This window comes from Variovorax sp. YR566, assembly GCF_051992195.1.
In the GTDB taxonomy this organism is placed as follows: domain Bacteria; phylum Pseudomonadota; class Gammaproteobacteria; order Burkholderiales; family Burkholderiaceae_C; genus Variovorax.
In genome coordinates this window covers 3,792,638-3,903,656 of record NZ_CP197092.1, presented here as the reverse complement: position 1 = coordinate 3,903,656, position 111,019 = coordinate 3,792,638, and the positions used below count along the sequence as shown (strand labels likewise).

General features: G+C 66.5%; 109 protein-coding genes and 1 pseudogene (2 of these 110 cut by a window edge). 42 read left to right on the top strand and 68 right to left on the bottom strand.

The window, feature by feature from the left end:
- The 6 genes from ACTG4X_RS18280 to ACTG4X_RS18255 form a co-directional block, all read left to right on the top strand.
- Positions 1-716, top strand: partial view of a DNA polymerase III subunit delta' gene (locus tag ACTG4X_RS18280; protein ID WP_093056793.1) — the 3' portion only. The gene continues 298 nt to the left of window position 1, outside the view; only the last 716 of its 1,014 coding nucleotides appear in the window; its start codon lies off the left edge, out of view; it ends in the stop codon at positions 714-716.
- On the top strand, positions 713-1,090 hold the full coding sequence (locus tag ACTG4X_RS18275) for a PilZ domain-containing protein (RefSeq protein WP_093056792.1): 378 nt from the start codon (positions 713-715) through the stop codon (positions 1,088-1,090). The genes ACTG4X_RS18280 and ACTG4X_RS18275 overlap by 4 nt, the downstream gene beginning before the upstream one ends.
- A gap of 73 nt (positions 1,091-1,163) precedes the next feature.
- Complete coding sequence (locus ACTG4X_RS18270) at positions 1,164-1,970, top strand: TatD family hydrolase (RefSeq protein WP_093174146.1); 807 nt, start codon at positions 1,164-1,166, stop codon at positions 1,968-1,970.
- Positions 1,967-2,647 carry an ankyrin repeat domain-containing protein gene (locus tag ACTG4X_RS18265; RefSeq protein ID WP_440531563.1) on the top strand — a complete coding sequence of 227 codons (681 nt, stop codon included), beginning with the start codon at positions 1,967-1,969 and terminating at the stop codon, positions 2,645-2,647. The genes ACTG4X_RS18270 and ACTG4X_RS18265 overlap by 4 nt, the downstream gene beginning before the upstream one ends.
- Complete coding sequence (locus ACTG4X_RS18260; RefSeq protein WP_256329306.1) at positions 2,641-2,856, top strand: DUF4124 domain-containing protein; 216 nt, start codon at positions 2,641-2,643, stop codon at positions 2,854-2,856. The genes ACTG4X_RS18265 and ACTG4X_RS18260 overlap by 7 nt, the downstream gene beginning before the upstream one ends.
- A gap of 74 nt (positions 2,857-2,930) precedes the next feature.
- Positions 2,931-3,302: a tannase/feruloyl esterase family alpha/beta hydrolase gene (locus tag ACTG4X_RS18255; protein WP_440531562.1), complete on the top strand. Its 372-nt coding sequence runs from the start codon at positions 2,931-2,933 to the stop codon at positions 3,300-3,302.
- Between the two features lie 138 nt (positions 3,303-3,440).
- On the opposite strand, the gene ACTG4X_RS18250 is transcribed toward ACTG4X_RS18255, so the two are convergent.
- The 4 genes from ACTG4X_RS18250 to ACTG4X_RS18235 all read right to left on the bottom strand — a co-directional run bounded on the left by ACTG4X_RS18250 (position 3,441) and on the right by ACTG4X_RS18235 (position 5,851).
- Positions 3,441-3,746, bottom strand: coding sequence for a high-potential iron-sulfur protein (locus ACTG4X_RS18250; RefSeq protein ID WP_093074240.1), 306 nt, complete (start codon positions 3,744-3,746; stop codon positions 3,441-3,443).
- Complete coding sequence (locus ACTG4X_RS18245) at positions 3,743-3,901, bottom strand: hypothetical protein (RefSeq protein WP_179830444.1); 159 nt, start codon at positions 3,899-3,901, stop codon at positions 3,743-3,745. The genes ACTG4X_RS18250 and ACTG4X_RS18245 overlap by 4 nt, the downstream gene beginning before the upstream one ends.
- A gap of 84 nt (positions 3,902-3,985) precedes the next feature.
- The gene (locus tag ACTG4X_RS18240; RefSeq protein ID WP_440531561.1) at positions 3,986-5,428 is read right to left on the bottom strand and encodes a trypsin-like peptidase domain-containing protein; all 1,443 of its coding nucleotides are present in this window, start codon (positions 5,426-5,428) and stop codon (positions 3,986-3,988) included.
- Positions 5,429-5,851 carry a universal stress protein gene (locus ACTG4X_RS18235; RefSeq protein WP_440531560.1) on the bottom strand — a complete coding sequence of 141 codons (423 nt, stop codon included), beginning with the start codon at positions 5,849-5,851 and terminating at the stop codon, positions 5,429-5,431. It lies immediately after the preceding gene.
- A 194-nt stretch (positions 5,852-6,045) separates the two neighbouring features.
- Here ACTG4X_RS18235 and ACTG4X_RS18230 point away from each other — a divergent pair, with 194 nt between their 5' ends.
- A complete protein-coding gene (locus ACTG4X_RS18230; RefSeq protein WP_093060137.1) occupies positions 6,046-6,573 on the top strand; it encodes a flavodoxin family protein in 528 nt (175 codons plus the stop codon).
- Positions 6,574-6,631: 58 nt separating this feature from the next.
- Here ACTG4X_RS18230 and ACTG4X_RS18225 read toward each other — a convergent pair whose 3' ends face one another.
- Positions 6,632-7,216, bottom strand: coding sequence for a hemerythrin domain-containing protein (locus ACTG4X_RS18225; RefSeq protein WP_440531559.1), 585 nt, complete (start codon positions 7,214-7,216; stop codon positions 6,632-6,634).
- A 165-nt stretch (positions 7,217-7,381) separates the two neighbouring features.
- Here ACTG4X_RS18225 and ACTG4X_RS18220 point away from each other — a divergent pair, with 165 nt between their 5' ends.
- On the top strand, positions 7,382-7,888 hold the full coding sequence (locus ACTG4X_RS18220; protein WP_093060133.1) for a universal stress protein: 507 nt from the start codon (positions 7,382-7,384) through the stop codon (positions 7,886-7,888).
- 24 nt (positions 7,889-7,912) lie between these two features.
- Here ACTG4X_RS18220 and ACTG4X_RS18215 read toward each other — a convergent pair.
- The 6 genes and pseudogenes from ACTG4X_RS18215 to ACTG4X_RS18190 all read right to left on the bottom strand — a co-directional run.
- A pseudogene (locus ACTG4X_RS18215) lies at positions 7,913-9,409 on the bottom strand (AAA family ATPase); the annotation flags it as partial.
- A 64-nt stretch (positions 9,410-9,473) separates the two neighbouring features.
- Positions 9,474-10,316, bottom strand: coding sequence for a universal stress protein (locus tag ACTG4X_RS18210; protein WP_440531558.1), 843 nt, complete (start codon positions 10,314-10,316; stop codon positions 9,474-9,476).
- A 63-nt stretch (positions 10,317-10,379) separates the two neighbouring features.
- Positions 10,380-11,417 carry a zinc-dependent alcohol dehydrogenase family protein gene (locus ACTG4X_RS18205; RefSeq protein WP_440531557.1) on the bottom strand — a complete coding sequence of 346 codons (1,038 nt, stop codon included), beginning with the start codon at positions 11,415-11,417 and terminating at the stop codon, positions 10,380-10,382.
- 81 nt (positions 11,418-11,498) lie between these two features.
- Positions 11,499-11,987 (bottom strand): hypothetical protein, encoded by a 489-nt coding sequence (locus ACTG4X_RS18200; protein ID WP_440531556.1) that lies wholly within the window; start codon positions 11,985-11,987, stop codon positions 11,499-11,501.
- A complete protein-coding gene (locus tag ACTG4X_RS18195; RefSeq protein WP_440531555.1) occupies positions 11,981-12,445 on the bottom strand; it encodes a hypothetical protein in 465 nt (154 codons plus the stop codon). The genes ACTG4X_RS18200 and ACTG4X_RS18195 overlap by 7 nt, the downstream gene beginning before the upstream one ends.
- A gap of 39 nt (positions 12,446-12,484) precedes the next feature.
- Positions 12,485-13,669 carry a DesA family fatty acid desaturase gene (locus ACTG4X_RS18190; protein ID WP_440531554.1) on the bottom strand — a complete coding sequence of 395 codons (1,185 nt, stop codon included), beginning with the start codon at positions 13,667-13,669 and terminating at the stop codon, positions 12,485-12,487.
- Positions 13,670-13,914: 245 nt separating this feature from the next.
- On the opposite strand from ACTG4X_RS18190, the gene ACTG4X_RS18185 reads away from it, so the two are divergent.
- Entirely contained in the window at positions 13,915-14,841 is a 927-nt protein-coding gene (locus ACTG4X_RS18185; RefSeq protein WP_093074260.1) for a histone deacetylase family protein, read from the top strand.
- A gap of 36 nt (positions 14,842-14,877) precedes the next feature.
- On the opposite strand, the gene ACTG4X_RS18180 is transcribed toward ACTG4X_RS18185, so the two are convergent.
- A complete protein-coding gene (locus ACTG4X_RS18180; RefSeq protein WP_371127432.1) occupies positions 14,878-16,605 on the bottom strand; it encodes a cation acetate symporter in 1,728 nt (575 codons plus the stop codon).
- Positions 16,602-16,922, bottom strand: a complete 321-nt coding sequence (locus tag ACTG4X_RS18175; protein WP_426388629.1) for a DUF485 domain-containing protein — start codon at positions 16,920-16,922, stop codon at positions 16,602-16,604. The genes ACTG4X_RS18180 and ACTG4X_RS18175 overlap by 4 nt, the downstream gene beginning before the upstream one ends.
- A gap of 125 nt (positions 16,923-17,047) precedes the next feature.
- On the opposite strand from ACTG4X_RS18175, the gene acs reads away from it, so the two are divergent.
- Entirely contained in the window at positions 17,048-19,024 is a 1,977-nt protein-coding gene (gene acs / locus ACTG4X_RS18170) for an acetate--CoA ligase (protein ID WP_440531553.1), read from the top strand.
- A gap of 15 nt (positions 19,025-19,039) precedes the next feature.
- On the opposite strand, the gene ACTG4X_RS18165 is transcribed toward acs, so the two are convergent.
- Complete coding sequence (locus tag ACTG4X_RS18165; protein ID WP_440531552.1) at positions 19,040-19,933, bottom strand: MBL fold metallo-hydrolase; 894 nt, start codon at positions 19,931-19,933, stop codon at positions 19,040-19,042.
- Between the two features lie 88 nt (positions 19,934-20,021).
- On the opposite strand from ACTG4X_RS18165, the gene ACTG4X_RS18160 reads away from it, so the two are divergent.
- The 5 genes from ACTG4X_RS18160 (at position 20,022) to ACTG4X_RS18140 (ending at position 22,637) form a co-directional block, all read left to right on the top strand.
- Positions 20,022-20,345: an ArsR/SmtB family transcription factor gene (locus tag ACTG4X_RS18160; protein WP_093060072.1), complete on the top strand. Its 324-nt coding sequence runs from the start codon at positions 20,022-20,024 to the stop codon at positions 20,343-20,345.
- A complete protein-coding gene (locus tag ACTG4X_RS18155) occupies positions 20,345-20,779 on the top strand; it encodes a YeeE/YedE family protein (protein ID WP_440534403.1) in 435 nt (144 codons plus the stop codon). Before ACTG4X_RS18160 ends, ACTG4X_RS18155 begins: the two co-directional genes overlap by 1 nt.
- A 9-nt stretch (positions 20,780-20,788) precedes the next feature.
- A complete protein-coding gene (locus tag ACTG4X_RS18150; RefSeq protein ID WP_097199254.1) occupies positions 20,789-21,205 on the top strand; it encodes a DUF6691 family protein in 417 nt (138 codons plus the stop codon).
- A 136-nt stretch (positions 21,206-21,341) separates the two neighbouring features.
- Positions 21,342-21,791, top strand: coding sequence for a host attachment protein (locus ACTG4X_RS18145; RefSeq protein ID WP_093074270.1), 450 nt, complete (start codon positions 21,342-21,344; stop codon positions 21,789-21,791).
- A 54-nt stretch (positions 21,792-21,845) separates the two neighbouring features.
- Positions 21,846-22,637 (top strand): response regulator, encoded by a 792-nt coding sequence (locus ACTG4X_RS18140; RefSeq protein ID WP_440531551.1) that lies wholly within the window; start codon positions 21,846-21,848, stop codon positions 22,635-22,637.
- Between the two features lie 9 nt (positions 22,638-22,646).
- Here the strand turns inward: ACTG4X_RS18140 and ACTG4X_RS18135 are convergent, their stop codons facing one another.
- Positions 22,647-22,805, bottom strand: coding sequence for a hypothetical protein (locus tag ACTG4X_RS18135; protein ID WP_440531550.1), 159 nt, complete (start codon positions 22,803-22,805; stop codon positions 22,647-22,649).
- The gene (locus ACTG4X_RS18130) at positions 22,802-23,176 is read right to left on the bottom strand and encodes a hypothetical protein (RefSeq protein WP_440531549.1); all 375 of its coding nucleotides are present in this window, start codon (positions 23,174-23,176) and stop codon (positions 22,802-22,804) included. Before ACTG4X_RS18130 ends, ACTG4X_RS18135 begins: the two co-directional genes overlap by 4 nt.
- A 224-nt stretch (positions 23,177-23,400) precedes the next feature.
- Between ACTG4X_RS18130 and ACTG4X_RS18125 the strand changes: the two genes are divergently transcribed.
- Both ACTG4X_RS18125 and ACTG4X_RS18120 read left to right on the top strand, forming a co-directional pair.
- A complete protein-coding gene (locus ACTG4X_RS18125) occupies positions 23,401-24,129 on the top strand; it encodes a winged helix-turn-helix domain-containing protein (protein ID WP_093074276.1) in 729 nt (242 codons plus the stop codon).
- A complete protein-coding gene (locus tag ACTG4X_RS18120) occupies positions 24,122-26,236 on the top strand; it encodes a PAS domain S-box protein (RefSeq protein WP_440531548.1) in 2,115 nt (704 codons plus the stop codon). Before ACTG4X_RS18125 ends, ACTG4X_RS18120 begins: the two co-directional genes overlap by 8 nt.
- A 17-nt stretch (positions 26,237-26,253) precedes the next feature.
- On the opposite strand, the gene ACTG4X_RS18115 is transcribed toward ACTG4X_RS18120, so the two are convergent.
- Entirely contained in the window at positions 26,254-27,006 is a 753-nt protein-coding gene (locus ACTG4X_RS18115; protein ID WP_093074280.1) for a Crp/Fnr family transcriptional regulator, read from the bottom strand.
- 236 nt (positions 27,007-27,242) lie between these two features.
- On the opposite strand from ACTG4X_RS18115, the gene ACTG4X_RS18110 reads away from it, so the two are divergent.
- Positions 27,243-27,746, top strand: coding sequence for an ornithine carbamoyltransferase (locus ACTG4X_RS18110; protein ID WP_093060163.1), 504 nt, complete (start codon positions 27,243-27,245; stop codon positions 27,744-27,746).
- Positions 27,747-27,811: 65 nt separating this feature from the next.
- On the top strand, positions 27,812-28,465 hold the full coding sequence (locus ACTG4X_RS18105; RefSeq protein ID WP_093074282.1) for a BON domain-containing protein: 654 nt from the start codon (positions 27,812-27,814) through the stop codon (positions 28,463-28,465).
- 193 nt (positions 28,466-28,658) lie between these two features.
- Here the strand turns inward: ACTG4X_RS18105 and ACTG4X_RS18100 are convergent, their stop codons facing one another.
- Positions 28,659-29,483, bottom strand: coding sequence for a universal stress protein (locus ACTG4X_RS18100; protein ID WP_440531547.1), 825 nt, complete (start codon positions 29,481-29,483; stop codon positions 28,659-28,661).
- Between the two features lie 187 nt (positions 29,484-29,670).
- On the opposite strand from ACTG4X_RS18100, the gene ACTG4X_RS18095 reads away from it, so the two are divergent.
- The gene (locus ACTG4X_RS18095) at positions 29,671-31,251 is read left to right on the top strand and encodes an oleate hydratase (RefSeq protein WP_440531546.1); all 1,581 of its coding nucleotides are present in this window, start codon (positions 29,671-29,673) and stop codon (positions 31,249-31,251) included.
- A gap of 174 nt (positions 31,252-31,425) precedes the next feature.
- Here ACTG4X_RS18095 and ACTG4X_RS18090 read toward each other — a convergent pair whose 3' ends face one another.
- From ACTG4X_RS18090 to ACTG4X_RS18040, 11 genes are all read right to left on the bottom strand, one after another.
- Complete coding sequence (locus tag ACTG4X_RS18090) at positions 31,426-32,127, bottom strand: sulfite exporter TauE/SafE family protein (protein WP_440531545.1); 702 nt, start codon at positions 32,125-32,127, stop codon at positions 31,426-31,428.
- 2 nt (positions 32,128-32,129) lie between these two features.
- Positions 32,130-33,536 (bottom strand): oxygen-independent coproporphyrinogen III oxidase, encoded by a 1,407-nt coding sequence (hemN, locus tag ACTG4X_RS18085; protein ID WP_440531544.1) that lies wholly within the window; start codon positions 33,534-33,536, stop codon positions 32,130-32,132.
- Positions 33,533-33,799, bottom strand: coding sequence for a hypothetical protein (locus tag ACTG4X_RS18080; protein WP_093058420.1), 267 nt, complete (start codon positions 33,797-33,799; stop codon positions 33,533-33,535). Before ACTG4X_RS18080 ends, hemN begins: the two co-directional genes overlap by 4 nt.
- Complete coding sequence (locus ACTG4X_RS18075) at positions 33,796-34,092, bottom strand: FixH family protein (protein WP_256216641.1); 297 nt, start codon at positions 34,090-34,092, stop codon at positions 33,796-33,798. Before ACTG4X_RS18075 ends, ACTG4X_RS18080 begins: the two co-directional genes overlap by 4 nt.
- A 9-nt stretch (positions 34,093-34,101) precedes the next feature.
- Entirely contained in the window at positions 34,102-35,514 is a 1,413-nt protein-coding gene (ccoG, locus tag ACTG4X_RS18070; protein WP_440531543.1) for a cytochrome c oxidase accessory protein CcoG, read from the bottom strand.
- A 22-nt stretch (positions 35,515-35,536) separates the two neighbouring features.
- On the bottom strand, positions 35,537-36,460 hold the full coding sequence (ccoP, locus tag ACTG4X_RS18065) for a cytochrome-c oxidase, cbb3-type subunit III (protein ID WP_440531542.1): 924 nt from the start codon (positions 36,458-36,460) through the stop codon (positions 35,537-35,539).
- A 13-nt stretch (positions 36,461-36,473) separates the two neighbouring features.
- Positions 36,474-36,614 (bottom strand): cbb3-type cytochrome oxidase subunit 3, encoded by a 141-nt coding sequence (locus ACTG4X_RS18060; RefSeq protein WP_093074305.1) that lies wholly within the window; start codon positions 36,612-36,614, stop codon positions 36,474-36,476.
- A 24-nt stretch (positions 36,615-36,638) separates the two neighbouring features.
- Positions 36,639-37,268: a cytochrome-c oxidase, cbb3-type subunit II gene (gene ccoO / locus ACTG4X_RS18055; RefSeq protein WP_093074307.1), complete on the bottom strand. Its 630-nt coding sequence runs from the start codon at positions 37,266-37,268 to the stop codon at positions 36,639-36,641.
- A gap of 9 nt (positions 37,269-37,277) precedes the next feature.
- A complete protein-coding gene (ccoN, locus tag ACTG4X_RS18050; protein WP_440531541.1) occupies positions 37,278-38,717 on the bottom strand; it encodes a cytochrome-c oxidase, cbb3-type subunit I in 1,440 nt (479 codons plus the stop codon).
- A gap of 65 nt (positions 38,718-38,782) precedes the next feature.
- Complete coding sequence (gene ccoS / locus ACTG4X_RS18045) at positions 38,783-38,920, bottom strand: cbb3-type cytochrome oxidase assembly protein CcoS (RefSeq protein ID WP_093058414.1); 138 nt, start codon at positions 38,918-38,920, stop codon at positions 38,783-38,785.
- Positions 38,920-41,235, bottom strand: a complete 2,316-nt coding sequence (locus ACTG4X_RS18040; protein WP_440531540.1) for a heavy metal translocating P-type ATPase — start codon at positions 41,233-41,235, stop codon at positions 38,920-38,922. Before ACTG4X_RS18040 ends, ccoS begins: the two co-directional genes overlap by 1 nt.
- A 105-nt stretch (positions 41,236-41,340) precedes the next feature.
- Here ACTG4X_RS18040 and ACTG4X_RS18035 point away from each other — a divergent pair, with 105 nt between their 5' ends.
- Positions 41,341-41,784, top strand: coding sequence for a universal stress protein (locus ACTG4X_RS18035; RefSeq protein ID WP_093074311.1), 444 nt, complete (start codon positions 41,341-41,343; stop codon positions 41,782-41,784).
- A gap of 36 nt (positions 41,785-41,820) precedes the next feature.
- Here the strand turns inward: ACTG4X_RS18035 and fusA are convergent, their stop codons facing one another.
- Entirely contained in the window at positions 41,821-43,881 is a 2,061-nt protein-coding gene (gene fusA, locus ACTG4X_RS18030; RefSeq protein WP_440531539.1) for an elongation factor G, read from the bottom strand.
- Between the two features lie 137 nt (positions 43,882-44,018).
- Positions 44,019-44,642, bottom strand: a complete 624-nt coding sequence (locus tag ACTG4X_RS18025; RefSeq protein ID WP_093074315.1) for a TetR/AcrR family transcriptional regulator — start codon at positions 44,640-44,642, stop codon at positions 44,019-44,021.
- Between the two features lie 142 nt (positions 44,643-44,784).
- On the opposite strand from ACTG4X_RS18025, the gene ACTG4X_RS18020 reads away from it, so the two are divergent.
- The 4 genes from ACTG4X_RS18020 (at position 44,785) to ACTG4X_RS18005 (ending at position 51,788) form a co-directional block, all read left to right on the top strand.
- The gene (locus tag ACTG4X_RS18020) at positions 44,785-45,996 is read left to right on the top strand and encodes an efflux RND transporter periplasmic adaptor subunit (protein ID WP_440531538.1); all 1,212 of its coding nucleotides are present in this window, start codon (positions 44,785-44,787) and stop codon (positions 45,994-45,996) included.
- A 15-nt stretch (positions 45,997-46,011) separates the two neighbouring features.
- A complete protein-coding gene (locus ACTG4X_RS18015; protein WP_440531537.1) occupies positions 46,012-49,179 on the top strand; it encodes an efflux RND transporter permease subunit in 3,168 nt (1,055 codons plus the stop codon).
- Between the two features lie 10 nt (positions 49,180-49,189).
- Complete coding sequence (adeC, locus tag ACTG4X_RS18010) at positions 49,190-50,620, top strand: AdeC/AdeK/OprM family multidrug efflux complex outer membrane factor (RefSeq protein ID WP_440531536.1); 1,431 nt, start codon at positions 49,190-49,192, stop codon at positions 50,618-50,620.
- An 88-nt stretch (positions 50,621-50,708) separates the two neighbouring features.
- Complete coding sequence (locus ACTG4X_RS18005) at positions 50,709-51,788, top strand: hypothetical protein (protein WP_440531535.1); 1,080 nt, start codon at positions 50,709-50,711, stop codon at positions 51,786-51,788.
- A 9-nt stretch (positions 51,789-51,797) separates the two neighbouring features.
- On the opposite strand, the gene ACTG4X_RS18000 is transcribed toward ACTG4X_RS18005, so the two are convergent.
- From ACTG4X_RS18000 to ssuD, 10 genes are all read right to left on the bottom strand, one after another.
- A complete protein-coding gene (locus ACTG4X_RS18000) occupies positions 51,798-52,559 on the bottom strand; it encodes an ABC transporter ATP-binding protein (RefSeq protein WP_440531534.1) in 762 nt (253 codons plus the stop codon).
- A 1-nt stretch (position 52,560) separates the two neighbouring features.
- Positions 52,561-53,820, bottom strand: coding sequence for an SfnB family sulfur acquisition oxidoreductase (locus ACTG4X_RS17995; protein WP_440531533.1), 1,260 nt, complete (start codon positions 53,818-53,820; stop codon positions 52,561-52,563).
- A gap of 51 nt (positions 53,821-53,871) precedes the next feature.
- Entirely contained in the window at positions 53,872-55,194 is a 1,323-nt protein-coding gene (locus tag ACTG4X_RS17990) for an ABC transporter substrate-binding protein (RefSeq protein ID WP_440531532.1), read from the bottom strand.
- A 51-nt stretch (positions 55,195-55,245) separates the two neighbouring features.
- The gene (locus tag ACTG4X_RS17985) at positions 55,246-56,250 is read right to left on the bottom strand and encodes a branched-chain amino acid ABC transporter permease (RefSeq protein WP_440531531.1); all 1,005 of its coding nucleotides are present in this window, start codon (positions 56,248-56,250) and stop codon (positions 55,246-55,248) included.
- Positions 56,251-56,253: 3 nt separating this feature from the next.
- Positions 56,254-57,150 carry a branched-chain amino acid ABC transporter permease gene (locus tag ACTG4X_RS17980; protein ID WP_093058403.1) on the bottom strand — a complete coding sequence of 299 codons (897 nt, stop codon included), beginning with the start codon at positions 57,148-57,150 and terminating at the stop codon, positions 56,254-56,256.
- The gene (locus tag ACTG4X_RS17975) at positions 57,150-58,040 is read right to left on the bottom strand and encodes an ABC transporter ATP-binding protein (protein ID WP_440534402.1); all 891 of its coding nucleotides are present in this window, start codon (positions 58,038-58,040) and stop codon (positions 57,150-57,152) included. The genes ACTG4X_RS17980 and ACTG4X_RS17975 overlap by 1 nt, the downstream gene beginning before the upstream one ends.
- Before the next feature lie 8 nt (positions 58,041-58,048).
- Positions 58,049-59,185: a dimethylsulfone monooxygenase SfnG gene (sfnG, locus tag ACTG4X_RS17970; protein WP_093058402.1), complete on the bottom strand. Its 1,137-nt coding sequence runs from the start codon at positions 59,183-59,185 to the stop codon at positions 58,049-58,051.
- Between the two features lie 37 nt (positions 59,186-59,222).
- Positions 59,223-59,825: an FMN reductase gene (gene msuE, locus ACTG4X_RS17965; RefSeq protein WP_093058401.1), complete on the bottom strand. Its 603-nt coding sequence runs from the start codon at positions 59,823-59,825 to the stop codon at positions 59,223-59,225.
- A 341-nt stretch (positions 59,826-60,166) separates the two neighbouring features.
- Positions 60,167-61,357 (bottom strand): acyl-CoA dehydrogenase family protein, encoded by a 1,191-nt coding sequence (locus ACTG4X_RS17960; RefSeq protein ID WP_440531530.1) that lies wholly within the window; start codon positions 61,355-61,357, stop codon positions 60,167-60,169.
- Positions 61,354-62,538 (bottom strand): FMNH2-dependent alkanesulfonate monooxygenase, encoded by a 1,185-nt coding sequence (ssuD, locus tag ACTG4X_RS17955; protein ID WP_145745854.1) that lies wholly within the window; start codon positions 62,536-62,538, stop codon positions 61,354-61,356. Before ssuD ends, ACTG4X_RS17960 begins: the two co-directional genes overlap by 4 nt.
- 316 nt (positions 62,539-62,854) lie before the next feature.
- Here ssuD and ACTG4X_RS17950 point away from each other — a divergent pair, with 316 nt between their 5' ends.
- Positions 62,855-63,982, top strand: coding sequence for an acyl-CoA dehydrogenase family protein (locus ACTG4X_RS17950; protein ID WP_256329605.1), 1,128 nt, complete (start codon positions 62,855-62,857; stop codon positions 63,980-63,982).
- Positions 63,979-65,112 carry a sigma-54 interaction domain-containing protein gene (locus tag ACTG4X_RS17945; RefSeq protein WP_440531529.1) on the top strand — a complete coding sequence of 378 codons (1,134 nt, stop codon included), beginning with the start codon at positions 63,979-63,981 and terminating at the stop codon, positions 65,110-65,112. The genes ACTG4X_RS17950 and ACTG4X_RS17945 overlap by 4 nt, the downstream gene beginning before the upstream one ends.
- Positions 65,113-65,274: 162 nt before the next feature.
- Here the strand turns inward: ACTG4X_RS17945 and ACTG4X_RS17940 are convergent, their stop codons facing one another.
- The 3 genes from ACTG4X_RS17940 to ACTG4X_RS17930 are packed head-to-tail and all read right to left on the bottom strand — an operon-like array spanning position 65,275 to position 68,853.
- On the bottom strand, positions 65,275-66,729 hold the full coding sequence (locus tag ACTG4X_RS17940; protein ID WP_440531528.1) for an N-acyl-D-amino-acid deacylase family protein: 1,455 nt from the start codon (positions 66,727-66,729) through the stop codon (positions 65,275-65,277).
- A gap of 23 nt (positions 66,730-66,752) precedes the next feature.
- Complete coding sequence (locus ACTG4X_RS17935) at positions 66,753-67,868, bottom strand: DSD1 family PLP-dependent enzyme (RefSeq protein WP_440531527.1); 1,116 nt, start codon at positions 67,866-67,868, stop codon at positions 66,753-66,755.
- 13 nt (positions 67,869-67,881) lie between these two features.
- A complete protein-coding gene (locus ACTG4X_RS17930; protein ID WP_440531526.1) occupies positions 67,882-68,853 on the bottom strand; it encodes a Bug family tripartite tricarboxylate transporter substrate binding protein in 972 nt (323 codons plus the stop codon).
- 163 nt (positions 68,854-69,016) lie between these two features.
- Here ACTG4X_RS17930 and ACTG4X_RS17925 point away from each other — a divergent pair, with 163 nt between their 5' ends.
- The 3 genes from ACTG4X_RS17925 (at position 69,017) to ACTG4X_RS17915 (ending at position 72,381) form a co-directional block, all read left to right on the top strand.
- Complete coding sequence (locus ACTG4X_RS17925) at positions 69,017-69,913, top strand: LysR substrate-binding domain-containing protein (RefSeq protein WP_440531525.1); 897 nt, start codon at positions 69,017-69,019, stop codon at positions 69,911-69,913.
- An 81-nt stretch (positions 69,914-69,994) separates the two neighbouring features.
- Entirely contained in the window at positions 69,995-71,668 is a 1,674-nt protein-coding gene (locus ACTG4X_RS17920) for an AAA family ATPase (RefSeq protein ID WP_440531524.1), read from the top strand.
- Entirely contained in the window at positions 71,665-72,381 is a 717-nt protein-coding gene (locus tag ACTG4X_RS17915; RefSeq protein WP_440531523.1) for an alpha/beta hydrolase, read from the top strand. The genes ACTG4X_RS17920 and ACTG4X_RS17915 overlap by 4 nt, the downstream gene beginning before the upstream one ends.
- Before the next feature lie 28 nt (positions 72,382-72,409).
- On the opposite strand, the gene ACTG4X_RS17910 is transcribed toward ACTG4X_RS17915, so the two are convergent.
- Positions 72,410-72,931, bottom strand: coding sequence for a hypothetical protein (locus ACTG4X_RS17910; RefSeq protein WP_440531522.1), 522 nt, complete (start codon positions 72,929-72,931; stop codon positions 72,410-72,412).
- A gap of 218 nt (positions 72,932-73,149) precedes the next feature.
- Between ACTG4X_RS17910 and ACTG4X_RS17905 the strand changes: the two genes are divergently transcribed.
- The 11 genes from ACTG4X_RS17905 (at position 73,150) to ACTG4X_RS17855 (ending at position 85,167) form a co-directional block, all read left to right on the top strand.
- Positions 73,150-73,554: a type IV pilin protein gene (locus ACTG4X_RS17905; protein ID WP_440531521.1), complete on the top strand. Its 405-nt coding sequence runs from the start codon at positions 73,150-73,152 to the stop codon at positions 73,552-73,554.
- Positions 73,548-74,108: a type IV pilus modification PilV family protein gene (locus ACTG4X_RS17900; protein WP_093058388.1), complete on the top strand. Its 561-nt coding sequence runs from the start codon at positions 73,548-73,550 to the stop codon at positions 74,106-74,108. The genes ACTG4X_RS17905 and ACTG4X_RS17900 overlap by 7 nt, the downstream gene beginning before the upstream one ends.
- Positions 74,105-75,232, top strand: a complete 1,128-nt coding sequence (locus ACTG4X_RS17895; RefSeq protein WP_440531520.1) for a PilW family protein — start codon at positions 74,105-74,107, stop codon at positions 75,230-75,232. The genes ACTG4X_RS17900 and ACTG4X_RS17895 overlap by 4 nt, the downstream gene beginning before the upstream one ends.
- Positions 75,229-75,801 (top strand): hypothetical protein, encoded by a 573-nt coding sequence (locus tag ACTG4X_RS17890; protein ID WP_440531519.1) that lies wholly within the window; start codon positions 75,229-75,231, stop codon positions 75,799-75,801. Before ACTG4X_RS17895 ends, ACTG4X_RS17890 begins: the two co-directional genes overlap by 4 nt.
- Positions 75,798-78,872: a pilus assembly protein gene (locus ACTG4X_RS17885; protein ID WP_440531518.1), complete on the top strand. Its 3,075-nt coding sequence runs from the start codon at positions 75,798-75,800 to the stop codon at positions 78,870-78,872. Before ACTG4X_RS17890 ends, ACTG4X_RS17885 begins: the two co-directional genes overlap by 4 nt.
- An 8-nt stretch (positions 78,873-78,880) precedes the next feature.
- Positions 78,881-79,399, top strand: a complete 519-nt coding sequence (locus ACTG4X_RS17880; protein WP_440531517.1) for a GspH/FimT family pseudopilin — start codon at positions 78,881-78,883, stop codon at positions 79,397-79,399.
- A gap of 130 nt (positions 79,400-79,529) precedes the next feature.
- A complete protein-coding gene (locus ACTG4X_RS17875) occupies positions 79,530-80,363 on the top strand; it encodes a DUF6502 family protein (RefSeq protein ID WP_093173662.1) in 834 nt (277 codons plus the stop codon).
- 5 nt (positions 80,364-80,368) lie between these two features.
- Positions 80,369-81,724 carry a DUF5666 domain-containing protein gene (locus tag ACTG4X_RS17870; protein ID WP_440531516.1) on the top strand — a complete coding sequence of 452 codons (1,356 nt, stop codon included), beginning with the start codon at positions 80,369-80,371 and terminating at the stop codon, positions 81,722-81,724.
- A gap of 224 nt (positions 81,725-81,948) precedes the next feature.
- Positions 81,949-82,428, top strand: coding sequence for a hypothetical protein (locus ACTG4X_RS17865; protein ID WP_440531515.1), 480 nt, complete (start codon positions 81,949-81,951; stop codon positions 82,426-82,428).
- A gap of 334 nt (positions 82,429-82,762) precedes the next feature.
- A complete protein-coding gene (locus ACTG4X_RS17860) occupies positions 82,763-84,442 on the top strand; it encodes a sensor histidine kinase (protein WP_440531514.1) in 1,680 nt (559 codons plus the stop codon).
- Positions 84,443-84,477: 35 nt separating this feature from the next.
- The gene (locus ACTG4X_RS17855) at positions 84,478-85,167 is read left to right on the top strand and encodes a response regulator (protein ID WP_440531513.1); all 690 of its coding nucleotides are present in this window, start codon (positions 84,478-84,480) and stop codon (positions 85,165-85,167) included.
- A gap of 43 nt (positions 85,168-85,210) precedes the next feature.
- Here ACTG4X_RS17855 and ACTG4X_RS17850 read toward each other — a convergent pair whose 3' ends face one another.
- The 23 genes from ACTG4X_RS17850 to ACTG4X_RS17740 form a co-directional block, all read right to left on the bottom strand.
- Positions 85,211-86,122: a type II secretion system F family protein gene (locus ACTG4X_RS17850; RefSeq protein ID WP_440531512.1), complete on the bottom strand. Its 912-nt coding sequence runs from the start codon at positions 86,120-86,122 to the stop codon at positions 85,211-85,213.
- Positions 86,123-86,134: 12 nt separating this feature from the next.
- Positions 86,135-87,127 carry a type II secretion system F family protein gene (locus ACTG4X_RS17845; RefSeq protein ID WP_440531511.1) on the bottom strand — a complete coding sequence of 331 codons (993 nt, stop codon included), beginning with the start codon at positions 87,125-87,127 and terminating at the stop codon, positions 86,135-86,137.
- 9 nt (positions 87,128-87,136) lie between these two features.
- Entirely contained in the window at positions 87,137-88,507 is a 1,371-nt protein-coding gene (locus ACTG4X_RS17840; RefSeq protein ID WP_440531510.1) for a CpaF family protein, read from the bottom strand.
- Between the two features lie 42 nt (positions 88,508-88,549).
- Entirely contained in the window at positions 88,550-89,701 is a 1,152-nt protein-coding gene (locus ACTG4X_RS17835) for an AAA family ATPase (protein WP_440531509.1), read from the bottom strand.
- A 19-nt stretch (positions 89,702-89,720) separates the two neighbouring features.
- Positions 89,721-90,149 carry a TadE family protein gene (locus tag ACTG4X_RS17830; protein ID WP_258354941.1) on the bottom strand — a complete coding sequence of 143 codons (429 nt, stop codon included), beginning with the start codon at positions 90,147-90,149 and terminating at the stop codon, positions 89,721-89,723.
- Positions 90,146-90,604, bottom strand: coding sequence for a TadE/TadG family type IV pilus assembly protein (locus ACTG4X_RS17825; protein ID WP_440531508.1), 459 nt, complete (start codon positions 90,602-90,604; stop codon positions 90,146-90,148). Before ACTG4X_RS17825 ends, ACTG4X_RS17830 begins: the two co-directional genes overlap by 4 nt.
- 5 nt (positions 90,605-90,609) lie before the next feature.
- The gene (locus tag ACTG4X_RS17820; protein ID WP_440531507.1) at positions 90,610-91,881 is read right to left on the bottom strand and encodes a pilus assembly protein TadG-related protein; all 1,272 of its coding nucleotides are present in this window, start codon (positions 91,879-91,881) and stop codon (positions 90,610-90,612) included.
- Between the two features lie 42 nt (positions 91,882-91,923).
- The gene (locus ACTG4X_RS17815) at positions 91,924-92,100 is read right to left on the bottom strand and encodes a Flp family type IVb pilin (RefSeq protein WP_258354944.1); all 177 of its coding nucleotides are present in this window, start codon (positions 92,098-92,100) and stop codon (positions 91,924-91,926) included.
- Positions 92,101-92,206: 106 nt separating this feature from the next.
- Positions 92,207-92,416, bottom strand: coding sequence for a Flp family type IVb pilin (locus tag ACTG4X_RS17810; protein ID WP_258354945.1), 210 nt, complete (start codon positions 92,414-92,416; stop codon positions 92,207-92,209).
- A 145-nt stretch (positions 92,417-92,561) separates the two neighbouring features.
- Positions 92,562-92,855 (bottom strand): hypothetical protein, encoded by a 294-nt coding sequence (locus ACTG4X_RS17805; protein WP_440531506.1) that lies wholly within the window; start codon positions 92,853-92,855, stop codon positions 92,562-92,564.
- 11 nt (positions 92,856-92,866) lie between these two features.
- The gene (locus tag ACTG4X_RS17800; RefSeq protein ID WP_440534401.1) at positions 92,867-94,333 is read right to left on the bottom strand and encodes a type II and III secretion system protein family protein; all 1,467 of its coding nucleotides are present in this window, start codon (positions 94,331-94,333) and stop codon (positions 92,867-92,869) included.
- 91 nt (positions 94,334-94,424) lie between these two features.
- Positions 94,425-95,267, bottom strand: a complete 843-nt coding sequence (cpaB, locus tag ACTG4X_RS17795; protein WP_440531505.1) for a Flp pilus assembly protein CpaB — start codon at positions 95,265-95,267, stop codon at positions 94,425-94,427.
- Positions 95,268-95,300: 33 nt separating this feature from the next.
- Positions 95,301-95,885 (bottom strand): A24 family peptidase, encoded by a 585-nt coding sequence (locus tag ACTG4X_RS17790; RefSeq protein WP_440531504.1) that lies wholly within the window; start codon positions 95,883-95,885, stop codon positions 95,301-95,303.
- A gap of 15 nt (positions 95,886-95,900) precedes the next feature.
- Entirely contained in the window at positions 95,901-96,047 is a 147-nt protein-coding gene (locus tag ACTG4X_RS17785) for a hypothetical protein (RefSeq protein WP_176928961.1), read from the bottom strand.
- Positions 96,048-96,257: 210 nt separating this feature from the next.
- Positions 96,258-98,000: a Mur ligase gene (locus ACTG4X_RS17780; protein ID WP_440531503.1), complete on the bottom strand. Its 1,743-nt coding sequence runs from the start codon at positions 97,998-98,000 to the stop codon at positions 96,258-96,260.
- Entirely contained in the window at positions 97,997-99,022 is a 1,026-nt protein-coding gene (locus tag ACTG4X_RS17775; protein ID WP_440531502.1) for a hypothetical protein, read from the bottom strand. Before ACTG4X_RS17775 ends, ACTG4X_RS17780 begins: the two co-directional genes overlap by 4 nt.
- A gap of 6 nt (positions 99,023-99,028) precedes the next feature.
- Positions 99,029-99,694 carry an aspartyl/asparaginyl beta-hydroxylase domain-containing protein gene (locus tag ACTG4X_RS17770; RefSeq protein WP_256329597.1) on the bottom strand — a complete coding sequence of 222 codons (666 nt, stop codon included), beginning with the start codon at positions 99,692-99,694 and terminating at the stop codon, positions 99,029-99,031.
- A 77-nt stretch (positions 99,695-99,771) separates the two neighbouring features.
- Complete coding sequence (locus ACTG4X_RS17765) at positions 99,772-100,050, bottom strand: hypothetical protein (protein ID WP_440531501.1); 279 nt, start codon at positions 100,048-100,050, stop codon at positions 99,772-99,774.
- Positions 100,051-100,183: 133 nt separating this feature from the next.
- The gene (locus ACTG4X_RS17760; protein WP_440531500.1) at positions 100,184-102,811 is read right to left on the bottom strand and encodes an AAA family ATPase; all 2,628 of its coding nucleotides are present in this window, start codon (positions 102,809-102,811) and stop codon (positions 100,184-100,186) included.
- Positions 102,808-103,920: a metallophosphoesterase family protein gene (locus tag ACTG4X_RS17755; RefSeq protein WP_440531499.1), complete on the bottom strand. Its 1,113-nt coding sequence runs from the start codon at positions 103,918-103,920 to the stop codon at positions 102,808-102,810. Before ACTG4X_RS17755 ends, ACTG4X_RS17760 begins: the two co-directional genes overlap by 4 nt.
- Positions 103,921-104,019: 99 nt before the next feature.
- Positions 104,020-104,202 (bottom strand): hypothetical protein, encoded by a 183-nt coding sequence (locus tag ACTG4X_RS17750; protein WP_093074405.1) that lies wholly within the window; start codon positions 104,200-104,202, stop codon positions 104,020-104,022.
- A 105-nt stretch (positions 104,203-104,307) separates the two neighbouring features.
- Positions 104,308-105,042: a peptidoglycan DD-metalloendopeptidase family protein gene (locus tag ACTG4X_RS17745; protein ID WP_256330725.1), complete on the bottom strand. Its 735-nt coding sequence runs from the start codon at positions 105,040-105,042 to the stop codon at positions 104,308-104,310.
- A 95-nt stretch (positions 105,043-105,137) separates the two neighbouring features.
- Complete coding sequence (locus ACTG4X_RS17740; RefSeq protein WP_256330726.1) at positions 105,138-105,935, bottom strand: class I SAM-dependent methyltransferase; 798 nt, start codon at positions 105,933-105,935, stop codon at positions 105,138-105,140.
- 630 nt (positions 105,936-106,565) lie between these two features.
- Here ACTG4X_RS17740 and ACTG4X_RS17735 point away from each other — a divergent pair.
- On the top strand, positions 106,566-111,019 hold the 5' portion of the coding sequence (locus tag ACTG4X_RS17735; protein WP_440531498.1) for an amino acid adenylation domain-containing protein. It continues 2,863 nt past the right edge of the window; only the first 4,454 of its 7,317 coding nucleotides appear in the window; it begins with the start codon at positions 106,566-106,568; its stop codon lies beyond the right edge, outside the window.

Here is a 111,019-nt window from a genome sequence, read left to right as displayed (position 1 = left end):
ACGACAAGAAGCGCAAGGCCAGCCGCGAAATCCGCGTCGAGGCGATGCGCGATGCGGTCGGCTTCGCCCAGCGCACCAGCGCGCGCGGCCGAGGCAAGGTGGTGCTGGTGTATCCGGCCGAGCGCATGAATACGATCACCGCGAATGCGCTGCTGAAGACGCTCGAGGAGCCGGTCGGCGATGTGCGCTTCGTGCTCGCCAGCGAGGCTGCGTGGCAACTGCTGCCGACCATTCGCAGCCGCTGCCTGGGCTTCACGCTGCCATGGCCCGAGACTGCCGAGGCCGAAGCCTGGCTGGCCGCGCAAGACGTGCCCGCCGCCGATGCGGCCGCCCTGCTGCGCGCTGCCGGCGGCCGGCCGAGCGACGCCTTGCGGCTTGCGCGCTCGGGCCAGTCACCCAAGGCATGGGCTTTGCTTCCCAAGGCTATGACGCGCGGCGACGTGGGTGCTCTGGCCGATCACGCGCCGGCGCAGGCCGTCGGTGCGCTGCAGAAGCTTTGCCACGACCTGATGGCTGTCGGCAACGGTGCTGAACCCCGATTCTTCGATGCTGCCGATTTGCCTGCGGCCCCGTCCCGGCTGGCGCTGGCGCGCTGGTCGAAGTCGCTTGCAAGCGCCGCAAGAACCGCGGAACACCCGTTCAATGCGGGCCTCATGCTGGAAGCGCTTGTGAGCGAAGCGCGAACCACCCTAAACTCTGCCGCTCGTCGCCCATGAATCAACCCACAGCCCCCGCCGCCAACGCCACGCCCGCCCGGCCGAGCGTTATTCAGCTCGCCATCAAGGAAAAGGGTGCGCTGTACGCGGCCTACATTCCGCTGTTCGCGGAGGGCGGCATCTTCATTCCAACCACCCGCGAATATCGGCTCGGCGACGACGTCTACGTGCTTTTGACACTGCCGGAAGACCCGCAGCGCTATCCGGTGGCCGGCAAGGTCGCCTGGATCACGCCGTCGCGTGCGGCTGGCAACCGGGCGCCGGGCGTGGGCATCCGTTTTCCGTCCGACGAAAAGTCGCGCCAACTGAAGGCGCGCATCGAGGCGGCATTGGGTGGTTCGATGGCGTCCGACCGCCCCACGCAAACTATCTGATCGGCTTCCCCCATTGCGACCCGGCAAAGCCGGTGTTCGCGGTATTTCTGGCATGGGCCCGACAATCAGCGCCATGTTTACAGACTCTCACTGCCACCTCACGTTTCCCGAATTCGCGGGTCAAATGCCGCAGATCCGCGCCGCCATGGCCGCCGCGCAGGTCGACCGGGCGCTTTGCATCTGCACCAAGCTCGAAGAGTTCGATGAAGTGCAGGCCCTTGCTGCCAGCTACGACAACTTCTGGGCCAGCGTGGGCGTGCACCCCGACAACGAGGACATCGCCGAACCCAGCGTCGAAGACCTAGTACGGCTTTCAGCCCGGCCGCGCGTGGTTGCCATCGGCGAGACCGGCCTCGACTACTACCAGATGGAAGAACGCAAGGGCGGCCGCAGCATTGCCGACATGGAATGGCAGCGCGACCGTTTTCGCGTGCACATCCGCGCCGCGCAGCAGACCCGCAAGCCCTTGGTGATCCACACCCGCGAGGCCTCGGCCGACACGGTGGCGATCCTGAAGGAGGAGGGCGAGGACGGCGGCGGCAACGCGGCCGGCGGCGTGTTCCATTGCTTCACCGAAACCGCTGAGGTGGCGCGCGCGGCGCTCGACCTCGGTTTCTACATCTCGTTCTCCGGCATCCTGACCTTCAAGAAGGCCCAGGACTTGCGCGACGTGGCCGCTTTCGTACCGCTGGATCGCATGCTGATCGAGACGGACAGCCCTTATCTCGCGCCCGTGCCGTACCGCGGCAAGACCAACAATCCGTCGTATGTGCCATTCGTGGCGCAACAGATCGCCGAGCTGCGAAAAGTGCCCGTAGAGGCCATCGCCAAGGCGACGAGCGACAACTTCGAAACATTGTTCAGGGACGTCAAATCATGAAAAACTACATTAAGAAGTCGATTTATCTCATTGTCATTGCTGCATCTTTTGCAGCGAACGCAGGCTCGTTCGAGGATTTCTTCCGGGCCGTGCGCGGCGACAACGCCAGCAGCGTGCGCAGCCTGCTGCAGCGCGGGTTCGACCCGAACACGCGTGACGAACACGGCCAGACCGGCTTGCTGATCGCACTGCGCGAGCCGTCGCCGAAAGTCATCCAGGTGCTGATCGAGTCGCCGCAGACCAACGTGGATCTGGCCAACGCCAAGGATGAAACCCCGTTGATGCTGGCCGCGATCAAGGGCCAGCAGGACCTGGTCACGCAACTGCTGAAGCGCGATGCCGCGGTCAACAAGACGGGCTGGACGCCGCTGCATTACGCAGCCACCAGCGGCCAGTTGACCATCATGAAGGTGCTGCTCGACAACTACGCGTTCATAGACGCGCAATCGCCCAATGGCACCACGCCGCTGATGATGGCGGCGATGTACGGTTCGAGCGAAGCGGTGAAGCTGCTGCTAGCCGAGGGCGCCGATACGACGATGAAGAACCAGCTGGGCATGACAGCTGTCGACTTCGCGAACAAGGTGAACCGATCGGACACTGCGGCGATGATCACCGCGGCTGCGGCGGCACGGGCCAATGCGCCCAAGGCAATACCCAAGGACGGCAAATGGTGAGACAGGCAGGCGCCAAGTTGGCGGTCGGCTTGACGATGATGGGCCTTGCATCCGGCGCGATGGCACAGCACGCGATCTACAAGTGCGTTCAGGGTGGCAAGGTCGTTTACTCGAACGAGCCTTGTCCGGATGCAAAGAAGATCGAGATCAAACAGACGAAGGGTGTGAATTACGAAGGCAGAGGCTCTGGGGGCGCGCCGAAGCGCTGAGTGTTTTCAAACACAATGTGCATTATGTTAAATGCCACGCGCGTCGAGTCCTTCGTGGCTAGGAGGGCGGCAAGATGATCCTTGCCCATGGAACGAACGACTGGGCGATCAGCTACAAGGGCTCGATCAAGTATTTCAACGATGTAGCGACCACGGTCGGCGGCGCATCCACGCGGGATGCCTCGATGGAGTTCTTCCTCCAGCCGGGCGTTCAGCATTGCGCCGGCGGTGTCGGTCCTGACACCGTCGACCTTGTGGACGCAGTCGCGAAGTGGCGAGAAGGCGGCACAAAGCCCTCCACGCAAAACATCGTGGCGACGAAGCTGGATTCGACGACCAAAGCTCCGGTACTTGCGCGCCCCTTGTGCAAGTACCCGACCTTTCCGAAATACAAGGGCAGCGGCGACGTGAATTCGGCGGACAGCTACAGCTGCCAAAGTTCTTGAGCGTCTTCATTTGCTGAGGTAGCCCTACTTTCCCGTGTGTCCGGCCGTCGCCTCGCGCGGCCGGTCCATGACGTGTGCGCGGACGCGCTCGACACGGAAGCGAAGGTACCCTTCGACAGAAACACTCAAGTTGCGCTGCTAGGCCTTCTTGGCCCAAGCGCTGCACCAGCCTTTGGCACTGACCTGTTTTCCAGCAAACAACGCGCAGTTACCTTGTGCGTCCGTCGGCTTGGATTGCCAGAGCGCGCAACCGCTGCATAACTGGGCGTTGTCGTGCTTGGGAAATTTCTTCGCGTCGGCCTTCGACGAATCGGCGACGTAGCCCAGAGCCGCGGCCTGCGGATCCTTTTCTTCAAGCCGGGCCTGCGCGAACGAGCTGGGGGCGGAAATGGCAGCGCCCGTCGCGGCAAGCGTGAGCATGAAGGTGCGGCGGCTGGAGTTCATCGTGAGTCTTTCGTTGTGTGGGAGACGGAAATCAGGTTGCCCGACGCAGAGTTGCGCTCGCTCAGACCCGCAAGCACGAGAACACCCGTGGCCAGGAGCGTGGCGATGCAGAACCCCAGGGTTTGCAGGGTTCCGCTCAATGTGATGTTGTTCATGGGACGACCTCGTTATGGGTGATTGGCATTGCCTGCGGTCATTCTTGGGTGAGCGGCCACGCGCGACCTTGCGCAGGATCAATCTCACGGCGTCCGTGCGGTGGCATCGCCCGCGCCTCGCGCCACAGGGGCACGTTGCGGACCGCGCGGAAGAATCGGCACATAGCTGCGGGTCGAGCCGCGCATGACCAGCAAAGCGACCGTGTCACTCTCTTTGATGGACTGGATCGCTGCATCGAAATCCGCCAGGCCGGCCACTTGCACGTCGTTGACCGCGATCAGCATGTCGCCGTAGCGCAACCCCGCCCGCTGGGCCGAACCCGAGGCCGATTGCACAAAGAGGCCGGGATCCAGAAGGCTGATGCCCAGCACACCCTTTCGCTCCGAGAGTTCGAGCCCGAAGCGCGTCTCTTGCGGCAAGGCACGCGCGGCCAGCCGAGGCGCGAGGTCCGGTGGGATCTCGGCCACGCCTACCTGCATCGTCAACGGCGTCCTGTGGCGCCAGACTTTCAGTGTGAGCAGGCTGCCCTTGCGGGCTCCAGCTACACGATCCTGTATGTCGGCATAGGGCATTGCGGCAGCGCCATCGACGGCCAGCACGACGTCGCCGCTGCGAAGCCCAGCCTGCTCGGCGGGGCTGTCCGGGTCGACGCGCACCACCAGCGCTCCCAATGCGGTATCGAGCCCGAAGGCCGGCGCGAGTTCGACGGTCAGGGGCTGGATGCGGGCACCGATATGCCCCCGCATCACCCGCCCGGTGATACGAAGCTCGTCCGCAATGTGCATCGCCGTGTCGATCGGCAGGCTGAACGACATGCCGGAGTACCCACCGCCGGGCGAGTAGGCCATCGAGTTCATGCCGACCACCCTGCCCCGTTCGTCGAACAACGGCCCGCCCGAGTTGCCCGGGTTGAGCACGACGTCGGTCTGGATCAGCGGCACGCCGCTCCCACCTGGCACGTAACGCGGATTGGCGCTCACCACGCCGGCGGTCACGCTGCGCTCGAAGCCGAAGGGGGCGCCCATCGCGGCGACCCATTCGCCCGGGCAGAGCTCGCTGCTGCGGCCCACGGTGACGACCGGCAAGTCGGACGCCGCGACCCGCAGCAGCGCCACGTCGGTGCGGCGGTCGATGCCAATCACTTCGGCATCGAAGCGGCGCTGGTCCTCGGTGACGATGGAGATCGCCTGGGCGCCGGTCACCGCGTGCGCACTGGTCAGGATGTAGCCGTCGCGGCGGAAGATGAACCCCGACGCGAAACCGCGCTCAACGCCGCGGCCCCATTGCGTCGGCGCGCGCTGATCGCTGTTGGCAACCCAGTCGTTGCCCGTGCCCGCGACTGTCACGCTCACCACCGCAGGCGACTGACGCGCTGCGGCCGCCACGAAATCAGAGCCTTGCAATCCCGACGACGTGCGCTCAAGGCACGCCGATCGCGTCTGCGACCAGGCGCTCGTTCCGCTCGCCAGTGCGAGTGCACCGAAGGCAGCCACGATCACGCCCCGTGCCAGGGTTGCGGCACTCATTCAACGCACCAGCAAGACCGGCACCGTGCACGCAGCCAGTACCTTGGTGGCAACCGACCCCAGTACCAGGTTGGTCAAGGTGCCATGGCCCCGCGAACCCATCATCACGAGGTCGAACTGCCCGTTCTGTGCGAACGAAGCTATCTCTTCGGCGGGATGACCGATGCGGTGCTCGAAGCGGGCTTCAATGCCGTTCCTGGCCAGTAAAGCGCGCACGGGCTCGAGCACCACCCGCGCATCGTCTTCGTAGTACCCGTGCACGATGTCCGGCCCTGCGAAGGCCGCGGCTCGGTGCGGTACCGGCAGCACCGCATGGAAGACAGTGAAGGCGTGGCCCGCATTCGTCCACTCCTTGTGCGTGGTCAGGTAGGACAGCATGCGATTCGTGTAGTCGCTGCCATCGACGGCAAGCAGGATTTTCATGATGGTTCCTTCGGCGGAGACGTTCTCCGGTGCAAGGATGGTCCTCGCGCACCCGGCGCCTCGCCTTGCGCCAAATCAAGAAATCCGATGGCTCGTGGCGCGCCGGCGCGACACCGCCGGTACTTGATGCAGCGCAAGGCCGTGGATTCCGACGCTGCCTACATTGACTGTCCATGAAAGCAGCAGAGGCAAGCATGAACAACGTCCTGGTGATCGTCTATTCCTACACGGGCACTTCCCGCCAGGTCGCGGAGCTCCTGTGCAGCCAGCAGAGCTGGCAACTCGCGAGCGTCACCGAGGTGCGCCCTCGCAGCGGCGCTCTCGGCAGCTTGCGTTGCGTGCTCGATTCGTTCTTCCGGCGACAGCCCGCCATTCACTACGACGGTCCGCCGCCCGGCGACTTCGATGCCGTCGTGCTGGTGTCGCCGATCTGGATGCTGCAGCTCGCCGGCCCCATGCGCAGCTTCGTCGCGCGCCAACGCTATCGGCTGCCCGACGTCGCCGTGCTCTCGGTCATGGGTGGCCAGGGGGCACCGAACGCGGCAGCAGAAATCAGCGACTTCATGGGCCGAGCGCCGATCCTGAGCTCTTCGGTCACGATGCGCGAGGTCGATGACGGCGGCTGTGCAGCGCGTCTTCAGGCCTTCGGCACCGCCGTCAGAAGCGCGGAAGATTCGCGAGACGTGGTGCGCCCGGTCACGCTGTCGCCGCAATCGATCTGAGGGGAGGCATCCAATTGATGACCGCCCTGCTCTTTCCGGTCGGCCTGCGGCTAGCGGCCTAGAGGGCCGGGCCCAGGCCGATGGGCGCGGGAACGATATTCACGATGCGCGTGAAGAGCGCGTTGTATTCGAGGTCGGGCACGTGTCCGGTCATGGGGTCGCGGTTCTGCGCGAAGGCCTCGTCCAGGTCGCGCCAGTCGTTCTCGGTCAGCACCCGCTCGGCCAGCGGCAGGATCTCTCGCTCCTCCAGCGCCATGTGGCTCAGGTAGAAGTCGACATACTCGCCGACCGTTTTCTCGAATTCTTCGCGCCGCGACTCGCCCAGCATCTCGAACGCGAGCAAGGCGTGCTCGACGTTGCGGATCCTGCGTTCGCCCTTGGCATGGTCGCCGTCGAGCTTGTCGAGCAAATCCCGCGAGATCGGCGTCCTGGCGCGCAGCTTGGGAAACAGCAGTTCGGACTCCTTGCGGTGGTGGCGCTTCTCCGGAAACTCGTCCACGTAGAAAAGCATGGCTCGCAGCGTCGCGAAATCGGGCAAAGTGCCCTTCTTTCGGTGTTGCTCGAGCAGCATGACGATGGAACGGAGCACGGCGGCGAGCGCGGCGTGCTCCTGGCGAATGATGCGAACGGTGGCGTGGGTCATGAGGGTTGTCCTGTGCATGCCTCAAGGGTCGCGCTTTCATTCACGCGCGGGTTTGTTCCAGATCAAGTCCCGTCCAGTCGCAGCTTCGCACTTGATCAATGTCAAGCCGCGCGGAGCGCCCGTGCGGATACTGGACCGATCCATTCAACAAACCGGAGTCGTGCCATGTACCAGCGAATTCTTGTTCCCATTGACGGCAGTTCCACATCCAGCCATGGCCTGGCCGAAGCCATCAAGCTGGCAAAGCTCACGGGCGGACGCCTGCGCCTGGCGCACGTCATCGACGAGCTGTCCTTCGCGCTGGCCATGGATGCCTACGCGGGCCATGCCGGCAACTGGCTCGAAGAGCTGCGCGGCAACGCCACGAAGCTGCTCCAAGCCGCGCGGGCCACGGCTGCGGGAGCAGGCGTCGAAGCCGACACAGTGCTGCTCGACAGCTTCAAGGGCACCGTGCACGACCAGGTCATCGCCGAGGCGGAAGCATCGAAGGCCGAACTGATCGTGATCGGCACTCACGGCCGTCGAGGAATCGGCCGCTGGGTCATGGGCAGCAGCGCGGAGCACATCCTGCGCCTGTCGCCCGTGCCGGTGTTGCTGGTGCGTGCTCCCGAAAGCGCGAAGACCGAACACGAGCGTTTCACGCTGCCGAGCGGGACGCTCGCCAGCCAGTGAGCGTTCAGCGGTTCGCGGTCGCAGCGCGATGTCTACGGTGTCTTCCGTGGAAACCTCGATGGCCAGCGCACGCTCGTCGGCCTCCAGCGGGTCTTGCCATTCAAACTGACGCTCCAGCACTGCGAGGCTGGCTTCCGAGGCGTCCGTGCCTGCCGCGTCGCGCTCGGCCACGCGGCGGCGCAACGTGGCCGGGGTTGCGCGGCAATCCAGGATCGTGAAAGGCACGCGGAGCTCTGCTGCCAGGGCTTCGAAGCTGCGTCGCTCGGCGCCGCGCAGGAAGGCCGCGTCCACGATCACCGGATAGCCCGCCAGCAGCGCATCGCGGGCGCAGGCGCGCAGCCTTTCGAAAGTCCGCAGGGTTGCCTGCGCGCCGTAGATGTCGAGCCCAAGGGCGACGGATCGCGCCAGCGGATCGAGGCCATACAGGCGCTTGCGCTCCACGTCCGACCGCACGCGGACAGCGCCCGCGGCGCACAACAGTTGCAAGGCAACGCTGGATTTTCCCGAGCCCGACAAGCCGTGCGTGATCATCAGGCGGGCGCCCTCCTCCGGCTGCGTCGTCAGCCGCGTCGCGCAGGCCAGGTAGTCGGGGCGGACCTCGCCATCCAGGGGCCCTGGACCCAGCCCCGTGGCCATCGCCCGCACCAGCGCCCGATAAACCTCGTAGAAGCGCCACACCTGCAGGCCCGGGTAGTCACCGCTGTGCTGCATCCAGGCATCCAGGAAGCGGAATGCGAGGTCGCCCCGGCCGTGGGCCTTCAGATCCACGGTGAGGAATGCAAGGTCGCTCATCACGTCGATCCAGCGCAGCGCCGGGTCGAACTCGATGCAGTCGAAGGGCATGAGCGCACCGTCGACCAGGACCACGTTGGCCGTGTGCAGGTCGCCGTGGCATTCACGTATCGAACCGCCCTGTTGGCGGGCGATCCATGCGATGCGCAGCACCTGGCCCTGCTCCCGAATCCACGTGTCCAGCGCGGCAAGGGTGGCGAGACGGCTGTCATCGCCCTGTGCTCGCAACGCGGCCAGCACATCCGTAGCCGCTCGAACGATCGAGTCGGGGCTGCCGAAGCCTGACACCGGCGTCGCTTGCTCCGCAGCCGCGTGCAAGGCGGCCAGCCGCTGCGCGAAGCCGTCGAGCAGCGCGGGCTGCAGCCGGTCTTCCACCAGCAGATTGCGCAGCAGCGACGAATCGGGGAAACGCAGCATGCGCACCACGTGGTCGATCACCGTGCCGGCGCCGCCGATGCGCGGCGACTCGCGCGTGCCGCAGACCGGTGCCACGTCGATGTAGAGCGAAGGAGCAAAACGTCGGTTGAGGCGCAGCTCCTCCTCGCAGAAGTGCTTTCGGGCCTCGACGCTGCCGAAGTCCAGGAACGGCAGGCGTACCGGCTTCTTGAGCTTGAAGGCCTGCGTCTGCGTCAGCAGCACCCAGGAGATGTGCGTCTCGACCAAGGCCACGGGTTGCCCGGTCTCCCGCTGGAGTTGCTCTCGCAGTGCGTTGACCAGTGTGGTGTCCATGTGGCGGATTTGCGATTCAACGACGTCAAAGAATAGCGAAAAGACGCCAAGGCGCCCTGCCGCCTCAGTGCGCCATCAGGACCGGCACCGTCATCTGCGCAAGGATCTGCCGCGTCACGCCGCCAAGGATCCGCTCGCGCAGGCGCGAGTGGCTGTAGCCGCCCATCACCAGCAGGTCGGCGCTCAGGTCCGAAACCCGCGATAGCAACGCGTCCGCGATGTCGATTTCGGTTACCTCGGACTCGGCGCGCGCCTGCACGCCGTGCCTCAGCAGGAACTGGATCATGTCCGATGCCAGCAACTGCTGCGTGTTGTCTTCGTCGCGCGGGTGGCGCAGCGACAGGAGCGTGACGCGTGCTCCGCGCCGCAGCGCCGGCAATGCTGCCTGAAGGGCCATGGCGGCTTCACGCGAGCCGTCCCAGGCCGCGACGATGTTCTTCGGGATCCCCCCGAACATACCGGCCGAAGGCACGACCAGCACCGGTCGCCCCACTTCCATCAGCACCTGCTCGGCAAGCCCGCGCACCGTGGTGTCCTTCCTGTTCGAGTCGTCGTCCTGTCCGAGCACCACGAGATCGCTCGCGCGCCCGTACCGCACAACGGCGTCCACCGTGGCGCCATCGACCAGCCGCACTTCGTACGACAAGGGCCCTGATCCGGCGATGCCTTCCCTGAACTCGCGCGCGATGGCTTCGGCTCGCCGATGCAGGTAGTCGGCGGACTCGGCGATGTAGTCGGTCATGCCGGTGGCGATGGCGTCGGCGGGAATCACGCCGTCGTACAGGCCGGTGGGCACCAGCCCGACCAGGTGGCTCTCGTGCACTCGAGACCACTGGGCCGCCATAGCGGCGCGCACGGGGCTGCGGACCGAGTGGTCCAGGTGAACGAATATTGTCTTGAAGTTCATGGATGCTTCCGCAAGGTGGTGCGCCGCGTCCTGGCGCAGGAAATGGACCGGAAAATCCACTGCCTACGCTTCGATGATCACCTTGAGCGCATGCGTCTGTGCGGCGCGCCCGAAGGTGTCGTAGGCATCCAGCACCTGGTCCAGCGTGAAGCGGTGCGTGATCAGCAGGGCCGGGTCCACCTTGTGGGACTGCACCGTCTTCAGCAGCATCGGCGTGGACACGGTGTCGACCAGCCGCGTGGTGATCGCGATGTTCTGCGACCACAGCCGCTCCAGGTGAAGCTCGGCCGGGTGCCCGTGAACGCCGATGTTCGCGATGGTGCCGCCGGGCGCCACGATGTCCTGGCACAGCACGAAGGTGGCCGGTATGCCGACCGCCTCGATCGACACGTCGACGCCGCGCCCGCCTGTCAGCACAAGCACCGCCTCGGCCGCCTTGCCGTCGGTGCTGTTGATCGTGTGCGTCGCGCCAAAGCGGCGCGCAACCTCGAGCCGGCCGTCGTCCAGGTCGATCAGGATGATCTGCGACGGCGAATAGAACTGGGCCGTGAGCAGCGTGGCCAGGCCGATCGGCCCGGCGCCCACGATGGCCACCGTGCTGCCGGGCGCGACCTTGCCGTTGAGCACGCCGCATTCGAAGCCGGTCGGCAGGATGTCGCTGAGCATCACCAGCGCCTCTTCGTCCGCGCCGGGCGGAACGGGATACAGGCTGGTGTCCGCATGCGGAATGCGCACGTACTCGGCCTGCGTGCCGTCGATGGTGTTGCCGAGAATCCAGCCGCCGGTGGCGCAGTGCGAATACATGCCGCGGCGGCAGTTCTCGCACTTGCCGCACGAAGAGATGCACGAGATCAGCACATGGTCACCCGGGCGGAAAGCCGTGACGCCGGCGCCGACGCTCTCGACCACGCCCACACCCTCGTGCCCGAGGATGCGGCCCGGCGTGCAGGTCGGCACATCGCCCTTGAGGATGTGCAGGTCGGTGCCGCAGATGGTCGTCTTGAGTATCTTGACGATGGCGTCGCCCGGCGCCTGGATCTCCGGCTTGGGATGGTCTTCGAGCGATTTGAGGCCAGGGCCCCGGTATACGAGTGCTTTCATGCCGCAACGTTATGCGTCCTTGCCCGCCCTCCCCTTGCGATAGCGCAAGGAATCCTCGCGTCTGCAACGTCGTCTGGCGCGCTAACTCCAGGACGCCTCGGCGAAAGCCTCGACAAAGCGCGACAAGTCACCACGCGGCAGCCGGTCGATGCCCGCCGCGCGCGAGCGGCCGGCGCCGCCGAAGCGGCTGCACAGCGCATGGGCGCCGCGCGGAAGTGCCAGCGGCGCGCGCACGCTGACGACATAGCCGTCGCCCTGCACCTTCAGCACCGCATGCGCACAGCCGGGCTCGCCGTTTGCCAGTTCGTTGGCAAGACAGCCCTGCACGCGCCGGCTCCACTGCGCATCGGGCAGCACGCGCACGCTGCCCTGAGGCCCCTGCCAGAGCACGGCGGCATCCGCACCCAGCCGCAGGTCGCTGTGGCGCATTGCATCGATCTCGTCGACGACGCTCTCGTGCGCCAGCATGTCGCGCGGGTCCGGGTAGCGCGCCATCAGCGGAAACAGCAGGCGGGGTGCGATGCGCACGTCGTGCTCGAACTCGCCATAGGCGTTGTAGTTGATCAGCACGCCCAGCCGGCGCAGTCGCCGGGCTCGAAGCCGCCTTCGAGCGCCAGCCGGTCGGCCACTGCGCCCAGGTTGTCGCCATAGATGCCGACCAGCGCCCAGGCGCGATGCGCTCCGCCCAGGTGGCGGTCGACCAGCAGGCTGGTGCAGACATCGCTCGCCTCGTCGATGTGTGCCTCCAGGTTCGGGTGCACCGGCACCTTGCCGGCGGCGTGATGGTCGAAGTAGCGCACGCGCAGGCCGTCGTCGAGCAGGCGCTGCAGTTCGCCGCGGTTGCGCTGCATCGAGATGTCGAACACGTTGACTTCGTCGCCGGCTTGTCCCTGGACGCGGCCGAGCAGCGCGATGTCGCGCTTGAGCCCCGTCACGAGCTCTGCCGGCCCGGGCTCGTGCAGCCGCCACTGCACGACGGCGCAGAGGCCGTCGGCATCGCCGTTGCAGACATCGAATCGCCAAACCATTACGCAAGCCTCAATCGCATCCTCTCGGCGCAGGGCCGTTCAGGCGTAGGAACGCAGGCGGCGGGAAAAGTCCGCCAGCGGTGCGATGCCGCTCGCCTCGGCTCGCTGGCACCAGTCCTGCAACTGCCGGGCGAGCTGCTCGCCGGTGGCCGTGGAACGGCTCCACAAGGCGGTCAACTCCCCGCGCATGGAATACATAGTAGTCAGTGCCTGCGATGCATTCAACGCCTGTATCACCTGCTGGTACCGCGACGGGCCGAGCAGGCCCTGGTCCTTGCCCAGCAATGGCTTCACGGCCTTGAGGGCGCGCGCGGCTTCAGGCGACATGCGGCGCAGGCGACCGAGCTCCACTGCGCAGGCCTTCTTCAGCGAGCGCGAGTAGTTCGACAGCACGTCGTAGTGGCAGCGGATGACTGCCTGCACCGTGGCGAGATCGACATTCGCCTTGGGCGCTATGAGGCGCGGCGTGGGTGCCACGTGCTTCACCGTCGCCAGCCCCAGGGCCTGCAGCGTGCGGATGTAGAGCCAGCCGATGTCGAACTCGAACCACTTGCTCGAAAGCTTGGCCGAGCTGGGAAAGGCATGGTGGTTGTTGTGCAGCTCTTCCCCGCCGATCAGGATGCCGATCGGCGAGATGTTCGTGCTGGCGTCACGGGCGGGCCAGTTGCGGTAGCCCCAGTAGTGGCCGATGCCGTTGACCACGCCGGCCGCCCAGAACGGGATCCACGCGATCTGCGTGAGCAGGACCAGGCCGCCCGGCACCACGCCGAAGAGTGTCATGTCCACGATGCCCATCAGCACGATGCCGAGGATCTTGTGCTTCGAATAGAGATTGCGCTCCAGCCAGTCGTCAGGCGTGCCGTGGCCGTAGCGCTCGAGGGTTTCCGCATGCCCCGCTTCGCGCACGTAGAGGAACACGCCGCCCCACAGCACCCTGTTGAGCCCGTACACCTGCGGGCTGTGCGGGTCTTCGGGTGTTTCGCACTTGGCGTGGTGCTTGCGGTGCACCGCGGCCCACTCCTTCGTCACCATGCCGGTGGTCAGCCACAGCCAGAAGCGGAAGAAATGGCTTACCGCCGGGTGCAGTTCGAGCGCGCGATGCGCCTGGTGGCGGTGCAGGAAGATGGTGACCGAAGCGATGGTGACATGCGTGAGCGCCAGCGCGGCCAGCACCGCGCCCCACCATGGAAGATCGAGAAGACCGGAATAAAGAAGGGATTGCATTCGTACCTCGTGAACAGTGCGGGCGATTCTGCGGACCGCACCTCCCACGGCCTTTGATGCACGTCAACACCGTGCCGGCATTCCAGCCGTAGCGAATGCGGCGCTTGTCGTCCGCTTGCTTGATACAGCGCAACAGCGACATGCGCCTGTTTGCCTAGAGTGAAACTTCCCCAACCCACTTCGGGGTCGCCGTCTGGCAGCGAGCCTTCCGCGCGTACCGCCCCCGGGACTCCGAAGGAACTCGCATGCTCAGCGCCTACATCACCCATCCCGACTGCGCGCACCACGACATGGGCGCGGGCCACCCGGAATGCCCCGAGCGGTCTTCCTCCATTCATGACCGGCTGCTGATCGCGGGCCTGCTCGACTACATGGCTCCGTACGATGCGCCCCTTGCCACGCGCACCCAGCTGGCGCGCGCACACACGATGTCGTACGTGCGCGAACTCATTGCCGCCGCTCCCACCGAAGGCCACCGGTTCGTCGACCCCGACACCCTCATGAACCCGCACACCGTGCAGGCCGCGCTGCGCGCCGCCGGTGCCGCGGTGCTGGCAACCGACCTGGTGCTGGCGGGCAAGGCGTCCACGGCTTTCTGCAACGTGCGCCCGCCCGGGCACCATGCGGTGCGCGAAGCGGCCATGGGGTTTTGCTTCTTCAACAATGTGGCAGTGGGCATCCGGCATGCGCTGGACGTGCACGGCCTGCAGCGCGTGGCCCTGATCGACTTCGACGTGCACCACGGCAACGGCAGCGCCGACATCTTCCGCTGCGACGATCGCGTGCTCATGTGCTCCATCTTCGAGAAGGGCATCTACCCCTTCTCGGGCGAAGACGACAACGGCTCGCACATGGTGAATATTGGCTTGCCCGCGCGTTCGGGCAGCGATGCGTTCCGCGCGGCTGTCACCGGGTGCTGGCTGCCGGCGCTCGAAGCCTTCGCGCCGCAGCTCGTCTACATCTCGGCGGGCTTCGACGGGCATCGGGAGGACGACATGGGCAACCTCGGCTTGGTGGAGCGCGACTACGCCTGGGTCACACGGCAGATCATGGATGTGGCGCAGCGCCATTGCCACGGGCGCGTCATCTCTTGCCTGGAAGGCGGCTATGCGCTCAGCGCCCTCGCCCGCAGCGCCGCAGCGCATGTCAAGGTGCTGATAGGCGCTGACTGACCACGGCGCCGGACCGTGGCCAGCGTGCAGGCTCGTTCAGTGCCCGCTCGCGCCATGCGCGCCGATGCCGGTCTCGGAACGCACCTGCTGGGCGAGGAAGCCGCCGCGGTCCACCTGGGAGCGCGCGCTGCGGTCCAGCACCGAGAACAGCCAGATGCCCGCGAACGCGATGCTCATCGAGAACAGGCACGGCGAGGTGTACGGGAACGGCGCCGACCCCGCCGGGTAGCCGAAGGTGGCCTCCCAGACCGAAGGCGACACCACCGTCAGCGCCACCGAAGAGACCAGCCCGAGGAAGCCGCCGATCACCGCGCCGCGCGTGGTGCAGCCCTTCCAGAGCACCGACATGAAGAGCACCGGGAAGTTGGCCGAGGCCGCGATGGCGAAGGCCAGCGACACCATGAAGGCAATGTTCTGCTTCTCGAACACGATGCCCAGCAGCACCGCCAGCGCACCGAGCGCCAGCGTGGTGATCTTGGACACGCGCAGCTCGGCCGCGCTGCCGGCGTCGCCCTTCTTGATGACGGTGGCATACAGGTCGTGCGACACCGCCGACGCGCCCGACAGCGTGAGGCCCGCCACCACCGCGAGGATGGTCGCGAAGGCCACCGCCGAGATGAAGCCCAGGAACACGTTGCCGCCCACCGCATTGGCCAGGTGGATCGCCGCCATGTTGCCGCCGCCCTTGAGCACGCCCTTGGCGTCGAGGAAGTCGGGGTTGGTCAGCACGAAGGTGATGGCGCCGAAGCCGATGATGAAGGTCAGCAGGTAGAAGTAGCCGATCCAGCCCGTGGCCCACATGACCGACTTGCGCGCCTCCTTGGCACTGGGCACCGTGAAGAAGCGCATCAGGATGTGCGGCAGGCCTGCCGTGCCGAACATGAGCGCCATGCCGAAGGAGATGGCCGAGATCGGGTCCTTCACGAAGTTGCCCGGGCCCATGATCGACTGTCCGATGCTCGCTGCCACCTGGGCGGTCTTGCCGTCCTTGAGCGCCAGGTCGGTCTTGACCTTCACCGCACCGGCGAACATCGCCTCGGGGCTGAAGCCGAAGTGCCACAGCACCGACACCGCCATGAAGCTCGCGCCGCCCAACAGCAGGCCGGCCTTGATGATCTGCACCCAGGTGGTGGCCGTCATGCCACCGAAGAGCACGTAGACCATCATGAGCGAGCCCACGATGACCACCGCGATCCAGTACTCCAGGCCGAACAGCAGCTTGATGAGCTGCCCTGCCCCCACCATCTGCGCGATCAGGTAGAACGCCACCACCACCAGCGTGCCCGAGGCCGCGAAGATGCGCACCGGGGTCTGCTTGAAGCGGAAGGCCGCCACGTCGGCGAAGGTGAACTTGCCGAGGTTGCGCAGCCGCTCGGCCATCAGGAAGGTGATGACCGGCCAGCCCACCAGGAAGCCGATGGAATAGATCAACCCGTCATAGCCGGTGGCCATCACTGCGGCCGAAATGCCGAGGAACGACGCCGCCGACATGTAGTCGCCGGCAATGGCAAGCCCGTTCTGGAAGCCCGTGATGCCGCCGCCGGCTGTGTAGAAGTCGGATGCCGATCGGGTGCGCGCCGCGGCCCACTTGGTGATGAAGAGCGTTCCCACCACGAACAGCGCGAACATGCCGATGGCGGTCCAGTTGGTGGGCTGCCGCTGGAGCTGGCCCAGGTCGGCGCCAGCCGCAAGAGCGCCCGCCGAGACTGCGCCCAAGGCAAGAAGGACGGCGGCGGATCGCATGCGCAGGAGATGTGCGTTCATGGCTTGGCCACCTTCTGCACGGCCTTGACCACGGCGTCGGACAGGATGTCGAACTCCGCGTTCGCACGGCGCACGTAGTAGCCGGTGATGGCCACGGTGAAGACGATCACGCCGAAGCCGATCGGCATGCCAAGGGTCATGACGCCTTCGCCCATGCGTCGCGCCAGGAACTCCTTGTCGAAGGCCACCAGCAGCACGAAGCCGTAGTAGGCGGCGAGCATCAGCACCGCCAGCGTCCAGCCGAAGCGGTCGCGCCGGCGCTTGAGTTGCTTGTACTGCGGATTCGCGGCAATGCGCGCGACCAGATCGTCTTCCATGGAGTCTCCTTGTGTGCGATGGCCCCATTAGGAGTGCACGCGCCGCATCGAAGCTTGCGCTGGCGCAAGGTTTTCTCCTTCACCGTCGGCAAGATCGCGCCACCATCCCACGAAAGACACGAGACATGAACGCTCCCGATCTCCCGTCCCGTCTTCCGGTCTATGCGCCCCCGGAAGCACTCTCCCGCACCGCGCATATCGCCGGTCGCGCCGCATACGACACCCTTGTGGCCGAGGCCGATGCCGACCACGAGGGCTACTGGGCTCGCCTTGCGCGCGAATTCATCGGCTGGAAAACGCCGTTCACCAAGACGCTCGACAGCAGCGATGCGCCCTACTACCGCTGGTTCGAGGACGGCACCCTCAACGTCTCGTGGAACTGCCTCGACCGCCAGGTGGAGGCCGGCAAGGGCAACAAGGTGGCGATCATCTTCGAGTCGGACGACGGCAAGGTCACCCACACAACCTATTCGCAACTGCTCGCGCAGACCTGCCGCATGGCCAACGCGCTGAAAGCACGCGGCGTGAAGAAAGGCGACCGTGTCGTCATCTACATGCCGATGTCGGTCGAAGGCGTGGTCGCGATGCAGGCCTGCGCGCGGCTGGGCGCGGTGCACTCGGTGGTGTTCGGCGGCTTCTCGGCGCACGCGCTGCGCGACCGCATCGCGGACACCGGCGCCGCCGTGGTCATCACAGCCGACCAGCAGGTGCGCGCGGGCAAGCAACTGCCGCTCAAGGCAATGGTCGACGAGGCGCTCGCACTGGGCGGCTGCGAGGCGGTGGAGTCGGTCATCGTCTACCGCCGCACCGGTGGGCCCATTGCATGGACGCCGCGCGATCTGTGGATGCACGAGATCACTGAAGCGCAGGGCGACCACTGCGAACCCGAATGGGTGGGCGCCGAGCATCCGCTGTTCCTGCTCTACACATCGGGCTCCACCGGCAAGCCGAAGGGCGTGCAGCACTGCAGCGGCGGCTACCTGCTGCATGCGGCACTCACCACGAAGTGGACCTTCGACATGCACGACGACGACGTGTTCTGGTGCACTGCCGACATCGGCTGGGTCACTGGTCACACCTACATCGCGTACGGCCCCCTGGCCATCGGCGCGACGGAGGTGGTGTTCGAGGGCGTGCCCACCTTCCCCGACGCGGGGCGCTTCTGGCAGATGATCGAGCGGCACGGCGTCACGGTCTTCTACACGGCACCCACGGCCATCCGCTCGCTCATCAAGGCTGCCGAAGGCAACTCCGCCGTTCACCCCGACCGCTACGACCTGCGCAGCCTGCGCGTGCTGGGCTCGGTCGGCGAGCCGATCAACCCGGCCGCGTGGGAGTGGTATCGCAAGCACGTGGGCGGCGGCCGCTGCCCGGTGCTCGACACCTGGTGGCAGACCGAGACCGGCGGCCACATGATCACGCCGCTGCCGGGTGCCACCGACCTCGTGCCGGGCTCCTGCACCCTGCCCTTTCCGGGCATCGCCGCGGCCATCGTCGACGAGATGGGCAACGACGTGCCCAACGGCGAGAGCGGCCTGCTGGTCATCAAGAAGCCCTGGCCGAGCATGATCCGCGCGGTGTGGGGCGACGACGCGCGCTACCGTTCGAGCTACTACCCGCCGGAGCTGCGCGGCTACTACCTGGCGGGCGACGGCGCCGCTCGCGATGCGCTCACGGGCTACTTCACCATCGGCGGGCGCATCGACGACGTGCTGAACGTCAGCGGCCACCGCATGGGCACCATGGAAATCGAATCGGCGCTCGTGGCCTGCACGGCGCTGGTGGCCGAGGCCGCGGTGGTCGGCCGGCCAGACGACACCACCGGCGAGGCGATCTGCGCGTTCGTGGTGCTCAAGCAGCCCCGCCCCGAGGGCAAGGAAGCCGACCGCCTGGCGGCCGAGCTGCGCGCCTGGATCGGCAAGGAGATCGGCCCCATCGCCAAGCCCAAGGAGATCCGCTTCGCCGACAACCTGCCCAAGACGCGCAGCGGAAAGATCATGCGCCGCCTGCTGCGCTCGGTGGCCAAGGGCGAGGCGATCACGCAGGATGTGTCGACGCTGGAGAACCCGGCGATCCTCGATCAGCTGACCGAGGCGCACTGAACCCGCCCTGCCCGGCTAGCTCCGGGCCGGGGAGCGGTGCACCGGGAGCGCATTCAACGGAATGCGCAGGTACGCAACGCCGTTGTCGTCGGCCGGAGGAAGTCGTCCCGCCCGCACGTTCACCTGGATCGACGGGAGGATGAGCGTCGGCACGTCCAGCGTCGCGTCGCGGGCCGTGCGCATCGCGACGAACTCGTCGGCGCCGATGCCGTCGCGCACATGGATGTTGTGTGCGCGCTGTTCCGCCACGGTGCTCTGCCAGCGGGCCTGCCGCGATGCCGGCGGGTAGTCGTGGCAGACGTACACGGCGGTGTCGGGCGGCAGATCCAGCAGCCTGCGCATCGACCCGTAGAGCTGGCGCGCATCGCCGCCGGGAAAGTCGGCGCGTGCGCTGCCGAGGTCGGGCATGAAGAGCGTGTCGCCGACGAAGACGGCGCCGTCCACCAGGTAGGCCATGTCTGCGGGGGTGTGGCCCGGCACCAGCAAGGCGGTGGCTTCGACGTCGCCGATCCTGAAGACTTCGCCATCCTTGAACAGGTGATCGAACTGGCTTCCGTCCGGCAGGAAGCCGCGTTCGAGATTGAAGAGCTTCTTGAAGGTCGACTGGACGACGCGGATGTTCTCGCCGATGGCGATCTTTCCGCCGACCTGCTCCTGGACGTGGCGGGCGCCGGACAGATGATCGGCGTGCGCATGGGTCTCCAGGATCCAGTCGACGCTCAGGCGGTGGTCGCGGACATAGGCAAGCAGCTTGTCTGCCGACGCGGTGCCGGTGTGCCCTGACTTGAAGTCGTAGTCCAGCACGGGGTCGATGACCGCGGCATGCCTGGTGGCGTGCTCCCACACGACGTAGGAAATCGTCCATGTCGCGGGATCGAAAAAGCCTTGGGTCGTCGTGCGTGCTGCCATGAGTGCTCCATCCATGGATGTTCCGTTGCCCGTCATAACAATATATACTTGAATATAATATGTCAATCGAAAGCGAAGTCCGGAACCCATGAAGCACTCATCCCTGGCCATTGACCCTGAACTCCTGCGCGGAGCCGCCGGCAAGGCGGTCGTGGCGCTGAAGCTCCTGGCCAACGAAGACCGCCTCCTCCTCCTGTGCCAACTGTCGCAGGGCGAGATGTGCGTGAGCGATCTGGAGCAGAAGCTGGGCATTCACCAGCCCACGTTGTCGCAGCAACTGGGCGTGCTGCGTAACGAGGGCGTGGTCAACACCCGTCGCGACGGCAAGAACATCTTCTACAGCGTGGCCGACCCGGCGATGCTGGAAATCCTCGCGGTTCTCTACCGCCTCTACTGCCCGAAAGAGGAATGATGGCCATCGACTGGAACCACTTCACCCCGTTCGCAGCGCTGGCCGGCGGCGTGCTCATCGGCATCGCCACGGCGTTGTTCGTGTTGCTCAACGGGCGCATCGCAGGCATCAGCGGCGTACTCGGCGGGCTCCTCGGGCCGATCAGGGGCGACATAGCCTGGCGCGCCGCCTTCACGCTAGGGCTTGTCGGCGCACCGCTGGTCTATCTGCTCTTCGCGGCGCTGCCCAGGCCGCAGATCGACGCGAACTACGGCACGCTGATCCTGGCGGGGTTGCTCGTCGGCCTGGGCACCCGCTACGGGTCTGGCTGCACCAGCGGCCACGGGGTCTGCGGCCTTTCCCGCCTGTCGCCGCGCTCGCTCGTGGCCACTGTCGCATTCATGGGCGCCGGCTTTGTCACGGTGTTCGTGACACGTCATCTGCTCGGTGCCTGAGGAGATTTCATGCTCGTTCTCGCTTCGCTGCTCGCCGGCCTGGTCTTCGGGCTCGGCCTCATCGTCTCCGGCATGGCCAATCCGGCCAAGGTGCTCGGCTTCCTCGACCTCTCCGGCGCCTGGGACCCGTCCCTGGCCTTCGTCATGGCCGGTGCCATCGCCGTCGGCATGGTCGCATTCATGCTGGCAAGGCGTCGCACGGTATCCATCCTCGGGGCCGAGATGCGCCTGCCCTCGGCGCGCCACATCGACCGTCGCCTGATCGCGGGCAGCCTGCTCTTCGGCATCGGCTGGGGCATCGCAGGCTTCTGCCCCGGCCCGGGCCTGGTCGCCCTCGGAATGGGCGAAGTCAAGGCCCTTGTCTTCGTGGCTGCGATGCTGGCAGGCATGGGCATTTTCGAATTCTTCGAGCGGCTCGGTCGCTGACAGAGTCCGGGGCGGTCAAAGACCGCCTCGTGCGCCGCACAAGCAGCCCGGGCAAGGGGCGGAACTTGATCCAGCGCAACGTCTGCCGTGAATGCACGTCCTAGTCTTGGGCATCGCCCTTACTCCGGGAAGCGTCATGAAGACCCAATTGATCGTCATCGCCAATGCCGCATCGGCACGCATCTTTCGCCGAGACACCGCCAAGTCGCCGCTCGTGCCAGTCGAAACCCTCGCACACGATGCAAGCCGGCTGCACGCCAGGGAACTCGAGCCGGACCGTCCCGGCAGCCAGGCCGCCGACAACAGCCGGGGCCTCAACCATTTCGAGCCGCGCAGCGACGCACGGCGCAAGGAGCACCAGCGCTTCGCGAAGGAAATCGCCCAGCGGCTGGAGGCGGGCCTGAAGGTCGGCGAGTACGCCTCCCTCACGCTTTTCGCCTCGAACCCTTTCATGGGCGAACTGAAGGCGCAGCTGAGCGAAGCGGTCACCCAGCGGCTCAAGGCCACGCTGAACAACGACCTGTGCCACGTGGGCATCGCGGAACTCGAAAGCCGCATCTCGGGCTCGTGGTCCGCAGTGCTCTGACGCCATGGACTCCTTCAGCCTGAACTGAACTTCAGCAACAGTATGGAGCCATCCTTGGATGCAGTCCCACCCGAGCCGTCACCGTTGACGCGTGGCGCCCCACACTGGCTCGCGAAGATCGAAAGCGCCCCTGCGCAAGAGACGAATCGGGTACCGGCGAATTCATGGCCGGGCTTCCTGACCGGCCAGCCCGGGAAGCCGGTGCGGGTGCTGGTGATCGACGAAGACGCCGATGCGCGGCGTGCAATCGCCCGCGAACTGGCGATGGATGCGCGCGTGCGTATCGTCGGCGAAGCGGGCAGCCTGCAGGAAGGCAAGCGCCTTCTGACACAGCATGAATTCGACGTGCTCATCATCGATGTCCGGCTCGGCGGCGGCAAGGGATTCGAACTTATCGAGAGCGCCCGACGCCATTGCAGTTCGGTCGAAGTCATCGTGCACTCGGCTCTGGAAGACGAGGTTCATGTGCGCCGGGCGTTCACCGCGGGTGCATGGGGTTATCTCGTCAAGAACTCCTGGTTCCAGGATTTCGCGCAAGCGGTGCTGCAGGTCGTCAATGGCGGCGCGGCGGTGTCGCCGAGCGTGATCCGGCACCTGCTGATGCGACTTGGAAATGCTCCCCTTGCACTGCGGGAAGCCGAAGGTGGCCCCCGCGGAGTTCTCTCGGCGCGGGAACGCGAGGTGCTCCGGCTCGTTGCCGAAGGCCACGTCACAGGGGACATCGCCCGCCATCTTTCGATCAGCGGGCGGACGGTTTGCGCCCACATGAAAAATATCTGCCTCAAGCTGCAGGTGCGCACGCGCGCGCATGCGGTGATCGCGGCCGCCAACCAGGGGCTGCTGTAGCCGCGCGCGTCAGTGCTCCACGAGCACATCGGCCCATCGGCCGCTTCTTCCGCGCAAGCAGGTGGCGGCGCCGGGTTGCATCAGCCTGGCGATCCGCACCGCCAGGCGGGTGCGGACCTCGCACCGCTCGGTGTGGTCGAGGTGCACGGAGATGGTCGAGAGCGTCACGCTTTCCTCCGCGTCGCGGCTGCCTTGCGACCAGCATGCTGCCGGCGTGCGGACGGTGCCGCGGCCAACGCTCCGTGCAGGGTGCGCAAGGCGTCGTTCACCACGGCCCGCCGGGATGGTGTGGCCTCGATGGCTACCGGTGGCGTGTGGGAAGCACCGTCTGTGTCCGAGCGCCGGAACGCATGCATCGGCGCCATGGCCAACGCCCGCCAGTCCTCGGCCCGCGTGACGGCATCCGTCTCGGCGCGGGTCAGTGCGATGCCGTCCTGCAGGATGCGCGATCCGATCGTCTCGAACATTTCGAGCGAGTGCAGCCAGATGCCGTACTGCGCCTTGCACAGCGCCAGCGGAAAAGTGAAGTCGGAGTTCATGTGTGTCCTCTTGCCCCGATGGGGCGTTCACACGAATGCTGACGCCGCACCGCCCTGCCAGGCTTGCGCGGGATCAAAGGCCGCACAAGATCGCACATCCTTTATCGCTGGACGCTACGGCCGACGGCACGGCTGCAAAGAGAGCCGCAAACAAGGCTTGCGTGCTACGCTCCCCTTCGATTCAGGATGTTTGCAACATTCGTGCTCTATTTCCTTGCCCTTGTATGAAACCTGCCTCCCACATCGCGGTGCTCGACGACGAGGTTGACATCACGCTGCTGCTGGCCAACTACCTGCAGGGCCACGGTTTCCGTGTCACCCAGGTCCACAACGGCCGGGCCCTCATGGCGCTGATGGACACCGATCCCGCAGACCTCGTACTGCTCGATCTCGGCCTGCCCGGCGAAGACGGCTTCACCATTGCGCGCCACGTGCGCGAGAGCTGGCGCTGCGGCCTCGTCATCGTCACCGGCCGGGGCGATGCTGTGGACAAGGTCGTGGGCCTTGAGGTTGGGGCCGACGACTACGTGACCAAGCCCTTCGACCTGCGCGAGCTGGTGGCGCGCGTGAAGGCGGTGCTGCGCCGGCTCACGCCCGAGACACCCGCGTCCCCGGCGCCCGTTGCAGCCTCTCCCGACAAGCTGAGCTTCGCCGGCTGGCAGCTCGACACCGCCGCGCGCAGCCTCAGGAACCCGCAAGGCGAGCAAGTGCCGCTGACCGGCGGCGAGTTCGACCTGCTGCAAGCCTTTGCCCGCCATCCCGGCCGCGTGCTGTCGCGCGACTTCCTGCTCGAGCAGACACGCGGACGCGAAGCCGCCCCCTTCGACCGCACGATCGACGTACAGGTCGGCCGGCTGCGCAAGAAGATCGAGGCGGATGCGGACGACCCGCAGCTCATCAAGTCGGTGCGAGGCGCAGGCTACATCCTGGTGCCGCCGGTTTCCCATGGCTGACGCTGCACGCAACCCGCCTTTCCTGCTCGACGTGCCCATCCAGGGCTTGCCGTCGGGCATCGAGGAAAGCAGCGTGTTCCGCTCGCTCTTCATCGCCTACCCCGATTCGCTGCTGCTGGTGGACCAGTCCGGCAGCATCATGCTCGCCAACCCCTCGGCAGCCGCGCTGCTGGGCTATGCGGTGGAAGAACTGGTGGGCCTGAACGTCGACGTGCTGGTGCCCGACAGCATCCGCCCGCGCCACGCCTCCTACCGTGAAGCCTATGGCCGCTCCCCCCGCCCGCGCCCCATGGGCACGCAGATGGAGCTGGTGGCCAAGCGAAAGGACGGCAGCGAGGTCATGGTCGAGATCGCGCTCAGCCCGCTGCAGAACCATGGCCTGCCTTTCGTCGTGGCCGCCATCCGCGACATCGGCGCCTACCCGCGCGTGAAGCAGGCACTGCAACGCGCCCGCTACAGCGAGCACCTGGCCCAGTTGGGGCGCCTGGCAGTCGACACGCGCGATCTGCAGGTGGTGCTCGAGCATGTGCCGGAAATCATCACAACGGCCTTGCAAGTCGAGGTCGCGATGGTGTGGCTGCTCGACAGCAACGGCCTCGAGTTTCGCGTAGTCAGCGGCATCGGCCTGATCGCCGGTGAAGAGATCGGTTCGCGCATTGCCAACCGCCCCGACACCCCGCCGGGTTTCGTGCTCTCCCAAGGCCGGCCGGTCGTGGTGCCGGACTATGGCAAGGAACATCGCTTCGCCGTGCCCCAGGCCTACCTCGACGCCGGACTGGTCAGCGCACTCGCGGTGCCGCTGTCCGACCGGGGGCGGGTAATCGGCATGCTGTCGGTGCGCTCGAAGGAGTCCAAGCGCTTCGGCGACGAAGAAGTGCGCTTTCTCGAGTCGCTTTCCAGCCTGCTTGCCACCAGCCTGCAGCGCGTGCAGACCGAGGAGGCGCTCAACCATGCGCAGCGGCTCGAAAGCGTCGGCCAGCTCACGGGCGGCATCGCGCACGATTTCAACAACCTGCTGACCGTCATCCAGGGCAACCTCCAGGTTCTGGAAGAACTGCCCGCACTTGCTCAGGACAGTTACGCCCAGCAGTTGCTGGGCGCCGCCACACGCGCCACGCGACGGGGCGCCGAACTCACCGGCAAGCTGCTGGCGTTTTCCCGCCGGCAGATGCTGCAGCCGATCGCCGTCGACACACATGCGCTGCTGCACTCCCTGGCCGACATGCTGCGGCGCACGCTGGACCAGCGCATTCGCATCGAAATCGACACCGCGCCTGGTTGTCCGCCTGTGGTGGCAGACGCGGGGCAGCTGGAATCGGCACTGCTCAACATTGCGATCAATGCGCGTGACGCCATGCCCGAAGGCGGCACGCTGCGGTTTCGCACCGAGCTGTGCGGTGCGTTGCCGGAGGCCCTGCGCAGCGAACGCAACGACCCGAACAGCAACGCAGCCGCGCGGTTCGTCGCAATCTCCATCGCTGACAGCGGCACGGGCATGTCCGAGGAGGTGAAGGAGCGCGCCTTCGAGCCCTTCTTCACCACCAAGGACGCCGGCCGCGGCACCGGGCTTGGCCTGAGCACGGTGCACGGCTTCGTCAACCAGTCCCGGGGCGCGGTCGCGATCGACAGCAAGGCGGGCCGGGGCACTACCGTGACGCTCTACCTGCCGCAACAGGAAGAAGCCGGACCGCCAGTCACCGAGGACGAACGTGCCGACGAAACGATTCCGCCCGGACTGCGTGTGATGCTGGTCGAGGACGACGCGGAGGTGCGCAAGGTGGTGCACACCTTCCTTGCCACGCTGGGCTGCGATGTCGTCACGGCCGCCACGGCCGAGCAGGCGTTGTCGGCGCTGGACGCAGGCGCCGGGCCTTTCGACCTGCTGCTGAGCGACATCGCCCTGGGCGCCGGCATGCGAGGCACGCGGCTGGCCATCGAGGTGCAGCAGCGCTTTCCCCGGCTGGCGGTGTTGCTGATGTCGGGCTTCTCGTCCGAGTTGCTGGATGCCGACCGAGAAGTGCCGCAGAGCTGGGAGCTGCTGCGCAAACCCTACTCGCGCTCCGAACTTGCGCGGGCCATGGCAAAGGTGCTGGCCGGCCACGCCTGAACGCGCGGCTGCGACCCTTACTGGAGCATTGCGGGTGCAGGTGCCAGGCAGCGCTGCACGAAGGCCGACAGCGCGCCGACGTCGGGAATCTGCACATCGCGGCGCCCCTTGGTGGCAAACCCGATGACGTTGTCGCGCGCCAGCCGCGACAGCGCGCGGCTCACGCTCTCGAGCGTCATGCCCAGGTAGTTGCCGATCTCGGCGCGCGTCATGCGCAGCGTGATCTCGTCGGTGCGCATGCCGCGCTCGGCCAGCGTCTCCGCCCAGTAGCGCAGGAAGTCGGCCACGCGGGCGTCGGCCGGCAGTGTGCAGACGGACATCAACGAGTCCCGATCGTGCGAGATCTCCCGGCTCATGGCGGTGTGCAGAACTTGCAGCAAGCCGGGATGCGTGACGCAGGCGGCCAGCAGGGCCTCGTACGACACAACCCAGATCTCGCCGGTATCCATGGCTACCGCATCGCATGAATAGCGGCTGCCCGCGATGCCGTCGAAGCCGAGCCAGTCACCGCGGAACTTGAGACCCACCACCTGCTCGCGCCCATCGGCCGAGAGATTCACGATCTTGAAGAAGCCCGAGTTCAGGATGTAGAGATTGCCGAAGCGCTCGCCCGCCTGGTAGATCGTGTCACCCGTGTGCACCACACGGCGCTGCGGCTTGAGTTGCTCGGCAAGCAGCTTCAGCGTATCGCCGGTGCTCCGGTCCGCGCACTCCCGGCCGATGGTCGGCAGGACCGGTGTGGTCTTCGAGGAAGTGGCGGTATTGAGCATCTGGACTCCTTGGTGAACTGTCGCGTGTCGATGGATGGATGCTAGGAAGCCCTCGGCAACGCAATGACAACGGTCGGAATCGATGGGTAACGCTCGGTGAATGAAGTGTGTCCGGCGTGTATCAACGGCATTCGGCGTGCTGCAAGTCGCACGAGGCCCGCTCCGTGCTTTGACCTGCATCAAGTCCGGGACCGTTGGCGTCCCTAACCTTGGCGAGTCACACATTGACCATTGCCATGCCCCTTTCCAACAACGCCCGCAGTCCCGAGGCCGAGCCGCAGCTCTCTCCACTGAACGTGGCGAGCCTGCTGTGCCACGCGCGCATCCTCCAGCGCGCCTCGCTGGACGGGACCACCCGCCAGCTGCTGCGCGGCAAGAACCTGGGGCTGCTGTGCGAAACGCAGCCCGACGAGGCTCAAGCGCTGTTCCGTCGCGCCGCGGAGGCATTGGGCGCCCACGTAGCCGTCATGCGCTCGAGCCTGTCGTCCGCGAGTACGCCGCAGGAAGTGCAGCACACCGCCCGCATGCTCGGCCGCCTCTACGAGGCCGTGGAGTGCCAGGGCCTGGAGCCCGTGCTCGTTCAACAGATCGGCCAGCATGCCGGGATTCCGGTCTTCGATGGCGCTGCCATGCGAGGCCATCCGGCCGAGCAACTGGCCGGGCTTCTCGGAGACAAGACCCCGCTGGCCGACAACCGGTGCTTCGTGCTCCAGGCCCTGCTGCTGGACGCCATCGCCTGAGCTGCCGGGCCCGAGGCAACTGCCCTTCCATTCATTCATTCATTCATTCACCGCAAGGAATCCTCATGAAGACCGATACCCAATTGCGCAACGACATCCAGGCCGAGCTGACCTGGGCGCCCGAGGTCAAGACCTCCGACGTCGGCGTGATCGTCAAGGACGGCGTGGTCACCCTCACAGGCCACCTCGCCAGCCACGCCGAGAAGTACGCCGTCGAGCGCGCCGTGCAACGCGTGCATGGCGTCAAGGCGCTGGCCGTCGAATTGACGGTGAAGCTGCCCTTCGACAACCAGCGCACCGATGCCGACATAGCCATGGCGGTCGAATGTGCACTGGACTGGAACGCGCTCGTTCCCGACGACAAGATCCAGCCCCTGGTGGAAAACGGCTGGATCACGCTGGCTGGCGAAGTCGAGTGGGGATATCAGCGCAGCGCCGCCGAAAGCGCAGTGCGCGACCTGATGGGGGTGACCGGCGTGTCGAACCTCGTGAAAGTCAAGGCGAAGGTGAGCCCTGCCGACGTCGAGAAGAAGATTCACGACGCGCTTTCGCGCCAGGCCGACCGCGAAGCCCGCAAGCTTGCCATCACGGTCAACGGCTCGCAGGTCACGCTGCGCGGCACGGTCCATTCCTGGACCGACCGCGATGCGGTGCAGGGTGCCGCATGGGCCACGCCAGGCGTCACTGTGGTGGTGAATGACCTGCTGGTGGACGCCTGAGGCGGCAACGCCCGGGCTGTCTTTTGAGCGAGTCCTGCCGTGAATGCCGCACTGCCGCCACTCGTACTGGAGCAACGCAATATCCCCGGGCCCGGCTCCGGGGGAACAGGCTATCGCGCGGGCGCGCAATTCGCGTAGCCGCGGGCAGTCAAGCGCATTGCAGCCTCCCCTGCGCACTGACGCCCCAGTGGCCTCAGTGCGACATCAGCACGGGCAGAGTCATCCACTGGAGCATGGACAGCGTGGCGCCGCCCATCACCCATTCGCGCGCCCGGCTGTGGCCGTAGCAGCCCATCACCAGCAGGTCCGAACCCAGGTCGGCAGCGAAGGACAGCAGCTTGTTGCCGATATCGTCGTCCTTGTTGCCGCCAGGATGCAGCGTGATGTTCTGGACGTCCTGCATCCGCAGGTAGTTCTGCAGTCTCTGCAACGACGCCTCCGCGTCCTCGCCGTAGGCCACGACATGCACCCGGGCCGCCTTTCGCAGCCATGGCAGCGCGGCGGTCACGGCGCGCGCGGACTCGGGGGTTTCCTTCCACGCCACCAGCACGTTGCGGCCGACGGAATCGACCGGCCCCGCATACGGCAGCACCAGCGCCGGCCGACCGCTCTGCACCAGCACGCTGGGCAGGAAATCGCCGGGGAGCTCGCCGTCCATCGGGTCGTTCCGGTCGCGTTGGCCGAGGACCATCAAGTCGGTGTAGAGCGCACGCCGCGCGAATCCCCACGGACCGTCGCTCTCCGGCTCGGCCCAGTGCAGGCGCTGGGAGCCTGCGCTGTGCTCCATGAAGGTGGCGTGCATCGCGCCGCGCGCGTCCTTGTCGATCTCCTGCATGATCGCGACCGCCTCCGCGGCAGCCTCGATGGCGAACGGGTAGCGCATGAGCGCGGACAGGGTGCACGGCTGGCCGGTTACCTCGGCATCGAAAGTCTCTGCGAGCTGGCGCGCCAGCTTGATGCGCTCCACCGTACGGGCCGAGCCGTCGAGGTGAAGCAGGATGGATTTGGGGGTCTGCATAAGGGGCTCCTTGGACTGACGGGCTTTGGACGGGGCGACCTTAGGCCTGCTCGAATCGCACAGCCTTGCGCTGAATCAATCGCCCGCGAACTTCCACGCGACAGCGCCGATGCTTGATCGAGCGCAAGGCCGGGCCGGGCGCGCAGGCCTAGCCTCGGACCTCGTCTTCGCATCACGGCACCACTCCATGAACTCTTTCCAACAGGCCTGCATCGTCGGCAGCGGCATCGGCGCGCTTTCCGCCGCCGTGCTGCTGATCCGCGATGCCGGCATGCCCGGATCGCACATCCGCATCCTCGAGGAGGGTCCGACACCCGGTGGCGCTCTCGATGGCAGCGGCAATGCCATCCAGGGATACGTGACGCGCGGCGGGCGCATGTTCACTGACGAAACCTATACCTGCCTGTGGAACGTGCTGCAGAGCATTCCCTCGCCCGGCGCGCCGAACTGCACGGTGCGCGACGAGATTCAGGCCTTCAACGCACTGTGGCGTTCCGATGCGCACGCCCGGCTGATCGACCGCCATCGCCGCATCCTGAACGCCGGCGACCTGGGTTTCAACTTCCAGGACCGCGTGGAGCTGATGCGCCTGCTGGCCACGCCCGAGCGGGTGCTGGGCAGGCAGCGCATCGAGGAATGCTTTTCCACCCACTTTCTCGACACTCATTTCTGGGCCATGTGGCGCACGACCTTCGCATTCCAGAACTGGCACAGCGCCGTCGAGCTGAAGCGCTACATGCTGCGCTTCCTGCAGGAGCTGCCGCGCATCCACACGCTGGGCGGCGTGCGGCGCACCGAGTTCAACCAGTACGACACCATCGTGCGCCCCATGGTGAGGTGGCTGCTGGATCGCGGGGTCCGGTTCGACTACGGCATGCGCGTGGTCGACGCGGACTTTGCCGCCGGTGCAGACGGCCTGCGGCTCGAGACGCTGCATTGCGTCAGGGAAGGCCGGCCCCTGGCATACCGCCTCGGCATGGAGGAATGTGCCTTCATCACCATCGGCTCCATGACTGCCGACTCGCGCAACGGCAACGACCACCAGGCGCCGGAACTGGTGCGTGACCAGAGCGACGGGGCCTGGACTCTGTGGCGCAACATGGCTCGCAAGGTACCGGGCCTCGGCAGGCCGGAAACCTTCTGCGGCAACGTGGACGAGAGCAAGTGGGAGTCGTTCACGCTCACGATGCGCAGCCCCTTGCTGATACAGCGCATCCAGGCACTCTCAGGCAATCCGCCCGGCACCGGCGGGCTCATGACCTTCAAGGATTCGAGCTGGCTGATGTCGATCGTGGTGCCACACGCGCCGCACTTCGAGGGCCAGCCCGAGGGGGTCTACACGCTGTGGGGCTACGGGCTGCTTATCGACACCCAGGGCAACCACGTCGACAAGACGATGGCACAGGCTGGTGGCCAGGAAATTCTCACGGAACTGATGCATCACCTGGGCTTCGAGGACATCCTCGAGGAAGTGCGGCGCACCACGACCGTGGTGCCGGTGATGATGCCCTACATCACCAGCGAGTTCGCATGCCGCAGCGCATCGGACCGCCCGCCCGTCATACCGGCCGGCGCGAAGAACTTCGCCTTGCTGGGCCAGTACGTGGAGATTCCGGAGGATGTGGTCTTCACGGTCGAGTACTCGGTGCGCGGCGCGATGCACGGGGTGTACGGACTCACGGGCCTGGGCCTCGAGGTGCCGCCCATCTACCACGGCATCGCCGATCCGAAGGTGGCGCTCGCGAGCCTGCGCACGTTGATGGGTTGACGCGCGAAGCTTGATCCATCTCAACACCCACCGCTGGTCGGGCGCGCAAGATTCCTCCTGCCCACGTGGACTGCGACGACTGCCTGCGTCAGGACGCGGCCACGGTATTCGAGATCACGCCCCAGGGATGGAAGACCCTTGCCGCCGATGCGCCCGAAAAGGAAGCACTATGGCTCAACGGCACCAGGCGTCGATCTGGCGGATGAGGTCCGACCACAGGGCCTGTACCGCCACGGCCGCCAGCAGCAGGCCGGCCACCCGCGCACCCCAGGTCTGGCGTGCCCCGCCGCCGCCCCACCGCAAGCGCTGCCAGAGCCACGGCCCGATCAGTAGCGAAAGACTGCTCCCGAGCGCAAACAACGCCATCAGTCCGGCGCCCTGCAATGGGCCGTTGCCCAGGCTGGTCAGCATCAGGGCTGAATAGAGCAGCCCGCAAGGCAGCGCGACCCAAAGCAGCCCGGCTGCAAGCACGCCCAGCCACGTGCCGCCGACATGGGGGCGAAGACGCGACTCGAGCGAGCGGCCGACGCGCTGCGCCCACAGCGGCTGCCGCCCCGTGGCGGCCAGCATTGCACCCCAGGCGAACACGAAGACGTGCAGCAGCACCCACAGCGGCCGCAGCGCGGCAACCTGCGTGCTGGCCTGCGCCAGGCTGTCGACGCTGGCCGCTGCAATGGCGCCTGCCGTCGCGTAGCTCGCGATTCGGCCGAGATGGAAGGCGGCCGGCGCCGCTCGCGCCGACGCGGCGCCCTGCCCCGCCGGCACGAGCGGCACGATCCGTATCACCGCCGATGAAGCGGCGCCGCACATCGCCACGCAATGCGGCCCACCGGCCAGGCCCATGAGAAACGCGGCACTGGCGAGCGCGAGTTGCATGGTCAGACCACGCGGGAAAAGCGCGTGCGGGTCGCGCGGCAGTACCGGTCGAACACCATGGCGACCGCGCGCACCAGGAACCAGCCCTGCTCGGTGACCACCAGATCGTGGTCGCTCAGCCGCACCAGGCCGTGAGCGACCATCGGCCCGAGCGCCGCGAACTCGGTGGCGAAGTAGCGCTGGAAGTCGACTGCAAACGCGTCCCCCATGACGTTGAAGTCGACCCGACCGCGGCACATCAGCGCCATGATCACGTCCCGCCGCAACAGATCGTCGCGCGACAGCGCAAGGCCGCGAACCACGGGCAGGCGCCCCTGGTCGAGGAGGTCGTAGTACTCGTCGAGGCTCTTTGCGTTCTGGCTGTAAGTGGCGCCCACGCGGCCGATGCCGGAGACGCCGAGTGCGATCAGGTCGCCCTCGGGCCTGGTGCCATAGCCCTGGAAGTCGCGCTGCAAGCGCCCTTGCCTCCTGGCAACCGCGAGAGGATCGTCGGGCAGCGCGAAGTGGTCCATGCCGATGTAGACGTAGCCCGCTTCGGTCAGCCGCGTGATCGCGCTTGCGAGCATGCGCACCCGCGTGGCGGCATCAGGCAATTCTTCGGCCGCAATGCGCCGCTGCGGCTTGAAGCGCTCGGGCAGATGCGCATAGGCGTAGAGCGCAATGCGGTCGGGTCGCAGCTCGTTGATCTGCGCGAGCGTGCGCTCGAAGGAGGCGTCGTTCTGCCGCGGCAAGCCGTAGATCAGGTCGACGTTGATCGATTCGAAACCCAGCGTGCGCGCCGCATTCATCAGCGAGAAGACCTGCGACGCCGGCTGGATGCGATGCACCGCCTGCTGCACCTCGGGGTCGAAGTCCTGCACGCCGAAGCTCAGGCGATTGAAGCCCAGCGCGGCCAGGTTCGCCAGCCGCTGCGCATCGACCGTGCGCGGATCGATCTCGATGGAGCGCTCGCCTCCGGGCACGAAGGCGAAAGACCGGTGCAGCAGCGCCATGAGCTCGCCCAACTCCGAGTCGTCGAGGAAGGTCGGCGAGCCACCCCCTAGGTGCAGCTGGCCTGCGGTGGCGCTGCGGCCCAGTTGCGCGACTTGCAGCTCCACCTCGCGCGCGAGGTAGGCCAGGTACTGCCGGCCCCGCTCGCGGTGGCGAGTGACGACCTTGTTGCAGGCGCAGTAGTAGCACAGCGACTCGCAGAACGGAATATGGACGTACAGCGACAGCGGCGGCGCCTCAGCGCCCGCCGCGCGCCGACGGCTCAGCGCCCTGGCGTAGTCGTCGGCGCCGAAGGCCTCGACGAAACGGTCGGCTGTGGGATAGGAGGTGTAGCGCGGCCCGGGAACGTCGAACTCCCTCAGCAGATCGATGGGTAGCGGTGCCTGCACGGGCACAGGAGCAACGGCGGCAGGAATCATTGCGAGGGTGTCCGCAGAGGTGCTCCAGAAGGTTCCGAAGCCGATGGCCTGGCGAGCAATGCCGTGCATGCGCTCGACGACGCCGCCATCAGCCAGAAGACGAAGAAGGCGGCGGTGTAGATACCTTGGCGCGACATCCGCAACGCGTCGGCGCCGCAGAACGCGTTGACGGGGTCGACGAGTGCGAACACCAGCACCTCCATGCCGCAGGCCACCAGGAAGGACGGCCACAGGATGCCCGCGAGCTGGCGCACTCCGTTCATGGCGCGGCCTTCCGGGCCGGCGGCGGCATGTCGCTCGCGGGCGTGGTCGCGTGGTTGCGACCGGTCAGCGCGGGCAGCAGCTTCTTCGCGGCCAGGGTCTTGTTGATCTCGACGCCTTCGCGGTAGTAGTCCTCGGACACCAGCGCATCGGGGCTGCGCCAGGCCAGCCAGAAGGTCACGAAGCTCGCGACCACCACGACCGCCGGACCGCCGATCACCATCCAGAGCAGCGGATAGCGCCACCAGGCCTGGGCCGCCGGTTCGTTCGTTGTCGCCATTGTTGTTGCGTTCATCTCGACCTTTCAGCGCGGCACAAGGAAGGCCGCTTTTTCCGAAACCTGGGCACCGCCGCCCTCCTCGCGGATGCCGAAGTGCACCGTGTGCGATCCGGCGGGCACGGCCCCATAAGGCACCTGCAGCCGTACCGCGACCCAGCGCGACTGGGCGGCGTCGACCGTCACCGGCTCGTCGGGCGAGACGCTGAGGCCTTCCAGTCCGTCGGCGACGATGCGGTACTGCTGCGGTTTTTCGGTGGCGTTCATGATCTGGAGCCGATAGACGTTCTCCAGCCGCCCGCCCTCGGCAATGCGGGCTAGCGAGGCGCGGTCGCGCACCACGTCGACCTTGAACGGCGTGCGCACGATCAGGCTGGCCAGCAGTCCGGTCACCAGCAGCGCCAGGATCGTCGTGTAGAGCAGCACGCGCGGCCGCAGCACGCGCCGCAGCAGTTCGCGGCGCGACCAGCCGGCTTCCATGCCGTTCTGCGTGTCGTAGCGGATCAGCCGCGGCGGGTAGGCCATCTTCTGCATGACGGTGTCGCAGGCATCCACGCAAAGGCCGCAGCCGATGCACTCGTACTGAAGGCCCTGGCGGATGTCGATGCCGGTCGGGCACACCTGCACGCACAGGCCGCAGTCGATGCAGTCGCCTAGCGCCAGCGTGCGCGGGTCGGGGCCCTTGCGGCGCGGCGCGCGAGGTTCGCCGCGCTGCGGGTCGTAGGTGACGATGAGCGTGTCGCGGTCGAACATGGCGCTCTGGAAGCGCGCGTAGGGGCACATGTACTTGCAGACCTGCTCGCGCATGAAGCCGGCATTGCCGTAGGTGGCAAAGCCGTAGAAGAAAACCCAGAACACCTCCCACGAGCCCATCTGCGTCTGCAGGAAGGCCATGCCCAGTTCGCGGACGGGCGTGAAGTAGCCCACGAAGGTGAAGCCGGTCCACAGCGCGATGCCGATCCAGACGATGTGCTTGAACCATTTCTTCACCAGCTTCTCGAGCGACATCGGCTCGGCGTCCAGCCGCATGCGCGCGGTGCGGTTGCCTTCGATCTTGTGCTCCACCCACATGAAGATCTCGGTGTAGACCGTCTGCGGGCAGGCGTAGCCGCACCACAGCCGCCCCGCCACCGCGGTGAAGAGAAAGAGCGACAGCGCACTGATGACCAGCAGGCCCGAGAGATAGATCAGGTCCTGCGGATACAGCACCAGCCCGAAGATGTAGAAGCGGCGCGCGGCCAGGTCGAACAGCACCATCTGCCGCTCGCCCCACTCCACCCACGGCAGGCCGTAGAACACCAGCTGCGTAAGAAAGACCATGGCCCAGCGCCAGCGCGCGAACATGCCGCGCACCGTGCGGGGATAGATCTTCTTCGTGGCTTCGTAAAGGCCGACCTCCTCGCTGCCCGCGCTGACGATGGGAATGATCTTCCGGGTCATGGCGTTGCGCCGATCTCGGGTTTCACGGCGTGGCCGCGGCCGTGTTGGTATTGTTGGAAAACCCCCAGACATACGACGCGAGCATCCGGATCTGCGCCTCGGTAAGACGGCCTTCCTGCGCGGGCATCTCGTTGTGCTTGCCCCCGTTGATCATCTGGACGATGGCGGCCTCGCCGTAGCCGTGGAGCCAGATCTTGTCGCTCAGGTTGGGCGCACCGATGGCCTGGTTGCCCACGCCGCCGATGCCGTGGCAGGCCGCGCAGACCGTGAACTTCGACTTTCCGAGTCCGGCACGCAACGAGTCGTGCGGCTCGCCCGCCAGGCTCAGCACGTAGTTGGCAACGTTCTTCACGTCATCCGGTGTGCCGACGGCCGCAGCCATCGGCGGCATCACGCCGACTCGGCCCTTGGTGATGCTCTCGACGATCTTCTCGGGCGTGCCGCCGTGCAGCCAGTCCTTGTCGGTCAGGTTGGGAAAGCCCTTGCTGCCGCGCGCGTCGGAACCATGGCACTGGGCGCAGTTGTTCATGAAGAGACGCTCCCCGATGGCCCTGGCCTGCGGGTCCCTTGCAACCTCCTCGACCGGCATGGCGGCGTATTTCGCGTAGACGGGTGCCAGCTCTTGCGTGGCCTTGGCGACGTCCGCCTCGTATTCGCCGCGCGAGCTCCAGTCGGACTGGCCGCGAAAACTCCCCAGGCCCGGAAAGATCGCCAGGTAGCCCAGCCCGAAGACGATGGTCAGCACGAACAGGCCGATCCACCACATGGGCAACGGGTTGTTGGCTTCGCGCAGGTCCTCGTCCCAGACGTGGCCCGTGGTGTTGTCGGCGTTCGGCGCAACCCGCTTGCGGGCTGTGAACCACAGCAGCAGCACGCAGCCGAGGATGCTCAGCAGCGAGGCCGCGGCCACGTAGTTCGACCAGAAATGGCTGATGAAATCGCTCATCGTGGTTCTCCCTTCAGTCCTGCTCGAACGGCAAGCGGGCCGCTTCCTGGAAGTCGCGCGCGTTGCGACGCGAATACGCCCAGATCACGATGCCGATGAATAGCGCGAAGCACACGACGGTGGCTGCAACGCGCAAGGTGGTGACGTCGATCATGGTTTCGGTCCTTTGCCGCTGTGCTTACTTGAGAGCCAGGCCCAGCGATTGCAGGTAGGCCACCGTGGCCTCCATCTCGGTCTTGCCCGTGACCTCTTCCGTGGCCTTGGCGATTTCCTCGTCGGTGTAGGGCACGCCGACACGGCGCAGCGCGCGCATGTGGGTTGGCAAGGCTTCGGCGTCGACGAGGGCCTTTTCCAGCCATGAATAGGCCGGCATGTTCGATTCGGGAACCAGGTCGCGCGGATTGTTCAGGTGGATGCGGTGCCACTCGTCGCTGTACTTGCCGCCCACGCGATGCAGGTCGGGGCCGGTGCGCTTGCTGCCCCACTGGAACGGGTGGTCGTAGACGAACTCGCCAGCCACCGAGTAATGGCCGTAGCGCAGCGTCTCCGAGCGGAAGGGCCGGATCATCTGCGAGTGGCAGTTGTAGCAACCCTCGCGCAGGTAGACGTCACGGCCGGCGAGCTGCAGCGGCGTGAGCGGCTTGACGCCCTGCACCGCCTCGGTGGTCGACTTCTGGAAGAAGAGCGGCACGATCTCGACAAGGCCGCCGACGGCCACGACCACGAGGATCAGCACGATCATCAGCAGGTTGTTGGTCTCGATCTTCTCGTGGGTAAAGCCGCTGGACTTGGGGGTGTTCGGGTTCATCGTGCGTCCTCAGGTGTGGGCCATGACGGGGGGCGGGATCTCGACGCGCACCGAGCGGCCCGAGATGACGGTCATCCAGACGTTCCAGGCCATCACCAGCATCCCGGACAGATAGAGCAGTCCGCCGATCAGGCGCACCACGTAGAACGGGAAAGTGGCCTTCACGCTCTCCACGAAGGTGTAGGTGAGCGTGCCGTCGGGGTTGATGGCGCGCCACATCAGCCCTTGCATCACGCCGGCGATCCACATGGCGGCGATGTACAGGACGATGCCGATGGTGGCGATCCAGAAGTGCGCCTCGATGGCCTTCACGCTGTACATGGTGGTGCGGCCATACATGCGCGGGATCAGGTAGTAGAGCGAGCCCATGGTGATGAACCCCACCCAGCCGAGCGCGCCGGAGTGCACGTGGCCGATGGTCCAGTCGGTGTAGTGGCTCAGGGCGTTGACGGTCTTGATGGACATCATCGGACCCTCGAAGGTCGACATGCCGTAGAACGACAGCGCGACGATCAGGAAGCGCAGGATCGGGTCGGTGCGCAGCTTGTGCCAGGCGCCCGAAAGCGTCATCACGCCGTTGATCATGCCGCCCCAGCTCGGCGCCAGCAGGATCAGCGAGAACACCATGCCCAGCGATTGCGTCCAGTCCGGCAGTGCCGTGTAGTGCAGGTGGTGCGGGCCGGCCCACATGTAGGTGAAGATCAGCGCCCAGAAGTGGACGATGGACAGCCGGTACGAATACACCGGCCGGCCAGCCTGCTTGGGGATGTAGTAATACATCATCCCGAGGAAGCCCGCGGTGAGGAAGAAGCCCACGGCGTTGTGGCCGTACCACCACTGCACCATCGCGTCCTGCACGCCGGCATAGGCCGAGTAGCTTTTCATCCAGCCCGCCGGAACCTCTGCGCTGTTGACGATGTGCAGCAGCGCCACCGCGATGATGAAGGCTCCGAAGAACCAGTTCGCCACGTAGATGTGGCGCACGCGGCGCATGCCGATGGTGCCGAAGAACACGATGGCGTAGGCCACCCAGACCACCGCGATCAGCAGGTCGATGGGCCACTCCAGCTCGGCGTATTCCTTGCCGCTGGTGTAGCCCATCGGCAGGCTGATGGCGGCCGCGACGATCACGGCCTGCCAGCCCCAGAACACGAAGGACGCGAGCTTCGGCGCGAAGAGGCCCACCTGGCAGGTGCGCTGAACCACGTGGAAGCTCGTGGCCATCAGCGCGCAGCCGCCGAACGCGAAGATGACCGCGTTGGTGTGCAGCGGCCGCAGTCGCCCGTAGCTGAGCCATGGAATGCCGAGGTTGAGCTCGGGCCAGGTCAGCTGGGAGGCGATGATCACGCCGACCAGCATGCCGACCACGCCCCAGACCACGGACATGAGCGCGAACTGCCGCACGACGGTGTCGTCGTATACCGCGGCGGGTGGGTTCGGTTGTTGCATCGTCGTGCCCTTGAATGAGTTGTGGGCAGTTTCCGTGGGCCTCTGCCTCGCGGGCTTGATGCAAATCAATCGCCGTGCAGGATGCGGTCGCCTTCGGTTTCGACGTCGTCGAACTGGCCGCGCTCGATCGCCCACCAGAGCCCGCCGAGGATCGCGAGAACCAGCACCACGGACAGCGGGATGAGCAGGAAGAGGATGTCCATCAGCGGCTTGCCTTGCCGGCGGCCGCGAGCCGCGCCGCATTGAGGACCACCACGAGGGAGCTCGCCGCCATGCCCAGGCCCGCGAGCCATGCCGGCAACCAGCCCGCCACGGCGAGCGGCACGCACAGCGCGTTGTAGCCTCCGGCCCACCAGAGGTTCTGGCGCACCACGTGCAGCGTCTTGCGGGCTTGCGCGATGGCATCTGGAATGGTGGCGAGCCTGTCGCCCAGCACGACGAAATCGGCGTGCGCGCGCGACAGCGGCACGCTGCGGCCGAAGGCGAACGAGGCGTTCGCACGCGCCAGCGAGGGACCGTCGTTCAGGCCGTCGCCCACCATCGCAATCTGCCGTCCCTCGGCCTGCAGCCGCCAGAGCCCGTCGAGCTTGTCCTCCGGCGTGCAGCCACCCTGCGCGAAGTCGATGCCGCAGCGCGCGGCGATCTCCTTCGCGGCGCTGTCGCGATCGCCCGAGAGCAGCCGCACCGTCAGGCCCTGCGCGCGCAGCGCAGCCACCGCAACGGCGGCATCGGCGCGAAGCTCTTCGGCCAGCACGAAGCTGGCGACCCACCCCTGCTCGTCGGCCAGATGGACCTGCGCAGCGTCAACCTCCAGCGCATTCACGCTGCAGAAGCTCGACGAGCCAAGACGCGCACGCTGGCCTGTTCCGGTGCGCGCATGCGCTCTGCGCAGCAGGCCTTCGAGCCCGAGCCCTGCCGCTTCGGTGGCCTGTTCCACGGTCCAGCCCGGTGGCGAGCGGAACTGAGCATTCCACGCATTCACCAGCGCCTGCGCAACGGGATGCAGCGACTGCGCAGCGAGCGCCGCCGCCATTTCAAGTGCGTCGCCGGGCCGCAGGCCCTGCCGGCAATAGATGCGCTCCAGCCGCGGGATGTCGCCAGTCAACGTGCCCGTCTTGTCGAACACGACCGTATCGACCGATGCCAGTGCCTCCAGCGCCTGCAGGTTGGAAGTCAGCACGCCGCCGCGCGCCAGGGCGCCGGCGCTCGCGAGCATGGCAGCCGGGGTCGCGAGCGAGAGCGCACAGGGGCAAGTCACGATGAGCACCGCGACCGCCACCATCAGCGCCTTGCCCGGGTCCGTGTGCCACCAGAACACTGCCGCCATCGCCGCCGATGCGAGCACCGCGACGAGGAAAGGCCGCGCCACCCGGTCCGCCAGCAGCGCCAGGCGCGGCTTGCGCGAGGCGGCGCTTTCCATCAGCCGCACGATCTGGGCGAAGCGCGTGCCCTCGCCCACCGATTCGATCCGCACACTGACCACCGCAGAGAGGTTGTGGCTGCCGGCCAGCACGCGGTCGCCGCGGGGGCGCGGCACGGGGCGGGATTCGCCTGTCAGCAGGGCCTCGTCGGCGCTGGTGTCGCCTTCGATCACCACGCCGTCGGCCGGAAACGCCTCGCCGGGGCGCACGCGCACCACATCTGCGGCTGCGAGCCTGCGCACGGCCACGCGGGTCCAGCTGCCATCTGGAGCGAGTCGATCGATGCTGTCGGGCAGGCGGTTCATCAGGGCCTCGAGCGAGCCGGCGGTACGGTCTCGCAGGCATGCCTCGAGCCAGCGGCCGGTCAGCAGGAAGAAGACGAACATCGTCAGCGAGTCGAAGTAGACCTCGTGGCCCAGCGGCCCGCCGGCGTCGAAGGTGGCGGCGCTGCTGACCGCGAAGGTCGCGAGCACGCCGAACGCCACCGGAAGATCCATGCCGATACGGCCCGCGCGCAGGTCGCGCCAGGCGCTGCTGAAGAAGGGACCGCAGGAGAACAGCACGACGGGCAGCGTGAGCACCCAGGAGGCCCAGCGCAGCAACTGCGCGGCGTCGTCCGTCATGTCGCCCGGCCTGGCGATGTAAGCCGGGTAGGCATACATCATCACCTGCATCATGCAGAAGCCCGAGACCAGCCAGCGCCACAGCGCCATGCGCAGTTCGCGCGCGCGCCCCGCGCTTGCCAACTGGCTGCCGGCGGGAACCAGCGGGTATCCGGCCGCGGCCGAAGCCTCGAACCAGCGTGAAGGCCGGGTGACCGCGGCCGACCACACAACGCGCGCCCGCCGGTTGGCCCCATTGACCTGTGCCTCGCGCACTCCGGGCACCTTCAGCAGCGCAGCCTCGACGGTGAAAGCGCAAGCGGTGCAGTGCATGCCTTCGACCGCGACCTGCGATGCCCACTGGCCGGTGGCTGCATCGCCCTCCTCCAGCTGGCCGAACGCCGGCCATTCGGCCGGGTCGTCGAGTACCTGCCAGGTGTCGGCGGTGGCCGGAGCCGACGGATGCGTAGAGAACGGGGCGAGCGCAGCTTGCATCGGAGCGAGGCTAATGGCGGGCCGCACCACGCTCTTTGATCTGTATCAACGCTCGGGGCCCCGGCCTGCCTAAGCTCGCGGCATACCTTTCCCTGGAGACCCCACATGTTCAAGCGCATCCTCGTCGCTACCGACGGCTCCACACTCTCGAAGAAGGCTGTCGCGAGCGCGATCGCTCTCGCCGCACAGAACGATGCCGACCTGGTGGCGATCAACGTGGTTCCGCGCTACCCCCGAAGCTACTTCGAGGGCTCCATGACCTTTTCGCCAGAGGACATCGGCCGCGTCGAGAAGCAATGGGCCGAGAAGGCACAGGCAATGCTCGACACCGTGAGCGCACGCGCCAAGGAAAGCGGCGTGCGTGTCAAGACGGCAACGGCCAACTCGGACCTTGTGGCGGAGTCGATCATCGCCGCGGCGAAAAAGCACAAGAGCGACCTGATCGTGATGGCCTCGCACGGCCGCAAGGGCATCAAGCGGCTGCTGCTTGGCAGCGAGACGCAGCACGTGCTGGCGCATTCGGCGCTGCCTGTGCTGGTGCTTCGGTAGCCGGGCTCATTGCGATATCTCGCAAACACAATTCCCCTAGTCCTCTTCATGCACCCGGTACTGGTCCGTCAGCGTCTGCTGGATGGCCGGCGGCACGGCTTCGTAGTGTGACAACGCGATGGTGTATCGGCCCTGGCCGCTGGTCATTGCATTGAGTCGCGACTGGTAGTTGGCCAGTTCGGCCATGGGTACTTGCCCGCCGACGGCCACAACACCGCCCCCCAGGGCCGACGTTCCGGTGACCAGGCCGCGCCGCGACGACAGGTCGCTCGTGACATCTCCGACGGAATGCTCCGGCACGTCGATCTCGATCTGGACGATCGGCTCGAGCACGACCGGCCGGGCCTCGCGGATGGCGGCCATGAAGGCCTTGCGGCCGGCAGTCGCGAAGGCGATGTCCTTGCTGTCGACGCTGTGGTGCTTGCCATCGTGCACAACAACGCGCACATCGACCACCGGGTAGCCGGCGATCGCGCCGCACACCAGCACCTCGCGCACGCCCTTCTCGACTGCGGGGATGAACTGGCCCGGAATCGCCCCGCCCCTGACCTCATCGGCGAACTGGAAGCCCGCACCGCGCGCCAACGGCTCGATGCGCAGGAAGACTTCGCCGAACTGGCCAGCGCCGCCGGTCTGTTTCTTGTGCCGGTGGTGGCCCTCGGCCGGCACGGTCACGCTCTCGCGGTAGGCAATGCGGGGCGGCCGCGTCTGGACCTCGAAGCGATACACCTCGCGCAGGCGTTCGAGCACGATGCGCAGGTGCAGTTCGCCGAGCCCGTAGAGGACTGTCTCGTTGGTCGCGGCCACATGCTCGATGCGCAGGCACGGATCCTCGGCCGTGAGCTTGCCGAGGATTTCCCATGCGCGCTGCTCGTCGCCATGGCGCTTGGGCTCCACGGCCAGGCCGTACACCGGCACCGGGAACGCCAGAGGTGCGAGATGCACGTGGCTGTCTTCGGCCACATCGTGCAGCACAGCGTCGAAATGGATCTCCTCGACCTTGGCCACCGCCACGATGTCGCCAGGCACCGCGTGCGACACCTCGACATGGTCCTTGCCCTGGAGCATGAACAGGTGCCCCACCTTGAAAGGCTTGCGGCCGTCGCCGATGTAGAGCTGACTGTCGCGCGTGAGCGTGCCCTGGTGCACGCGGAAGATGCCCATCTTGCCGACATAGGGGTCGATCGTGACCTTGAACACGTGCGCCAGCACGTGCAGCGACGGGTCGGGCCTGGCCTCCATGGGCTTGGCCTGCGCGCCCTCGCCGACGATGAAGTCCGGCGGGTTGGCCTCGGTCGGGTCTGGCAGGAGCTTGACGATCACGTCCAACAGCTCGGCCACGCCGGCGCCGCTGCGCGACGAGACGAAGCACACCGGGATCAGGTGGCCTTCGCGCAACGCCTGCTCGAGCGGCGCATGCAGCTCGGCCGGATCCACGTCGCCTTCCTCGAGGTAGCGGTCGACGAAGGCCGCGTCGACCTCGACCACCTGCTCCACCAGCGCGCGGTGCGCCGCTTCTACAGGGCCGAAGTCGGACCGCCCGAAGCGGTTGAAAAAACAGTCCACCACCTGCCTGCCGACCCCGTCGGGCAGGTTCAGCGGCAGGCATTCGCGGCCGAAGGTGGCCTGGATGTCGGCCAGCAGGCCCGCCAGCGAGACGCCCTGCGAGTCGATCTTGGTGACGATGATCATGCGGGCGAGGTGGCGCGAGGCCGCGTACTCCATCATGCGCACCGCCATCGGCTCGATGCCGGTGGCGGCATTGATGACCACTGCCGCCGTTTCGACCGCCTCCAGAGCCGGCAGGCTCTGGCCAAGGAAGTCGGGGCCGCCGGGCGTGTCGATGAAGTGGATGCGCGTGCCGGAATGCGTGAGGTGCATCACCGATGCATTGAGCGAGTGCTGCATGCGGCGCTCGAGCGGGTCGTGGTCGCTGACGGTGCTGCCGCGTTCGATGCTCCCGCAGGCCCCGATGGCGCCCGCCTTGTACAACAAAGCCTCGGCAAGAGAGGTCTTGCCGGCGGCCGCGGCGCCGACGAGCGCCAGCGTTCGCACTGCTTCCACTTCGGCCGCGAGGCCGTTCGATCGGCTTGGCATGGCATGGACTCCTTGGCGTCCGCAAAGCTGGCCCGGCGGCCCGCAAGGGCTCGGGCGGTGCGCAAAGACGCCGGGTCAGCGTACGGGATTGACCGTGCCAACGCAAGCCGGGTGCGCGCGGCGCGCATATCGCAGGCTCACTTGGCCTTCCTTCCTTCGGGCGCATAGCCTCCGAGAAAGGTCTGCAGAGCCCGTCGCGTCGCTTCCCGCAAATCCTTTCGGGACAACGGTCCATCGATACCGATAAGAGCCGGCATGACGGTCTCCGAATCCAGCAATGCCGTCAGGTGGCGTGCCGCTACCTGCGGATCGGCCTTGCGCAGCCGGCCCTTTTGCATCTGCAGTTCCAGGAACCCCGCCAGTTCGGTCAGCCCCTTCTTGGGCCCACCTTCGTAGAACAACCGCCCGATGTCGCTGCGGCCGGACTCCGCGATCACGGCCCTGCGCGCCTGGATGGCCTCCTGCGAACACACCACTGCCAGGATTTTTTCGCCGAAGCGTTGCAGCACCTGCTCGAGGTCGTCGTCGCTCTCCTGCCCGAGCGCCTCAAAAATTGGCGCGAAATGGACCTTGGCCGTGCCGTGAGTCACGGCAACGAACAACTCCTCCTTGGAGCTGAAGTAGCCATACAGCGTGGCCCTCGAGCCGCCCACGCGCGCAGCGATCTCCACCATGGAGGCCCCTTCGAACCCCAGCTCCCGGAAGACCTCGGCGGCCACCTGAACGATGGCATCGCGTTTGGCCTCTGTTTTGACTCGCATCTAAATGTCTCCTCATTTCTAGACAACAGTGTTCATTATTAATTGAAAGCCCCTGGAAGTCAAAATACATTACTAGACACTACTGTCTGTTTAAAGACGGGCCGACCCCATCACCGATCCGTCGCTCTTCAGGAGATTCGCCATGCGTCCACCTTTCACCTATGGCCTGACCTTCACGGCAGCCCTCGCGTCCACCTTCATGCTTGTCGCGTGCGGCAAGCCACCGGGCGGGCCGCCCGCCGCGCAGGGCATGCCCGAGGTGGGGGTAGTGTCTGTGCAGCCGCAGCGCGTGGCCATCACGGCCGAGCTGCCCGGGCGCACGACGCCCTTTCTCATCGCCGACGTACGGCCCCAGGTAGGCGGCATCGTGAAGGCCCGCCAGTTCCGCGAAGGCAGCGACGTGAAGGCTGGCGAGGCGCTCTACCAGATCGATCCCGCCACCTACAAGGCGACTTACGACAGCAACGTCGCCGCGCTCGCCAAGGCTCAGGCCAGCCTCACGACCACGCGGCTGAAGGCCGAGCGCTACAAGGAGTTGGTCGCCATCAAGGCCGTGAGCCAGCAGGACTACGACGACGCCGCCGCCTCGCTGGGCCAAGGCGAGGCCGACGTCGCCTCGGCGCGAGCCAATGTGGAGACGAGCCGCATCAACCTAGCCTATGCACGCATCGACGCACCGATCTCCGGCCGCATCGGCAAGTCGACGGTCACGCCCGGCGCACTGGTCACGGCGAGCCAGTCGACCGCGCTGGCCACCATCCAGCAGCTCGATCCGATCTATGTCGACGTGACGCAGTCCAGCGCCGCGATGCTTCAGTTGAAGCAGGCCATGGCCCGCGGCGATCTGCAAAAGAGCGGCGCCAACGCCGCGAAGGTGCGGCTGCTGCTCGAAGACGGGAGCGCCTATCCGCTCGAAGGCAAGCTCGAGTTCTCTGACGTCACTGTAGACCAGAACACCGGCGCCATCACGCTGCGCGCGGTGTTCCCCAACCCCAAGGCGGACCTGCTGCCCGGCATGTACGTGCGCGCCGTGCTGCAGGAAGGCGTGAAGGAACAGGCGCTCATGGTGCCGCAGCAGGCCGTGTCGCGCGACAGCACCGGCAAGCCGACGGCCTACGTGGTGGATGCCCAGCACAAGCTGCAGCGGCGCGTGCTCGAAACGGAACGCGCCATCGGCGACCAATGGCTGGTGCGCAGCGGCCTGCAGGCCGGCGACCAGCTCGTGGTGGACGGCCTGCAGCGCGCGGCGCCGGGCGTCGAGGTGAAGACGGTGCAGTGGAACCCCAAGTCCAAGCCCGGCACCGAAACCACGGCCAAGGCGGCCCTCCCCTCGCCCGGCGCCACGGCGGACTGATCCAGGAAGACCACCATGGCACGCTTCTTCATCGACCGCCCCATCTTCGCGTGGGTCCTCGCCATCATCGTGATGCTGGGCGGCGTCATGTCCATCGCCACGCTGCCGATCGCGCAGTACCCGAGCATCGCGCCGCCCGCCGTCGCAATCACCGCCAACTACCCCGGCGCTTCCGCCAAGACGCTCGAAGACACCGTCACCCAGGTCATCGAGCAGAAGATGAAGGGGCTGGACCGGCTGAGCTACATGGCCTCGACCAGCGAGTCGTCGGGCTCGGTCACCATCACGCTCACCTTCGAGAACGGAACCGACCCCGACACCGCTCAGGTGCAGGTGCAGAACAAGCTCTCGCTCGCCACGCCGCTGCTGCCGCAAGAGGTGCAGCAACAGGGCGTCACCGTCACGAAGTCGGCCACCAACTTTCTGAACGTGTTGGCCTTCACCTCCGAAGACGGCAGCATGAACGGGTCGGACCTGTCCGACTACGTCGCGGCCAACGTCCAGGACGCAATCAGCCGCGTCGAGGGCGTGGGCGACACCACGCTCTTCGGCTCGCAGTACGCCATGCGCGTATGGCTCGACCCGAACAAGCTCTCCAGCTTCAGCCTCACGCCGCTGGATGTGAAGAACGCGATCACGGCGCAGAACGCGCAGGTTTCGGCCGGCCAGCTCGGCGGCATGCCTGCGGCAAGCAACCAGCAGCTCAACGCCACCATCACCTCGCAGACGCGCCTGAAGACCGCGCAGGAGTTCGAGGACATCCTGCTGCGCACGCAGACCGACGGCTCGCAGGTCCGCCTGCGCGACGTAGCCCGCATCGAGCTCGGCAGCGAGTCGTACAACACGGTCGGTCGCTACAACGGCAAGCCGGCCGCGGGCCTGGCCATCAAGCTGGCCACCGGCGCCAATGCGCTCGACACGGTCAAGGCCGTCGATGCGCGCGTCGCCGAGCTCGAGAAGTTCTTTCCGCAGGGCATGAAGGTGCAGAAGCCCTACGACACCACGCCCTTCGTGCGGATCTCCATCGAGGAGGTCATCAAGACGCTCGTCGAGGCCGTGGTGCTGGTGTTCCTGGTGATGTATCTCTTCCTGCAGAATTTCCGCGCCACGCTGATCCCGACCATTGCGGTTCCCGTGGTGCTGCTGGGCACCTTCGGCGTGCTCGCGGCCTTCGGCTTCACCATCAACACACTGACGATGTTCGCGATGGTGCTCGCCATCGGGCTGCTGGTGGACGATGCAATCGTGGTCGTCGAGAACGTCGAGCGTGTGATGGCCGATGAAGGCCTCCCGCCCAAGGAGGCCACGCGCAAGTCCATGGGCCAGATCACCGGCGCGCTGGTCGGCGTGGCCCTGGTGCTGGCGGCGGTGTTCGTGCCGATGGCTTTCTTCGGCGGCTCCACGGGTGTGATCTACCGGCAGTTCTCCATCACCATCGTCTCGGCCATGACGCTGTCGGTGCTCGTGGCGCTGGTGCTCACGCCGGCCCTTTGCGCGACGCTGCTCAAGCCGGTCGACAAGGATCATGCAATGGCCACCACCGGCTTCTTCGGATGGTTCAACCGCAGCTTCGATCGCGGCAACCACCGCTACCAGGGCATCGTGCGGCACATGGTGGGCAAGGGCTGGCGCTACATGGCCCTGTACGCGGTCTTGTTTGCCGTGGTGGTGTTCGGCTTCATGAAGCTGCCCATCGGCTTTCTGCCCGACGAAGACCAGGGCACGATGTTTGCGCTGGTGCAGCTGCCGCCGGGCGCGACGAACACGCGCACGGAAGAAGTCATCCGCCAGGTGGAGCATCACTTCCTGGTCGATCAGAAAGACGCGGTCTCGGGCATCTTCACGGTGGCGGGTTTCAGCTTCGCGGGCAGCGGGCAGAACACGGGCTTTGCCTTCATCAAGCTCAAGCCCTGGAATGAACGCGAGGGCGAGGCACTGAGCGTGACGGGAGTGGCCGCAAAGGCCGGTGCCTTCTTCAACACAATCAGGGACGCAAAGGTGTTCGCCTTCGCACCGCCCGCCGTGGCAGAGCTCGGCAACGCGACCGGCTTCGACCTGATGCTGCAGGACCGCGCCAACCTCGGGCACGAGGCCTTGATGCAGGCGCGCAACCAGCTGCTCGGCACGCTGGCCAAGGACAAGCGCCTGGTGGCCGTGCGCCCCAACGGGATGGAAGACACGCCCGAATTCAGGCTCGAGATCGATCCGCACAAGGCACAGGCCCAGGGCCTTTCGATGTCCGACATCAACGACACCTTCTCCACCGCCTGGGGCAGCAGCTACGTCAACGACTTCATCGACAAGGGGCGCGTGAAGAAGGTGATGCTGCAGGCCGATGCACAGTACCGGATGCTGCCGGAGGACATCGACCGCTGGTACGTGCGCAACAGCGCCGGAACGATGGTGCCCTTCACCTCATTCGCCAAGGCGGGCTGGAGTTCCGGCTCGCCCCGCCTGGAGCGCTACAACGGGGTGCCCTCGGTGGAAATCCTGGGCATGGCGATGCCGGGAGCCGCGTCCAGCGGCGAGGCGCTTGCCATCGTGGAAGCGGCGGTCGCGCAGCTGCCACCAGGGATCGGCTATGAATGGACCGGCCTGTCGCGCCAGGAGAAGGCATCGAGCGGCCAGACCGGCCTGCTCTATGGGCTGTCGATCCTGATCGTGTTCCTGTGCCTTGCGGCGCTGTACGAAAGCTGGGCGATTCCGTTCTCGGTGATCCTGGTGGTGCCGCTCGGCGTGCTGGGCGCGCTGATCGGCGCGATCCTGACGTGGAAGATGAACGACGTGTACTTCCAGGTGGGCCTGCTCACCACCATCGGCCTCGCGTCGAAGAACGCCATCCTGATCGTGGAGTTCGCGAAGGACCTGCACGCGCAGGGCAAGGGACTGGTCGAGTCCGCGCTGGAGGCGGCGCGCCTGCGCCTGCGCCCCATCCTCATGACCTCGCTGGCCTTCATCCTCGGCGTGCTGCCGATGGTGCTGGGCACCGGTGCGGGGGCCGGCGCGCAGCATGCGCTGGGCACGGCCGTCATCGGCGGCATGCTGTCGGGCACGCTGCTCGCGATCTTCTTCGTGCCGCTTTTCTTCGTGCTGGTGCGCGGCCTCTTCAAGGGACGGTCGCCCTCGCCTGCTTTGCCCGCCTTGCCGGACTCGCATGCACAACCGGCTGCGGCCGCTTCCTGAGGTGTCTGCCATGAAACCATTCCGCCTTGCTCCGCTCGCGCTCGCCGCCCTGATGGCCGGCTGCAGCCTGATTCCCACTTACCAGCAACCCGCGGCGCCCGTGGCCGGCAAATTCGCCGGCGACACAGGCAACGCCCCGGCCTCCACGCCGGTGGCCGACCTCGGCTGGCGCAACGTCTTCACCGATCCGTCGCTGCAGCGCGTGATCGAGATGAGCCTCGCCAACAACCGCGACCTGCGCGTCGCGGTGCTGAATATCGAGAAGGCCCGCGCCCAGTACCGGGTGCAGGACGCAGCGCTCTTCCCCACCGTCAACGCCAGTGCCGGCGGCAGCGGCAGCCGCACGCCGACCGACCTGTCGTCGACCGGCGAAGCCCTCACGGCGCGGCAGTACAGCGCTTCGGTCGGGTTCAGCTCCTACGAAATCGACCTGTTCGGCCGCGTGCGAAGCCTGAGCGCGCAGGCGCTGGAGCAGTTCTTCTCCACGGCCGAGGCACGCCGCAGCACGCAGATCACGCTGGTGGCCGAGGTGGCGACGAGCTACCTCACGTTGGCGGCCGACCAGGACCAGCTGAAGCTCGCGCGCGACACCCTGCGCAGCCAGAGCGACTCCTACAGCCTCAACCAGCGCAGCTTTGAACTGGGCGCGGCGTCGGCGCTCACGCTGAGCCAGGCGCAGACCAGCGTCGACACCGCGCGCGTCGACGTCGAGCGCTACACCTCCCAGGTAGCGCAAGACCGCAATGCGCTGGTGCTGCTCGTGGGCGCAGACGTGCCGGACGAACTGCTGCCGCAGTCGCTGCCCGATGGCACGGCAGCCGCAGCGAGCCCGCTGGCCACCATTCCGCCCGGGCTGCCCTCGGAGCTGCTGCAACGGCGACCCGACATCCTGCAGGCCGAGCGCGACCTGAAAGCCGCCAACGCCTACATCGGCGCGGCGCGTGCGGCTTTCTATCCGAGCATCAGCCTCACCGCGTCAGCCGGCACGTCGAGCAGCCAGCTCTCGGGCCTGTTCAAGGGCGGCTCGGGCAGCTGGAGCTTCGCACCGCAGATCTCGCTGCCGATCTTCGACGGTGGCGCCAACCGCGCCAACCTCAAGATAGCGACAGTGAGCCGCGACATCTCGGTGGCGCAGTACGAGAAGGCAATCCAGACGGCGTTCCGCGAGGTTTCGGATGCGCTGGCGCAACGCAACACGCTGGGCCGTCAGCTCGATGCACAACAGTCGCTGGTGAACGCGACGGCAGAGAGCTACCGGCTGTCGGACGCGCGATTCCGCCGCGGTGTCGACAGCTACCTCAGCGTGCTCGATTCGCAGCGCTCGCTTTACACGGCGCAGCAGAACCTCATCACCACGCGCCTGTCGCGCCTGACGAACCTCGTGACCTTCTACAAGACGCTGGGCGGTGGATGGACGGAGAACACTGGCACGCCGATCTGAGCGCCGTTGGCAATCAGGCTCCTCGCTAAGATGCGCACGGTAACGCCCGGCATTGCCGCCGCGGCGCAATCGCCACGAGGGAGCACCTTTGACCATCGACCTGCAGACGCTGAAGTGCGGTGAATGCGGCAGCAGCGTGCTTCAACGCGCCGGCCTCAACCAGTACACCTGCGCGCATTGCGGGTCGATGTCGGTCGTCGAGGACGACGTCTCCGACCGGCTGGAGCGGGTGCTCGAGCAGGTCAAGAACGAAGCCGGCCGACGGTTGGCGATCGAGCAGTCGGCACGCAGCAAGAGCATGGCCCGGATGATCGCCCTGGGCGCGGCGGCGGTGGTGGTGCTGGTCACGGGCTTTTTCGGTGTCATGGCCTACGTCATCGACCGCAACCAGCCGGCGGGCGCGTACAGGCCCGGCGGGGCTTCGACAGCGCAGCGCACCATTCCGAGCGAAGGCCTCAAGCTCGAGGCGCGCCAGGTGCTGGTGGGCAACGGCAGCTCGGCCAAACCCCAACTGCTGGTGATTGCGCGCAACGAAACCGGCACGGCCCTCGAGCGGCCGAACGTCAAGGCGATCTTCTTCGACCGCGACAGCCGCATCGGCGAGAACAGCGAATCGGTCCCCATCGGCACGCTGATGCCCGGCGAAATGGTGCCGGTGCTGGTCAAGCTGCCGGGCGACGGAACCCTCACGCGGCAGGAACTGCAGGTGGATGCGCTATCGGCGCCGTACTGGAAGATCGAGGGTCCGCCGCTGCAGTTCACGCGCGTGCGACTGGTGCAACAAGATGGCGAGACGTGGCTGTTCGGCCGCCTTGTCAATGCGCGCAAAGACGAAATGGCACTGGTCGGCATCGAGGTGCTGGTCACGCTGTACGACAGTGCCGGAACGGTCATCGGCTTCGGGCGGGGCCTCTCGCAGGCCAGCGAGATCAGGTCGGGCGAGCGCAGCGCGGCGGAAGTGCGCATCGAGCGCCTTGGTGATCGCAAGGTGCCGGTCGCGGCATGGGACTACCGCATCGACTACAACCTCACGGCGGGGGCGCAGCAGGTGCGCAATCGGGTATTGAGCAGCGGCCGCGTGATCCGCACGAACGGCGCACCGGAGGCCCTTCCTCCATCACTGCGCATGAATAGCGCGGCGCTGCTGGCCGACGTTGCCGAGCGCTAGGTTCGGTCTTCAGGCCAAGGCTTCGGGAACGCCTTCGCCGAAATAGAAAGACTGGATGTCGGCACGCTGGCGCAGGGCCTGTGCATCGCCGCCAAGTACCGCGACTCCCGCATCGAGCACCGTTGCGCGGTCGGCGTACTGAAGCGCGACGGTGGAGTTCTGCTCGGCAACGAGGATCGACAGGCCCTGCTCGCGGTTGAGCCGCCTCAGCTGCTCGAAGATGTCGCGCACCACCAGCGGCGCCAGCCCCATCGACGGCTCGTCGAGCACCAGCAGCCGGGGCCGCGACATCAGCGCGCGGCCGATGGCCGTCATCTGCTGTTCGCCGCCGGAACTCAGGCCGGCGAGCGTGCGTCGCCTTTCCTTCAGCTTGGGAAAGATCGCGTAGACCCGCGCGAGGTCTTCGGCGACTTCCGAGCGCCGCGTGCCGCGGCCGAGCCCGCCAGTCAGCAGGTTTTCTTCCACAGTCAGCGTGCGAAAGCAGTGGCGACCCTCCAGCACCTGAACCAGGCCAAGCCTGACGAGATCTGCCGAGCTGGTGCGGCTCGTGTCGTGCCCGTCGAAGACGATGCGCCCGGCCGTCACCTGCCCGCGCTCGGCCGGCAGCAGGTTCGACACCGCCTTGAGCGTGGTCGATTTGCCTGCACCGTTGGCGCCGAGCAACGCGTGGATTTCGCCGGCGCGCACGTCCAGGCTCACACCGTGCAGCGCGACGATGGAGCGTTGGTACGCGGCCTCGATGGCTTCGATGCGCAACAAGGGGACCGTCACCTCAGCTCCAGGCATGGAACGGCGGCTTCACGCCATTGAGGAAGTAGTTGCCCACGATGGCGTACTTCCACCGCACCGGGTCATGCAGCGTGTGCGTGCGTGCATTGCGCCAATGGCGGTCGAGGTTGTACTGCCCCAGCGTCGAGCGCGTGCCCGCCAATTCGAACAGCTTGTTGGTCGCAAGAATCGCGATCTCGGTAGACAGCACCTTGGCCTCCGCCGTCGCGATCTGCGCCGCAGCCACGCTGTCGGCATCTGGCGCGGCCACCGCGCGGTCGATCGCACGGCCCGCACGCTCCAGCAGGGCCTCGCTTGCATGCAGCCGGATCTGCAGGTCGCCCACCGCCTGGATCGAGTACGGGTCTTCCCATGCATGGTCGCGCTGGCTGTCGATCCACGGGCGCGTCTTGGTGCGGATGAAATCGACCGTCTCCGCGATGGTGCCGCGCGCAATGCCCACGTCGACCGCCGCCTGGATGAGCTGGAAGATGGCGCCGTCGGCCGAGGGCGTGTCGTAGCCCTTGTAGGCCGGGATCAGGTGCGTCTTCGGCACCTTCACGTGGTCGATGACCACCGTGCCGCTGAGTGTGGTGCGCTGGCCGAAGGCCGACCAGTCGTCGATCACCGTGAGGCCCGGCGCATTGCGCTCGGCCACCACGTACCAGGTGTTGCCCTGCTCGTCGTTGGCCACGATGGGCACGTAGTGCGCGAGCAGCGCGCCGGTCGAATAGAACTTCTTGCCGGTCACCACCACGTGGTCGCCGGCATCGGTGAAGCGCGTCTCGAAATCGGCCGCGCGCTTGGAGCCCGATTCCGAGAACGCATTGCCCCAGCGCACGCCGCGCAGGAAGTCGGCGAAGAACAGCTTCTGCTGCGCCGCGTCGGACACCGTGCGCACCGCGGCGACGAAGCCCAGGTGGTTCTGCGTGATCTGCCCGAGCGAGGGATCGGCCGCCGAGATGATCGCGATCACCTCGGCCAGCGTGGCATACGACACCTCCGCACCGCCGAAGGCCTTGGGCACGTTGATGGCCCAGAGGCCGCTTTGCGAGTAGGCGTCGATCTCTTCGACAGGCCAGCGGCGCAGGCGGTCGCGCTCGGAGGCGCCGACGATCAGCTTCGCGGCCAGGGCATGCGCCACGGCGATGGCCTCGGCGTCGTCGCGGATCACATGCGCGGGCGTGTCAGGCAGTGGCAGGCCGGGCACTGCGTCGTTGGCTGCGGGCGGTGCGGATGCGGAGGGTTGGAGAACAGCGGACATCTGATGGCCTTTCGACTTGCGAGTGATTTCGAATGAGGACGTGCGTGGGGTTCAGTCGTCGATGCTCTTGCGCACCTTGACGTTCTTTTCCTTGGCATAGGCCAGCGAAGACTTCTCGATGATCGGCCGCAGCAGCTTCCAGTCGGGCGCGATCCAGTCGGACACCACGTTCCACTTGCTGCCGTCCCACTGCTGGAAGGCCACGCGGCCATCGCCTTCGTGGTTGTCCCAGGTCACGTTGATCGAATGGAACAGGCCCTTGGCACCGAGCGCCGCGGCGCGTGCCTCGTCGATCTTCAGGTTTTCCAGGCCCCAGCGGACTTCGTCGCCGGTGAGCGTGCGCTTGCCGAACTTCGCCTGCGCGATGCGGATGGCCTCCACGTTCAGGATGCCGTTGAGCACGCCGAGGTTGTGATAGACGCTGCCGATGCGCTTGGGGTCCTGCAGGTTGCCCTTGCCCGCGCCGTAGACGGTCTTGGCGATCTCCTGCAGCACCGGGTACTGCGCGCCCGCGGCCACGGTGGTGATGGCCACGTAGCCCTTGGCCGCATCGCCGGCAGGGATCACGTCTTCCTCGGAGTTGGACCAGACGTTGCCCACGATGTGGTCGACCGGAAAGCCCGTCTTCTGCGCTGTCTTGAGCGCCACCGGATTCATCACGCCCCAGCCGCGCAGCACCACGTAGTCGGGCTTCACGCGGCGGATGGTGAGCCACTGCGATTGCTGTTCGTTGCCCGGGTGTGGAACCTCGATCTGCTGCAGCGTGAAGCCGTACTTCTTCGCGAGCAGTTCATAGATCGGGATGGTCTCCTTGCCGTAGGGCGAGCCGTGGTACAGCACCACGATCTTCTTGCCCTTGAGCTTGTCGGTGCCGCCCTCCTTGCCCGCGATGTAGTTCACGATGCCGGAGGTTTCGCTGTACGGGTTGAGCAACAGCGGAAATATGTACTTGAACACGCGGCCGTCGGTGGTGTCGGTGCGGCCGTGGTTGATGGTGAGCAGCGGCACCTTGTCGGCCGTCACGCGGTCGATCAGCGCATAGGCGATGCCGACCGACAGCGGGTTCCAGGTCGCGATGCCGGGGCGCTGCTTGAGGCGCTCGTACACCTCCACGCCGCGCTCCACTTCGTACTGCGTCTCGCCCTCCTCCCAGGTCAGCTTGACGCCGCCCACGCCGCCGTCGCGCGTGTTCACCAGGTTGAGGTAGTCGATGAAGCCGCCGAAGAAGCCCGTGCCGCCAGCCGCATAAGGACCGACGCGATAGCTCTGCAGCGGGAAGAACTGTTCGTTGCCGTCGGCATGCGCGAGCTGCAGGCCGCTCGCGGCCAGGGTGACGGCCACGGCCGCGGTTTTCAGGTGCTTGATGAAGGACATGGTGATGAAGGCATCCTGGGATGCGAAGAAAAAAACCAGAGAAATCTGCACTCAGGCCGGTGAGAGCCGCTTGCGCGCGCGATCCCAGAGGGCGACCAACCCTCGTGGCTCCACGGCAAGAAAGAAAATGATCAGCGCGCCCAGCACGATGCGCTGGCTCATGTCGAGCACGCCCGAATCGAACCAGCCGCCGAAGAAGAAGCTGCCCGCGCGCGACAGCAGCAGCGGAAACACCACGATGAGCGCCGCGCCGAAGAAGGCCCCGCGGATCGTCGCGAGCCCGCCGATGATCACGATGAACAGGATCTGGAACGAGCGGTCGAGGTTGAAGCCCGCCGGCTCCACGGTGCGCAGGTACACGAAACCCCACAGCACGCCCGCCACGCCGACGATGAACGACGACACCGCGAACGCCAGCAGCTTGGTGCGCAGCACCGGCACGCCGATGACGCGCGCCGCCAGTTCGTTGTCGCGCACGGCGATGAAGTGGTGGCCCGTCTGCGTGCGCACGAGGCGCCATGCCAGCAGCGTCAACACCGTGACGACGGTCAGCGAGAAGATGTAGCGCCCCACCGGCGTGTCGAACACGATGCCCGCCACTTCGAGCGCCGGCGCGTCGATCACGCCAGAGGCGTTGTCGTTGCTGAACCAGCCGAACTTGGTCAGCGCCCATTGCACGAAGAACTGCGCGGCCAGCGTCGACACCGCAAGGTAGAAGCCGCGCAGCCGCAGGCTCGGCAGCCCGAACACCAGGCCGACGGCCGTGGCGGCAAGGCCAGCGAGGCCGATGCTCACGAGCAGCGGCAGTCCTTCCACGCGCAGGTTGAAGTTGTAGGCCGCGAAGGCGCCGACCGCCATGAAGGCCGCGGTACCCAGCGACAGCTGGCCTGCGTAGCCGGTCAGCAGGTTCAGCCCGACAGCCGCGAGCGACAGCGCAAGGAACGGGATCAGCAGCGCGTCGAACACATAGCCGGATGCGACAAACGGCACGACGCCGAAGGCAATGACCAGCACGGCCAGCGGCCAGGTCAATGGATGCACAGAAGCGGTACGCATGGCTCAGGCGCGCTCCACCAGTTTCTGTCCGAACAGCCCGCTTGGCCGGATCAGCAGGAAGGCCAGCGCTGCGACGTAAGCGAACCAGCTCTCGATGCCACCGCCTACGAAAGGCCCGATGTACACCTCGGCCAGCTTCTCCAGCGCGCCGATCACCAGCCCGCCGACGATCGCGCCAGGAATGGAGTCGAACCCACCCAGCACCAGCACAGGCAGTGCCTTCAGCACCACGAGCGAGAGCGAGAACTGCACACCCAGCCGCGCGCCCCACAACAGCCCGGCCACCAGCGCGATGACGCCGGCCGCCGCCCACACCGTGGCCCAGATGCGCGGCAGGCGCAGGCCCACCGCGATCGCCGCATAGGTGTCGTCCGCCACCGCGCGGAACGCCAGGCCCACGCGGGTGTAGCGGAAGAAGGCCGAAAGCGCCGCCACCATCACGCCGGCCGTCGCGGCGGCGAACAGGTCGAAGGTCGAGACCATGATGCCGAAGAACTGCAGCGGCTCGTCTGCGATGCCAAGCTCCAGCGCATGCACCTGCGTGCCCCACACCAGTTGAGCCACGCCCTCGATCACGTACGACAGGCCCAGCGTTGCCATGAACAGCGTGATCGGCGGCTGGTTCACCAGCGGGCGAAGCACGGTGCGCTCGATGGTCAGGCCCAGCAGCACCATGAGGGCGAAGGTCAGCACGAGCGCAAGTGCAAAGGGCACGCCGCGCTCGACCAGGCTCACGAAGGTGAGCGCAGCAAACAGCAGCTGCGCGCCCTGCGCGAAGTTGAGCACGCCTGAAGTCTTGTAGATCAGCACGAAGCCGATGGCCACCAGTGAATACATCACGCCCGAAAGCAGGCCGCCGATGAGCACCTCGGCGAAGAAGCTGAAGTCAGCGCCGTCCATCAGGCCTGCCCCTCCGCGTCGTCATGCGCCACGCCCAGGTAGGCATCGATCACGGCCGGGTCGCTGCGCACCTCGGCCGGCGTGCCGTCCGCGATCTTGCGGCCGTAGTCGAGCACGGCCACGCGATCCGACAGGCCCAGCACCACGCCGATGTCGTGCTCGATCAGCAGGATGGTGGTGCCGAATTCGTCGCGCGCGGCGCGCACGAAATGCGCCATCTCGCTTTTCTCGGTGACGGTCATGCCGGCCATCGGCTCGTCGAGCAGCAACAGTCGAGGCGATGCGACCAGCGCACGCGCCAGCTCCACGCGCTTCTGCAGGCCATAGGCCAGCGTGCCGGCCAGCCGCTCGCTCACGGTGCGCAGCCCGAGAAAGCCGATGATCGCTTCGGCCCGTGCGCGCGCATCCTCGCGCTCACGACGCGCGCGGCCCAGCCCGACCAGTTGTTCGATGAAAGTGGAGCGCGCCGCATCGACGCGACCGAGCACGATGTTGTCGCGCACGCTCAGGCCCTTGAACAGCGCGAGATTCTGGAAAGTGCGCGCAACGCCCAGCCGTGCCAGCCGCGCCGTCGGCACGTGGCCGAAGCCGCGCCCGCCGATCCACACGCGCCCACGATCGGGCCGGTACAGTCCGCTGATGACGTTGACCAGCGAACTCTTGCCGGCGCCGTTGGGGCCGATGACGGCGCGGATCTCTCCCTTCGCGATCGACAGGTTCACACCCGACAGCGCGGTGACGCCGCCGAAGGACAGGTCGATGCCCTCCAGCCGCAGCACGGCCGAGGTCGTGGCGTCGTCCCCTGCCGCAGCCGCACGCCCCGCCGGCACGAAGGCCACCGGATCGACGCCCAGCGAGACGGGCCCCGCCTCGAAGAAAAGATCGGGCATCACGAGGCTCACGCCACGGCTTCCAGTGCCGCCTTGCTCGGCTTTTCTCCGCGAGCGGCCTGCTCCGCTTCTAGCTTGCGCACCAGCGGCAGCACCTTCTCGCCGAAGTACTCCACCTCCTCGATGAAGTGCAGGAAGCCCGTCAGGACGAGGTCGACGCCGATGGCCTTGAGCGCCACGATGCGCTCGGCAATCTGTTGCGGCGTGCCGATGAGGTTGGTGCGGAAGCCGTCGTTGTACTGCACGAGGTCTTCGAAGGTGGACTTGGCCCAGTTGCCCTCACCTTCGGGCGAAGACTTGCCGGCCTGCTTGGCCGCATCGCCGAAGGCGTGCACCGCCTCGACGTGTGCGTGCTTGATGATGTCGGCCAGCACGGCCTTGGCTTCCTCTTCGGTGTCGCGGGCGATGACGAACGCGTTCACGCCGATGCGCACCGTGTGGCCGTTCTGCGCGGCCTTGGCCTGGATGTCGTCGATCTGCGCCTTCAGGCCCTCGGGCGTGTTGCCGTTGGTGAAGTACCAGTCCGACACGCTGGCCGCGTTGTCGCGCGCTGCACGCGAGCTGCCACCCTGGAAGATTTCGGGGTGGGGCTTTTGCACCGGCTTCGGGCTCAGCGTGTAGTCGCTGAAGCGATAGAAGTCGCCCTTGAAGGTGAAGTTGTCCTGCGTCCAGATGCCCTTGAGCGCGCGGATGAATTCGTTGGAGCGGCGATAGCGCTCGTCATGCTCCAGCCACGGCTCGCCAATGGCCTGGAACTCACCCTTGAACCAGCCGCTCACCACGTTGATGGCGATGCGGCCATTGGAGATGTGGTCGATGGTGGCGATCTGCTTGGCCACCACGGCCGGGTTCCACGGCCCTGGCAGGATCGCAGCCAACACCTTGAGCTTGGTGGTCGCATGCAGCAGCGCCTGGCTGAAAGACACCGACTCGTGCTGGTACTCGGCACCGTAGCCAGCGGTGAAGCGAATCTGACTCAGCGCGTATTCGAAGCCGGCCTTCTCGGCCGCGAGTGCGAGGCGCTGGTTGTATTCGAGGCTCCAGTCGGTGCGCTGCTCGATGGTGCTGACCACGAGGCCGCCGCTGACGTTGGGCACCCAGTAGGCGAACTTGACGGGGGCGGCGGTGGAAGACGGTTGGCTCATGGCAGGTTTCTCTCTGTGAACGGTCGGTGGGAGGGCTTCAGGCGGCCAGCGCAACGGGCGCGGGCTTGCGGATGGCGGGCGTGGCGGACGTGGTGGCCGGCGAGGCATCGCGCAGTTGCGGCACGGCGCGCGCCACGGCCAGCGCGATGCGTTCGCGCAGCGCGGGGTTGGCGATCTCGTAGCCCTCGAAGTCCTTCTCGACCGCGTAGACGCCGATGGGCAGCGTGCGGGCCTGGAAGAAGCTGAAGAGCGGGCGCAACTGGTGGTCGATGACCAGTGCGTGGCGGTCGCTTCCACCGGTGGCCGCGAGCAGCACGGGCTTGTCGGTCAGTGCCTCGTGGTGAACGAAGTCGAACAGGTGCTTGAAGAGGCCGGTGTACGAGCCGCGATAGACCGGGCTCGCCACCAGCAGCAGGTCGGCGGACTCGATGGCGGCAATGCTCTCTTCGACGGCGGCAGGCAACTGGTTGCGGTAGAGCACGCCGGCAAACTGCGGGCCGATCTCGCCGAGCGAGAGCACGTGCGCATCGATGGCGATCTCGTTGCCGAGCGCGGCCAGCAGTTGATCGACCAGCACCAGGGTGCGTGAGGGACGTTGCAGGCTGCCGGAGACGGCAACGACTTTCAGTTTTCGACTCATGTTGATATGACCTCTGTTTGGAAGCTGCGATCGATTCGCGGTGCACTCGATATAAGCGAATGGCGTGCCACTTCCTTTTTCCTTATGAATCAACGAGTTAGGGCGAAATGGCTATCTGCGCTCATGCTGGATCGGCAGCAGGCTGCGGGTAGGTTGCTGATGGGTCAGCAGTTCCGCAGCGATAGTTGTTTGGGGTAGATCGGTATGCGGCCGTCGCATGAACGCCAGGCAGCAATCCGATGAAAAATCTGCCTCCCCTGCAGCAGGGTGATGTGCGCGTTGGAAAGCACAACGGGCCTGCGACGCGAAGCCGCAGGCCCGTTGCAAGGCAATGCCGAAGTTCAGGAATAGAAGCTGGGTTGCGGCACGCGCGCATTGAGCGCCCAGTCGCCGAGTTCGCGCAGCTTGTAGTCGACCGGATCGTGCAGCGTGTGCACGCGCAGGTTGCGCCAGTAGCGGTCCAGGCGCAGCGCGGCGGTGGTGGCGCGCGCGCCCGTCACCTCGAACATGCGGTGCGCCACCTCGAGGCTCGCGCGTGTGCTCGCGACCTTGGCTGCGGCAACAGCAACAGCCACCTGCCCGCGCTCGTGCTCATCGAGCGAAGTGCCACGCAGCCACGCCTGATCGAAGGCCGCGGCCGCATGGTCCAGCAGCATGCGGGCGCCTTGCAGCGCGAGCCAGAAATCGCCGTAGTGCGTGAGCACGTAAGGATCTTCGTTTGCCGCCGAAGCCGTCGAGAACAGCCAGGGCCGGCCTTGCTGCAGCGTGAACGACCTCGCCTCTTCGAGCGCGCCCTCCCCCAGGCCGAGGTAGATGTTCGCGAGGATCAGTTGCGCAAGCAGCGGGCGCAGGCAGGCGAACGGCGTCGAGAGCGGGCCGGGGTCGAGCAGCAGTTCGTTCGTCTCGACGCGCACGCCATCGAACACCACGCTGCCGCTGTCGGTCTGGCGCTGGCCCATGTTGTCCCAATCGCCCTGCACCGCAATGCCGGCGCGCCCCGTGGGCACGACGCCAATCAGCAGGCGATCGTTCGCGTCGAGGGCCGAGGCGAGCAGCATGTCGGAGTCGCTGGCACCGGAGCAGAAGCTCTTGCGGCCCGAGAACACATAGCCCCCGTCGACGGCTTGCGCGCGCGTGGACTTGTCGAGCGGGTTCAACGCATTGCCCCAGAACCAGCGCTGCGCGCGGGTCTGTTCGATCCACGGCTGCCACTGCCCGCGTTGCGCGAAGAGCTGCGTGGTCGCGAGCAGCAGATGATGAAAGGCGAACAGGTGCGCCACCGAGCTGTCGACACGCGCAAAGCCGCGCACCACGTCGAGCGTCTGCTGCCAACTCGCGCCCAGGCCGCCGAGTTCGGTCGGCACGCTGAGCATCAGCAGGCCGCTGCCCCGCAGCAGGTCGCGTTCGGCCTTGGGCGTGCCGCCGCGCTGGTCGCGCTCGACGGCGGTCTGCGCCAATGTCTGCGCGACGCGCTGCGCGGTCGCATGCCACGGCACGACTTCGTCGCCGGCCTCCGCGGAGAAATGCTTCATGCGGCGGCCTTCTCGGGCACGGGCACAGACAGCGGCACCTGCAGAGCTTGCGAAGGCGGCGGCACGATGTCGTTGGCAATGACCTCACCGAAAGGGCCGGTGATGTTGGCTTGCCCCGCCGGGCGCGCATGGTCGAGCGGCAGCAGCGGAAACAGCAGCTCGGCCACGCGATAGGCCTCCTCAAGATGCGGATAGCCCGAGAAGATGAAAGTCTCCACGCCGAGTGCCGCGTATTCCTTGATGCGCGCCGCCACCTCTTCGGGGCTGCCCACCAGCGCCGTGCCCGCGCCGCCGCGCACCAGGCCCACGCCGGCCCACAGGTTGGGCGACACCTCCAGCCTGTCGCGCCGCCCGCCGTGCAATGCGGCCATGCGCTGCTGGCCCACCGAGTCGAAGCGCGAGAAGGCCTTCTGCGCGGCCGCGATGGTGTCGTCGGTCACGTAGGAAATGAGTTCGTCTGCAGCGCGCCAGGCCGCCTCGCTGGTCTCGCGCACGATCACATGCAGGCGGATGCCGAAGCGCAGCGTGCGGCCGTGCTTTGCCGCCGCGGCGCGGGCCTTCGCGATCTTGTCGGCCACGTCGGCCGGCGGCTCGCCCCAGGTGAGGTACACGTCGACCTGCTCGCCCGCGAGTGCGATGGCTGCGTCCGACGAGCCGCCGAACCACAGGGGCGGATAGGGCTTCTGCACCGGCGGATAGAGCGTCTTGGCGTTCTCCACGCGCAGGTGCTTGCCCGAGAAGTTGACGGTCTCGCCGGCCGCAACGCCGCGCCAGATGCGCAGGAATTCATCGGTGACCTCGTAGCGCTCGGCATGCGTCAGGAAGCTGCCGTCGCCGTGCTGCTCGTCGGGGTCGCCGCCGGTCACCACGTTGATGAGCAGGCGGCCATCGGAAAAGCGGTCGAGCGTCGCGGCCTGGCGCGCGGAAACGGTCGGCGAAATGATGCCGGGGCGTATCGCCACCAGGAACTTGAGCCGCTCGGTCTGAGCCGCGAGCGACGAAGCGACCACCCACGAGTCTTCGCAGGAACGCCCCGTGGGAATCAGCACGCCTTCGTAGCCCAGTTCGTCGGCGGCCTGTGCCACTTGCCGCAGGTATCGATGGCTCACGGTGCGTGCGCCGCGGGAGGTGCCGAGGTAGCGGCTGTCGCCGTGCGTGGGAAGAAACCAGAAAAGTTGCATGAGGCGGTTCAGCAGTTAGCGTGCCAGTCGAGCTGCCTGTGGGAACGCGCCGAAACGCGCGATTTGTGCTGCTCCAGCAGCAGCGGAACACCACATCTGCTGCGCGCGGCACATTGCCCGCCCGCACTGCTGCCATGGAAGCAAAACAAGGATCGATATACGCATCGCATCGTTGGCCGGGCGCTTGCGCGCCGCCAACATGCTGCTGGCGCAGCAACCGTGCTGCCTGCACATACCGAGGCCTTGTGTGAGTTCAGTGAGTTCCGTTCTTTCCATTCCTGCTTCCGAATCCCCTCGCGACATCGCCCGCGAGCTGATGCAGCGCTTCGCGGCCACCGCGGTGGAGCGCGACGAGCGCGGTGGCACGCCGAAGGCCGAGCGCGATGCCCTGCGTGAAAGCGGCCTGCTCGCCTTGAGCATCCCGTCCGAATTCGGCGGCGGTGGCGCGGACTGGCGCGAGACGCTCGACGTCGTGCGCCTGCTCGCGCAGGCCGATAGTTCGCTCGCGCATGTGTTCGGCTTTCATCATCTGATGCTCGCCACGGTGCGCCTCTTCGCGCGGCCCGTGCAATGGCAGCCATGGTTCGAGCAGACCGCGCGCCGCCGGTGGTTCTGGGGCAACGCCCTCAACCCGCTGGACGACCGCACGGTGTCCAGCGCGCACGAGGGCTGGCGCGAGTTCACCGGGCAGAAGAGCTTCTGCTCGGGCGCGCTCGATTCCGAAATGCTGATCGCCTCGGCGCGCGAGGAAGGCAGTGGCGCCTTCATCGTCGCGGCGGTACCCACCGGCCGCTCGGGCATCTTCGTCGCGCCCGACTGGAACAACATCGGCCAGCGCCAGACCGACAGCGGCAGCGTGACCTTCGAGAAGGTGCGCGTCGAGCAGCACGAGGTGCTGGCCGATCCGGGCCCGCTCTCGACGCCCTTCGCCTGCCTGCGGCCGCTGGTGTCGCAACTCGTGCTGGCCAACATCTACCTCGGCATTGCGGAGGCGGCCTTCAACGATGCAAGGCATTACACGCTGCACGAGTCGCGCCCGTGGCATACGGCCCATGTGTCGCAGATGCACGAGGACCCCTATGTGCTCGGCCACTACGGCGACTTCTGGGTCGGCCTGGAGAGCGTGCGCGTGCTGGCCGACCGCGCGGCCGACCGGCTCGACGCGGCATGGCGGCTCGGCCCCGCGTTGACCGAGGCCGAGCGCGGCGATGTCGCGGTGGCCGTGGCCACCGCGAAGGTCGCGGCGACGAACACGGGGCTGGACATCTGTACGCGCATGTTCGACGTGGCCGGCGCGCGTGCCACGCATGGCGGCCTGCGCCTTGACCGCCACTGGCGCAACCTGCGCACCCAGACCTTGCATGACCCCGTGGCCTACAAACTGCGCGAGCTCGGCGAATGGGCCCTCAAGCAGCAATACCCCGTACCGACCTTCTACTCATGACCGCCTTCACCCGCCCTCTCGCTGTGCTGCCGCCGGCCGACGCCTCCCCCGCATCGGACGAGGACTGGGATGCCCCCACCCTGCTGACGCTGCCCAACCCGCGCAAGCTCACCACCTCGATCCGCGCCACGGCCCAGGTGTTCCAGGATCCGCGCTCGGCTGCGCTGCTCGAACGCGTGCGCATGGTGGCGCCCAGCGATGCCAACGTGCTCATCATCGGAGAGACCGGCACCGGCAAGGAGCTGATCGCGCGCCACGTACACGACCTGAGCCGCCGCAGCAGCCGGCCTTTCGTGGCTGTGAACTGCGGTGCCTTCTCCGAGAGCCTGGTCGAGAGCGAGCTCTTCGGCCACGAGAAAGGCGCCTTCACCGGCGCGTTCTCGGCCAAGTCGGGCTGGTTCGAGGCGGCCAACGGCGGCACGCTGTTCCTCGACGAGATCGGCGACCTGCCACTGTCGATCCAGGTCAAGCTGCTGCGCGTGCTGCAGGAGCGCGAGGTGGTGCGGCTGGGCTCGCGCAAGAGCGTGCCCATCGACGTGCGCGTGGTGGCCGCGACCAATGTGCGGCTGCAGGACGCGGTGGCCGCCGGCAACTTCCGCGAAGACCTGTTCTACCGGCTGCACGTGGTGCACCTTGCGCTGCCGACGCTGCGCGAGCGGCCCGGCGACATTCTTCCGCTGGCGCGGCATTTCATCGAGGAGTACCGCCAGCGGCTGGGCTACGGCTCGGTGCGGCTCGATGCGAGCGCCGAACAGAAGCTCTCCGAGCACACCTGGCCCGGCAACATCCGCGAGCTGGAGAACGTGATTCACCACGCGCTGCTGATCTGCCCGCACGGCGTGCTGGGCGCTGAGCATCTGCATCTGTCCTCGTTGAACATCCAGAGGCGTCCAGCCGAGAGCGAGGTCTCCGCGCACGCCACGCCACAGCAAGCGCTGGAGACGGTGCTGCGCGAGCTGTTCAACGAGCCTCACGAACAGATGTTCGAACTGATCGAGGACACCGTAATGCGCACCGCCTTCGAGTTCTGCCACCGCAATCAAGTGCAGGCGGCCAGGCTGCTTGGGATCAGTCGCAACATCCTGCGCTCCAGGCTCATCAAGAGTCGGGAGATTTCCGCGTTGAAGTAGTCCCCGGACCGGTTCGGTCTTTCGCAGCATTGCGGTCATCGCGTTGCCGTTGTCGATGCTCAGGGCCGTGCATTGAAGGCGGTCGCCCGCGCAGCAGCCTGGAGGTGAAGGACCGCGGAGCCGATGCGACCAGTGCGTCCAGATGGTTCAATGACCCACCGTCTACGGCACTTCGCGCGCCAGCACCCGCCCCGGCCGCGCGCCCGTCGACCCGCCATCGCGCCACACGATCGCACCATTGACGATCACCGCCTCGATGCCATGGGCCGGTGCAATGGGCGCTTCGTACGTGGCGGCTTCGCAGACCGTGTCTGCATCGAACAGGGCCAGGTCGGCATATGCGCCCTCCTTCAGCACGCCGCGGTCCTTCAGGCCGAAGTTCTTCGCCGTCAATCCAGTCATCTTGTAGATCGCGGTTTCCAGCGGGAACAGTCCGAGCAGGCGCCCGTAGTGGCCCAGCACGCGCGGAAAGCTGCCCCACAGCCGCGGATGCGGCGCGGCATCGTGCGGCAGGCCGTCGGAGCCGATCATGGTCTGGTCGAACTTCAGGATGCGCTGCACGTCGGCCTCGTCCAGCCTGAAGTAGATACCGCCGGCGGGACTGAGGCGTCGGATTGCCTCTTCTTCGGTAACGCCCATTTCCTTTGCGATGACGTCCAGGTCGCGGCCGGCATGTTCGGGCAGCGATTTCGACCAGCTCACGATCACGCGCGAAGAGCTTGCCGCCCGGTCCGCCGACAGGATGGTGGAGCCTGCCGTGTAGGGATAGCAGTCGAGGCAAATCGGCTGCTTGGCCATGTTCTTTTCGATGAAGGACAGCGCCTCTTCCGACCGGCCATGGTTCGCCGGCCCCACCACCTTCATGTGCGAGATCACCACCTGCACCCCGACTTCGCGGCCGACGCGAAAGGTTTCTTCGAGCGAGTCGATCACCTGGTCAGCCTCGTTGCGCATGTGGGTGCAATACACGCCGTTGAATTCCTTCAGCGGACGGCAGGTTTCGATCACCTCCTCGGCGGGCGCGGCAATCGACGGTTCGTAGAACAGGCCGGTGGACACGCCGATGGCGCCGGCCTGCAGCGCCTCCTGCACCAGTTCGCGCATGCGGGCGATCTGCTCTGGCGTCGCCGGCAGTCCGAGGTCGTCCAGCGTCGCAACCCGCAAGGTGGTGTGGCCCACCAGCAAGGCGCAGTTGGTCGCGGCTGGCTTGGAGCGCAGTTCCTCGATGTACGAGGCGAAGGTGGGAAAGGAGAACCAGTCGCCCTGCTCGTCGAGCAAGTTCAGCGGTGGCGTGACCGGTTGCGTGATGCCGCCCGGCATCGGCGCCAGCGAAATGCCGCAGTTGCCCGCGATCACCGTTGTGATGCCCTGGCTGACCTTGGGCGCCATGTCGGGGTTGGACAGCATGAGGCGGTCGTCGTGGGTGTGGGCGTCGATGAAGCCGGGCGCCGCGACACGCCCTGCCCGGTCGATTTCCACCTCGCCGTGCGCTGCGGACAGATCGCCGATGCGGGCGATGCGGTCGCCGCGAATGCCGATGTCGCCCGTGAAGCGGGGCGCGCCGGTGCCGTCGACGATGCTTGCGTTGCGGATCAGAAGGTCGAATTTTTCCTGCATCGATTGCCTTGGATTGAAAGGAGTTAAAGCAGCGCGCCGCGAGCGGCGATCGGCCACAGGGCTTCCACCCGCTCGCCGCGCACGCAGATCAGGTCGTCGTAGAGATTGACGGTCGGGTCGCAATGGCCGGGCACCAGCATCAGCTGGTCACCCAGAGAAAGCGCGGCGGCATCGGGCGTGGCCAGCGCACCGTGCTCGTCGGCGGCTTTCACGTAGCGCAGGTCGGGCCGCTGCCACACGGTGGGCATGCCCGAGTCCACGCTGGAGGCCTTCAGGCCCGCGTCGACGATGGCACGCTCGGGCGTGGCTCGGCTCATGACGGTAGTGCGCACGAACAGGGCGTGCTCGAACGCGATGTCGTGCTCGCCACGCTGGTTGTCGCCGTAGTCGCGATCCATGAAGACGTAGGAGCCGGCCTGGATTTCGTTGAAGACGCCGGAGTCGCGCTCGTGCAGGAAGCTGCCGGTGCCCGCCCCCGTCACGCGCTCGACGGGGATGCCGCAGGCCTCGATGGCTGCGCGGGTCATGCGCGCGGCTTCTGCGGCGGCGGCAATGGCCGCGGCGCGGTCCTGCGGCGCGCGCAGGTGCTGGGCCGGCCCGTGATAGCAGTGCAGGCCCATGAAGCGCAGCGGTGCACTGGCCGCGATCTGCTGCGCAAGCCGCACCGCCTCTTCGCCGGGGGCAACGCCACATCGGTTGGCCCCGACGTTGACCTCGACATACACATCCAGCGTCACGTCCTCAGCCTGCGCTACGGCAACCAGCGCCTGCACCTGTTGCGGGTGATCGACCAGCACGCCCATGCGTGCGCGGCGGGCCAGTGCGGCCAGGTGGCGCAGCTTGGTTTCGCCCATCACCTGGTTGGTGACCAGCACGTCGGCGATGCCGGCTTCGACGAACACGGCCGCCTCGCTGACTTTCTGGCAGCAGATGCCGGCCGCACCCAGGGCGATCTGGCGCAGGGCGATTTCCGGCGTCTTGTGGCACTTGGCATGGGCGCGCAGGCGCACGCCGCTGCCCCGCAGTGCCTCGGCCATGCGTGCGAGGTTGCGCTCGAAGGCATCGAGGTCGAGCACGAGCGCGGGTGTGTCGATGGCGTCGAGGCGATCGCCGGGCCTTGCGGCTTTCCAGGGAGTCATGGTGAGTTAGCCTTCAGTCGATCTTCGCGCCCGAGTCCTTGATGATCTTGGCCCACTTGAGCGTCTCGCGGCGCGAGAGGTCGAGGAACTGCTCCGACGTGGCGAAATCGGTCTCGGCGCCCAGCAGCCTGAAGCGCTCGCGCAATGCCGGGTTGGCCAGTGCGGTGTGGATCTCGGCGTTGAGGCGCGCCACCACGTCCTTGGGCATGCGGGCCGGCCCGATGATGCCGCCCCAGGCTTCCACCTCGAAGCCCGGCACGCCGGCCTCGGCGATGGTGGGAATGTTCGGATAGGTGGGCGAGCGCTGGCGCGACGAGATCCCCAGCGCCCTCACCTTGCCCGCCTGGGCCTGCGGGCCGGACACCGGCGTGTTGACCATCATGAGCTGCACGCCTCCGCCGATCAGGTCGGTAATGGCCGCCGTTGCGGCCTTGTAGGGCACGTGCAGCATGTCGGTGCCGGTCATGGCCTTGAAGAGCTCGACGCCCAGGTGCGCGGTGGTGCCGTTGCCGTCGGAAGCGAAGGCCAGCTTGCCGGGGTTCTTCTTCGCGTAGGCAACGAGCTCGGGCACCGTCTTGACCGGCAGGTCGTTATTGACGATCAGCAGGTTGGACAGGCGCAGCGTGTTGGCGACCAGCGTCAGGTCTTTCTCGACGTCGTACGGCACGCTGGGCAGCAGCGACCGGTTGGTGGCCAGCGAGACGATGTTGCCGTAGGCCAGCGTGTAGCCGTCGGGCGCGGAATGCACCAGGTCCATGGTGCCGATCGTGTAGGAGCCGCCGGGCTTGTTGTCGACCACGATGGGCACGCCCATCTGCTGCGACAACTGAGCGCCCAGCGCGCGCATCAGCGCGTCGGGTGCGCCGCCCGGGGCCGAGGGCACGATCAGGCGGATCGGCTTGTCGGGATAGGCCGCGAGGCCCGGCATCGAAACCGCCGACAGCGCGGCGAGGACGAGAGTACACAGCAAGGCACGTAGACGCATGGCAGAGAACTCCGGCAATGAAGGATCAGTGTGCGGATGATCTGCCCGCGAACCGGGTTGGACAAGCCATGTTTCCTGGGTTTAGCATGAGCTTTCCTCATGCACGAGGCCGGTGCGTATAGGCGGCTCCATCGGTTGCATGCACCAGACTTGCTCTTTTCTCATGAACCATCACGTTCGCGCTCCCTCGACGATGTCCCTGATGTGCCTGGAGGCCAGCGCGCGGCTGCGCTCCTTCACTGCTGCCGCGCAGGAGCTCCGCCTCACGCAAGGTGCGGTGAGCCGGCAGGTGCAGACACTGGAAGACCGGCTCGGCGTAAAGCTCTTCACGCGCCGGCGCGAGGCCCTGGCCCTGACGGACGCGGGCCGCTACTACCTGGGCGAAGTCGGGCCGCTGCTGCAGCGGCTGGAGCGCGCCACCGCCAATGTGATGGCGCTCAAGGGCCGGGGCGGCGAGCTGTCGCTGTCGGTTGGCGCCTCGGTCGGCAGCTACTGGCTGATTCCGCGCCTGCCCGGGTTCACGCGCGACCATGGCGAGATCACGCTCAACCTGGGCACGCGCGTGGGGCCGGTGGACTTCAGCGCCACGCCGGTCGATGCGTCGCTGGAATTCGGCGACGGCCAGCGGCCGGGCCTGCGCAGCGAGTTCGTGCTGCCGCTGGACCTCTCGCCCTACGCGGCGCCGGCCTGGATCGCCGAGCACGGCAAGGCGGTCGATGCGAACACGCCGCGCTCGGCGCTGATCCACCACCAGACCCTGCCCGGCGCATGGGACGAATGGTTCGCACGCGAAGGCATCGTGGGCGAGGCAGGACGCGAAGGGCCGCGCTACGACATCATGTCGATGGCCCTCAACGCCTCGCTGGCCGGCATGGGCGTGGCGCTGCTGCCGCCCTACATGAGCGACGAGTCGGTGGCGTCGGGGCGCCTGCGGCGGCTGTCGCGCCGCAAATGGCGCTATGCCAAGGGCTACTACCTCGTGTATCCGGAAGAGTCGGCGCAGATGCAGTCGCTGCAGGTCTTCAGGCAATGGCTGCTGGCGCAGGTGAACGACTCCTAGCGTCCTGCCGCCGGTCTTGACCCAGGTCAAGCGCCAGGCCCTACCTCGTGGCTAGCATCGAAGGCGACACGAGGAGACACCGTGGAACTCGAGATACCGGAGATGCTGGCCGCTGCGCTGCAGGGTCAGGTCGGCGCGCAAACGCCGCTTGGCCTTCAACTGGGTGGGCTTGGCGCCGGCAGCGGTATGCGCGTCGTGTCCAGTTGCCATTTCGACGGCCACTCGCTCAACCTGCTCTTCCAGCTGGGCCTGGCTGCCGGCTCACGCGACCTGGTGTTCCAGCTGCTCGCGCTGGACAACCTCAACGGCGAACCGCCCGCTAAGCCCATCTCCAGCCTGGAGTCGATGGTCCCGGCGTTGACCGAGTGGCTCGCGCGTGACCTGATCGATGGCTGGCTCTACCAGCGCGACAAGGACGGCGTACTGCTGCCCTGGCTGGTCCATGCAGTGCGCCTTGTGCAACCAGCGGACAACGAGGCTTACGTGCTGGTGGGCCTGCTGGCCAACACGCTGCAGGCCGCCGGCCGCGAGCCGCCCTCCGAACCGCGCTTGCGCTTCGCGGGCATGACCTGGGGCCTGAGCTTCTACGCGGAAGACCTGCCCGGCCGCACGCTGGCCGGCCTCTTCGCCGACCACGGCTTTCACAAGGAGTGCGCCGAGTTCAGGCGCGAGTACGACAAGCAGGTGGCGTGCTTCACGAAGCTGCAGCCGCAGTTCGGTGCCCAGTTCACCATCGACGGCAGCGCCTGGACGGCCGGCGAAGGCCCTCGGGCAGGCATGGCGTGCCACCGGCTGCCCGAAGGCGCGGTGGCTCGCTGCGTGAACGACGAGGAACTGCTGCAGCGCCGCTTCGACCTGGCCGCCGATCCGCATTACTGGCGCGAGAGTGGTGTCGACAGCGGCTTCGACCGCATTCCCCAGCACTGCTACTTGCACCTGTTCCACCTCGACTGGCATCGCAACATCTGGGTCCATGCGCAGCACGTGCAGGAATACAAGTACCAGCCCGGCCTGCGCGAGCGGCTGGTGCTGCCGCAGGCGCACCGCGACCTGATCGACATCCTGACGGCCGACCGCTGCTTCCTCGTGGAAGACGTGGTGCCGGGCAAGTCGGGCGGCACCACCATCCTGTGCAAGGGTGCGCCGGGCCTGGGCAAGACCCTTACCGCCGAGGTCTATGCGGAAGTGGTCGGCAAGCCGCTGTACCGCGTGCATTCGGGCCAGCTCGGCGTGACGGCCGACTCGGTGGAGGCCAGCCTGACGAAGATCCTTCAGCGCGCCGCGCGCTGGGACTGCGTGCTGCTGCTGGACGAGGCCGACGTGTACATCCGACGACGCGACAACGACCTGCAGCACAACGCCATCGTGGCGGAGTTCCTGCGCACGCTGGAGTATTTCAGCGGCCTGCTGTTCATGACCACCAACCGGGTCGGCGACATCGACGAGGCCATCCTGTCGCGCTGCATCGCGGTGATCGACTACCAGCCGCCAGGACCCGACGACGCGCGCCGGCTCTGGTCCACGCTGTCGATCCAGCTGGGCGTGGAGCTTCCGGGTGCGGTAATCGACAGGCTGGTGGTCGAATATGCCGGCGCCAGCGGCCGCGACATCAAGGAACTGCTCAAGCTCACCAGCAAGTACTGCCGCCGCAAGGAGCTGCCGCTGTCGGCGCAGTCTTTCGCGCAGTGCGCGGTGTTTCGCGGCATTGCCTGCGCCTCGTCGCAGATGTCGTCGCAGGTGGGAGCGATCGAATGATCGACGCCAGCCTGCTGGGCGGCGCGCTGACCGGCCGCATGAGCTTCCGCCCGGGCGCCGCGCCCGTAGCCGCCCCGCTGCCACCCGGACGCCACGGCCTCTCGTTCGCCGAAGGGCGCGAAGCGGTGCTGGTGGTTCCCGAGGGGCTGCCCACCAATGCACCGTTGCCGCTGCTGGTGATGTTCCACGGCGCGGGCGGCGAGGCCAACCGGGTGCTGCCGCATCTCGTGTCCCATGCGCGTGCGCGGCGCTTTCTTCTGCTGGCCCCGCAGTCGATGTACCCGACGTGGGACATCGTGGTCGGCGGACATGGCCCCGATCTGGAACGGCTCGACGGCGCGTTGTCGTCGGTAGCCGCGCATTTCCGCATCGACCCCGAGCGCCTGGCGTTCGCCGGCTTCTCCGACGGCGGCAGCTACGCCCTGTCGCTCGGCCTGACCAATGGCGATGTGGCCAGCCACGTGATCGGGCTGTCGGCGGGCTTCATGAATGCGTTCACGCAGACGGGGAAGCCGCGCGTGTTCCTGGCGCACGGGCGCTCGGACAGCCAGTTGCCGATCGAGACCAGCGCCCACCCGCATGCGCGACGGCTGCTGGAGAGCGGGCACGACCTGACGCTGCAGCCCTTCGACGGCGATCACGTCATCGTGCCGTGGGTGGTTGCGCGGGCGGTCAAGTTCTTCCTCGGGCCTCAGGCGGCGGCACCAGCCTGAACTAGAGATGCGTCAATGCCTGGCGGCTTCAGCAGAACGGATCCAGATCTGTGTCGGCTCCGCAAGACGGGCACGTGACTACCAGATTCCGGCCCGGCCGGACTCGCATCCGCTGCTGGCAGCAGTGGCACCGGATCACGATCTTCTCCATGAGCGCTGAATTTGCGGGCTTCAGCGAGTAGACGGAGTACGTGATCTGGTCATCCACGATGAACTCATTGCTGGAAAGGAAGCCGGCAATGAACCCGTTCACGGGGAAAAGAACGCTCGAACCGGGGACTTCCGGCCAGAAGAAGCGAGTCGCAGTTTCCGCGGGCGCACGTACCAGGCGCGCCGCGCCTTTCAGCTGAGTCGGCTCGAATTCCAGATACGCGTCGCATGTCTTCCTGACTGTTCGACAGATTCCAGCCAATGGGTCCGGGATCAGCACGCCTGTTCCGTGCCGTTGAGTGCACAACTTGGTCAAGGTTGCGCCTGGGCCGACGTCCGCTCTGAGGACATGCAGGCCGGCACGCAAGCTTTCGAAATTTCTGGTCGGGTTCGGGTCCATTGCTTCAGTTTGCGCACCTCGCGCGGGAACTGAAAGGGGCATTTGTCCTGTTCTTGGCAGGCCCTCCGGCCTGCTCCGGCCTCGACAAAACGCCCCCTCTGACCACCTGCTGCGACGCGTTGCGTCCATGCCGCGAAAGCTAGAAAAAGGTCCGCGGCCAGCCTCAATGTGATAAATTCACATTTATAACAATGTGAAACACTTCTGACGGATCACGGATGAACGAGCCCTCGCACAAGCGCAAAACCGGTGGCTTCACGCTGATCGAACTGATGATCACGGTGGCCATCGTGGCCATCCTGGCGGCTGTCGCGTTACCCAGCTACCAGCAGTACGTCATCCGATCCAAACGGTCGGCGGCACAGGCGCAGATGATGGACATTGCCAACCGGCAGCAGCAGTTCCTCCTTGCAAACCGCAGCTATGCCGACAAAACCGCGCTGACGGCCAGCGGCTATGCGCTGCCGGCGGAAGTCAACAGCAACTACAGCTACGACATCGTCCTGTCGACGACCGGCGTCCCCGGTTACACGCTGACCCTGACCCCGATCGGCGGCCAGACCGGCGACGGCGCGCTCACCCTCAACAGCGACGGCGTGAAGACGCCGGCGGAGAAATGGTGAGAAGCGCGTTGAGAAGCGCCCAGCGCGGCGTCAGCCTGCTGGAAGTGCTCGTCACCCTGGTTGTGGTGGCCTTCGGACTGTTCGGCCTGGTGGGCCTGCAGGCGCGCTTGCAGGCGTCGGAGATGGAGTCGTACCAGCGGTCGCAGGCGCTGATCATGCTGAACGACATGGCCAGCCGTATCGCGATCAATCGCCGGATGGCCTCGAGCTACGTCACCAGCGCCCCGCTGGGCAGCGGCAACACGTGTCCCACTGCCACCGGCACGCGCCAGCAGGTGGACAGCGCCGAGTGGTGCAACGCGCTGCAGGGCGCCGCAGAAACCTCGGGCAGCAGCAGGCTCGGCACAGTGATCGGCGGGCGCGGCTGCGTGCAGGACATGGGCAACAACGAATACCTCGTCACCATCGCCTGGCAGGGCCTGGTGCCGATCAGCGCTCCACCCGCCGGCGTGGCCTGCGGCAAGGACCTGTATGACACCGCTGGCACGCGCTGCGTGAGCGACATGTGCCGAAGGACAGTCACCACGCTCGTGCGCATCGGAGCCCTTTCATGACCTCGTCGCGCAACCGGCAGCGCGGACTGACGCTGATCGAGCTGATGGTGGCGGTCACCATCATGCTCATCGTGGTGGCGGCCCTGCTCGCGCTGTTCCTGAACGTGAGCAACACCCAGCGCGAAATGGAACGCGTGAACCGCCAGATCGAAAGTGGGCGCCTCAGTGTCTTCGTGCTGGAGAACGAGCTCACCCACGCCGGGTTCTGGGAAAACTACATGCCCCAGTTCGACGACCTGACGGTCAACGGTGTGCCGGAGCACGTGCCAACCGGCGCGCCGCCCGCCCCCTGCCTGCCCTACTCCCTGGTCAACTGGACCGACGACTACAAGCGCGAGCTGCTCGACTTGCCTGTGCAGAGCTACGAGACCGTGCCCGCCAGCTGCACCGACCTGCTAAAGAACAAGAAGGCCAACACCGACGTCCTCGTGGTGCGGCACGCCGAGACCTGCCTGCCCGGCGCACCCAACTGCGAGGCGGACATCGCCGGCAACCTGTACTTCCAGTCTTCGTTGTGCGGCACGCAGAAGCCTTCGTCTTTCGACCTGTCCACCGCCGGATTCGGCAACATGCTGAAGAAGGACTGCACGACGCCTTCGCCCAAGCGCAAGCTCGTTGCCGACATCTACTACGTGCGCGACTACGCCGACACCGTGGGTGACGGCGTGCCCACGCTGGCGCGCTCGCGCTTCGACTTCGTGGGCGGCGCCCTGGCGCAGCAGCCCCCGGTACCGCTGATCGAGGGCGTCGAGGGGTTCAGGGTCGAGCTCGGGCTGGACACGATCGGCAAGACCAGCGCCGCCGTGAACTACGCCGCGGCCATCGACTGGGCCGATCCGGCGGTCAGGCTGACTCCCGCCAACCGCGGCGACGGCAGCCCCGACGGCAGCTTCGTGCACTGCAGCGTCGCCGCGCCCTGCACTGCCGACCAGCTGGTGAACGTGGTGGCGGTCAAGCTCCACGTGCTCGCGCGCAGCACCGAGGTTTCGCCGGGCCACACCGACACGCGCACCTACAACCTGGGCTCCGCCACCCTGGGCCCGTTCAACGATCACTACAAGCGCCACGCGTTTTCCACCACCGTGCGCCTGACCAACGTGACCGGGCGGAGGGAGACGCCATGACTCATACACCGGCCATGCGCCGCCAGCAGGGTGCTGCGCTGCTCATCGGGATGATCATGCTGCTGCTGATCACCCTCACGGTCACCGCGGCGTTCAATCTCAGCAGCTCCAATCTCAAATCGGTAGGCAACCTGCAGACTCGCAACGAAGCCGTTGCCGCGGCCAACCGCGCCATCGAGGAAGTTGCCAGCAGCCTGCTGGCGCCGGACTCCGACGGCACCCCGTCGCTGACGCCGCCCCAGGCCACCGTGAGCCTGGTCGACATCAACAACGACGGCACCACCGACTACACGGTCGTGGTCGCTGCGCCGGTGTGCGTGCGTGCAACCAAGGCTGTCGACACGGGCGGTGGCACCGTGACCGGACCGAGCGGCATCACCGGCGGGGCCTCCAGCAGCGGCTCGGGGCTGTCCACTCTGCCCGATCAATACAACTCGGTCTGGGACATCAGCACCACCGTGACCGATGCCACCAGCGGCACCACCACCGCCGTGCGCCAGGGGGTGCGAGCGCTGCTCAACAAGGTGCAGTTCGAAGCGCTGTGCAATACGACCGGGCCGACACCATGATGACAAAGAAACTCTTCGCACCACTGTGCGCTGCCGCCCTGCTTGCCTTGCCGTTGAGCCAGGCGCGAGCCGAGGACATCGACCTTTTCGTGGGCTACAACCAGGCCGCCACCCAGGCGCCCAATGTGCTGTTCGTGCTGGACAACACGGCCAACTGGAATCAGCCGTTCACGGCCGAGATCACCGCGCTGGCGAAAGCCTTCGAAAGCCTGCCGTCCAACAAATTCAAGGTCGGCCTGATGATGTTCACCGAGACCGGTGGCGGCAACTCCAACTCCGATGGAGGCTATGTGCGCGCTGCGGTGCGCACGCTGGACGACGGCACCAAGGTCAAGTACGGCGCGCTCATCCGCAGCCTGAACAAGCTCGACGACAAGTCCAATGGCGGCAAGGCCGGCAAGACCATGGCCGAGGTCTACCGCTATCTGGCCAGCGGCACCCCGATCGCCGGCAACAACAAGCTGAAGGCCGACTACAGCGGCAGCGTCTACGGCACCGCCGCGTCGAAGGCCGTGTACGCGCTGCCGCGCAACGCGCTGAACGCGGTGAACAGCACCACCTACGTGGGCCCCAGCACCGAAAACTGCATTGGCACGTACGTCATCTACATCAGCAACGGCGCCGCGCAGGACAACACCAGCGACAGCCAGGCCTCCACGAGCGCCCTGCTCGCCGCGGGCGGCAGCACCACTTCTATCGTGCTGAGCCCCAGCGGCTCGCAGGACAACACAGCCGACGAATGGGCGCGGTTCCTGCAGACCAGCATGGGCGTCAAGGTCTACACGGTCGAGGCTGCCAAGGCCACCGGCGGCCAGGGCCCAGGCTGGAGCGCACTGCTCAAGAGCATGGCCACCCAGAGCAAGGGGGAGTACTACGACATTTCGTCCGATCCCGACCTGGGCGCTTCGCTGGGTGCGGCGCTCGATGACATCTTCAGCAAGATCCAGTCGGTCAACAGCGTGTTTTCCTCGGTGAGCCTGCCGGTGAGCGTGAATACGCAGGGCACCTACCTGAACCAGGTGTTCGTCGGCATGTTCCGCCCAGACCAGGACGCGCTGCCGCGCTGGAACGGCAACCTCAAGCAATACAAGCTGGGCCTGGACAGCAGCAGCCAGCTCGTCCTGCAGGACGCTGCCGGCGCCAACGCGGTGAACAACCAGACCGGCTTCGTTGCGCCCTGCGCGCGCAGCTACTGGACGCCGCTGCCGAGCGACACCGACGCCTACTGGAGCTTTCGCCCCTCCGGCGACTGCCTCGGCAAGGAGGCGGCCGACAGCCCGGACGGCAACGTGGTCGAGAAAGGCGCGCAGGGCTACATGCTGCGCCGCCTCGCGGTGGCCAGCCGCAACATGAAGACCTGTGCACCCGGCGCCTGCTCTGCGCTCACCAGCTTCGCCGACGGCAACGGCAGCATCACGCAGGCGGCTTTGGGTGTGGCGAGCGCCACCGACCGCACCAACCTGATCAACTGGGTCCGCGGCGCCGACAACAAGGGCGACGAGCGCACCGACGCCAGCGGCAACCCCCTTACCTCCACCAGCATGCGCCCCTCGGTGCACGGCGACGTGGTGCACTCGCGCCCCGTGGCCATCAACTACGGCACCGATGCCGTGCCCCAGGTGGTGGTTTTCTACGGCGGCAACGACGGCGTGCTGCGCGCCGTCAACGGCAACCGCAGCACGGCCATCGGCTCGGCTGCGGCGGGCGATGAGCTATGGTCTTTCGTGCCGCCCGAGTTCTACGGCAGCCTCAAGCGGCTGTACGACAACAGCACGCGCATCAATTTCCCCGGTCTGCTGGTTACCACCGGCAGCGTGGCGCCCAAGCCTTACGGCATGGACGGCGCGGTAGCTGCCTACCGGCAGGGCACCACCACCGCCTGGCTGTTCGCGAGCATGCGCCGCGGCGGCCGGTTGATCTACGCCTTCGATGTGTCCGATCCCGCGGCGCCCACTCTCAAGTGGCGCAAGGGCTGCCCGAACCAGGACAACGACACCGGCTGCGACACCGGCATGGACGGCATCGGACAGACCTGGTCGGCGCCCAAGGTTGTCAAGTCGACCGGCTATGGCGCCGGCAACAGTCCGATGCTGGTGTTCGGCGGCGGCTACGACAAGTGCGAGGACGTCGACACCAACTCGGCCGCCCAGGCTTGCGGCACGGGCACCAAGGGCAACCGCATCTACGTGCTCGATGCGGCCACCGGCGCGCAGCTCAACAGCTTCGTCACCGACCGCGCCGTGGCGGGCGAAGTCACCATCGTCAGCGACAGCCTCGGCCTGGCCCAGATCGCCTACGCGGCCGATCTGGGCGGCAACGTTTACCGGATCACCATCGGTGACGCGACGCCGGGCAGCTGGAGCATGACGAAGATCGCCTCGCTCGGCTGCGATACGGTGAGCACCTGCACGCCCAACCGCAAGTTCATGTTCGGGCCGGACGTGGTCCTGGACAACGGCGTGTACGTGATCCTGCTGGGCTCCGGCGATCGCGAGAAGCCGTTGCGCTACTACAACTCCGCGCTCGGCGTGGCCAACCGCTTCTACATGCTGGTGGACAAGCCCACCGACACCGCGTGGCTGAGCTCCGAGTCGGATCATTGCAGCAGTACCCCCGTGTTGTGCCATGCCTCCCTGCAGGCCATCACCACCACGGCGACCCCCACGGCCACCGACCTTGCGAGCAAGAAGGGCTGGTATCTGGCCCTGGCCCCGGGCGAGCAGGTTGTGACCGCTTCGGTGACGGCCTACGGCATCACCACCTTCAACACGCACACGCCTACCAACCCAAGCGTGCAGCAGTCGTGCCGCGCCGACCTGGGCACCGCCAACGTCTACAACGTGTCGTATGCCAACGCTGCGCCCCAGGACAGCAACGGGCGGTTCCAGAACGTGGTGGGCGGCGGCCTGGCACCCTCGCCCGTGGTGGGCCGGGTCCAGCTGGACGACGGCAGCATTCGCGACGTGGTGATCGGCGCCAGGCCCGACTCCTTCCTGAGCCCCAAGGGCGCCACCCCCAAGTCGGCGTTCAAGCAGCCCAAGGGGCGGGTCTACTGGTTCATCCAGAAATAGGCAGGCCCGTGAATCGCAAAAGCAAGAGCACCCGAAGCCGTCATGGCGGCTTCACGCTGATCGAGTTGATGGTCACGTTGACCGTGCTGGTGGTGCTGATCACCGTTGCCGTGCCCTCGTTCGACGGCGTGCGCCTGTCGACACGGCTGAATTCCTACGCCACGGCACTGGTTGCGGGCGGCCAGCTTGCGCGCAGCGAGGCCATCAAGCGCAATGCTCCCGTCACCCTGTGCGTTTCGGCCGACGGCGCCAGTTGCAGCACTTCGGGCCAATGGGAAACCGGCTGGATCGTGGTGAGCGGCACAAAAGTGCTGCTGCAGCAGCCGGCCGCGGCCGGCGGTTACCAGTTGCGCGACACAGGAGGGGCGAGCGCCCTCACCTTCCAGGCCACCGGCGTCGGCGCCAGCCCGGCCAGCATCACGATCTGCCGGGCCTCGCCCAGCGCCGGCCAGACCCGCCTGGTCAACATCAGCGCCACGGGCCGGACCAGCGTCAAGCGTGTGGCCGATGGAACCTGCGCCGGGTAAAGGCGAACTGCAAACAGTGGTCCAAAGCTTTCACATGTGACTATTGCACATGACAATAGTGGGCCGTGATCGGCGGCTCGTGCCGCTGATTCTCTTTTGAACCGCACCTTCAGGAATAACGCTCGCCTCCATGGAACACCGGCTGGACTGGGCCCTCGCTGCCTGCGCTCGCATTCTTCGACCGGTGGTAAGGCTCGCCCTCGCGATGGGGGTCAAGCACCCCCACCTCGAGGAATTGCTGCGTGACCTGCTGCTCGAAGAGGCCCAGCGAAGCTGGCGCAACCAGGGCGTGCCCAAGCCCAACCTGAGCCAGTTGTCCATCACGACCGGCCTGAACCGCAAGGCGGTGACCGCCAAGGTCCGCTCCACCGTCGACCCCCTGCCCCACACCGAGCTGTCGGCAGCAGCCAAGACTTTCACGTTGTGGTTGCAGATGCTTACTCAGGATGACACTTTCAGGCGCCTGCCCATCACGGCAGGCAATGCCGCGCCTTCTTTCGAGGCCGTGGCGCGAATGAGCAGCCGAGGCGACGTGCACCATCGCACCATCCTCGACGAGCTGGTGCGCCTGCAAATGGTGACCGAGAGCGAAGGCGTGGTCGAACTCACGGCCGACGGCTTCGTGCCGGTGCAGGATCTCCAGTCCATGCTCGCCTTCCTGGGCGACAACGGCCGTGACCACCTGCTGGCTGCCGTCTCCAACACCCTGGGCGAGGAGCCCAGAATGCTCGAGCGGGCGGTGTACGCGCGCGGGCTCACGTTGCAGGAATGCGAGCAGATCCAGCGCCTCGTCCGGGAACGCTGGGCAGCCCTGCACCACGAGCTGACGCAGGAAATGACACAGGCAGTCGACCGCGCTCCTGCCGGAGCAAAGGGGCGCATCAGGGTCGGCATCTATACCTATTACGAAGACGAGAGCGCGCCTGTACCGCCCCGCCCCTCTGAAAGCGAGCCCAAGCCATGAACACGATGAAGACACCCCGCCGGCTCATGCTCGGCCTTTTGTCCGTCGGCCTCATGGCCCTGCTGCTGTCCTGCGGCGGGGGGGGAGGTAGCGGCAGTGGCTCAGTGGGCGGCCTGGGCGTCGGCACGGGTGGCGCCACGCAGACAGGCACCGGAGGGGATACCTCTACAGGAGCGGGGACAGGAACTGGAACAGGTTCCACGGGCACGGGCGGCTCAGGCGGCACGGGCGGCGATACGACCGCCGGCAACAGCAACACCGACGGCTCCGGCGTAGGTTCGGGCGGCACCGGCGTGACCGCCGACGCCGCCGGCATCGGTGCTGCGGACGGCCTGGGCAGCATCATCCTCAATGGGCTGCGCTACGACACCGACAGCGCCACCTTCACCATTGAAGACGCCACCGAGCTGCAGATCGGCATGAGCGCGCGCGTCGCCGGCAAGGTCGACGCCAACTTCACCAGCGGCGTCGCCACCCAGGTCCAGTCGGCTGCCGAACTGCGCGGCGCAGCCTCGGGCATCGACACCTCGGCCGGCAGCTTCGTCGTGATGGGCACCGTCGTGAGCATCGACTCGGCCACCGTCTGGGCCGACGCTAACGGACTGGCGGACATCAACCTGAACAGCATCGTGCAGGTGTGGGGCCTGCCAAGCGCACCGGGCGCCCTGCGCGCCACGCGCATCCAGATCGCCCCCACGCTGACCGATCCGCTGGTCACAGGGACCGTGCAGAACCTGGATACCGTGCGCAAGACCTTCACGCTCGGCCAGCTCACGATCAACTTCAGCTCGGCTGCCTTCACGGGCATGAACGCATCGTCGCTTGCCAACGGCATCATCGTTCGCGCCCGAGGCACCGCCCCGCCGGTCGCGGGCGTGCTCACGGCCACGACAGTGCAAGGCTGGTATGCCATCCCCGTGAGCGACGGCATCGCTGTGCAGCTGGCGGGCGTCATCACCGACTTCGCCTCGCGCAGTTCGTTCAAGGTGCTGGGCACGCCGGTCGACGCGACCAATGGGCAGATCACCGGCGGTCCCGCGGGCTCGCTCGGCAATGGCGTGAAGGTCGAGGTCGACGGCTTCATGTCGGGCGGTGTGCTGGTGGTGAAGAAGCTGCGCATCCGCAACACGCCGGGCACCGGCGGTCCGGCTTCGTTCACGCTGATCGGCGCCATCGGCGCGTACCAGTCGCCTGCCAGTTTCAGGGTCCGCGGTCAGCCCGTGGACGCCAGCGGCAGCGGTGTCATCTTCGAGAACGGCACCGTCGCGAACCTGGCCAACGGCCAGCGCGTGACCGTTGTCGGAGACCGGGTGGTCGACGGCGTGCTGATCGCGCAGCGGGTGACATTCACCACGCCTTGAGGCTGCCGCGGGGCGCCCGCATTGCCTGGGCGCCCTCTTCTTTCGCAATCCACAGCAGATTTCATCCACGGCCTCATGGTCGTGGAGTGCCTCCTATCGACAAGGCCGGGCGGTTGATGTAAAACAAAATAACTAAAGTGAAAAAATCACATTTAAACCCGAACGACCCTCGGACCTCGTGACGAACCGCTCGATACGCACGGAAGGTCCAGATAGGAGCATGTATGCCGCTGACCCTCCTCCTTCGACTCCTGCACGAGAAGTTTCCGGCGACGCTCACGGCTGACCCGGACATCAGGAACGCATCGGTCCTGCTGGCGACCGGACTCATCGAGGCCGAATTTCATCTCGATCACTTCGGCTACCAACAGTATGAGAGCGCCGTGGTGTTCGCCATCACGGACGCAGGACACGCGGAGATCGCCAATCTGCAGACCGGCAACGTTGCAGCGGATGTCGAGGGCCAGGAGTGGCCCGTCATGCCACTCGACTACCTGCGCAAGATCGGGAATTCGATCTTCCCCCTGCGCATAGACGATCCAGCGGGGATCAACTCGGTGGCCGTGTTGAATGCGGCGGGCATGGTGGAAGCCACGCTTCCCCCGACCTGCCGCGCCCGGCAGACCCAGCAGAAGTTCAAGCAGGCGGTGGTCCTGCGGGTCACTCCCCTGGGGCGCACGGCCCTGGTCGCACGGCGGATGTGAACTTGGAGGGGGCGGCAGGTGGCTCGCCGGAACGCATCGAACGGGTACCTGTAAATAGCGTACTTCTCGCCATCGGGCGGGGCCGCCGCCCCTCGACAGGCATTCGAAAAAGCCTGTGATTTGGATGAATGTTTCTTAATGCAACAAACGTCACAGATCAGCCAGACACATCGACCCCCAATTGTCTTTGACTACCAAAGTAGTAATGTGAAACCTTCACATACATCGCTTTCAGGTGCAAAGAATGAATTCCAAAATGACACCGCCGAGCTTCACTGCCCATCGCCGCATGGCTTGCCTCCTGTAGCGCGCCTCGCGCCAAGGCCCCTTCCCCATGCTGGCCCGCACCACTGCTGCTCCCGACGTCGACGCAAGCGTCGCCGCGGATGCCCTCATGGTGGCCCGCATGCGGATGGTGCTGTCGGTCTCCGCGCTGCTGGCTGTCGCGGTCGATGCCGGTGACAACCGGCTGCAGGTTCCCGTCTGGCTGGCTTTCTCCGGATACATCCTGCACAGCCTGCTGGTGTATGCGTGCACGCGAATGGGCCGCCCGTATTTCCAGGGCAAGGCCATCCACTGGTCCGACGTGCTGTGGTTCACGCTGATCATCTTCGTGACCGACGGCGTCCAGAGCCTTTTCTTCCTCTTCTACTTCTTCGCGATCCTCACCTCCTCGTTCCGCTGGGGTTTCGAGGAAGGCGCCCGCGTGACGGTCGCATCGGTCGCGTCGTTCGCCGCCTGCGGCCTGGCCACCAGCACGGGCGGCGACTCGCCGCAGCTGCTGATGCGCACCACTTTCCTGCTGGCGCTGGGGCACATGATCGTGCACTGGGGCGGCTCGAAGCTGGGCCTGCAGCGGCGCCTCGCGCTCCTGGGCGATGTCTGCCAGCTTTCGAACCCCCGCTTCGGGGCCGGCCGCACCGTCGCCCGCACGATGGAAAAGACACTGGCCTTCTTCAGGGCAAGCCACTGCATCCTCCTGACGCGGGACACATCCACCGGCAACTGGATCCTGCGCACGCTGCGCAAGAACGACGCCTGCGAACACATCAGCGTCGAGACGATCGGCCGCATCGCCGAATCGCCTCTCATGGCGCTGGCGCCGGACCACACCGTGCTCTGCAACCGCCTGCCCTGGCCCATGAACTGGCTGTGCGCGCAAAGCCATGTCTTCGAAGCCGGTGCAAGCGGCTGGCGCATAGAGGACGACGAAGGTGCGCAGCGCTGCGCCGCAGTGATCGCCATGCTGGAGGCCCGTGCCTTCATCAGCGCCCCGCTGCCGATGCGGCTGGGCGAGGGCCGGGTCTTCGTGTCGTCCCGTGACGGACTGTTCAACAAGTCCGACGCGCTGTTCCTGGCGCACCTGATGGAACAGATCTTCCCGGTCATCGAGACCATCGAGGTGCTCGACCGGATGGCCTCAGAAGCCGCCGCTACAGAGCGCCTGAAGTTCGCGCTGGACCTGCACGACACGGCGGTGCAGCCATACATCGGCCTGCGGATGGGCCTGTGCGCGCTGCGCAAGAAGGCGGCTGTCGACAACCCGCTGCGCGAAGACCTCGACAAGCTCGCGAGCGTGGCCGACGGCGTGATCGCCGATCTGCGCCGCTACGCTGGTGCGGTCAAGCACAGCGCGAACAGCCCCTGCGGGCTTGTACTGCCCCATCTGCATCGCCAGGCCGAGCGGATCAAGGGGCTCTACGGCATCGAGATCGCCATCACCGTCGACGGCCAGGTCCAACTGGACGACCGGATGACCGCGGAAGTCCTGCAGCTGGTGGGCGAGGGATTGAACAACATCTGCAAGCACACCCAGGCGCAACACGGCAGCGTCCGCCTCGGCTGCAAGAACGGGCAGTTACAGCTGCGCATCGAGAACGAAGCCTGCGAAGAGAGCTTCACGAAGTTCCTCCCACGCTCCATCACCGAGCGCGCTGCGGCCCTCGGCGGGCGGGCACAGGTGCACCAGTGCGCGAGTGGCGGCACCGCGGTACTGGTGGAAATTCCCATCTGAGAAAAACAACCCAGAAGACAAATCAGGAGCCTGTCATGCAACCAGTTGCCCATTCCATCGGTGTCCTGCTCGTAGACGACCACCAGACCATGCTGTGGGGCCTGTCCAGGCTGATCGACGGCGAGCAGCCGCGCATGCGGGTCGTCGGAACGGCCAGCTGTTGCGACGACGCAGTGGCAACCTCGGACGACCTCGCTCCCGACGTCATCGTGCTCGACCTCGACCTCGACGGCCGGTGCGCCATCGACATCCTGCCCAGGCTTTTGTCGAACGAGGTGTCGCGCGTCGTCGTGCTCACAGCAGAGCGTGAACAACGCACGATCGACCTTGCCGTGCTGCACGGCGCGCGCGGCGTGATGCGCAAGGACGCCCCGGCCCAGCAGGTGCTCGAGGCCATCGAGCGCGTCTACAAAGGCGAGCTTTGCGTCGATGCGCAAACCATGGGTCGCGTCTTCTCTCAGCTGACTTCGGTGAAGAAGCCCCCGAAGGCCGACCCCGAAGCCACCAGGCTGGCGAGCCTGACGCAGAAAGAACGGGAGATCGTCCGCATCGTCGTGGCCGGCAGCGGTGCCTCGAACAAGGCACTGGCCGAGAAGCTCTTCGTCACCGAGCACACGCTGCGCAACCACCTCACGTCGATCTACCAGAAGCTCGGCGTGACGAACCGCCTCGAGCTGTACATCTACGCGGTGAAGCACCAGCTCGACACGACGCCGGTGCACTGAAAACAACGCGCCGCACCGGGTTGCCCCAGGAGCGGCGCCCGGTTCAATACCCGTTCAGCATCGGCATGATCATCCGGATGATCCGGATCGCCGCCGGCGTGAGTATCACCATCGAGATGCACGGAAAGATGCACAGCACCAGTGGCAGCAGCATCTTGGTCGGCACCTTGGCCGCCAATTCTTCCGCACGAACCTGCCTCTTGTGGCGCAGATCGTCGGAGAACACGCGCAGCGATTCGCCGATGCTGGTGCCGAACCGGTCCGACTGGGTCAGCATGGTCGCGAAGGTGCCTATCTCTTCCACGCCCGTGCGCAGCGCCAGGTTGCGCAGCGACTTCTCGCGCGTAGCACCGGCGCGCATTTCCAGGTTGGTCCAGTGCAGTTCCTGCGCAAGCGCCACGCTCTTGACCTGGATTTCCTCTGTGACTTTGGCCAGGCCGGCGTCCAGCCCCAGGCCCGCTTCGACGCACACGAGCATCAGGTCGGCGGCATCGGGGAAGTTCTCGAATATCTCGCGGCGGCGCGCGCGAATGAGCAGGCGCAGCACCAGGTTGGGCAGGTAGCAGCCGGCCAGAGCCGCCACCGCGAGGTACAGCAGCATCTCCGTGCCGTCCGCCGCTCCCGTCGCCCGCATCCCCAGGAACGCGAGCGCGGCAAAGCCCAGCGGCAGCAGCGTCTTCATGCCGAAGTAGACAAGGTAGGCGTCCGGGTAGCGGATGCCGGCGTTCAGGAACCGCACGCGCAGCGGCGACAAGGCGGCGTCGCTGGTGGGCGAAGACAGCTGCGCGAAGGGGCCGACGATCCTGACGGCAGTCTCGGCCCAGGCCGACTTGCCGGCCGACGGCGTTACCGCTTGCAGGCGCTGCTCGGTGCGCGTTGGCGACATCCAGACCGCAAGGCCGGCTATCGCCAGCGACACGGCCAGGAAAACGAGGATGGGAAACAGCATGGTCATGGTCCTTCTCCTTCAGACGCGAATCTTCGCGATCTTGCGCAGGAGCACGATGCCCACGAGCATCAGCACCAGCATGTACTTGATCACCATCTGCCCGATCGGGTCCGTCCACAGCGGCGACATGAATTCGGGGTTGAAGATGTTCATGAGCGCCGCCAGGGCAAATGGCATGAGCCCCAGGATCCAGGCCGACAGCCGCCCTTCGGACGACAGCACCCGCACCCGCGCGAGCAGCTTGAGCCGGTCGCGGATGAGCCGGCTGAGGTTGCCCAGCACCTCCGTCAGGTTGCCGCCGGAGTCGCGTTGGATCAGCACCGCCACCACGAAATAACGCAGGTCGGTGAGAGGCATGCGCTCGCTGAGGTTGGTCAAGGCCTGCTGCAGCGAGACGCCGAAATTCACCTCGTCGGCGACCATGCGGAACTCGCTGGCGATGGGGTCGGCCATTTCCTCGCCGATCATCTGCACGCCGCTGGCGAACGAGTGCCCCGCGCGCAGGGCGCGTGTCACCAGGTCCAGCGCATCAGGAAGTTGCCTCTCCATGCGGGCCAGCCGGCGGCTGCGCTGGCGCTGCAGGTAGAGCACCGGAAGCATCGCCGCACCCACCCCGGCGGCGAGCGCCAGCAGCATCGGCTGGCGTGCCATCGACGCCGTCACGAAGAACGCGACCACGCCGAGCGCGCCGCATACCAGCAGGAAGCTGGAAACCGTCCAGTCCAGCCCCGCCTGCAGGATGAAGCGGTCAAGCCGGTGCGCCCTCGGTAGGGTCAGCAGCATGCGCTGCATCCACGGCACCTCGCTGAGCATGCGCTCCTTGACCAGGTGGGCCTGCGACGTGCGATCGACTGCGGCGGAAAACGCCTGCAGCCGCTTCTCGATCTTGCGTGCCTCGGGCCCCTTGTAGGAGCGCCACAGCAGGTACAGCCCCTCGATCATGAGCAGCACGGTCACGAAGACCAGCACGGTGACGGTGATGAGGGTGTGCCCCCCCAGGTTGTCGAACATGGCTGTCTCCTATTCGTAGTGTTTGCTCGGCTCGAACATGGTGTCGGGCAGATCCACGCCGTAGGCATGCAGCCGCTCCGCGAATTTCGGCCTGACACCGGTCGCGTGGAAATGGCCGCGCACCAGGCCATCGGGCCCCATGCCGGTCTGGTGGAAAGTGAAGATCTCCTGCATGGTGACCACCTCGCCTTCCATGCCAGTGATCTCCTGGATGCTGGTGACCTTGCGCCGCCCGTCGACCAGCCGCAGCACCTGCACCACCACCGTGATGGCCGACGCGATCTGCTGGCGCACGGTGCGGTGCGGCAGGTTCAGGTTCGCCATGCCGATCATGTTTTCCAGCCGTGCCAGCGCATCGCGCGGCGTGTTGGCGTGGATGGTGGTGAGCGAGCCTTCGTGGCCTGTGTTCATCGCCTGCAGCATGTCGACTGCCTCGGCGCCGCGCACCTCGCCGATGACGATGCGGTCGGGCCGCATGCGCAGCGCATTGCGCACCAGCGCGCGCTGCGTGATCTCGCCCTTGCCTTCGATGTTCATCGGCCGCGTTTCCATGCGTGCCACGTGCGGCTGCTGCAGCTGGAGTTCAGCGGCGTCCTCGATGGTGATGATGCGTTCGGTCGGCGGAATGAAGCCCGACAAAATGTTCAGCAGCGTGGTCTTGCCAGCGCCCGTGCCGCCGGAGATGAGCATGTTGACCTTCGCCTGGGCCAGCCCCTCGAGCATCTGCGCCATCGGCGGCGTCAGCGTCTTGAGCTCGTTCACGAGGTTCTCCATGCGCAGCGGGATCTTCGCGAAACGGCGGATCGACATCATCGGCCCGTCCAGCGCCACCGGCGCGATGACCGCATTGACGCGCGAGCCGTCGGGCAGCCGCGCATCGACCATGGGGCTGGACTCGTCGATGCGCCGCCCCACCAGCGAGACGATCTTGTCGATGATGCGCAGCAGGTGCTTCTCATCGGTGAAGCTGACGTTGGTCAGCTCCAGCCGGCCCCGGCGCTCGACGTAGACCTTCTCGTGCGAATTGATCAGGATGTCCGAGACGGATGGGTCCGCCATCAGCAGCTCGATCGGCCCGAAGCCGAGCATCTCGTGCTGGATGTCGCGAATCAGCGTGCGCCGCTCGATGTCGTTGAGCGCCTCGGGCTCCTCCTGCAGCAGCCGCGTGACCATGGTCGAGATTTCCTGGCGCAGCACTTCGGGCTTCAGGGTTTCCAGCGCCGCCAGGTCGAAGCGCTCCAGCAGCTTCAGGTGCATGCGCTCCTTCAGCAACTTGTAGGCATCCGACGCAAAGGGCGACGCGGTCAGGTCGGCTGCGTGCCCTTCGGGCCGCGCAGTGGGATCGGCGTCGATCGCATTGAGCTGTTCTCTGAATGACATGGGAACCTGCCTTGTTGTTGAAGAAGAATGATCCGGTGGTGCTCAGGCACGGCGGAAGAGCCGTCCGATGAAGCCGGGCGTCGCCTCCTGCCGCGGACTGAGCGAGTGAGCGATCTCGGCGAGCCGCTTGGCGAGCGTGCTGCCGCGCGACATCTCCGCCAGCGGCACGCCCCGGTTGATGGACGCATCCACGTCCTTGCCACCGTCCGGCACGATCGTGAGCGTCGCGCCAACCAGCGAGCGGCGCATGTCCGACAACCCGATCTCCCCGCCGCCGGCGCTGCGGTTCACGAGCAGCTCGACCTTGCCGGGGGCATAGCCGAGCGACTTGAACACCTGAATCAGGCGCGTCACGTTCCGGATGTGCGGCAGGCTCGGCTGGAGCACGGGAAAGATGCGGTCGGCGCGGTCCAGCACCCGGATCGAGAGCGTGTCGATGCGCGTGCCGAGGTCGAACAGCACGAAGTCGTACATCGGCAGCGCAACCTGCAGGATCGCATCGATGTGCTCGGCCTTCACCTCCAGCGCGCGCGAAAGATCGTCGGGTGCGGGCAGGATGCTGAAGCCCGGCGCCACACGCACCACGCTGGCCGCGAGCAGCGACGCGTCGAGGCGGCCGATGTCGCGCGCTACGTCCGCCATCGTGGAGGTAGGCCGCAAGTCGCTCACGTACGAGAGCGCATCGCCGAACTGCAGGTTCAGGTCGATCAGCAGCACCGAGCGCTCCCGCGAGAGCTGGTGCGCGATGTTGGTCGCGAGAAAGGTCGATCCGCTGCCGCCCTTGCAGGGCATGAACGCCACGACCTGGCCAGGGCCACGCGCCTGGGTGCCGGCCATCTTGAGCCCGATGCGCTCGACGGCGGCTTCGAGCGCGACGGTGTCAGAGGGTGACGGCAGTACCTCGCGCACACCAGCACGCATCGCGTGGATCAGGAACTCCGGCGTCTGCATGGCGCACAGCAGCACCACCGCGATTGCCGGGTGCTGCATCGTGAGCTTCTCCACCAGCACGAGCTCCTGGAGATCGCAGCACATGCCGTCGACCAGCAGGAGCTCCGGAGCCGCCTTCTCGACGACCCACTGCATCCGGCTCTTGCCGCCTTCGAACAGCGACACGTGGTGGGAGCGCGCCTCGAGGACCTTGCGCATGTCCTGGAGATGGTTCGGATTGGGGGAAATGATGGCGATCTTCATGGTCGTGTCCGGTGCGTTGCTAGGAGCAGATGGCCGCGCTGTTCGGGTCCTTGCGCATCACCTCGCGCGGCAGGTAAGTGGAAAATCCCGGCATCGGGATCAGCGGTGCGACACCACCCGCGATGGGAGAGATCCACTGGTAGTTGAGCCCGGTGATGCTGACGGTGACGCCCTGGCAGGTCGCGGCCGTGCAGCCCGACGGCGCCCACGCCACCGACACAGTGCTGATCTGCGGCAGCAGCGCCTTCATGCGGGCAAGCACCAGCGCCTGCTGGCCGGTGTCGTCGCACACCACCGCATACCTGGCACCCGCGCGCGTTGCTTCCTGGGCCGCATTCCACGTGAACAGCATGCGCGAGAAGTCGACGATGCCCAGCACGAACATGAGAAAGATAAGCAGGCCCAAGGCGAACTCGACCGTGGTCGCGCCGGTAATGCGTTTTCTCATGATGGCGCCCTCATGGTGGCTGCGATTTCGCTGAAGACGATGTTGCCGTTCGCATCGGCGAAGACGACGCCGATCACCGAGGGAAACAGCGAATGGAATGTGTAGCTGCTGACGCGCACCGTCACCGTGGTGATGATCGGATTCGCCCCTACCGACTGCCAGGTGCAGCAGCTGCCAGCCGGCACATTCGAAAGACTCAACCCGCGCACCAGCCGCGCCCCGGTGCCGGCCGTGTTGCCGTACACGATCAGGTTGCGCGCCTCGGTGACGTGCGTGCCGGGCGTCTGCACGGAAAGGTAGCGCACCGCGTCGCGCGTCGACTTGACGACCGCGTTGTACTCGTACATCGCGCGGCCGAACTCGGTGGTGATGAAGGTCATCAACAGGAGCAGCGGAATGATCAGTGCCAGCTCGATCAGTGCCGCGCCGTGCTGTGTGCGATTGGATCTTTTCATGGCGCTCACCTCACCAGCACCGGAACCAGCGGGCCCGCCGATCCGCCAGCCAGCCCGCTGGTGGTGCAGGGGCTGCCCACGGCGCCCGCGTTGCCGCGGAATTCCAGCTGCGTGTCGGTCATCGGAATGCTCAGCGGCTGCAGCATCAGCATGCAGGCGTAGTCGATCACGTGGTTGCTGCCGTCAATGACCGGCACCGTGACGATGCGGCGGTCGAAGCCGTACTGCATGTGGCCTCCGGCAACGTTGCCCGGGTTGGCCAGCTTCTGGAAGCTGTTGAGCGACAGCCCCGTGATCGATTCGCAGCTGTTCGCGCCCTTCACTTTGGTGCCGGTGTCGGCGCAGGACGCGAAGGCGGCCCGCTTGGTCACGAAGTTCTGGGCGCTCGCTGGTGCTCCGGCGCCTGGCGCGCCGTTGTAGGCATTGAACTGCGTGGGCCAGTTGGATGATGTGTAGGCATAGCCGGTGTAGTCGGGTCGATCCACGCTCGGATCGCCGCTGTTCTTGTAGATGCCGAAGCGCTGGTTCCAGGTGTCGGCCACCGTGGTCTGTACGCCGGGGGTGCCGAGCGTGTCTCCTACCTTGGTGCCGCAGTGGTTGTTGAGCTCGGATTCGGTTTCCGAGGCGCTGTTGCTGCCGTCGAGATTGGCCCAGCCGATCTGGCCGCCCACGGCCGCGTTCTGCGCCTGGATGAGCGTCACCCAATCGCCTACGGCGAAGCCGTAGTTCGGTGCCGTGCCACCCGGCTTGGGTTTCATGGCGACGGGAATGGGGCATGTGGTCTGTGCGCTGGCACGGGTGGCGACCGCGCTCGCCGTGACGCTGCGCGTAGCGGGATTGCCGGCGGTATTGCCCGAAAAGGCGCCCATGGCCTTCATGAGCCAGATGTTGACGTTGGCCTGCGTGTGCGTGCACTGCGCATAGCGAGCCACGGCGGGCGTGGTCGTAAGGGCGTAGGCCGAGTCGCGGAACGTGATGTCGGCCGTGACGATCTTGCCCTGCCCGCTCCAGGTGCTCGATTGCATGTTCACGCGGTTCGCATTGCCGGCGGTCTGGCCTGCGCTCGTGGCTCGCGTGAGGGCTGTGCCCTGTCCGTCGAGCTCGCGCGCGGCGGCCAGGGCGCAGCTGTCCACCGCTGTCTGCAGTTCGGTCCTGATGACGAACAGGTGGCCGAAGTCGAGTGCGATGCCCATGAAGCCCATCAGGAACAACAGGAACAACGCGGCTGTGACGATCATCGCGCCACGCTGGCGACGATGCTGGCGGCAGGTGAACATGATCGGCTTTCTTGCAGGTTGGAACAACGCAGGAAAGCCGCGTCAGGTGCAGCTCGTGCCGCCCAGACAGGTAGTGACCCGGGTGATGAACGCGCCCAGGCCGGTACTGCCGGACAGCGCTTGCAGCGCGACCACTAGTGCGATGGAAACCACGGCGATGATCAATGCGTACTCGACCACTTGTGCGCCGCTCTCGTCTGTCATGAATGACTTGAACATGGTGATGACCCCAATTCGTTGTTGAAGAAGAATGAGTGGGAGCGGATGGGTGGGTGGGACGAAGCGGGCCGGAAAACCGGACCCGCTTCCCTCCACGACAGACTGCTCAGGTGCAGGTCGTCCCGGTCAGGCAGGTCGTGACGCGAGTGATGAAACTCGTGAAGCCGCCGTTGTTGGCCGTAAGGCCCTTCAGTGCAACGACCAGTGCGATCGAGACGACGGCGATGATCAGCGCGTACTCGACAACCTGGGCGCCATCTTCCTCGAGCATGAAGCCGCGAGTCGATTGGCCGATGGCCTGGAGAAAGTTCTTCATGGTTCTTTCCTTTCAAGGTTTGAACAGTTGGAAATCAGGTTTGAAAACAATGATGGGTGAGGGAAAAAAGTTCGTTGCAGTTCGTGGCGCTCTCCTTTCCAGGTAAAGACTTCGAGGATCGAATTCGGGAAGAAAACGCAGCCCGTTACTTGCCCGAGCCGCCGCCCTGACCACCGATCTGGCCGCCGATGTTGATGACGTTGACCGCCGGTGGCGGTGTCTTGTAGGACTCGTGGTACTGATTCATCGACTCGCGCGCCGAGCGGCCGTCCATGCCCGCGACCGGGTCACCGTTCTTGCCGGCGTTCGGGTTCAGCGTCATCTTTTTCCTTGCGTCGCGCACCGCGTCGCCGAAGCGCGCGTCGTAGTTGGGCGTGACGTGCGAGCAGCCGGTGGCAAAAAGGCATGCGAGCGCAATGGCGGTCGATCTGATGAACATGGCAGTGCTCCTCACGGGGTTTCGCTGGCCGGGGCGGCCGGTGCCGGGGTGGCGCTTTCAAGGGCGCCGTTGAAATAAACCTCGGCGCGGCTGGGAACGACGTGGTTGTCAGTCGGTACACGCGGCGACTCGGCCAGCGGACGAACCAGGCGCGGCGTGATGACGAACATCAGCTCGGTCTGCTCGTTCTGGAATTCAGTGCTGCGAAACAGCGCACCCATGACCGGCACTTCGCCCAGGCCTGGATAGCGCTTGATGGTCTCGTTCACATTGCTCTTGATGAGCCCCGCGATGACGAAGCTCTGCCCGTCGTTGAGCTGCACGGTGGTGTCGGCGCGCCGCACCGTCAGCGAAGGCAGTACCGCGGTAACGCCCGAGACCGTGGTGAAGGGCGAGCCGGTCTGCGAGAGATCGGACACCTCGGACACCATCTTGAGGTTGATCCGGTCGCCGTTGAGCACGGTCGGGGTGAACTTGACCCCGATGCCGAACTCTTTTTCTTCCAGCGTGATGTTCGTCCCGCCGCCGCCAGCGGCGCTCTGCGCCACCGGAATGAAGATCTTGCCGCCCGACAGGAAGCTGGCCTGCTGGCCGCTGATGGCCATGATGTTGGGTTCCGCAAGAATGCGCACCAGCCCGTCGTCCTTCTGGCCGTCGATAGTCAGCGAGGTGCGGCCGATGCGCAGCGCCTGGACCAGGCCCGCGCCCGTGCTCAGGAAATTGGAAATCAGCGAGTAGTTGTTCAGCCCGCCGTTGCCCGAACGCGCAATCCCGACGCGCGCGCCCAGCCGGTCGAGCAGCGTCTTGCTGACCTCGGCGATCTTCACCTCGAGCATCACCTGCTGCGGCGTCGCGACGCGCAGCAGGTTCACCACCTTCTTGCCGTCCGCGCCGTAGGCCGACGCCAGGCTCATCACGTCGTCGAGCTTGAGCGAGTCGCTGATCTCGCCGGTGAGCACGATGGATTTCTCAGCGCTGCGCACGCGGATGCGGCGCTCTTCGGGCATCAGCTCCGCCAGCTTGGCCTGCAGCGCCATCGGATCGATGGTGACGATCACGTCCTTGATGTAGCAGGTGCCGTCGGCGCTTTGCAGCACGACGTTCATCGAGCCCGCCTGGCGGCCGCGGAAGAACAGGTCGGTCGGACTCAGCAGCGTCACGTCGACGTCGGCAATGCCGTCGCCGGCATTCGCATTGGCAGCCGGCGCGGGCGGCTGCATGCCCGCCGGCACGGCCGCGGCCGCGGGTGCCGGGGCCCGGTTCGAAGGCTGGCCGCCGACCACGATCCGCACCACACGCGCCTTCAGCGGAATGACCACCGACTTGCCCAGCACGGCCTGGGTCGGCTGGTCGTCCGGAATGATGGCGGTGCAGCGTCGGGCGTTGGCGGCGTTGCCCGCCGCCGCCGGAGGCGTTGCAAGTGCTGCGGCGGGCATGGCGGCCGTGGCCGAGGCGGTTGCCGCGACCTCCGCGCCCATGGCGGGAACCGCCACTGTCGCGAGGGTCGCCAGCAGACTGGCGAGTGTTGTTGAGATATGGCGCACTTGGTGTTCCTCCTGATGAACCGGATCAGAAACAGGTCAGCGAGCTGCCCGCGTGCTGGATGACTTCCACGCACTGGGAAGCCGGCTGCGCGGCGGGGCCTGCACGATGAATACGCGGGCGGGCTGGGGCCGGCGCAGCAGCGGTGGAGACCTGCACGATCTCCTTCGCGCCGAACAACTGGCCCTTGGTGATGCCGCCAGTGGCGACCGTGGTCTTGTCCATCTGGTTGCGAAGCACCAGGGACAGCGTTCCCACGCTGCGTGCCAGGTCGAGCTTTTCCGAATCCTCGAGCGAGAGTTCGAGCGTCACGGCGCTCACGACCTTGGGCTTGGTGTCGTCGCGGTTGGCCTCCTGTGCCACCGCCAGCACCAGCACTTTCTCGAGCACGGTCTTGCTGATCTGCGACGCTTCCTCGCCGCGGCCCTTGTCCTGCTGGGCGTTGACCATCACGTCGACGTAGTTGCCCGGCAGCGCGAAGCCGGCGACGCCGACCACGTCGTTGACGCGCACCGTCATGGCTCGCTTGCCACTGGCGATCACCGCCGACAACCCGCCCTGGGTGCCCACCGGCGCCAGCTTGCCTTCCATGATGGCTTCGCCGCGCAGCACGCCGACCTTCACCACGCGTTCATCCAGCAGCTTGATGTCGCTGAATGAGCCTGCGGGCACGGAGTCGCTGGGCCAATCGACCGTGGACAGCATCTGCGCGTTGACGCGGCTGCCCAGTTCGATGTCGACGGCGGCCACCACGACCTTGTTGGACGCGATGCCGCTTTGCCGGGAGATCCACCCGGCCGCGTAGACCGCGGCCGCCAGCCCCGTCAGAAGGGCCAGAAGGATCAGCCCGATTGCCTTGATGTTCTTCATACGAACCTCCGTCGCAGGTAAAAGATGGGAGGGCTAGACATAGCCCAGTTGATGCGCGAGCACTTCGACCACCGTGCCCGCCGCGATGCAGATGCCGTAGGGCAGCTTTCCCACGGACTGGCTCATGTGAACGTGCCCCGTAGGGTGGATGCCCGCCATGCTCGAGATCGCCATGCCTTGCGCCGCCGTCTTGACGTTGGCTAGCATGTGCGCCAGGCGACGGCGGTGGATGGCGAACACCAGTGCCGCCACGCCTCCGGCAATGAAGGTGAAGAGCACCGCCATCAGCGTCTGCTGCGGGCCGATGAAGGCCCCGGCCATGGCCATGAGCTTCACGTCGCCCGCACCCATCAATCCCAGCACATAGAAGGGCAGCATCGCGGCGAAGCCCACGCCCAGGCCACCAAAAGCGCTCATTGCGCCTGCAGTCGGCGTGCGGGCGGCAAGCGTCCCGTAGATGAGCGCGAAGAGCGCCCCGCCGAAGGTCAGCCAGTTGGGAATGCGGTAGGAGCGCCAGTCGCTGACGGCAGCCACTGCGAGCAGTGCGACGAGCGCGAGCATTCGAACGTCTGTAGCCAGCATTGCCAGCAGTTCGAGAACGGCGTCGAGGTCTTGCATGGTTGGCTCCGTGGGTCAGGCGCTGCGCCGGATGGCGAGCAGCAGGAGCAGGCACACGACCATCACCAGAGCGCCGATCAGCGCGACCTCCATGAACGACATGCCTGCGTCTTCCCGCAGCAGGTTCATGAAGGTTCTTGGCAGTGGTGCGAGCAGTTCCATGCGTGTTCCCCGTTTGTCGTGACCGGCCTGAGTTGCCTGTCTGCCCGGCATGGGCAGAAGCGTTCGGCCTGGGGATGACTTTAGGAATCGCGCTGTCTTCGCACATGAGCGAAGCGCCCCTTTGCAGGGGAGTCAAGCGCCCTGCCCGCTTGGGCTCGGGACCATGACAAACCGCCTACCCGGAGCGTTTCCGGGCGGCAGGAGACACCGCTACATCCGCGAGAAGGCGGCTGGTGCCGCGTGCCTTGCCTCTTCCTGTTGCGTCAGGAAAGGCCGCCCGCCGCCCTGCAGGTACTTCCAGTACGCGACATAGCCCGACAGGTAGTGCTCCACATCGTCGATGCGCACGCGGTAGCTGTGATGGCGGATGAAGAAGCTGCCCACGATGCGCCCCGGGTTCTTGAAGAACATGGCGATCTCGGGCCAGAAGTGGCCCGTCAGCAGGTAGCGGGCACGCTGCTCCAGGGCCCGGTAGAACTTGTCGATGTCGAAGCCGCGCAGCAGGTGCTCGTGCTGCGGGTCGGCTTGCATGCGCGCGATCATCTTCTGCGCCGCCATCATCAGCTCCAGCAGCGTCGGAAAGGTGGTGATGCGCTCGAGCACGAAGTCGAGATGGTCGCGCACGTTGTCCAGCCCGAAGCGGTAGTAGCGCTCGTCCGATCTGTAGAGGGTGAGTTCGTTGACGCAGTAGCTCAGCCAATGGTCGTGGGCCTGCCAGTGTCTGGCTTCGATGAAATGCCCGAATGCTTTCTCGACGGTCTGCAGCCAACGTGGATCATTGGTCAGCCCGTACAGGCGCATCAAGCCGAAGGCGGCCTCGCCGTCGTAGTAGATGATCCGGTTCTCTTCTTTCACGCTGAGGTCGGGGTGGTTCAGCACATGCACGAAGCGGCCCGAGCCCGGGTCCTGCATGTGCACGATGCCCAGGGCCAGCTGCTCCATCAGCGACAGGTATTGCCGGTCGCCGGTAAGTTCGGTGTACTTGACCATCGCCAGCAGGCACACGGCATTGCCGCCCAGCTTGATCTCGTTGCCGTTGTCGGCATCCACCAGGAAAGCGCCCTGCTCTCCGCCGGGCAGCGTGGCGCGCTGGATCAGCGTCTGCGTGAGATAGGCCAGCGCCCTGTCGATGGCGGCCTTGTGCTCGGGGCGCTGCGTCAGCTCCCAGCCTTCGAGCAGCGCGTAGGTGGAGCTGGCGTGCCGCAGCGCGTTGTAGGTGGGAATGGGACGGTCGAAGCAGGGAAACCAGCCGTAGTGGTACTGGCCGGTCGGCTTGACCTGCCGTGCGAGGTATGCGGTGCTGGTTGCGACGATGTCGTGCACCTGGCTCGCATCCCAGTTCGGCATGACGCGATGGCCCTTGCCCCGCCCCTGATGCTCGATGGTGTGAAGCTGCTTGCCGTCGGTGAACACTGCCCGCGTGTCGAAGACCCAGATCGGCTGCTGCGCCTGGGTCGGCCACTCCAGCTCCAGCCCATAGCGGTACTTGCCGTAGAGCTTGAGATTGGCCGCATTGGGTGTCGCCTCTTCGAGTGCGCCGTCGTACAGCACGGCGTGCGCACCAATCTCAGGCTCAAGAATGGCCACGGAAAAATCGGGCTTGAACGCGATGCCATGGCGAAAGTAGTTGCGCTTGGTCGTCGAAAGGCCCTGCTTCAGTTCCTGCCAGGACATGGCGTGCACGGTGTGCACCACGTCCACCCGCAGCCAGATTGGCGCGGCGCCCTTCTGCTTGCGCAGCCAGGCATTCAGCAACTGCGCACCCCTGACCCATGCCTGCTCGAAGTTCTTTCCACGGATGGTCACGACATGGGCCCGCTCCTTCCCGTTGCAGACCGACATGAAGAGCACGCCCGCGGCCTCTACGTCGATGCCGGCGCTGGCGCTCGTGCATTCATCCCACAAGGTTGCAATCGCGGGCCTGGCCGACGCCAGCAGTTCACCCAGACTCATGGCACATCCTTTTTCACAAGCGCCTCCAGCGCAAGAAATTCTTCCAGTTCGGCCGATCTTCGGGCCTTCGAGCGCGCCGCTTCACTCCGCGTCGCCTGGAGCACGCCCTTGAATATCTCAGTGTCGTGCGCGGAAGAGCGCTGATCCTCCTCCTTCCAGCCAAATACCGGCCAGCCATTTCGCGCCGCGACCTGCCGGTCGAGCGGGCCTAGCGCCTCCAGCAGCGCCTTGATGAAGGCCGCGCCGTGCAATTGATCGTCCTGGATGACCAGGCTGCCATCGACATAAGTGGTCTGCGCCAGGCCGGACGGCAGCCTGAGCCGGCCGTCGGGGTCGAGCATGCTCGCCAGACGGTTCCACATGCCGCTTGCCCCGTAGGTCTGCGAGAACACCTGCTCGCGCAGTGCCGGCAGTGTGGCCGGCAACGGCTGCTGCGGTCCGCTTCCGGGGCGCAGCGCGTATTCCGACCAGCGCGCGGTGCCTTCCAGGAACCAGCGCGCCTTGAACATGGTGTAGCCGTACTGGTACTGGTGAAAAAGCTCGTGGATCGGTGTCACGTTCTGGTTCGCGTGGCGGTTGAGCAGATCGATGCGAAGAGCACAGCCGCCGGCCGCTTCGTCGGAGCCCAGGCGGTAGTTCATCACCTCGTCGTAGGACATCCCGTTGCCCTTCTCCATCTTCAGCAGGAACACGTCGATCGAGGTGGCGCGCGCATAGCGTGGCTGGCGCATGGGGTGCGTCAGCCCCATCACATCGGTGAACAGCCTGCGCCCCACGACCAGTTGCGTTGCCACGTCCTGCACCTTGTCGGGTATGCCGTTGCGGTCGAGGTCGCGAATGTCCGGCAGCGCGTGGGCGCCCTCCAGCGTATAGCGGATGCGGAACTCGTCGCGCGCGTAGACACGGTCGAGCTGGGAGAGCGTTGCGTTGCGCTCCACCCGGCAACGGCCGGCCTCGACTTCCTGCGCAGCGACGGGCAGCACGGCTGCCACCAGGCACACCAGCCATCGGGCATTCTTCATGCGAGCTCAAGCCACCAACTGCTGCTGGAGCACAGGCAACCAGGGCTCGGTCAGCATCTCGAAGGATGGATTGGCATCCAGTCCCATCAGCAGATGAACCCGGTTGGACGGCTGCTGGCTTCGATTGACGGCCCTGTGGTTCACATCCACCCGCACCAGCCAGGCCGAGCCGTCGGCGGGCAGATGAACGCTCTCGATGCTGCCGTCGGCGCGCTGCCATTCGAAGAAGCAATTGGGGTTGGTGATGATGGGGATGTGCAGGCGCCAGGTTTCCTTGGCCGCATCGTTGTGCAGCGGCATCTCCTCGCCTTCGCTTTCGAGTTGCATGATCCGGGCCCTGAAGGGCGTCAGGCCATGGCTGCGCAGCGCATTCATCACCCGGGCCAGGTAGCCGCTGCAGGCGTCTGTCGGCGTGACGCCGCGCGCATTCTTTGCGGGAATCCGCCGGATGCCGTCTTCCAGCGTGCCGTCGCGGCTTGTGACTGCCCAACCGATGTAGTCCACGCGGTTGTCGCGATATGGCGTCGACGGCAGCGGCTTCACGTGTGCCAGGAAATGCTGCCTCAGCAATTCGGCGTCGATCCTGAAATCGGCCAGCCTGGCAAACATCACGTCACTCGATTGCTCCATGGCTTTTCTCCTCTTCTTCGTCCTCTTGATGGCGATGTGCATCGGACGGTCGTCAATGCCGACGGCGCGAGCACACGCAATGAGCAGGGCCCGTAGGCCCCAGGTCGAAACTGAACGACCTATGCGAAGAAGGAGAGGAGTTGTGGCGGCCGCATGGGCCGTTCGAGAGGCGCGGACGGCAAGACCGTCACGGCAAATTCCAAGGGGGCTTCCGGTCGAAGGACCGGCAGTGAAATCTTGCGCCTTCCGGCGGCAAGGTCCACCTCGTCGGAGTCGATGCCGTCATCCAGGACCGAAGCGCCGGCGTGGCCCTGATGAAGCTCGCAGGCGCTTGCCTGATGCACCTGCGCGACGTTGGCCTGGTGCTGCCCGAAGCCCGCCATGTTCTGGGCAAGCACGGCCAACCCGTGACAGCACAGAAAGGCGATAACTGCGGACGTACAAAGCCAGCGACGCATGACGGCGCAGTTTAGCGACCGGCCGGATATTCTGGATAGTGTGATTGCCGATGGGCGTCGCGGCCCCAAGACGTCACGGGATGCTGCGCGCCACGACCCCGAGATCGCGCCAGGCCTCCGGATGGCAACTGAAGATCAATATCTGGTGCCGCGTTGCCGCGTCGTACAGCACCCGCTTCATCTGCCCCAGGCGCTCTTCGTCGGTGTTCACCAGCGCGTCGTCGAGGATGAGCAAGGTCGGCTTGCGCGCTTCCTTCAACAGGTCCGCATAGGCCAGCCGGGCGACGACGCCCATCTGTTCCCGCGCGCCCACGCTGAGCTCTTCGAACGCGCCGCTCTGGGCGCCTCGCAGGCCTTGCCGCGTGATGCGGCCCGGCGAAAGATCGTCGCCGACTTCGACCTGCGCACCGGGGAAAAGAATCTGCAGGTAGTGGTCGAGGTGCTTCTGCAGCGGTGCGCGCAGGCGTCGTGCCAGGGCCGAGCGCTTTTCGCGCAGCAGCTTGAGCAGGTGGTCGAGCGCCTTCGCCCGGCGTTCGAGTTCGGCGCAACGGCGCGTTGCGTGCTCGAGTTCGCGCTGTTTTTCCGACGCAGCTTCTTCCTGGCCCAGCGCGCCCCTTGCTTCGAGTTCGGCTTCCAGCCGGGTGATCTCGTTGGCCCGCTGGCTGTGCGTGGCCTCGGCCTGCTTGACGCTTTGCTCCAGCCGTTCAACGTCCTGCGCGAGCACAGGCAGGTTGGCAGATTGCAACTGCTGCGCCAGTTCGGCCACCTTGGCTTGCAGGGCCGACTGCTGTGCCAGCGCATCCGTCAATGCGGCGCCGGCTTCCGTCTTGCGGCTGGCGCGCATCGGGTCGTTCAGCGTGGCTTTGACCGCTGCGAGTTCGTCTTCGGCGGCCTTGACCTGCTCGCGCGCATTGCCGGCGGCGACCTTGGCGTCGTTGAGCGCCGCGGACGCTGTCTCCAGCGCCGCGCGCGCGGCGCCCTCCTCCGATTCGGCCTGCGCGCTCGACGGCATCGCCGCGTCGACTGGCGGCATGCCCTGCAGGACCTGCCTTGCTTCAGCCAGCCGGGCCTCGCGCGTGGCGATGTCCGCGGCAAGCGCGCTCAGCCCCTTCGGTGCCAGCGCAGCCAGCACGGCCACCGCCGCACCGGCTTCGCCCTTGCGCAACGCCTGCAGCCGCATGCGCTCTTCGACGGCGGCCACGCTCTCCGCGCGCAGGGCCTGCAACAGCCCGGCGAGTTCGTCGCGCGCGCGGTCGCGTTCGATGGCAAGGCTTTCCAGGTCGGCCCCGCCCGGCAGCACCGTGATGCGGCCTATGCCTTCGATCTCGATGTCGGTCCGCGCGATGACGGTCTGGCGCTTCGAGCCGGAAAGCTCGGCTCCGGCAACCCGGACCTTCGCAGCAGGCTGCAGCTCGAACTCCAGGGCCGTCGCCACCGCATCGAGCCGGGCTTGCGCCGTGCGATGCACGTCGGCGCAGCGCTGAAGCCGCTTCAGCTCGCCTTCCGGCACCGCGAGAGCCTGTGCCTCGGCTTGCAGGCGCGTGACCTTGTCCTGTTCGCCCTTTGCCTTCTCGTGGCTCTGTGCGAGCGCCTCAAGCTGCTCGGCCAGGCTTTCGACGGTTCTCTCCTGCGCGATGCGAGAGGCTGCCTGCCGCGCGAGGCGGAGGTTGTCGCGCGCGCCGGCATCGGCCTTCGCCGCAGCCGCGTGGCGGGGTTCCCACGCCTGCAGTTCACCTAGCGCCTTGGCCAAGCCTTCTTGTGCCGCCTGCAGATTCTTCTCTCGCAGGACGACCGTGGCTTCCTCGCGCTCCATCGCCTGGAGTTGGGTGCGCCAGGAATTCACCTGCGCGGTGACCTGCCTGAGCGCGGCGTCCTGCGCGGTCTTCCTGTCGTTCAACCCCTTGGCTTCGTCCAGCCGTTGCCGTGCGATAGCAAGCTGCTCCCGCAATGCCATCCAGGGCCGCGCGGCTTCGTCTCGTTGGTGATCGCGGCGCAGGCCGGAGAGACGGTCCACGCCCGACTGATAGGACTCGATGTCGGCGCGCAGCCGTTCGATGTCCGCTTCGAGCTCCGTGCGCAGCCTGATGGCATCCGCGAAGGCACCACGCGGTGTTCCGGCGGCGGGCGTGAGCAGTTCGTTGCGCTCGCTCTCCACCGCCTTCAGCACCGCATCGCCGTTGCTGGAGGCCAGCTCGCCCAGCGATTCGCCCAGTGCGTTGCGCAGGTGGTCGCTGGCAAAGCCCACGGCGCTGGCAATGTCGTGCGAGGTGCCCTGTTTGATCCACAGCAGGCCCGGAATGCCCATGTGCTCCGGCGTGCTGGCACCCTTGCCCGGAAAGCGAAAGCCCAGCAGTGCCGCCAGGTGGTCTTCGGCCACCGCACCGTCCATGGACTTGCCGTCGATGACCAGCTCGCAGCGCTTCTTGCCGAGGAAGGCCTTGGTGAGTCGGCATGGCTTGCCGTCGAGTTCGAAGTCGACCTCGACGGTGGGCGTTGCCGAGCTTTCTCCCCATGGCCGCAGATGCTCGACCGCGCTGGAGCGATGCCGCTCGAAGAAGGCGGCGCGAATGGCCTCGGCGACGGTGGACTTGCCCGATTCGTTGGGCGCCGCGAAGAGATTCAGTCCGTCGGTGAAGCCGTCTATTTCGAGCGGTGCGCGGAACAGCTTGAAGTTCTCGATGCGAAGACGCTGCAACTTCATGCGGCGGCTCCCTGCGCGTCGAGGATGCGGGCGAGCGTGAGCAGCGCGTCGCGGGCGAGTTCAGCATCGGCATCGCCCTGCTGCGCGCGCAACTCCTGAAGCGCCTCGCCGACAAAGCCGTCGGCGTGCAGCGCCTGGATGTCGTCTTCCGTGGGCTCCAGCCGCAGCGCTTCGCCGTCCCACACCAGCGCACGGGCGCGAGCGCGGGCGGCGTCGAGCGCGGTGCTCAGTCTGCTATGGCCGTTGAGGTCGCAGGCGCCCTGCGCGCGAAGTTGCAGCACGTCGCTGCTGCTCACCTGCTCCAGCTTTTCGACCAGTTCGTCGATGTCGGAAGGCACCGTGAGCCGCGGCTCCCATTGCTGCCAGTCGAATTGGCCGGTGCGGACCACCTCGACCGTCGGCTCCGCCCCGGCACCTGAGACGCCGACCAGCAGCGCCTGCCCCGAATCGTTGGCTCTGAAACGATCTGTCTCGGGCGTGCCCGCGTACCAGGTGCGGTCGTCGATCTGCCGCGTGCCGTGCCAGTCGCCCAACGCGAGGTAGTCGAGCCGAGCCTGCGCCGCACGCCCGGTCGCGATGGGATTGGCCGAGTCGATGTCTTCGGACAGGATGCCCTGCACGCAGCCGTGCGCCAGTCCGATGCGGGGCAGCCCCTCTTCGCTTGGCGCCGTGGCAAACCAGTCGGTGAGGTCGCCGTAGGTATGGCGCTGCGTGAGCGGTGCGGGCAGCAGCGTGAACTTGCCCGCCACCGTGTGGGGCTTCGGCTCCAGGCAGCAGACGATGTTCGGTGCAATGGCGCCCAGCCGCTGCGCGCGGCTCCAGACCGATTCGCTCAGCGCCGAATCGTGGTTGCCCGGAATCATCAGCCAGGGGCCGGAAAAGCCCTGCATGGCGTTGAACGTGCGCCGGATGGTCTTGTCCGACACGGTCTGCAGGTCGAACACGTCGCCTGCGACCAGTACGGCATCGACCTTGCGTTCGGCCGCAATGGCGGCAAGCCGCTCGACCACCTTGAAGCGCGCCTCGAACAGTGCCGCGGCGTCGTCGGGCTCGAACTGCGAGAACACGCGGCCTATCTGCCAGTCCGCGGTGTGGAGCAAAGAAATCATGCGTGGCCCTCCCTTTGCCTCTCGCGTCTTCACGTCATCCAGAAAGAGCGAGCATCTTAGAGGGCCTGGGGCTGCAGGCGGGCCGAACCGGCCGGGAGACTAGCGCCTGGCGTCCATTCCCGATGCGCACTCTTCGAGCAGCGCGGCCGACTGCGTGACCTGTTCGGTGATCTGGTCGCGCAGCGGCTTCCACTCGAGGCTGAACGGTGCAAGAAGGCACCACTGCGTGGTGAGCGCCAACGCGATGCCAAAAATGATGAACAGCCAATGCACGAGTTCCATTACCGCCCCTTTTTTTCAGACTAAGGGCGAGAGTCTGCGCATTTCACGGGCACCGCGATATCGCCAATTTGGGGGATGCCTTTCGCCAGAGGCCGCCCCGTCCGGTCACCTCGCAGGCAGGTACTGGCGCGGGTCGACCGCATTGCCGCGGTAGCGGATCTCGAAGTGGAGGCTGGCGCGCCCACCGTCCGCGCCGCCGATCTCGGCGATCTTCTGGCCCTGCTTCACCTGCTGGCCCTGTTTCACGAGCACCGTACGCACATTGGTGTAGACCGACATATAAGAGCCGCCGTGGTCGACCATCAGCACGCTGCCGTAGCCGCGCAGCGTTTCCGTCACGGCCACCTTGCCGGCGCCGATGGACATCACCGGCTCACCGACGCTGCCGCCGATGTCGACGCCCTTGTTGCTGGTGCCGTTGAAGCCCGCGATGACCTGGCCCTGCGCGGGCCAGGCCCAGTCGCTGCGCCGCGAGGCCGGCGGTGCGACGGGCTCGGGCGCCGCGGCCCGGGGCGGCCTCGAACGCTCGGGGCGTTCCGGACGCTCGGCACCTGCGCTCCTGGGGGGAGGCGGCTCGGACGATGCGCCGCCACCGGGCGGCACCACGCGCAGCACCTGTCCTGCTTCGAGCTTGTCGGGGTCCTGCAGATTGCTCCATCGGGCAATGTCGCCCGGCGAACGCCCGGTCTTCGACGCGATGCGATAGAGCGTGTCGCCCGGCTGGACGACGTACTCGCCCGGCCCTGCCACTGGCGCCTTGGGGGAGGTGGAGCACGCTGCCACCATCAATGCCGCGGTCAGCGCAATGCCCGCGCGCCAGTTCCTTCCTGTCACAACCACTACCGGATTCCTTCCTGGATAACTGAATCTCGCGCTCCCGGGTGCCGGGGCCGCGCTCGAAGAATCCGGGAAGGCTACCAGCAGTCGCCTGGCGTTCAGTTGGCCTGCAGTTTTTCTGCGGTCTTGCGCCTTGCAACGCACATCAGCGACAGCGCGCTCGCGGGGGCTTTCGGGTCGCGGCCCGAGAGCACATTGCCCATGCGGTATTTCCATTGCGCCGGCCCAACGTCGCCGGCCAGCGCCTGCGCTCCTATCTGGTGGTTGTGCGGGTGCACGCGAACCTCGAAGCCCAGCGGCTCCAGCGTGGATTCGAAGAGCTCCTTCGTCACGCCGTCGCCGGGCCGGTGATGCACTTCGGTTCTCAGCCCCCACAACTGCTGACTGTCCGTCTTGTGAAAACCGTGCCCCGTCGCGCGGTAGACCCACAGCCGCGCATCCCACATCAGTCTGGCCAGGCCCTTGTAGTCCCAAGCTGTGAGTTGCGGATCGTGGTCGGTAATAAGTAAGCCATTGGGCTTAACGAGGCGAGCGCCTTCCTGCAGCACCGCTTTCATGTCGTCGCAGTGGTGCAGCGATGCATTGATTGCCACGATGTCCGCCACATGCGAGCGGAACGGCGTGTGCGCCGCATCCGCCAGCACTGCCGTGTAGCCCAGGCCAGCCGCCAGCTCCAGCGAGCCTCCGGCCACGTCGACGCCGATCAGCAATCTGGGCCTGCCGCCCAGCGTGGCGAAGAGGTTACCCGGCCCGCAGCCCAGGTCGATGACGACCTTGTCCGTCCAGTCGCCCCCGGCGGCGAGCCAGCGGCTGCGGAAATGCGCGTCGCGGTGGCAGTAGTCCAGATATTCCTTGGCCCACGTCGCATTGCCGAAGTATGTAGCGTTGGCTGTCAATGCATCTGAATTGTTCGGAAGAATCGATTCCAAATAGTAATCACAGCGCGTGAGAACTACATCGGGTAATAGGATGTCGCGGAGCATTTTTTACCCTCGGAAGATTTGAAGCCGATAACTCTTTCAGTTTTTGCGATTTTCAGGTTTTGTACAGTTATTTTTTATACGGTTACAGACTAATCCAATTCATAACAGTCGAGCCCGGAAGGATGTTTCACTTTTCGACAGTGATGCCAGTGCGTTTTCCGCATGACTCCCCGGCGTAGCGCGCGATCCGAGGTGGTCGTACCCACAAAGCGGTCGACAGCGAATTTCCCCCTGTGCGCCGCCTGTTTCTCCCCAGGAGTACCCCGCTTCAGCGGGCCCTTTCGGGCACTTGAAGGGTCCGCGCGGTGGGCTTTTTCCTCCAAATCACGCATCAGTTACCTCGAACGGGACGATTCGGGTAGTACGTTTTCGAAATAACCTTATCCAGTTGTAACCGAGGCCTAAAGTGCACACATTGGCCAAGGGAAACCTCCTAGGATGAAGACACGAAAAGAACGCAAGTCAGCTTCCTCCTCCTTAATTGGGTGAATGGAATTTCCATTCACCCAATTGCTTCCATTGTATTTCTTTTGGGATATTTACATGGAAATTCAAACTGTTTCGCAAGCACTCGGTGCTCCGGACCTCGCTCTGGAAGACCTGTTCGTGCCGCGATCCAATTCGGAGGGATCGGCCGGCCGTCGCAGCGCTGCGGTGGCACTCGAACTCCGCTTCGCCCAGCGTTGGACCCAGTGGTTCGCCACCACCGGCCAGCTGCCGGACACCCTCTTCGCGGGCGCGTGGCTGCTGCTGCAGTCGCGCTGGCTCGGAGGCCTCTGGCCCGTGCTGCATGAGGCAGGCGCCGCGCCGATGCGCTGCTCGACCACCGTCGCCTTCGACGCCACCAAGGCCGCTGGCGCCTGGCTGGCCGAGCTGGACCTCGGTCGCCGTTCGGCATCGCAAGCAACGGCACAGCCCACCTCCCTCTGGCTGCGCGAAGAAGTTGCCGCCGATGCTCCGCTGCGGCTGCGCTTCGACGCTGCTTCGGCGTCCCTCTATATAGATGCAGCCGCAAGCCTGATGGATGCCGCCGCGATCGATCAGCTGCTTGCAGCCCTCGTCGACACCGCCGAAGACCTGCTGCAGCACCCCGATGCGGCCCTGAACGACATCCACACGCTGCCGCGCGCCGACCAGGCCGCTCAGCTCGTCGAATGGAACACCGCCCTCGCTCCGGTGAACCCTGCCCTCACGGTGCCCGCCATGTTCGCCCGCCAGGCGATGGCCGCCCCCGACGCCATCGCCCTCGCGCAAGGCGACGCGCAGATGAGCTACGGCGAACTCGATCGTCGTTCCGACGAACTCGCGAAGCGCCTTCAGGGCCTGGGCGTTCGCAGCGGCGACGGCGTCGGCCTGCTGCTCGACCGCTCGATGGCGGCCATCGTCGCCCAACTCGGCATCCTCAAGGCCGGCGGCGCCTATGTGCCGGTGCCTACGGATTTCCCGCCCGAGCGCGTCGCCTACATGCTCGGCGAGGCCGGCGCGCACCACGTGCTCACGACGCAGGCGCACCAGTACCTCATCCCCCCCCATCACGGCGTTTTGTTGCTCGACGAATACGAAGACAACACAAATCGCACTGCATGGAATCCTCCGGTCCTCGATGCCGAATCGGTGGCCTATGTCATGTACACCTCGGGCTCGACGGGCACGCCAAAGGGCATAGAGATCTGCCATCGCTCGATCCTGCGGCTCGTGGTGGGTGTGGACTACGTCGAGCTCGCTCCCGGCCTCGCCATGCTGCATGCGGCGCCGCTCGGCTTCGACGCGGCCACGCTCGAAATCTGGGGCCCGCTGCTCAACGGCGGCTGCTGCGTCATCCATGAAGAGCGCGTGCCGACCGGCACCGGCCTGGCGCACACCATCGCGCGCCACCACGTGCACACGGCATGGCTCACCGCCGCGCTCTTCAACGCCGTGGTCGACGACGACCCCGCCCACCTCTCGGGCCTGCGCCATCTCTTCACCGGCGGCGAAGCGCTGTCGGTGCCGCATGTGCGGCGTGCGCTGGCCACCCTGCCTGGCCTCACGCTGAGCAACGGCTACGGCCCGACCGAGTGCACGACCTTCGCGGCCACGCATCGCATCGCATCGCCGCTGCCCGAAGACCTGCGTTCCGTCCCCCTCGGTCGCCCCATCAAGGACACCGTGCTGCGCGTGCTGAGCCCCTCGATGGCACTGCTGCCGACCGGCTTCGTGGGCGAGCTCTGCATCGGCGGCCACGGGCTGGCCCGCGGCTATCTGCGGCAGCCCACGCTCAGCGCCGAGCGCTTTGTGCCCGATCCCTTCGGCGGCCCCGATGACCGGCTCTACCGCACCGGCGACCTCGCGCGCTGGCTGCTCGACGGCACCGTCGAATTCATCGGCCGCCGCGACGGGCAGGTGAAGATCCACGGCCACCGCATCGAGACCGGCGAGGTCGAGGCGGCCATCCTCGCGCACCCCGCCGTGCAGTCCTGCGCAGTGGTCGCGCGGCCCGACGAAAGCGGGCAGCTGCGCCTGGTGGCCTATCTGGTCGCACGCTCGGAAAAGATCTCGTGGGATGCCCTGCGCGCCCACCTCGGTGCCCGCCTGCCCGCCGCGCTGATTCCTACCGCGCAGGTGTGGCTCGCACAACTCCCCGTCACGCCCAACGGCAAGCTCGACCGCAAGGCACTGCCCGAGCCGGCCGGCGAGCGTCCCGAACTCGCTCAGCCCTTCGAAGAAGCACACGACGCCGTCGAACAGCAGGTGTGCGACGCCTTCGCCCGCGCGCTGCGCATTTCGAAGGTCGGGCGCAACGACAACTTCTTCGACCTCGGCGGCGATTCGCTGCTGGTACTGCAGGTGCTGGCCGACCTGCAGCGCGGCACCGAACTGCCGCTGTCGACCAATCTTTTCTTCCGCAATCCCACGCCAAAAGCAATGGGCGAGCGGATGCAGCCGGCGGGCGATCAGCCCGCCATGGCCGCTGCGGCCGGTTCCAAGGATCGACCGACCGCAGCGGCCACCTTTTCGGCACGGCCAGGCAGCGGCATCGATGACGCCGTTGCCCTGGTCGGCACCGCAGGCCGCTTCCCCGGCGCAGCCGACGTGGAGCAGTTCTGGGACAACCTCGTCGCAGGCCGCGACACCATCAGCTTCTTCGACGACGCCACGCTCGACGCCGGGGTCAGCCAGGCCCTGCGCAGCGACCCGGCCTATGTGCGCGCACGCGGCGTGATCGATGGCATCGAAGACTTCGACGCCGCCTTCTTCGGCATCGGCCCGAAAGAAGCGCAGCTCATGGACCCGCAGCAGCGCGTGTTCCTCGAAATCTGCTGGGAATGCCTGGAACGCGCCGGCTACGTGCCCGACGAAGCGCCGGGCCCGGTCGGCGTGTACGCCGGCATGTACAACGCCACCTACTTCCAGCGCCACGTGAGCACCCGGCCCGACCTGGTGGAGCCGGTCGGCGAGTTCCAGGTGATGCTGGCCAACGAGAAGGACTACATCACCACGCGGGTGGCGAACCGGCTCAACCTCACCGGCCCGGCCGTCAGCGTGCACACCGCCTGCTCGACCTCGCTGGTGGCCGTGGTCCAGGCCTTCCATGCGCTGCGTACGGGCCAGTGCTACATGGCGCTCGCGGGCGGCGCCTCGGTCACCTGCCCGCCGCGCAGCGGCTATCTCTACAACGAGGGCTCGATGCTCTCGCCCGACGGCCGTACGCGCAGCTTCGATGCAAAGGCCCAGGGCACCGTCTTCAGCGACGGCGCGGCCGTGGTGCTGCTCAAGCGGCTGGCCGATGCACAAGCCGACGGCGACACCATCTACGCCGTGCTGCGCAGCGCCTGCGTGAACAACGACGGCGGCTCCAAGGCCAGCTTCACGGCGCCCAGCGTCGACGGCCAGGCCGCGGTGATCCGCGCCGCGCTGGCTGCGGCCGATGTCGATGCGGGCAGCATCTCGTACGTCGAGGCGCACGGCACCGCCACGCCGATGGGCGACCCGATCGAAGTCGAGGCGCTGGCCGTGGCCTACGCCGAGCACACCGATGCGCTCGGCTACTGCACGCTCGGCTCGCTCAAGAGCAACGTGGGCCACATGGTCACGGCGGCGGGCGCGGCCGGTCTCATCAAGACGGCGCTGGCACTGCACCACGAACAGATTCCGCCGACCGCGCATTTCAGCGCGCCGAACCCGTCGATCGACTTCGCGCGCACACCCTTCCACGTTACCGCCAGCCTGCAGCCGTGGCCCCGCGCCGACCTGCCGCGCCGCGCGGGCGTCAGCTCCTTCGGCGTCGGCGGCACCAATGCGCACGTCATCGTCGAAGAGGCGCCGCCGCGGCCGGCCTCGCCGTTCGCAATGGGTGACCAGCTCCTGTCGCTGTCGGCACGCTCCGAGGCCGCGCTCGCGCTGGCCACCGAGCAGCTCGCGGCGCATCTCGAAGCCCACGCCGAACTGCCGCTGGCCGACGTGGCCCACACCCTCGCGGTCGGCCGCAAGGCCCACGCCTTCCGCCGCGCTGTCGTGGCCGGCAACACCGCCGAGGCCATCGCCGCCCTGCGCAATGCCGATTCGCCCCGCCGCGTCAGCGGGCGCATCGCCTCGCGCGCACCGCAGCTCGTGCTGATGTTCCCCGGGCAAGGCGCGCAGTACGCCGGCATGGGCAAGAACCTCCGTGCGAACGACCCGGTGTTCGCGGCAGCGTTCGATGACTGCATGGCCGCCTTCGAAGGCGCGACCGATTTCGACCTGCGCGAGCGCATGTTCTCGGACGACCCGCAATCGCTGGCGCCCACGGCCGCCACGCAGCCCGCGATCTTCACGCTCGAATACGCCCTCGCGCGGCGGCTGCTGGCGCTCGGCGCACGGCCGCATGCACTGATCGGCCACAGCGTCGGCGAATTCGTCGCGGCCGTGCTCGCAGGCGTGATGCGACTCGAAGACGCCGCCAAGCTCGTCGCCCGCCGTGGCGCTCTCATGCAGGCCCAGCCGGCCGGCGCGATGCTGTCGGTGCGCATGGGTGCGGC

Coding starts and splice junctions, on each gene's coding strand:
- ACTG4X_RS18150 (WP_097199254.1), top strand. CDS start 20,789: ATGCTCGTTCTCGCTTCGCTGCTCGCCGGCCTGGTCTTCGGGCTCGGC.
- ACTG4X_RS18155 (WP_440534403.1), top strand. CDS start 20,345: ATGGCCATCGACTGGAACCACTTCACCCCGTTCGCAGCGCTGGCCGGC.
- ACTG4X_RS18015 (WP_440531537.1), top strand. CDS start 46,012: ATGGCACGCTTCTTCATCGACCGCCCCATCTTCGCGTGGGTCCTCGCC.
- ACTG4X_RS18110 (WP_093060163.1), top strand. CDS start 27,243: ATGCCCCTTTCCAACAACGCCCGCAGTCCCGAGGCCGAGCCGCAGCTC.
- ACTG4X_RS18185 (WP_093074260.1), top strand. CDS start 13,915: ATGCTCAGCGCCTACATCACCCATCCCGACTGCGCGCACCACGACATG.
- ssuD (WP_145745854.1), bottom strand. CDS start 62,538: ATGCAACTTTTCTGGTTTCTTCCCACGCACGGCGACAGCCGCTACCTC.
- ACTG4X_RS17825 (WP_440531508.1), bottom strand. CDS start 90,604: ATGAAAAGATCCAATCGCACACAGCACGGCGCGGCACTGATCGAGCTG.
- adeC (WP_440531536.1), top strand. CDS start 49,190: ATGAAACCATTCCGCCTTGCTCCGCTCGCGCTCGCCGCCCTGATGGCC.
- hemN (WP_440531544.1), bottom strand. CDS start 33,536: ATGATTCCTGCCGCCGTTGCTCCTGTGCCCGTGCAGGCACCGCTACCC.
- ACTG4X_RS17790 (WP_440531504.1), bottom strand. CDS start 95,885: ATGCAAGACCTCGACGCCGTTCTCGAACTGCTGGCAATGCTGGCTACA.
- ACTG4X_RS17770 (WP_256329597.1), bottom strand. CDS start 99,694: ATGCACATCGCCATCAAGAGGACGAAGAAGAGGAGAAAAGCCATGGAG.
- ACTG4X_RS17925 (WP_440531525.1), top strand. CDS start 69,017: ATGAACCATCACGTTCGCGCTCCCTCGACGATGTCCCTGATGTGCCTG.
- ACTG4X_RS17980 (WP_093058403.1), bottom strand. CDS start 57,150: ATGGACGGCGCTGACTTCAGCTTCTTCGCCGAGGTGCTCATCGGCGGC.
- ACTG4X_RS17855 (WP_440531513.1), top strand. CDS start 84,478: ATGCAACCAGTTGCCCATTCCATCGGTGTCCTGCTCGTAGACGACCAC.
- ACTG4X_RS18075 (WP_256216641.1), bottom strand. CDS start 34,092: ATGAACGCAACAACAATGGCGACAACGAACGAACCGGCGGCCCAGGCC.
- ACTG4X_RS17865 (WP_440531515.1), top strand. CDS start 81,949: ATGCCGCTGACCCTCCTCCTTCGACTCCTGCACGAGAAGTTTCCGGCG.
- ACTG4X_RS17775 (WP_440531502.1), bottom strand. CDS start 99,022: ATGAAGAATGCCCGATGGCTGGTGTGCCTGGTGGCAGCCGTGCTGCCC.
- ccoO (WP_093074307.1), bottom strand. CDS start 37,268: ATGAACCCGAACACCCCCAAGTCCAGCGGCTTTACCCACGAGAAGATC.
- ACTG4X_RS17995 (WP_440531533.1), bottom strand. CDS start 53,820: ATGTCCGCTGTTCTCCAACCCTCCGCATCCGCACCGCCCGCAGCCAAC.
- fusA (WP_440531539.1), bottom strand. CDS start 43,881: ATGCCAAGCCGATCGAACGGCCTCGCGGCCGAAGTGGAAGCAGTGCGA.
- ACTG4X_RS18125 (WP_093074276.1), top strand. CDS start 23,401: ATGAAACCTGCCTCCCACATCGCGGTGCTCGACGACGAGGTTGACATC.
- ACTG4X_RS17900 (WP_093058388.1), top strand. CDS start 73,548: ATGGTGAGAAGCGCGTTGAGAAGCGCCCAGCGCGGCGTCAGCCTGCTG.
- ACTG4X_RS18240 (WP_440531561.1), bottom strand. CDS start 5,428: ATGAGTGCCGCAACCCTGGCACGGGGCGTGATCGTGGCTGCCTTCGGT.
- ACTG4X_RS17875 (WP_093173662.1), top strand. CDS start 79,530: ATGGAACACCGGCTGGACTGGGCCCTCGCTGCCTGCGCTCGCATTCTT.
- ACTG4X_RS17915 (WP_440531523.1), top strand. CDS start 71,665: ATGATCGACGCCAGCCTGCTGGGCGGCGCGCTGACCGGCCGCATGAGC.
- ACTG4X_RS18040 (WP_440531540.1), bottom strand. CDS start 41,235: ATGCAAGCTGCGCTCGCCCCGTTCTCTACGCATCCGTCGGCTCCGGCC.
- ACTG4X_RS18265 (WP_440531563.1), top strand. CDS start 1,967: ATGAAAAACTACATTAAGAAGTCGATTTATCTCATTGTCATTGCTGCA.
- ACTG4X_RS18105 (WP_093074282.1), top strand. CDS start 27,812: ATGAAGACCGATACCCAATTGCGCAACGACATCCAGGCCGAGCTGACC.
- ACTG4X_RS18060 (WP_093074305.1), bottom strand. CDS start 36,614: ATGATCGACGTCACCACCTTGCGCGTTGCAGCCACCGTCGTGTGCTTC.
- ACTG4X_RS18260 (WP_256329306.1), top strand. CDS start 2,641: ATGGTGAGACAGGCAGGCGCCAAGTTGGCGGTCGGCTTGACGATGATG.
- ACTG4X_RS17960 (WP_440531530.1), bottom strand. CDS start 61,357: ATGAAGCATTTCTCCGCGGAGGCCGGCGACGAAGTCGTGCCGTGGCAT.
- acs (WP_440531553.1), top strand. CDS start 17,048: ATGAACGCTCCCGATCTCCCGTCCCGTCTTCCGGTCTATGCGCCCCCG.
- ACTG4X_RS17905 (WP_440531521.1), top strand. CDS start 73,150: ATGAACGAGCCCTCGCACAAGCGCAAAACCGGTGGCTTCACGCTGATC.
- ccoP (WP_440531542.1), bottom strand. CDS start 36,460: ATGAGCGATTTCATCAGCCATTTCTGGTCGAACTACGTGGCCGCGGCC.
- ACTG4X_RS18025 (WP_093074315.1), bottom strand. CDS start 44,642: ATGCGAGTCAAAACAGAGGCCAAACGCGATGCCATCGTTCAGGTGGCC.
- ACTG4X_RS17870 (WP_440531516.1), top strand. CDS start 80,369: ATGAAGACACCCCGCCGGCTCATGCTCGGCCTTTTGTCCGTCGGCCTC.
- ccoG (WP_440531543.1), bottom strand. CDS start 35,514: ATGACCCGGAAGATCATTCCCATCGTCAGCGCGGGCAGCGAGGAGGTC.
- ACTG4X_RS18145 (WP_093074270.1), top strand. CDS start 21,342: ATGAAGACCCAATTGATCGTCATCGCCAATGCCGCATCGGCACGCATC.
- ACTG4X_RS17950 (WP_256329605.1), top strand. CDS start 62,855: ATGCAGCGCTTCGCGGCCACCGCGGTGGAGCGCGACGAGCGCGGTGGC.
- ACTG4X_RS17815 (WP_258354944.1), bottom strand. CDS start 92,100: ATGTTCAAGTCATTCATGACAGACGAGAGCGGCGCACAAGTGGTCGAG.
- sfnG (WP_093058402.1), bottom strand. CDS start 59,185: ATGAGCCAACCGTCTTCCACCGCCGCCCCCGTCAAGTTCGCCTACTGG.
- ACTG4X_RS18090 (WP_440531545.1), bottom strand. CDS start 32,127: ATGCAACTCGCGCTCGCCAGTGCCGCGTTTCTCATGGGCCTGGCCGGT.
- ACTG4X_RS17990 (WP_440531532.1), bottom strand. CDS start 55,194: ATGTCCTTCATCAAGCACCTGAAAACCGCGGCCGTGGCCGTCACCCTG.
- ACTG4X_RS18225 (WP_440531559.1), bottom strand. CDS start 7,216: ATGACCCACGCCACCGTTCGCATCATTCGCCAGGAGCACGCCGCGCTC.
- ACTG4X_RS17975 (WP_440534402.1), bottom strand. CDS start 58,040: ATGCCCGATCTTTTCTTCGAGGCGGGGCCCGTCTCGCTGGGCGTCGAT.
- ACTG4X_RS18195 (WP_440531555.1), bottom strand. CDS start 12,445: ATGGTTTGGCGATTCGATGTCTGCAACGGCGATGCCGACGGCCTCTGC.
- ACTG4X_RS18220 (WP_093060133.1), top strand. CDS start 7,382: ATGTACCAGCGAATTCTTGTTCCCATTGACGGCAGTTCCACATCCAGC.
- ACTG4X_RS18255 (WP_440531562.1), top strand. CDS start 2,931: ATGATCCTTGCCCATGGAACGAACGACTGGGCGATCAGCTACAAGGGC.
- ACTG4X_RS18175 (WP_426388629.1), bottom strand. CDS start 16,922: ATGGAAGACGATCTGGTCGCGCGCATTGCCGCGAATCCGCAGTACAAG.
- ACTG4X_RS17840 (WP_440531510.1), bottom strand. CDS start 88,507: ATGTCATTCAGAGAACAGCTCAATGCGATCGACGCCGATCCCACTGCG.
- ACTG4X_RS18205 (WP_440531557.1), bottom strand. CDS start 11,417: ATGAAAGCACTCGTATACCGGGGCCCTGGCCTCAAATCGCTCGAAGAC.
- ACTG4X_RS17985 (WP_440531531.1), bottom strand. CDS start 56,250: ATGCGTACCGCTTCTGTGCATCCATTGACCTGGCCGCTGGCCGTGCTG.
- ACTG4X_RS17760 (WP_440531500.1), bottom strand. CDS start 102,811: ATGAAGTTGCAGCGTCTTCGCATCGAGAACTTCAAGCTGTTCCGCGCA.
- ACTG4X_RS17945 (WP_440531529.1), top strand. CDS start 63,979: ATGACCGCCTTCACCCGCCCTCTCGCTGTGCTGCCGCCGGCCGACGCC.
- ACTG4X_RS18115 (WP_093074280.1), bottom strand. CDS start 27,006: ATGCTCAATACCGCCACTTCCTCGAAGACCACACCGGTCCTGCCGACC.
- ACTG4X_RS18035 (WP_093074311.1), top strand. CDS start 41,341: ATGTTCAAGCGCATCCTCGTCGCTACCGACGGCTCCACACTCTCGAAG.
- ACTG4X_RS17935 (WP_440531527.1), bottom strand. CDS start 67,868: ATGACTCCCTGGAAAGCCGCAAGGCCCGGCGATCGCCTCGACGCCATC.
- ACTG4X_RS17805 (WP_440531506.1), bottom strand. CDS start 92,855: ATGTTCATCAGATCGACCGCCATTGCGCTCGCATGCCTTTTTGCCACC.
- ACTG4X_RS18275 (WP_093056792.1), top strand. CDS start 713: ATGAATCAACCCACAGCCCCCGCCGCCAACGCCACGCCCGCCCGGCCG.
- ccoN (WP_440531541.1), bottom strand. CDS start 38,717: ATGCAACAACCGAACCCACCCGCCGCGGTATACGACGACACCGTCGTG.
- ACTG4X_RS17820 (WP_440531507.1), bottom strand. CDS start 91,881: ATGTTCACCTGCCGCCAGCATCGTCGCCAGCGTGGCGCGATGATCGTC.
- ACTG4X_RS17845 (WP_440531511.1), bottom strand. CDS start 87,127: ATGTTCGACAACCTGGGGGGGCACACCCTCATCACCGTCACCGTGCTG.
- ACTG4X_RS17750 (WP_093074405.1), bottom strand. CDS start 104,202: ATGGAACTCGTGCATTGGCTGTTCATCATTTTTGGCATCGCGTTGGCG.
- cpaB (WP_440531505.1), bottom strand. CDS start 95,267: ATGAAGAACATCAAGGCAATCGGGCTGATCCTTCTGGCCCTTCTGACG.
- ACTG4X_RS18160 (WP_093060072.1), top strand. CDS start 20,022: ATGAAGCACTCATCCCTGGCCATTGACCCTGAACTCCTGCGCGGAGCC.
- ACTG4X_RS17895 (WP_440531520.1), top strand. CDS start 74,105: ATGACCTCGTCGCGCAACCGGCAGCGCGGACTGACGCTGATCGAGCTG.
- ACTG4X_RS18190 (WP_440531554.1), bottom strand. CDS start 13,669: ATGCAATCCCTTCTTTATTCCGGTCTTCTCGATCTTCCATGGTGGGGC.
- ACTG4X_RS17860 (WP_440531514.1), top strand. CDS start 82,763: ATGCTGGCCCGCACCACTGCTGCTCCCGACGTCGACGCAAGCGTCGCC.
- ACTG4X_RS17835 (WP_440531509.1), bottom strand. CDS start 89,701: ATGAAGATCGCCATCATTTCCCCCAATCCGAACCATCTCCAGGACATG.
- ACTG4X_RS17755 (WP_440531499.1), bottom strand. CDS start 103,920: ATGATTTCTTTGCTCCACACCGCGGACTGGCAGATAGGCCGCGTGTTC.
- ACTG4X_RS18245 (WP_179830444.1), bottom strand. CDS start 3,901: ATGAACAACATCACATTGAGCGGAACCCTGCAAACCCTGGGGTTCTGC.
- ACTG4X_RS17810 (WP_258354945.1), bottom strand. CDS start 92,416: ATGAAGAACTTTCTCCAGGCCATCGGCCAATCGACTCGCGGCTTCATG.
- ACTG4X_RS17785 (WP_176928961.1), bottom strand. CDS start 96,047: ATGGAACTGCTCGCACCACTGCCAAGAACCTTCATGAACCTGCTGCGG.
- ACTG4X_RS17780 (WP_440531503.1), bottom strand. CDS start 98,000: ATGAGTCTGGGTGAACTGCTGGCGTCGGCCAGGCCCGCGATTGCAACC.
- ACTG4X_RS18180 (WP_371127432.1), bottom strand. CDS start 16,605: ATGAACGCACATCTCCTGCGCATGCGATCCGCCGCCGTCCTTCTTGCC.
- ccoS (WP_093058414.1), bottom strand. CDS start 38,920: ATGGACATCCTCTTCCTGCTCATCCCGCTGTCCGTGGTGCTGGTTCTC.
- msuE (WP_093058401.1), bottom strand. CDS start 59,825: ATGAGTCGAAAACTGAAAGTCGTTGCCGTCTCCGGCAGCCTGCAACGT.
- ACTG4X_RS18250 (WP_093074240.1), bottom strand. CDS start 3,746: ATGAACTCCAGCCGCCGCACCTTCATGCTCACGCTTGCCGCGACGGGC.
- ACTG4X_RS17850 (WP_440531512.1), bottom strand. CDS start 86,122: ATGACCATGCTGTTTCCCATCCTCGTTTTCCTGGCCGTGTCGCTGGCG.
- ACTG4X_RS17800 (WP_440534401.1), bottom strand. CDS start 94,333: ATGGGCGCGGAGGTCGCGGCAACCGCCTCGGCCACGGCCGCCATGCCC.
- ACTG4X_RS18100 (WP_440531547.1), bottom strand. CDS start 29,483: ATGCAGACCCCCAAATCCATCCTGCTTCACCTCGACGGCTCGGCCCGT.
- ACTG4X_RS17885 (WP_440531518.1), top strand. CDS start 75,798: ATGATGACAAAGAAACTCTTCGCACCACTGTGCGCTGCCGCCCTGCTT.
- ACTG4X_RS18165 (WP_440531552.1), bottom strand. CDS start 19,933: ATGGCAGCACGCACGACGACCCAAGGCTTTTTCGATCCCGCGACATGG.
- ACTG4X_RS18080 (WP_093058420.1), bottom strand. CDS start 33,799: ATGAACGGAGTGCGCCAGCTCGCGGGCATCCTGTGGCCGTCCTTCCTG.
- ACTG4X_RS17940 (WP_440531528.1), bottom strand. CDS start 66,729: ATGCAGGAAAAATTCGACCTTCTGATCCGCAACGCAAGCATCGTCGAC.
- ACTG4X_RS17890 (WP_440531519.1), top strand. CDS start 75,229: ATGACTCATACACCGGCCATGCGCCGCCAGCAGGGTGCTGCGCTGCTC.
- ACTG4X_RS18270 (WP_093174146.1), top strand. CDS start 1,164: ATGTTTACAGACTCTCACTGCCACCTCACGTTTCCCGAATTCGCGGGT.
- ACTG4X_RS17910 (WP_440531522.1), bottom strand. CDS start 72,931: ATGGACCCGAACCCGACCAGAAATTTCGAAAGCTTGCGTGCCGGCCTG.
- ACTG4X_RS17930 (WP_440531526.1), bottom strand. CDS start 68,853: ATGCGTCTACGTGCCTTGCTGTGTACTCTCGTCCTCGCCGCGCTGTCG.
- ACTG4X_RS18210 (WP_440531558.1), bottom strand. CDS start 10,316: ATGAACTTCAAGACAATATTCGTTCACCTGGACCACTCGGTCCGCAGC.
- ACTG4X_RS18230 (WP_093060137.1), top strand. CDS start 6,046: ATGAACAACGTCCTGGTGATCGTCTATTCCTACACGGGCACTTCCCGC.
- ACTG4X_RS18120 (WP_440531548.1), top strand. CDS start 24,122: ATGGCTGACGCTGCACGCAACCCGCCTTTCCTGCTCGACGTGCCCATC.
- ACTG4X_RS18130 (WP_440531549.1), bottom strand. CDS start 23,176: ATGAACTCCGACTTCACTTTTCCGCTGGCGCTGTGCAAGGCGCAGTAC.
- ACTG4X_RS18235 (WP_440531560.1), bottom strand. CDS start 5,851: ATGAAAATCCTGCTTGCCGTCGATGGCAGCGACTACACGAATCGCATG.
- ACTG4X_RS18020 (WP_440531538.1), top strand. CDS start 44,785: ATGCGTCCACCTTTCACCTATGGCCTGACCTTCACGGCAGCCCTCGCG.
- ACTG4X_RS18095 (WP_440531546.1), top strand. CDS start 29,671: ATGAACTCTTTCCAACAGGCCTGCATCGTCGGCAGCGGCATCGGCGCG.
- ACTG4X_RS17830 (WP_258354941.1), bottom strand. CDS start 90,149: ATGAGAAAACGCATTACCGGCGCGACCACGGTCGAGTTCGCCTTGGGC.